General features: G+C 36.8%; 107 protein-coding genes, 8 pseudogenes, 2 riboswitches and 1 other annotated feature. Of the genes and pseudogenes, 29 read left to right on the top strand and 86 right to left on the bottom strand.

From position 1 onward, the window contains the following. Positions 1 to 450: 450 nt before the first annotated feature. From MJG50_RS07795 to MJG50_RS07805, 3 genes are all read right to left on the bottom strand, one after another. On the bottom strand, positions 451 to 1,200 hold the full coding sequence (locus tag MJG50_RS07795; protein WP_240254334.1) for a FixH family protein: 750 nt from the start codon (positions 1,198 to 1,200) through the stop codon (positions 451 to 453). 118 nt (positions 1,201 to 1,318) lie between these two features. Beyond that, on the bottom strand, positions 1,319 to 2,170 hold the full coding sequence (locus MJG50_RS07800) for a cytochrome c oxidase assembly protein (RefSeq protein WP_240254336.1): 852 nt from the start codon (positions 2,168 to 2,170) through the stop codon (positions 1,319 to 1,321). Between the two features lie 181 nt (positions 2,171 to 2,351). Continuing rightward, complete coding sequence (locus MJG50_RS07805) at positions 2,352 to 2,948, bottom strand: AAA family ATPase (protein ID WP_240254338.1); 597 nt, start codon at positions 2,946 to 2,948, stop codon at positions 2,352 to 2,354. Between the two features lie 97 nt (positions 2,949 to 3,045). Here MJG50_RS07805 and MJG50_RS07810 point away from each other — a divergent pair, with 97 nt between their 5' ends. From MJG50_RS07810 to MJG50_RS07820, 3 genes are all read left to right on the top strand, one after another. Beyond that, positions 3,046 to 3,798 (top strand): metallophosphoesterase family protein, encoded by a 753-nt coding sequence (locus MJG50_RS07810; RefSeq protein ID WP_240254340.1) that lies wholly within the window; start codon positions 3,046 to 3,048, stop codon positions 3,796 to 3,798. A gap of 88 nt (positions 3,799 to 3,886) precedes the next feature. Then, complete coding sequence (locus tag MJG50_RS07815) at positions 3,887 to 4,042, top strand: hypothetical protein (protein ID WP_240254342.1); 156 nt, start codon at positions 3,887 to 3,889, stop codon at positions 4,040 to 4,042. A gap of 256 nt (positions 4,043 to 4,298) precedes the next feature. Beyond that, positions 4,299 to 6,032 carry an ABC transporter ATP-binding protein gene (locus MJG50_RS07820; RefSeq protein ID WP_240254350.1) on the top strand — a complete coding sequence of 578 codons (1,734 nt, stop codon included), beginning with the start codon at positions 4,299 to 4,301 and terminating at the stop codon, positions 6,030 to 6,032. A gap of 38 nt (positions 6,033 to 6,070) precedes the next feature. Here MJG50_RS07820 and MJG50_RS07825 read toward each other — a convergent pair. The 4 genes and pseudogenes from MJG50_RS07825 to MJG50_RS07840 all read right to left on the bottom strand — a co-directional run. Then, positions 6,071 to 6,616: pseudogene (locus tag MJG50_RS07825) on the bottom strand (energy-coupling factor transporter transmembrane component T family protein); the annotation flags it as partial. 53 nt (positions 6,617 to 6,669) lie between these two features. Then, positions 6,670 to 7,116 carry a hypothetical protein gene (locus MJG50_RS07830; RefSeq protein ID WP_240254352.1) on the bottom strand — a complete coding sequence of 149 codons (447 nt, stop codon included), beginning with the start codon at positions 7,114 to 7,116 and terminating at the stop codon, positions 6,670 to 6,672. A 304-nt stretch (positions 7,117 to 7,420) separates the two neighbouring features. Next, the gene (locus MJG50_RS07835; protein WP_240254360.1) at positions 7,421 to 9,274 is read right to left on the bottom strand and encodes an ABC transporter ATP-binding protein; all 1,854 of its coding nucleotides are present in this window, start codon (positions 9,272 to 9,274) and stop codon (positions 7,421 to 7,423) included. Continuing rightward, entirely contained in the window at positions 9,271 to 10,995 is a 1,725-nt protein-coding gene (locus MJG50_RS07840) for an ABC transporter ATP-binding protein (protein WP_240254362.1), read from the bottom strand. The genes MJG50_RS07835 and MJG50_RS07840 overlap by 4 nt, the downstream gene beginning before the upstream one ends. 159 nt (positions 10,996 to 11,154) lie before the next feature. Here MJG50_RS07840 and MJG50_RS07845 point away from each other — a divergent pair, with 159 nt between their 5' ends. Both MJG50_RS07845 and MJG50_RS07850 read left to right on the top strand, forming a co-directional pair. Next, positions 11,155 to 13,347: an MMPL family transporter gene (locus tag MJG50_RS07845; protein WP_240254370.1), complete on the top strand. Its 2,193-nt coding sequence runs from the start codon at positions 11,155 to 11,157 to the stop codon at positions 13,345 to 13,347. 133 nt (positions 13,348 to 13,480) lie between these two features. Beyond that, positions 13,481 to 13,801 carry an antibiotic biosynthesis monooxygenase gene (locus MJG50_RS07850; RefSeq protein ID WP_240254372.1) on the top strand — a complete coding sequence of 107 codons (321 nt, stop codon included), beginning with the start codon at positions 13,481 to 13,483 and terminating at the stop codon, positions 13,799 to 13,801. Between the two features lie 650 nt (positions 13,802 to 14,451). On the opposite strand, the gene MJG50_RS07855 is transcribed toward MJG50_RS07850, so the two are convergent. Both MJG50_RS07855 and MJG50_RS07860 read right to left on the bottom strand, forming a co-directional pair. After that, on the bottom strand, positions 14,452 to 16,365 hold the full coding sequence (locus MJG50_RS07855; protein WP_240254374.1) for an ABC transporter permease: 1,914 nt from the start codon (positions 16,363 to 16,365) through the stop codon (positions 14,452 to 14,454). Further along, on the bottom strand, positions 16,340 to 17,110 hold the full coding sequence (locus MJG50_RS07860; protein ID WP_240254382.1) for an ABC transporter ATP-binding protein: 771 nt from the start codon (positions 17,108 to 17,110) through the stop codon (positions 16,340 to 16,342). The genes MJG50_RS07855 and MJG50_RS07860 overlap by 26 nt, the downstream gene beginning before the upstream one ends. Before the next feature lie 234 nt (positions 17,111 to 17,344). Then, a riboswitch (Lysine riboswitch) is annotated at positions 17,345 to 17,522 on the top strand. Positions 17,523 to 17,620: 98 nt separating this feature from the next. On the opposite strand from MJG50_RS07860, the gene MJG50_RS07865 reads away from it, so the two are divergent. After that, positions 17,621 to 19,072: an amino acid permease gene (locus MJG50_RS07865; protein ID WP_240254384.1), complete on the top strand. Its 1,452-nt coding sequence runs from the start codon at positions 17,621 to 17,623 to the stop codon at positions 19,070 to 19,072. Positions 19,073 to 19,112: 40 nt separating this feature from the next. Here the strand turns inward: MJG50_RS07865 and MJG50_RS07870 are convergent, their stop codons facing one another. The 3 genes from MJG50_RS07870 to MJG50_RS07880 form a co-directional block, all read right to left on the bottom strand. Then, positions 19,113 to 20,084 carry a sensor histidine kinase gene (locus MJG50_RS07870; protein WP_240254386.1) on the bottom strand — a complete coding sequence of 324 codons (972 nt, stop codon included), beginning with the start codon at positions 20,082 to 20,084 and terminating at the stop codon, positions 19,113 to 19,115. After that, positions 20,081 to 20,779, bottom strand: coding sequence for a response regulator transcription factor (locus tag MJG50_RS07875; RefSeq protein ID WP_240254388.1), 699 nt, complete (start codon positions 20,777 to 20,779; stop codon positions 20,081 to 20,083). Before MJG50_RS07875 ends, MJG50_RS07870 begins: the two co-directional genes overlap by 4 nt. 97 nt (positions 20,780 to 20,876) lie before the next feature. Continuing rightward, positions 20,877 to 21,419: an undecaprenyl-diphosphatase gene (locus MJG50_RS07880; RefSeq protein WP_240254390.1), complete on the bottom strand. Its 543-nt coding sequence runs from the start codon at positions 21,417 to 21,419 to the stop codon at positions 20,877 to 20,879. A 129-nt stretch (positions 21,420 to 21,548) separates the two neighbouring features. Between MJG50_RS07880 and MJG50_RS07885 the strand changes: the two genes are divergently transcribed. Next, positions 21,549 to 22,595 (top strand): lactonase family protein, encoded by a 1,047-nt coding sequence (locus MJG50_RS07885; RefSeq protein WP_240254392.1) that lies wholly within the window; start codon positions 21,549 to 21,551, stop codon positions 22,593 to 22,595. Between the two features lie 26 nt (positions 22,596 to 22,621). Here the strand turns inward: MJG50_RS07885 and ybaK are convergent, their stop codons facing one another. Beyond that, a complete protein-coding gene (gene ybaK / locus MJG50_RS07890) occupies positions 22,622 to 23,101 on the bottom strand; it encodes a Cys-tRNA(Pro) deacylase (RefSeq protein ID WP_240254394.1) in 480 nt (159 codons plus the stop codon). 129 nt (positions 23,102 to 23,230) lie between these two features. On the opposite strand from ybaK, the gene MJG50_RS07895 reads away from it, so the two are divergent. Further along, positions 23,231 to 24,145, top strand: coding sequence for a nuclease-related domain-containing protein (locus MJG50_RS07895; protein ID WP_240254396.1), 915 nt, complete (start codon positions 23,231 to 23,233; stop codon positions 24,143 to 24,145). A gap of 347 nt (positions 24,146 to 24,492) precedes the next feature. On the opposite strand, the gene MJG50_RS07900 is transcribed toward MJG50_RS07895, so the two are convergent. From MJG50_RS07900 to MJG50_RS07910, 3 genes are read right to left on the bottom strand one after another with little or no spacing between them, the layout of a single operon-like run. Continuing rightward, entirely contained in the window at positions 24,493 to 25,311 is an 819-nt protein-coding gene (locus MJG50_RS07900; protein ID WP_240254398.1) for an SPL family radical SAM protein, read from the bottom strand. Between the two features lie 12 nt (positions 25,312 to 25,323). Further along, positions 25,324 to 25,848, bottom strand: a complete 525-nt coding sequence (locus MJG50_RS07905; RefSeq protein ID WP_275695540.1) for a methylated-DNA--[protein]-cysteine S-methyltransferase — start codon at positions 25,846 to 25,848, stop codon at positions 25,324 to 25,326. Beyond that, on the bottom strand, positions 25,841 to 26,419 hold the full coding sequence (locus tag MJG50_RS07910; protein ID WP_240254609.1) for a bifunctional transcriptional activator/DNA repair enzyme AdaA: 579 nt from the start codon (positions 26,417 to 26,419) through the stop codon (positions 25,841 to 25,843). The genes MJG50_RS07905 and MJG50_RS07910 overlap by 8 nt, the downstream gene beginning before the upstream one ends. Positions 26,420 to 26,581: 162 nt before the next feature. Between MJG50_RS07910 and MJG50_RS07915 the strand changes: the two genes are divergently transcribed. Continuing rightward, positions 26,582 to 27,475 carry a DNA glycosylase gene (locus MJG50_RS07915; protein WP_240254402.1) on the top strand — a complete coding sequence of 298 codons (894 nt, stop codon included), beginning with the start codon at positions 26,582 to 26,584 and terminating at the stop codon, positions 27,473 to 27,475. Positions 27,476 to 27,520: 45 nt separating this feature from the next. Here the strand turns inward: MJG50_RS07915 and MJG50_RS07920 are convergent, their stop codons facing one another. Genes MJG50_RS07920 through MJG50_RS07930 form a run of 3 tightly spaced genes read right to left on the bottom strand, consistent with a single transcriptional unit; the run spans position 27,521 to position 29,763 of the window. Next, positions 27,521 to 28,240 carry an AAA family ATPase gene (locus tag MJG50_RS07920; protein WP_240254404.1) on the bottom strand — a complete coding sequence of 240 codons (720 nt, stop codon included), beginning with the start codon at positions 28,238 to 28,240 and terminating at the stop codon, positions 27,521 to 27,523. A 9-nt stretch (positions 28,241 to 28,249) separates the two neighbouring features. Further along, positions 28,250 to 28,960 (bottom strand): metallophosphoesterase family protein, encoded by a 711-nt coding sequence (locus tag MJG50_RS07925; RefSeq protein WP_240254611.1) that lies wholly within the window; start codon positions 28,958 to 28,960, stop codon positions 28,250 to 28,252. 23 nt (positions 28,961 to 28,983) lie between these two features. Continuing rightward, entirely contained in the window at positions 28,984 to 29,763 is a 780-nt protein-coding gene (locus MJG50_RS07930; protein WP_240254406.1) for an ABC transporter ATP-binding protein, read from the bottom strand. 125 nt (positions 29,764 to 29,888) lie between these two features. Here MJG50_RS07930 and MJG50_RS07935 point away from each other — a divergent pair, with 125 nt between their 5' ends. Together MJG50_RS07935 and MJG50_RS07940 are read left to right on the top strand one after the other, a co-directional pair. Then, positions 29,889 to 31,088: an iron-containing alcohol dehydrogenase gene (locus MJG50_RS07935; protein ID WP_240254408.1), complete on the top strand. Its 1,200-nt coding sequence runs from the start codon at positions 29,889 to 29,891 to the stop codon at positions 31,086 to 31,088. 327 nt (positions 31,089 to 31,415) lie between these two features. Next, positions 31,416 to 32,981 (top strand): Vga family ABC-F type ribosomal protection protein, encoded by a 1,566-nt coding sequence (locus MJG50_RS07940; protein WP_240254410.1) that lies wholly within the window; start codon positions 31,416 to 31,418, stop codon positions 32,979 to 32,981. 50 nt (positions 32,982 to 33,031) lie between these two features. On the opposite strand, the gene MJG50_RS07945 is transcribed toward MJG50_RS07940, so the two are convergent. Beyond that, positions 33,032 to 33,583, bottom strand: a complete 552-nt coding sequence (locus MJG50_RS07945; RefSeq protein WP_240254412.1) for a DJ-1/PfpI family protein — start codon at positions 33,581 to 33,583, stop codon at positions 33,032 to 33,034. Positions 33,584 to 33,672: 89 nt separating this feature from the next. Beyond that, positions 33,673 to 34,011, bottom strand: a complete 339-nt coding sequence (locus MJG50_RS07950) for a zinc ribbon domain-containing protein YjdM (protein WP_240254414.1) — start codon at positions 34,009 to 34,011, stop codon at positions 33,673 to 33,675. 228 nt (positions 34,012 to 34,239) lie between these two features. Here MJG50_RS07950 and MJG50_RS07955 point away from each other — a divergent pair, with 228 nt between their 5' ends. After that, positions 34,240 to 35,421 carry a NupC/NupG family nucleoside CNT transporter gene (locus tag MJG50_RS07955; protein WP_240254416.1) on the top strand — a complete coding sequence of 394 codons (1,182 nt, stop codon included), beginning with the start codon at positions 34,240 to 34,242 and terminating at the stop codon, positions 35,419 to 35,421. Between the two features lie 28 nt (positions 35,422 to 35,449). On the opposite strand, the gene MJG50_RS07960 is transcribed toward MJG50_RS07955, so the two are convergent. Continuing rightward, positions 35,450 to 36,742, bottom strand: coding sequence for a GDSL-type esterase/lipase family protein (locus MJG50_RS07960; RefSeq protein WP_240254418.1), 1,293 nt, complete (start codon positions 36,740 to 36,742; stop codon positions 35,450 to 35,452). 255 nt (positions 36,743 to 36,997) lie between these two features. Between MJG50_RS07960 and MJG50_RS07965 the strand changes: the two genes are divergently transcribed. Continuing rightward, positions 36,998 to 37,327, top strand: a complete 330-nt coding sequence (locus MJG50_RS07965) for a hypothetical protein (RefSeq protein ID WP_240254420.1) — start codon at positions 36,998 to 37,000, stop codon at positions 37,325 to 37,327. A 231-nt stretch (positions 37,328 to 37,558) separates the two neighbouring features. After that, positions 37,559 to 37,834 carry a hypothetical protein gene (locus MJG50_RS07970; RefSeq protein ID WP_240254422.1) on the top strand — a complete coding sequence of 92 codons (276 nt, stop codon included), beginning with the start codon at positions 37,559 to 37,561 and terminating at the stop codon, positions 37,832 to 37,834. 266 nt (positions 37,835 to 38,100) lie between these two features. Here the strand turns inward: MJG50_RS07970 and MJG50_RS07975 are convergent, their stop codons facing one another. From MJG50_RS07975 to MJG50_RS08080, 23 genes and pseudogenes are all read right to left on the bottom strand, one after another. Beyond that, positions 38,101 to 38,760: an HAD family hydrolase gene (locus MJG50_RS07975; protein ID WP_240254423.1), complete on the bottom strand. Its 660-nt coding sequence runs from the start codon at positions 38,758 to 38,760 to the stop codon at positions 38,101 to 38,103. Positions 38,761 to 39,365: 605 nt separating this feature from the next. Further along, positions 39,366 to 39,836, bottom strand: coding sequence for a GNAT family N-acetyltransferase (locus tag MJG50_RS07980; protein ID WP_240254425.1), 471 nt, complete (start codon positions 39,834 to 39,836; stop codon positions 39,366 to 39,368). Between the two features lie 70 nt (positions 39,837 to 39,906). Beyond that, positions 39,907 to 40,013, bottom strand: a pseudogene (locus MJG50_RS22305) (shikimate kinase); the annotation flags it as partial. A 29-nt stretch (positions 40,014 to 40,042) separates the two neighbouring features. Next, positions 40,043 to 41,068, bottom strand: a complete 1,026-nt coding sequence (locus MJG50_RS07985; RefSeq protein ID WP_240254427.1) for a serine hydrolase domain-containing protein — start codon at positions 41,066 to 41,068, stop codon at positions 40,043 to 40,045. Between the two features lie 119 nt (positions 41,069 to 41,187). Next, entirely contained in the window at positions 41,188 to 41,709 is a 522-nt protein-coding gene (locus MJG50_RS07990; RefSeq protein ID WP_240254429.1) for a DUF6886 family protein, read from the bottom strand. 46 nt (positions 41,710 to 41,755) lie between these two features. Beyond that, positions 41,756 to 42,100 (bottom strand): YhfM domain-containing protein, encoded by a 345-nt coding sequence (locus MJG50_RS07995; RefSeq protein WP_240254431.1) that lies wholly within the window; start codon positions 42,098 to 42,100, stop codon positions 41,756 to 41,758. A 117-nt stretch (positions 42,101 to 42,217) separates the two neighbouring features. Beyond that, complete coding sequence (locus MJG50_RS08000; RefSeq protein ID WP_240254433.1) at positions 42,218 to 43,486, bottom strand: hypothetical protein; 1,269 nt, start codon at positions 43,484 to 43,486, stop codon at positions 42,218 to 42,220. A 12-nt stretch (positions 43,487 to 43,498) separates the two neighbouring features. After that, positions 43,499 to 44,071: a hypothetical protein gene (locus tag MJG50_RS08005; protein WP_240254435.1), complete on the bottom strand. Its 573-nt coding sequence runs from the start codon at positions 44,069 to 44,071 to the stop codon at positions 43,499 to 43,501. Between the two features lie 9 nt (positions 44,072 to 44,080). Then, on the bottom strand, positions 44,081 to 44,449 hold the full coding sequence (locus MJG50_RS08010; protein ID WP_240254436.1) for a YxiJ-like family protein: 369 nt from the start codon (positions 44,447 to 44,449) through the stop codon (positions 44,081 to 44,083). 254 nt (positions 44,450 to 44,703) lie between these two features. Beyond that, on the bottom strand, positions 44,704 to 45,540 hold the full coding sequence (locus MJG50_RS08015; protein WP_240254438.1) for a MerR family transcriptional regulator: 837 nt from the start codon (positions 45,538 to 45,540) through the stop codon (positions 44,704 to 44,706). Beyond that, complete coding sequence (locus MJG50_RS08020; protein ID WP_240254446.1) at positions 45,541 to 46,731, bottom strand: MFS transporter; 1,191 nt, start codon at positions 46,729 to 46,731, stop codon at positions 45,541 to 45,543. It lies immediately after the preceding gene. Positions 46,732 to 47,037: 306 nt separating this feature from the next. Next, positions 47,038 to 47,772, bottom strand: a complete 735-nt coding sequence (locus MJG50_RS08025; RefSeq protein WP_240254450.1) for a glucose 1-dehydrogenase — start codon at positions 47,770 to 47,772, stop codon at positions 47,038 to 47,040. A 12-nt stretch (positions 47,773 to 47,784) separates the two neighbouring features. Then, a complete protein-coding gene (locus MJG50_RS08030; RefSeq protein ID WP_240254452.1) occupies positions 47,785 to 48,234 on the bottom strand; it encodes a MarR family winged helix-turn-helix transcriptional regulator in 450 nt (149 codons plus the stop codon). A gap of 27 nt (positions 48,235 to 48,261) precedes the next feature. Then, complete coding sequence (locus tag MJG50_RS08035; protein WP_240254454.1) at positions 48,262 to 49,017, bottom strand: SDR family NAD(P)-dependent oxidoreductase; 756 nt, start codon at positions 49,015 to 49,017, stop codon at positions 48,262 to 48,264. A 137-nt stretch (positions 49,018 to 49,154) separates the two neighbouring features. Next, positions 49,155 to 50,891, bottom strand: coding sequence for an ABC transporter ATP-binding protein (locus tag MJG50_RS08040; protein WP_240254456.1), 1,737 nt, complete (start codon positions 50,889 to 50,891; stop codon positions 49,155 to 49,157). Further along, on the bottom strand, positions 50,888 to 52,630 hold the full coding sequence (locus tag MJG50_RS08045) for an ABC transporter ATP-binding protein (protein WP_240254462.1): 1,743 nt from the start codon (positions 52,628 to 52,630) through the stop codon (positions 50,888 to 50,890). The genes MJG50_RS08040 and MJG50_RS08045 overlap by 4 nt, the downstream gene beginning before the upstream one ends. Positions 52,631 to 53,088: 458 nt before the next feature. Next, positions 53,089 to 53,958, bottom strand: a complete 870-nt coding sequence (locus MJG50_RS08050; RefSeq protein WP_240254463.1) for a DUF2167 domain-containing protein — start codon at positions 53,956 to 53,958, stop codon at positions 53,089 to 53,091. 409 nt (positions 53,959 to 54,367) lie between these two features. Further along, positions 54,368 to 55,741 (bottom strand): cobyrinic acid a,c-diamide synthase CobB, encoded by a 1,374-nt coding sequence (locus MJG50_RS08055; RefSeq protein WP_240254470.1) that lies wholly within the window; start codon positions 55,739 to 55,741, stop codon positions 54,368 to 54,370. After that, positions 55,720 to 56,550, bottom strand: coding sequence for a cobalamin-binding protein (locus tag MJG50_RS08060; protein WP_240254472.1), 831 nt, complete (start codon positions 56,548 to 56,550; stop codon positions 55,720 to 55,722). The genes MJG50_RS08055 and MJG50_RS08060 overlap by 22 nt, the downstream gene beginning before the upstream one ends. Before the next feature lie 215 nt (positions 56,551 to 56,765). Then, positions 56,766 to 57,314 (bottom strand): cob(I)yrinic acid a,c-diamide adenosyltransferase, encoded by a 549-nt coding sequence (locus MJG50_RS08065; RefSeq protein ID WP_240254474.1) that lies wholly within the window; start codon positions 57,312 to 57,314, stop codon positions 56,766 to 56,768. Between the two features lie 22 nt (positions 57,315 to 57,336). Beyond that, positions 57,337 to 58,152 (bottom strand): heme ABC transporter ATP-binding protein, encoded by an 816-nt coding sequence (locus MJG50_RS08070; protein WP_240254477.1) that lies wholly within the window; start codon positions 58,150 to 58,152, stop codon positions 57,337 to 57,339. Between the two features lie 7 nt (positions 58,153 to 58,159). Further along, complete coding sequence (locus tag MJG50_RS08075; protein WP_240254479.1) at positions 58,160 to 59,194, bottom strand: FecCD family ABC transporter permease; 1,035 nt, start codon at positions 59,192 to 59,194, stop codon at positions 58,160 to 58,162. Continuing rightward, complete coding sequence (locus MJG50_RS08080; RefSeq protein WP_240254481.1) at positions 59,191 to 60,180, bottom strand: ABC transporter substrate-binding protein; 990 nt, start codon at positions 60,178 to 60,180, stop codon at positions 59,191 to 59,193. The genes MJG50_RS08075 and MJG50_RS08080 overlap by 4 nt, the downstream gene beginning before the upstream one ends. A 169-nt stretch (positions 60,181 to 60,349) precedes the next feature. After that, a riboswitch (cobalamin riboswitch) is annotated at positions 60,350 to 60,538 on the bottom strand. A gap of 269 nt (positions 60,539 to 60,807) precedes the next feature. On the opposite strand from MJG50_RS08080, the gene MJG50_RS08085 reads away from it, so the two are divergent. Beyond that, entirely contained in the window at positions 60,808 to 60,996 is a 189-nt protein-coding gene (locus MJG50_RS08085; RefSeq protein ID WP_240254613.1) for a hypothetical protein, read from the top strand. A 71-nt stretch (positions 60,997 to 61,067) separates the two neighbouring features. Here MJG50_RS08085 and MJG50_RS08090 read toward each other — a convergent pair whose 3' ends face one another. The 4 genes from MJG50_RS08090 to MJG50_RS08105 all read right to left on the bottom strand — a co-directional run bounded on the left by MJG50_RS08090 (position 61,068) and on the right by MJG50_RS08105 (position 64,797). Next, complete coding sequence (locus MJG50_RS08090; RefSeq protein WP_240254490.1) at positions 61,068 to 61,859, bottom strand: HAD-IIA family hydrolase; 792 nt, start codon at positions 61,857 to 61,859, stop codon at positions 61,068 to 61,070. Positions 61,860 to 61,920: 61 nt separating this feature from the next. After that, positions 61,921 to 62,424 (bottom strand): DinB family protein, encoded by a 504-nt coding sequence (locus MJG50_RS08095; RefSeq protein WP_240254492.1) that lies wholly within the window; start codon positions 62,422 to 62,424, stop codon positions 61,921 to 61,923. A gap of 65 nt (positions 62,425 to 62,489) precedes the next feature. Beyond that, on the bottom strand, positions 62,490 to 63,590 hold the full coding sequence (locus MJG50_RS08100) for a winged helix DNA-binding domain-containing protein (protein ID WP_240254494.1): 1,101 nt from the start codon (positions 63,588 to 63,590) through the stop codon (positions 62,490 to 62,492). Between the two features lie 127 nt (positions 63,591 to 63,717). Beyond that, positions 63,718 to 64,797, bottom strand: a complete 1,080-nt coding sequence (locus MJG50_RS08105) for a diguanylate cyclase (RefSeq protein ID WP_240254496.1) — start codon at positions 64,795 to 64,797, stop codon at positions 63,718 to 63,720. Positions 64,798 to 65,157: 360 nt separating this feature from the next. On the opposite strand from MJG50_RS08105, the gene MJG50_RS08110 reads away from it, so the two are divergent. The 6 genes from MJG50_RS08110 (at position 65,158) to ileS (ending at position 73,434) form a co-directional block, all read left to right on the top strand. Then, complete coding sequence (locus tag MJG50_RS08110) at positions 65,158 to 66,450, top strand: DUF5068 domain-containing protein (protein WP_240254498.1); 1,293 nt, start codon at positions 65,158 to 65,160, stop codon at positions 66,448 to 66,450. Positions 66,451 to 66,617: 167 nt separating this feature from the next. Next, a complete protein-coding gene (locus tag MJG50_RS08115; protein ID WP_275695543.1) occupies positions 66,618 to 67,313 on the top strand; it encodes a response regulator transcription factor in 696 nt (231 codons plus the stop codon). 3 nt (positions 67,314 to 67,316) lie between these two features. Further along, entirely contained in the window at positions 67,317 to 68,252 is a 936-nt protein-coding gene (locus MJG50_RS08120; RefSeq protein ID WP_240254502.1) for a sensor histidine kinase, read from the top strand. Positions 68,253 to 68,378: 126 nt separating this feature from the next. After that, positions 68,379 to 69,302 carry an ATP-binding cassette domain-containing protein gene (locus MJG50_RS08125; RefSeq protein ID WP_240254504.1) on the top strand — a complete coding sequence of 308 codons (924 nt, stop codon included), beginning with the start codon at positions 68,379 to 68,381 and terminating at the stop codon, positions 69,300 to 69,302. Beyond that, the gene (locus tag MJG50_RS08130; RefSeq protein WP_240254506.1) at positions 69,292 to 69,972 is read left to right on the top strand and encodes an ABC transporter permease; all 681 of its coding nucleotides are present in this window, start codon (positions 69,292 to 69,294) and stop codon (positions 69,970 to 69,972) included. Before MJG50_RS08125 ends, MJG50_RS08130 begins: the two co-directional genes overlap by 11 nt. Before the next feature lie 78 nt (positions 69,973 to 70,050). Beyond that, positions 70,051 to 70,289, top strand: a binding site (T-box leader). Positions 70,290 to 70,341: 52 nt separating this feature from the next. Then, positions 70,342 to 73,434: an isoleucine--tRNA ligase gene (ileS, locus tag MJG50_RS08135; RefSeq protein WP_240254514.1), complete on the top strand. Its 3,093-nt coding sequence runs from the start codon at positions 70,342 to 70,344 to the stop codon at positions 73,432 to 73,434. Positions 73,435 to 73,493: 59 nt separating this feature from the next. Here the strand turns inward: ileS and MJG50_RS08140 are convergent, their stop codons facing one another. The 14 genes and pseudogenes from MJG50_RS08140 to MJG50_RS08205 all read right to left on the bottom strand — a co-directional run bounded on the left by MJG50_RS08140 (position 73,494) and on the right by MJG50_RS08205 (position 87,586). Continuing rightward, positions 73,494 to 74,273 (bottom strand): alpha/beta fold hydrolase, encoded by a 780-nt coding sequence (locus MJG50_RS08140; protein ID WP_240254516.1) that lies wholly within the window; start codon positions 74,271 to 74,273, stop codon positions 73,494 to 73,496. A gap of 119 nt (positions 74,274 to 74,392) precedes the next feature. Beyond that, positions 74,393 to 75,757, bottom strand: coding sequence for an MATE family efflux transporter (locus MJG50_RS08145; RefSeq protein ID WP_240254518.1), 1,365 nt, complete (start codon positions 75,755 to 75,757; stop codon positions 74,393 to 74,395). 167 nt (positions 75,758 to 75,924) lie between these two features. Continuing rightward, on the bottom strand, positions 75,925 to 76,365 hold the full coding sequence (locus tag MJG50_RS08150; protein ID WP_240254520.1) for a GNAT family N-acetyltransferase: 441 nt from the start codon (positions 76,363 to 76,365) through the stop codon (positions 75,925 to 75,927). 55 nt (positions 76,366 to 76,420) lie between these two features. Continuing rightward, positions 76,421 to 76,792, bottom strand: coding sequence for a hypothetical protein (locus MJG50_RS08155; protein WP_240254522.1), 372 nt, complete (start codon positions 76,790 to 76,792; stop codon positions 76,421 to 76,423). 480 nt (positions 76,793 to 77,272) lie between these two features. Next, a complete protein-coding gene (locus MJG50_RS08160; RefSeq protein ID WP_240254524.1) occupies positions 77,273 to 78,961 on the bottom strand; it encodes a methyl-accepting chemotaxis protein in 1,689 nt (562 codons plus the stop codon). A 73-nt stretch (positions 78,962 to 79,034) separates the two neighbouring features. Next, positions 79,035 to 79,964 (bottom strand): putative bifunctional diguanylate cyclase/phosphodiesterase, encoded by a 930-nt coding sequence (locus MJG50_RS08165; RefSeq protein WP_240254526.1) that lies wholly within the window; start codon positions 79,962 to 79,964, stop codon positions 79,035 to 79,037. A gap of 431 nt (positions 79,965 to 80,395) precedes the next feature. Next, on the bottom strand, positions 80,396 to 81,106 hold the full coding sequence (locus MJG50_RS08170; protein WP_240254528.1) for an ABC transporter permease: 711 nt from the start codon (positions 81,104 to 81,106) through the stop codon (positions 80,396 to 80,398). Continuing rightward, complete coding sequence (locus MJG50_RS08175) at positions 81,103 to 81,951, bottom strand: ABC transporter ATP-binding protein (RefSeq protein WP_240254529.1); 849 nt, start codon at positions 81,949 to 81,951, stop codon at positions 81,103 to 81,105. Before MJG50_RS08175 ends, MJG50_RS08170 begins: the two co-directional genes overlap by 4 nt. Before the next feature lie 187 nt (positions 81,952 to 82,138). Next, the gene (locus MJG50_RS08180) at positions 82,139 to 83,194 is read right to left on the bottom strand and encodes a LytTR family transcriptional regulator DNA-binding domain-containing protein (RefSeq protein WP_240254531.1); all 1,056 of its coding nucleotides are present in this window, start codon (positions 83,192 to 83,194) and stop codon (positions 82,139 to 82,141) included. Between the two features lie 181 nt (positions 83,195 to 83,375). Then, positions 83,376 to 84,344: a sugar phosphate isomerase/epimerase family protein gene (locus MJG50_RS08185; RefSeq protein ID WP_240254533.1), complete on the bottom strand. Its 969-nt coding sequence runs from the start codon at positions 84,342 to 84,344 to the stop codon at positions 83,376 to 83,378. A 14-nt stretch (positions 84,345 to 84,358) separates the two neighbouring features. Continuing rightward, positions 84,359 to 85,369: pseudogene (locus tag MJG50_RS08190) on the bottom strand (Gfo/Idh/MocA family protein). Continuing rightward, positions 85,369 to 86,400, bottom strand: coding sequence for a Gfo/Idh/MocA family protein (locus tag MJG50_RS08195; protein ID WP_240254541.1), 1,032 nt, complete (start codon positions 86,398 to 86,400; stop codon positions 85,369 to 85,371). Before MJG50_RS08195 ends, MJG50_RS08190 begins: the two are co-directional and overlap by 1 nt. A 150-nt stretch (positions 86,401 to 86,550) precedes the next feature. Further along, positions 86,551 to 87,240 carry a DUF421 domain-containing protein gene (locus MJG50_RS08200; RefSeq protein ID WP_240254543.1) on the bottom strand — a complete coding sequence of 230 codons (690 nt, stop codon included), beginning with the start codon at positions 87,238 to 87,240 and terminating at the stop codon, positions 86,551 to 86,553. A gap of 172 nt (positions 87,241 to 87,412) precedes the next feature. After that, positions 87,413 to 87,586: a hypothetical protein gene (locus MJG50_RS08205; protein WP_240254545.1), complete on the bottom strand. Its 174-nt coding sequence runs from the start codon at positions 87,584 to 87,586 to the stop codon at positions 87,413 to 87,415. A 376-nt stretch (positions 87,587 to 87,962) separates the two neighbouring features. On the opposite strand from MJG50_RS08205, the gene MJG50_RS08210 reads away from it, so the two are divergent. Then, positions 87,963 to 88,844 (top strand): S1 family peptidase, encoded by an 882-nt coding sequence (locus MJG50_RS08210; RefSeq protein ID WP_240254546.1) that lies wholly within the window; start codon positions 87,963 to 87,965, stop codon positions 88,842 to 88,844. 38 nt (positions 88,845 to 88,882) lie between these two features. Continuing rightward, positions 88,883 to 89,044 (top strand): annotated as a pseudogene (locus tag MJG50_RS22380) (hypothetical protein); the annotation flags it as partial. A 212-nt stretch (positions 89,045 to 89,256) separates the two neighbouring features. On the opposite strand, the gene MJG50_RS08215 reads toward MJG50_RS22380, so the two are convergent. The 9 genes from MJG50_RS08215 to MJG50_RS08255 form a co-directional block, all read right to left on the bottom strand. Further along, entirely contained in the window at positions 89,257 to 90,501 is a 1,245-nt protein-coding gene (locus MJG50_RS08215; protein ID WP_240254548.1) for an MFS transporter, read from the bottom strand. Positions 90,502 to 90,840: 339 nt separating this feature from the next. Further along, complete coding sequence (locus MJG50_RS08220; protein WP_240254550.1) at positions 90,841 to 91,230, bottom strand: hypothetical protein; 390 nt, start codon at positions 91,228 to 91,230, stop codon at positions 90,841 to 90,843. A gap of 175 nt (positions 91,231 to 91,405) precedes the next feature. Beyond that, positions 91,406 to 91,972, bottom strand: a complete 567-nt coding sequence (locus MJG50_RS08225; RefSeq protein ID WP_240254552.1) for a Uma2 family endonuclease — start codon at positions 91,970 to 91,972, stop codon at positions 91,406 to 91,408. A gap of 82 nt (positions 91,973 to 92,054) precedes the next feature. Beyond that, complete coding sequence (locus tag MJG50_RS08230; protein WP_240254554.1) at positions 92,055 to 92,621, bottom strand: DUF4256 domain-containing protein; 567 nt, start codon at positions 92,619 to 92,621, stop codon at positions 92,055 to 92,057. A gap of 12 nt (positions 92,622 to 92,633) precedes the next feature. Continuing rightward, entirely contained in the window at positions 92,634 to 93,260 is a 627-nt protein-coding gene (locus MJG50_RS08235) for an FMN-binding negative transcriptional regulator (RefSeq protein WP_240254556.1), read from the bottom strand. Between the two features lie 118 nt (positions 93,261 to 93,378). Next, on the bottom strand, positions 93,379 to 94,002 hold the full coding sequence (locus MJG50_RS08240) for an ECF transporter S component (protein ID WP_240254558.1): 624 nt from the start codon (positions 94,000 to 94,002) through the stop codon (positions 93,379 to 93,381). Positions 94,003 to 94,038: 36 nt separating this feature from the next. Next, on the bottom strand, positions 94,039 to 94,569 hold the full coding sequence (locus tag MJG50_RS08245) for a hypothetical protein (RefSeq protein ID WP_240254560.1): 531 nt from the start codon (positions 94,567 to 94,569) through the stop codon (positions 94,039 to 94,041). 311 nt (positions 94,570 to 94,880) lie between these two features. Beyond that, positions 94,881 to 95,621: a type I methionyl aminopeptidase gene (gene map, locus MJG50_RS08250; protein WP_240254569.1), complete on the bottom strand. Its 741-nt coding sequence runs from the start codon at positions 95,619 to 95,621 to the stop codon at positions 94,881 to 94,883. A gap of 86 nt (positions 95,622 to 95,707) precedes the next feature. Further along, entirely contained in the window at positions 95,708 to 96,319 is a 612-nt protein-coding gene (locus tag MJG50_RS08255; protein ID WP_240254579.1) for a CGNR zinc finger domain-containing protein, read from the bottom strand. A 143-nt stretch (positions 96,320 to 96,462) separates the two neighbouring features. Between MJG50_RS08255 and MJG50_RS08260 the strand changes: the two genes are divergently transcribed. Continuing rightward, a complete protein-coding gene (locus tag MJG50_RS08260; RefSeq protein WP_240254581.1) occupies positions 96,463 to 96,936 on the top strand; it encodes a hypothetical protein in 474 nt (157 codons plus the stop codon). Between the two features lie 146 nt (positions 96,937 to 97,082). Here the strand turns inward: MJG50_RS08260 and MJG50_RS08265 are convergent. Then, positions 97,083 to 97,181: pseudogene (locus MJG50_RS08265) on the bottom strand (zinc-binding dehydrogenase); the annotation flags it as partial. Between the two features lie 264 nt (positions 97,182 to 97,445). Here MJG50_RS08265 and MJG50_RS08270 point away from each other — a divergent pair. Then, positions 97,446 to 98,219, top strand: a complete 774-nt coding sequence (locus MJG50_RS08270) for a DUF2935 domain-containing protein (protein WP_240254583.1) — start codon at positions 97,446 to 97,448, stop codon at positions 98,217 to 98,219. A 159-nt stretch (positions 98,220 to 98,378) separates the two neighbouring features. Here MJG50_RS08270 and MJG50_RS08275 read toward each other — a convergent pair whose 3' ends face one another. The 5 genes from MJG50_RS08275 to MJG50_RS08295 form a co-directional block, all read right to left on the bottom strand. Further along, positions 98,379 to 98,672 (bottom strand): hypothetical protein, encoded by a 294-nt coding sequence (locus MJG50_RS08275; protein WP_240254585.1) that lies wholly within the window; start codon positions 98,670 to 98,672, stop codon positions 98,379 to 98,381. Between the two features lie 63 nt (positions 98,673 to 98,735). Next, entirely contained in the window at positions 98,736 to 99,701 is a 966-nt protein-coding gene (locus MJG50_RS08280) for a polysaccharide deacetylase family protein (protein WP_431307267.1), read from the bottom strand. Positions 99,702 to 100,162: 461 nt separating this feature from the next. Continuing rightward, positions 100,163 to 101,257 carry a DUF418 domain-containing protein gene (locus MJG50_RS08285; protein ID WP_240254589.1) on the bottom strand — a complete coding sequence of 365 codons (1,095 nt, stop codon included), beginning with the start codon at positions 101,255 to 101,257 and terminating at the stop codon, positions 100,163 to 100,165. Further along, entirely contained in the window at positions 101,250 to 101,840 is a 591-nt protein-coding gene (locus tag MJG50_RS08290; RefSeq protein ID WP_240254591.1) for a TetR/AcrR family transcriptional regulator, read from the bottom strand. The genes MJG50_RS08285 and MJG50_RS08290 overlap by 8 nt, the downstream gene beginning before the upstream one ends. A 403-nt stretch (positions 101,841 to 102,243) precedes the next feature. Further along, the gene (locus MJG50_RS08295; protein ID WP_240254593.1) at positions 102,244 to 102,753 is read right to left on the bottom strand and encodes a MepB family protein; all 510 of its coding nucleotides are present in this window, start codon (positions 102,751 to 102,753) and stop codon (positions 102,244 to 102,246) included. Positions 102,754 to 103,183: 430 nt separating this feature from the next. Here MJG50_RS08295 and MJG50_RS08300 point away from each other — a divergent pair, with 430 nt between their 5' ends. From MJG50_RS08300 to MJG50_RS08315, 4 genes are all read left to right on the top strand, one after another. Beyond that, complete coding sequence (locus MJG50_RS08300; protein ID WP_240254595.1) at positions 103,184 to 103,444, top strand: hypothetical protein; 261 nt, start codon at positions 103,184 to 103,186, stop codon at positions 103,442 to 103,444. A 113-nt stretch (positions 103,445 to 103,557) separates the two neighbouring features. Then, a complete protein-coding gene (locus MJG50_RS08305; protein ID WP_240254596.1) occupies positions 103,558 to 104,007 on the top strand; it encodes a GNAT family N-acetyltransferase in 450 nt (149 codons plus the stop codon). Between the two features lie 142 nt (positions 104,008 to 104,149). After that, a complete protein-coding gene (locus MJG50_RS08310) occupies positions 104,150 to 104,704 on the top strand; it encodes a D-glycero-alpha-D-manno-heptose-1,7-bisphosphate 7-phosphatase (protein WP_240254598.1) in 555 nt (184 codons plus the stop codon). Positions 104,705 to 104,986: 282 nt separating this feature from the next. Beyond that, on the top strand, positions 104,987 to 105,343 hold the full coding sequence (locus MJG50_RS08315; protein WP_240254600.1) for a hypothetical protein: 357 nt from the start codon (positions 104,987 to 104,989) through the stop codon (positions 105,341 to 105,343). 756 nt (positions 105,344 to 106,099) lie between these two features. On the opposite strand, the gene MJG50_RS08320 is transcribed toward MJG50_RS08315, so the two are convergent. The 8 genes and pseudogenes from MJG50_RS08320 to MJG50_RS08350 form a co-directional block, all read right to left on the bottom strand. Continuing rightward, the gene (locus tag MJG50_RS08320) at positions 106,100 to 106,432 is read right to left on the bottom strand and encodes a hypothetical protein (protein WP_240254602.1); all 333 of its coding nucleotides are present in this window, start codon (positions 106,430 to 106,432) and stop codon (positions 106,100 to 106,102) included. A 10-nt stretch (positions 106,433 to 106,442) separates the two neighbouring features. After that, positions 106,443 to 106,637 (bottom strand): annotated as a pseudogene (locus MJG50_RS22450) (polymorphic toxin type 17 domain-containing protein); the annotation flags it as partial. A 90-nt stretch (positions 106,638 to 106,727) separates the two neighbouring features. Beyond that, complete coding sequence (locus MJG50_RS08325; RefSeq protein WP_240254604.1) at positions 106,728 to 107,186, bottom strand: hypothetical protein; 459 nt, start codon at positions 107,184 to 107,186, stop codon at positions 106,728 to 106,730. Positions 107,187 to 107,200: 14 nt separating this feature from the next. Then, positions 107,201 to 107,617 (bottom strand): EndoU domain-containing protein, encoded by a 417-nt coding sequence (locus MJG50_RS08330; RefSeq protein ID WP_345893221.1) that lies wholly within the window; start codon positions 107,615 to 107,617, stop codon positions 107,201 to 107,203. Then, positions 107,597 to 108,019, bottom strand: a pseudogene (locus MJG50_RS08335) (RHS repeat-associated core domain-containing protein); the annotation flags it as partial. The gene MJG50_RS08330 and the pseudogene MJG50_RS08335, both read right to left, overlap by 21 nt. A 299-nt stretch (positions 108,020 to 108,318) precedes the next feature. Next, positions 108,319 to 109,065 carry a TnsD family Tn7-like transposition protein gene (locus MJG50_RS08340; protein WP_345893220.1) on the bottom strand — a complete coding sequence of 249 codons (747 nt, stop codon included), beginning with the start codon at positions 109,063 to 109,065 and terminating at the stop codon, positions 108,319 to 108,321. Between the two features lie 546 nt (positions 109,066 to 109,611). Then, positions 109,612 to 109,710 (bottom strand): annotated as a pseudogene (locus tag MJG50_RS22310) (heteromeric transposase endonuclease subunit TnsA); the annotation flags it as partial. A gap of 634 nt (positions 109,711 to 110,344) precedes the next feature. After that, positions 110,345 to 110,785, bottom strand: coding sequence for a hypothetical protein (locus MJG50_RS08350; RefSeq protein ID WP_240254608.1), 441 nt, complete (start codon positions 110,783 to 110,785; stop codon positions 110,345 to 110,347). Positions 110,786 to 111,263: the final 478 nt, after the last annotated feature.

A 111,263-nucleotide genomic window follows, 5' to 3' on the forward strand; every position in this document is an offset into this window, starting at 1 on the left:
ATACAGGTCCTATGGTGACTATCACACCAGAAATTGTGCTCGGACGGGAACCATACAGGTTCTATGATGACCATCATACCGGAAATTGTATGCGGACGGGAACCATACAGGTCCTATGGTGACTATCACACCAGAAATTGTGCTCGGACGGGAACCATACAGTTCCTATGGTGACTATCACAACAGAAATTGTGCGCGGATGGTCACCATACAGGTCCTATGGTGACCATCATACCGGAAATTGTATGCGGACGGGAACCATACAGGTTCTATGGTGACCAGCACACCAGAAATTGTGCTCGGGCGGGAATCATACGAAACCTCCAGAATATATAAGTGCTCATAACAATAATTCCACCATTATAGAGCCCCCAATTATAAAACTTTCTCTTAACCATTTTAAAAATGCCGGTTCATCTAAGACGAACCGGCACATGTATGTTATAAAATTTACTTTCCTACTTCTACTTGATGCTCCTCATGTTCATGCAATCCTTCATCATTTTCAACATGTACTTTCACAGTAAACGTACCGGCATCTGGAAATTTATACGAGCCAGTATATTCGCCCGCATTTGTTTCCTCTGCATCAATCCATTCATGTTTATCAGGATTCTTATCCGTCCAAATTTCATAACGAACATTTGCTTTTTCTAATGGGTCCTCTCCATTACTCAAATGAACCATTAATGTCGTATCATTTCCAACCTTTGCATCAGATGGATTCATAAAATGCATGCTGAAACCTTCTGTATGTTCATGATGATGCTCCTCTTCTTCATGTGAAGCACCCGTGCCAACCTTTACATTTGCTTGAGGCATCGTGTGCATCCCTCTTGCAGTTACATGGACTTGAATAGTAAATTCACCGTCATGATCAAATGTCGTTTCCGCAACATAAGTACCATCTTTATTATTTTTTGCTTCAATTAAGCTACTTTCTTCTTTTTTTCCATTTTCCCATACTTCAAATTTCACTTCATCCGCATCAGCTACATCTTCGCTTCCCTGAGTAACAATTGCTTTCATTTCTACTTTGCCATTTACATCTACAGATTCCGGAACTTTAAGCTGTACATCAAGTATTTGAGGTACTTCACTTTTGTCAGATACGTCAACCTTTTCATCTTCATCTTTATTACATGCTGAAAGAACTGCTAGTACCATCACAAATAGGATGAGTGTTAATCTTTTTCTCATATGTATTCCTCCAATATCTATTAGGAGATGATTACGATTAAACATCTCCCTTTCACTTTTATCTCGTCATAAGTGGCAGTAAGCCTCAATGATAGAAGTCTTACCTTTATGTTATCCATCATCGATAATGAAAATAAGTACCACATACACAAGGACTTTCTTCTTGTTGATTTTGAATTCTTTTGCCGAAATAAAAAGTCACCATCATCCCGATCTTATGTATTCCCAACATCAGGATTCCCGCCAACGGCTGGTCAAACTTTGGGTCTATTGGGAGTTGAGGTAGGTTGATACTTGAAATTTCTCCAGGTATACAAAGTTGAGCGGTGACTTTCATTAACAAAGGATTCCCTATGCCACCAATAAAATCATTGAATATAAATAATACACATGCTGGCATTAAAATCATTCCACTTAATAATATATACCTTTTTCTTGAACCATTACAAAAGCGCTGCTTTGGGTCTGGTGCAACAATTGGCCACCACATTTGAAAGGACAAAACAAAAAGCAATCCCATATACCCATTATGAAATAAAGAGTTTTGAGTTAAAACCTCAATAATGACTGGTAAATGGTACATAAAAAACAGAGTCGCAAAAAATAACAACGCGATTGTTGAAGGAAGAAAAATCTTCGCAACCACTCTCAAAAACTTGTATTCCTTCACTCTCTGAAATAATAATTCTGGAATACCAATTAATAATAGCGGTGGGACGACAAAATATAAAATACTCATTTGAATCATATGTGTACTAAAAGAGATGTGGCTTAATACTGAAATAGGACTGCCTATCATTAAATAAAATATAAGTATACTTATGATGAATAGAAGTGGCTGTTTTTGTTTGATTTTTATATTCGTGTAGTATTTTACTAAAACCGTAAAAAGTACAGTTACGCATATTAAACCAATCAAAAGTGGGATATTCCATACCGGTTGATTTTCAAACAATATAGTACGCTCCAAGTGACCACTCCTTATTAAGTTTTTATCCCCCCTTGTTAAATTATGTTATGAAGTAACAAATCAGAACACTTTATAACTCGTATATTAAGTGATAATTTAATGACATTCAATATAGTATTAAGGAAATATGTGGCTAATTCGTGAAAACTAAATGTTATTTTAAGAAAAGGCTCTGAAAAAACTATTTAAAAATACTAATTTCCTTCAACTTAATAGCCAGTCTTTCAAATCCCTTTTGAAACTTTGTACGGTAATCCGGCATTAGTTCTATTCCTGACAACCTTGCAATTGTTTCAACAACCTCATCAATCGACATTTGGTCAGTCTGGATATGTTCTTTAAACCTATCTTTAGAGAGACTAGCAACCCTTCCTTCTATTTGTTGGTAAGCCCAAGAATTTTTTCCTTCAAATCTTGTCCTAAGTCTTTTTTGAATGGTTGTCTTTGAAGCTGTTAAAGTATAGTGCTTAATCTCAATACCAATATCTCGTAATCTTCCAATAATATCTGTAAAATATTGTTCATTTGTAAGAGTCATCGGAACAATAATAGTTCCTTTATATTCGATTGCAATTTGCTTTAACAATGAGTAATTAGCTTCTCGCCATAATGGATAATCCTGAAAGTCCCCCTTGGAAATTTCAGCGGGGACATTTGCCATTAACACAAAGCCAAATCGTTCTGGATCGTATACAAATGAGTTTTTTACCCTTTTATGTAGTTCATATGCGGTTGTTGTTTTACCTGAACCAAAAGTTCCGTTTATCCAAATGATCATAAGACACCTCTTTACTATAAAAAAATAATGACAAAATATTCCTTCTACTTTACTATTAATTATACAAAGTGAAATCTTTTCATGTGGGGAGGCAGTTATGAATAGTATAGCAGTAATATCAGATATTCATGGAAATATGACTGCGTTAGAAGCAGTCATAGAAAATATCAACCGTCGAGGAATCGAAACAATCATCTGTCTAGGTGACCTTATTGGAAAAGGGCCAAACCCAGCAGCTGCCGTTGACTGCATTCGAGAAGTATGTGAAGTAGTCGTCTTTGGAAATTGGGATGAGGCAGTCCAAAAAGAGAATGAGTGGGAAGTGATGAAATGGCATCAAGAGCAGCTTGGTGAGGAAAGATTAGCATATCTCGGTACACTTCCTTTTCACTATGATTTCTATATGAGTGGAAAATACATACGTCTGTATCACGCATCTGCAAAGAGTGTCCATCACCGTGTTGTACCGATGATACACCCTATGGAAGAAAAGAAAGCAATGTTTGAAAACACTGAGTGGATTTCTCCCTTGGAAGAAGACAGAATACCGGATGTCGTTGGCTTTGGTGATATTCACGCTGCACTAATTGAACCAATTGGTGATCAAAGGACTCTTTTCAACGTTGGAAGTGTCGGAAATCCATTAGATATGACACTAGCTACATTTGCCGTTTTACATGGTGACTATCAATCAATTAAACCAGCACCATTTTCAATTGAAATTGTCCGTGTTCCATATGATATTGAAAAAGAAATACAAATTGCTGAGCAAAAAGAAATGCCTGGTTTAGAGCCTTATGCTAAGGAATTAAGGGAGGCTGTTTATCGGGGAGCATTTAAAGAATCGTAAAGTTTATTTTCCTTAACCAAAATTATTTACAGTTTTAATTTCCTGTTTTATACTCTATACTAAAGAACATTTGGAAGGAGTTAATTGCATGTCAATCAATAACGAATCCAAAAAAGAGATTACTATTAATTCAACGATTCAGCTAAAGGGAATTGTGAAAGCCATATTTAATGACATGATTCATGTACAGATTGGCGGGAAAATTATCTCCTTACCTGCATCTAATATATTAAAATCGAATTAATAAATATTTGCAATAATATAACGTAAAGCGTAGGCCAAATCAGGTAATGATTTGGTCTTTTTTTGACGGATAAGAAAGCATAACTTTCTTATCCGAATAAGTGCAACTAACGCCTCTGTCTTCGCCTAAAGGCTCGCCAATCGGCGAGTTTTCTTTATCTAACCTTAATAATTGAAACCAATTTTATTTTAAAGCGTAGTATTAAAGGAACTCGCAAATAATAATTTTTAATGAAATAAATATAGGAGTACTGACAATGGAAAAACAACAAACAAGTTTAAAGCCATTTATTTCACTTATTTTATCAACAAAGATTCCAAAGGCTGCGCTGATTTTCGGATTAGCAGCAAGTGTAATTACAACAATCGCAGGTCTTATTGTACCGATATTGACGAAGAATTTAATTGATGGGTTCTCTGTAGAATCATTAAGTGTGCCGCTCATGATCGGAATCGGGGCTGCTTTTATTCTTCAAGCAATTATTAGTGGAATCTCCATTTATCTTCTGAGCTATGTCGGTCATAAAATTGTTGCAAAACTACGAGACCGGATGTGGGTAAAATTAATTCGCTTACCTGTTTCCTATTTTGACAAACAATCAAGCGGAGAAACAGTAAGCCGGGTAGTCAATGATACAAGTATTGTAAGGGATCTTATTACAAATCATTTCCCACAATTTGTAACTGGTATTATTTCGATTATTGGTGCCATTCTAATTTTATTAGTGATGGATTGGAAGATGACGTTGCTGATGTTAATTTCAGTTCCAATCACATTGATTATTATGTTTCCTCTAGGACAAAAAATGGCGAAAATTTCTCGTGGGCTACAGGATGAAACCGCTACTTTTACCGGCCATGTTCAGCAAACATTAAGTGAAATTCGCTTAATGAAGTCCTCTACCGCTGAACAAAGTGAAGAGGACAAGGGATTAACTGGAATTGAAAGGTTATTTACATTCGGATTAAGAGAAGCAAGGATTACAGCACTGATTGGTCCAATAATGTATTTTGTGATTATGGTCGTAATTGTAACGATTATTGGCTATGGTGGTATTCGTGTAGCAAATGGAACTATGTCCACTGGAGAATTAATTGCATTCTTACTCTATCTCTTCCAAATCATTGTACCGATTACATCATTTGCAATGTTTTTTACCCAGTTACAAAAAGCAAAGGGAGCTACTGAACGAATTATCGATATTTTAGAATTGCCTTTAGAAGAGGATAAAACAGGAATTCAGCTGGATATTACAAATAAGCCTCTTCATGTTCTAAACGTGTCATTTAACTATAATGAGGATGAACCAATCCTCAAAGGAATATCTTTTGAAGCAAAGCCTGGGGAAATGATTGCATTCGCCGGCCCAAGTGGCGGCGGGAAGACAACAATGTTTGGTCTGCTTGAACGGTTTTATGAGCCTACATCAGGTGAAATCAGGATTGGTGATACACCGATAAATGAACTGTCTATGACCTCGTGGCGTAGTCAAATCGGATATGTTTCACAAGAAAGTGCCATGATGGCAGGGACAATTCGAGAAAATTTATGCTATGGTTTAAACAATATTGGTGACATTACAGATGAACAGTTATGGAAGGTTGCTGAAATGGCGTATGCAGATCAATTCATTATGGAGTTCTCACAAGGATTAGATACTGAGGTTGGAGAGCGCGGTGTTAAGCTTTCTGGTGGACAACGTCAACGTATTGCGATTGCTCGAGCGTTTTTACGAGACCCTAAAATACTCATGATGGACGAAGCAACAGCAAGCTTGGACAGTCAATCAGAAGGTATTGTTCAACAAGCGTTAACACGATTAATGGAAGGTCGGACTACCTTTGTAATTGCTCATCGATTATCGACAATCGTCGATGCAGATAAAATTATTTTTATTGAAAAAGGAGTAGTAACAGGTATTGGTACTCATCATGAACTAACACAATCACATGGATTATATCGCGAATTCGCTGAACACCAATTGGCCTAGAAAAGCTGAAGAGACCCATTTTCTTGGGTCTCTTTTGATCACTTAAACGGATTATAAAAACGATCGCCATCATAAAATGTAACGACCAGAGTGATAACTAAAATAGCGACAAATAAAACGATTGTCATATAATCCCTTGATTGAAATGGTGTTTCACTATACCATGTTCGCCTTTTATTTTTTCCAAAGCCACGAAGCTCCATTGCATTACTGACTGTCTCAATTTTATCAAGGCTCGATAGAATAAGAGGAATAATAATCAATGAGGCATTTTTTATCCGTTTCGATAATTTTTCATTACGTGACATGTCAATTCCACGGGCTTGTTGAGATTGAGCAATGTTATGAAAGTCTCGTTGAACATCAGGAATATAACGTAATGCTAGCGCCACAGCATACGATATTCGATAGCTTATCCCAATCTTATTCATGGATGAAGCGAACTCGCTCGGATGTGTCGTAACGATAAAAAGTAATGCTGCTGGAATCACAGTGAAATATTTTATCGTTATATTGAAATGATAAAAAAGCTGTTCTAATGTGACATTATATCGTCCTGCTATATCAAATATGACATGACTTGATTTATTTTGGGTAAAAAAGCCAATATTTTATAAAATATTGGCTCTATCCCTATTTATAAATCACATTTTCCTATTGAGTGTACTTTAACACTACTTCCATTCTTGTTGGTTATCTTAATTTTATAAGTACCAGGACTAATCGTACCATATAGGGTTGTCGAGGTACGATTAGCCGGATTAAATGAACCTTCTAAAACATCATAGATTCCTGTATCTACGAATGAACCACTTGAATTTTGTTTTAGAAGACGATACTCAATCTTTGCACTTGTCCATATAGATGTGGTGCTTTGTTGAATCGCAGTTAGTTTTAAGGAGCTACGAGAGGAACCTATATAAAATCCATCCGTTGTTGTGCTTGTAGCTATATTATTTTTTTGCCAATTTACTGTTACTGCTAAGGGTTGAATTGTATCATTTGACATATTCTCAGAAGCAAAAGTGAAGGATGGTAAGGCAAGTAATAAGACTGATAAGAGAACCACAAAGTACTTTTTCATAACTTCAATACCTCCAAATAATTTTAATATTCTATCTATTAAAATTATAACAATTAATTAGTAAATATCAACTATATTTCTAAAAATAGGAAAAAGTAACTTAAGATGGTCTTAGTTCAAATATCAAAACAACAACGCTATAGATTGTTATTTCTTTATCAATAACGCTGTCGAATGTTTACCATTAACTCTAAATAGTCTTCAAAGCATTAATATTTATAGGTTCTCAAATGTATATTTATACATTTAGCAAAACAGTATAAATTTTAATAAGATATTTAGCATAAAATACAAACCATATTTTTTATCCTGCTGTTTGCTTCGAAAACTGACTATTGTAAAGATCGGCATAAAAGCCATTTTGCTCCAATAGTTCTATATGTGTTCCTTGTTCGATGACCTTTCCTTTATCCATGACAAGAATCAAATCCGCATCCCTAATGGTTGAAAGACGATGCGCAATAACGAAGCTTGTTCGTCCGTCCATTAATTTGTTCATTGCCTGTTGAATGAGTAGCTCTGTTCGAGTATCAACACTTGAAGTTGCTTCATCCAAAATCATGATTGGTGGATCTGCAAGAACAGCTCGCGCTATCGTTAAAAGCTGCTTTTGTCCTTGAGAAATATTAGATGCTTCTTCATTAAGGATTGTTTCATATCCCTCCGGAAGTGTGCTAATAAAATGATCTGCACGAGCTGTTTTAGCGGCAGCTATGATTTCTGCTTCAGTTGCTCCCATTTTTCCATAGGCAATATTCTCTTTAATTGTTCCATTGAAAAGCCATGTATCCTGGAGCACCATTCCAAAAGTAGTCCGAAGATCCTCACGTGAAATTTCACGCGTATCGATCCCATCAATTTTAATTGAGCCACCTTTGACCTCATAAAATCTCATTAAAAGATTGATCAAAGTCGTCTTTCCTGCCCCTGTTGGACCAACTATCGCAACAGTTTGACCTGGTTGAACATCAATGTTCATATCCTCAATTAGCAATTCATCCCCATAGCCAAAGTCAACATGTTCAAAAGAAACAGCCCCCTTCGCTTTGCTTAGGCTTTCAATCGTGACCTCTTTCACCTCTTCTTCCTCATCTAGAAGCTCGAAGACACGTTCTGCTGCCGCAATTGTCGCCTGGATAATATTTGCGATATTTGCTGTTTGTGTGATTGGCTGTGTGAATTGTTTCGAATACGTAATAAATGCTTGAATATCACCAATCGATATTGCTTGTTTTGTTACTAAAATTCCACCTACAACACTGATTAATACGTAGCTAAAATTTCCGATAAAAAACATGATTGGCATGATAATACCCGAAATAAATTGAGCCTTACTCCCTGCTTCATATAGTTCTTCATTCACCACGTCGAATTCGGAAATCGCCTTCTTTTCATGACCGAATACCTTTACAACCTGATGACCGGTATACATTTCTTCTATATGGCCATTTAATTGACCTAGGCTCCGCTGTTGATCCGCGAAATGCTTTTGTGACCTTTTTAAAAATGGTCCCATTACAAAAATAGAAAGCGGCAAACTCACAATTGAAATCAATGTTAGGAGCGGGCTTATGGATAGCATCATAATAATAATCCCGACAATCATAATAATTGATGTGATAAACTGCGTAATACTTTGCTGAAGCGTACTGCCAATTGTGTCGATATCATTTGTTACACGGCTTAAAATTTCACCATTTGAACGCCCGTCATAATACTTCAAAGGCAGCCTTTCTAACTTCTGATTCACATCCTCCCGCAAATCATACACAGTTAATTGGGCAACGCTAGACATAATATACTGCTGTATATAGGTAAATAAACTACTCACAAGATATAAACCAGTAAGAAGAAGTAAAAGCATCCCGACTGCATGAAAGTCAATCTTTGCACCTGGGACACCGGTCATTACCCCATATGCGCCTTCAAATAATTCTGTAATCGCATTCCCCATTACCTTTGGCCCAATAATTGAAAAAACGGTACTCAAAACCGCTGCAAAAAACACAGCAATTAATTGGTTTCGACGTGGTACTAAATATTTCAGGAGACGCCGGAATGTACCTTTAAAATCCTTAGCCTTCTGCCCGGCCATCATCATACCTCCATGCCCCATCGGATCACCGCCTTGAGGTTGCTGTTTTTTATGCTTACTCATGCGATTTCCTCCTCTGAAAGCTGGGATTCGACAATTTCACGATATACCTCATTCGTTTCTAGTAATTCCTTATGTGTCCCCTTGCCAGCCAATTTCCCTTTATCTAGTACAATAATTCGATCTGCATCAATAACTGTACTTACTCTTTGTGCAACAAGGATAACTGTGGAATTTTTCGTCTCTTCCTTTAACGCCGCTCTTAACGAAGCATCGGTTTTATAATCGAGTGCTGAAAAGCTATCATCAAAAATATAAATATCTGGTTTTCTAACGAGTGCACGCGCAATCGATAAGCGTTGCTTTTGCCCTCCAGACACGTTTGAACCACCTTGGGTTATTTCAGAATCATAGCTATCTTCCATTTTGCTAATAAAATCATCTGCTTGTGCTATTTTTGCTGCATGTTCAATTTCCTCAATTGTCGCATCTTCTTTTCCAAAGCGAATATTTTCAGCAATTGAACCTGTAAAAAGCAATGCCTTTTGTGGAACAAAGCCTATTTTTGAACGAATCTCTTTTTGAGAAGATTCTCGAATATCAACACCGTTCAGACGAATCGTTCCTTCGGTAACTTCGTAAAAACGTGGAATTAGATTCACGAGAGTCGTTTTTCCAGATCCAGTTCCACCAATGATTGCTGTTGTTTCACCTTGTGATGAGCGAAAGCTAATATGAGATAATGCGGGTTCCTCTGCACCAGGATAGTAAAAGGTTACATTTTCAAACTCAAGTGTTCCTTTCTCTGAATTTGCAGCTTTTGTCCCTTCATCTAGAAAAGTCGGCTCCATGCTGAGAACCTCATTAATCCGATTTGCGGATACTGCTGCTCTTGGCACCATTACAAACATCATGGATGCCATTACAATTGCAAACATGATTTGCATCACATATTGAATAAAAGCCATTAAGTCGCCAATTTCCATTCCTTGATTTCCTATTCGGATTCCACCAAACCAAATAATTGCAACAACCGTTAAGTTCATCACTAGCATCATGACTGGCATCATAAACGCCATTACTTTATTTACCTTAATGGATACATCCGTTAATTCTCGGTTTGCTGTTTGAAGTCGCTCCTTCTCCTGCTTTTCTCTATTAAATGCTCGAATAACGCGGATTCCTGTTAAATTCTCGCGTAAAACTAGGTTCAACCGATCCAATCTTTTCTGAACCGTTTTGAATAGTGGAATTCCCTTATTCATAATAAGCAAGACAGAAATAACGAGAACAGGCATTGTTCCAACAATCACTAATGATAATTTCGCATCCTTCGAAACCGCCATGATGACTCCACCAACGAACATTATTGGTGCACTTACGACCATTCGAAGCATCATAATTACTACTTGCTGAATTTGGGTAATATCATTAGTTGTTCTTGTAATCAGTGATGCTGTTCCAACCTCATCAAATTCTTGAAGAGAAAATTTTTCAACATGTGTAAAAACCTTACGCCGAATATCCCGTCCAAGCCCCATCGCTGCTTTTGATGAATAATAACTTGCAAATACCGATGCAATTGCACCAAATGCGGCAACTACAAGCATAAATCCACCGATTTTCCAAATATACGGTAAATCCCCATGAACGACTCCTTCATCAATAATATCCGCCATTAGGGTAGGCAAATATAGATCGGCCATCGATTGTATGAAGACAAGACCAAATACCCCGACAATAATCCACTTATAAGTGGACAGGTTTTTTAATATTTTTATCATCCTATGTATCCCCCCTGTTCTTTTCTTTACGATTTATTATGCAATTAGGTTACTCCTATTTCCAACGTGATTCAATAACAAAATGAAATATACAATTCATCTTCCATTCATATTCACTCCTTACAATGAAGTTCAAAGAACATTAAGGAGTTGAAGATGATGTTAAAACCATTTCAAAAATTAGTTAAATATACAAGCAGTTCTAAGGGTGCAAAAATCACTATTACTGCCTGGATTCTTGTTGTACTTTTACTTAGCGTTTTTGCTCCCTCTGCAAAGGATTATGAAACAAACAGTTCAGAAGGTAGTGTAAAAGGAAATACACCTTCTGAACTAGCCGAACAAATCATGAAGGAACAGTTTCCTGCGAATGATGGACTGACTGCACTATTGGTATTTCATCGTGACGGAAAAATGACTGATACGGATCGTGAAAAAATAACTGAACTAAGTAAGTGGCTTGCTTCTGATGAAAAGCCAAAACACCTTGTAAGTGCACTACCTTTTCACGAGTTCACATCAACTATTCAAGATCAACTGTTTTCAGAGGATAGGACGACTTTATTATTTAATGTGTCATTAGAAGCAGGTTTAGATGCAGATCAAACAAATGATGCACTTGATAAAATAAGTGTTAAAGTGAAATCTGTTGGACTAGACGATGGTATGCGCTTTGAGATTACTGGACCAGCTGGAATCTCAGCAGATACGATTTCTTTATTCAAAAATGCTGACCTTGTCTTAATGCTTTCAACAGTTGGCCTGATTTTTATTATCTTAATTGCCATTTACCGATCACCGATTTTAGCAATCACCCCATTAATTATAGCGGGAATCGTCTATGGGGTTGTTGATCGTATTTTAGGGCTAGCCGGTAAGAATGAATGGTTTGCGGTTGATAGCTCTGCCGTTTCAATCATGCTTGTCCTGCTTTTTGCAGTATTAACAGATTACAGCCTCTTTGTTTTCTCAAGATATCGTGAAGAATTAAAAAGACATGCAACAAAATTTGAAGCAATGAGTGAAGCGATGCACTATGTTTCTGAACCAATTTTATTCAGTGGTGGTACTGTTTTATTAGCAATGCTTACTTTATTCGTAACAGTATTTGAGCCTTATAATCACTTTGCACCAGTGTTTTCTGTTGCCGTTGTTGTCATCTTATTTGCAGGATTAACACTAATCCCAAGTATCTTTGCTCTATTAGGACGTAAAGCATTTTGGCCATTTGTACCAAAGGTGAAGGAATCCTCTTCGCGTAAAGAAGGTTTCTGGTCAAAGATGAGTAAGCAGGTTATGAAAAAACCCGCATTATTAGGTGGAGTTTTACTTATTATTTTATTAATTGGAGCTTTCAATTTCACTTCGATGAAGTATTCGTTTAATTTGTTGAACTCATTTCCAGAGGATATTTCGTCCCGACAAGGCTTTGAACTGCTGGAAGATCACTATCCCGCAGGAGAGCTAGCACCAGTAACTGTGATTTTACATTCTGATTCTGAAATCTCCGTGGATCAAGAATTTTTAGAAAAGGTAAATGTGTTATCTAAGGAGTTATCTAGCCAAAGTGGAGTAAGTTCTGTTTCTCCTAATATGATTGATAATGCTACTAAGCTACCACGTGGGTACTTAGCGGAGACTAACAAGGCAATTAAATTTCAAATTATTTTAAACAATAATCCGTATGATTTGGAAGCATTGGAAACGGTTCAAAAGCTTCGTGATTCTGGGGAAAAACTTTTGGAGAAAAGTGGATTCGCATCTGGGGTTCAACTTCATTTTGCAGGTCAAACTGCTGGGCAGCTTGATGTAAAACAGATGAACGAGCGCGATATGACTTTATTATTCTCAATCGTAACCGTGTTGCTTACTTTAATGCTTGGTTTCCAAACGAAGTCAATCCTAATGCCTGTTCTCATGATGGGAACTATTTTACTTTCATATTTCGCATCAATGGGATTTGGATGGTGGATCTTCGAGCATCTGATGGGCTATGACGCAATCAGCTATCGCCTCCCTGTCTACACTTTTATATTCATGGTCGCACTTGGGATTGACTATAACATCATGCTCGTCTCAAGAATTCGAGAAGAGGCAGCAAAACACCCTTGGAGGGAAGCAGTCGGAAAAGGCGTTGCATTGACTGGCGGCGTTATCTCATCTGCGGGATTAATTCTTGCCGCCACATTTGCCGTCTTAATGACACAACCGTTGCAGGAGCTCTTCTTATTCGGATTCACTATGGCAATGGGGATCTTGCTTGATACGTTTTTAATAAGAGGTATATTTTTACCAGCCGTACTAATCCTGACACACCGGGATAAGAAAGACATTCTTGACATAAATGTATAATAGATTGAGAGAAAATGCGCTTGGGGCATTTCGTTCCAGGTGCATTTTCCTTGAATTTTCTGACGTCACACTTGACATTGATAATCATTTTCACTTAAACTATCATTAATTACCTTATGATAGGAGAGGTCACATGTTTGTCCAATTAAGAAAGACTGTTGTTACAGAAGGAAATGCAGACCAAGTTGTTGAAAGATTTAGCAAGCCAGGGATTATCGAACAACAAGAGGGATTTATAGATGCAACGGTTATGGTTAAGAAAGTACGACGCGGCGAAGAAGAGGTTCTTGTTCAAATCCGCTGGGAATCCGAAGAGTTTTGGAAAAAGTGGGAAAAAAGTGATGCACATATTGCAGGTCATAAAGCAAATATGGGTAAACCAAAACCAGAATACATCATTCACTCTGAAGGTGGATTGTATGATGTTAAGACAGTGAAAACAGCCATTCGTTAACATATTTGATCCTCGTCCTTGGGCGGGGATTTTTTTGTGTAATCGGAGTTTGGTGAGGTGCAACAACACGATTCACATCACCAGTTGGGAAAAACTAGGGGTTTGTGAGGTGCAACGACGGGATTCGCATCACCAGTTGGGAAAATCTAGGGTTCTGTGAGGTGCAACGGCGGGATTCGTATCACCAGTTGGGAAAATCTAGGGTTCTGTGAGGCGCAACGACTTGATTCACATCACCAATTGGGAAAAACTAGGGTTCTATGAGGCGCAACAACACGATTCGCATCACCAGTTGGGAAAAACTAGGGGTGCGTGGGGGGCAACGACACGATTCACATCACCAGTTGGGAAAAACTAGGGGCGCGTGAGGCGCAACGGCGGGATCCGCATCAGCAGTTGGGAAAAACTAGGGGTCTGTGAGGTGCAACGGCGGGATTCGTATCACCAGTTGGGAAAAATTAGGGGCACGCGAGGTGCAACAACACGATTCACATCACCAGTTGGGAAAAACTAGGGGTCACTGAGGTGCAACAACACGATCCGTATCACCCATTGGAAAAATTAGAGCTATGCATCACAAATATCCACTCAACATTTCCAAAAATCAAAAACACCAGTGCACACATCCACACTGGTGTTCATATATCAATTTAAACTAACGCCCGCTTCAAGTTCCTCAAATAACGATAGCGAATGAGGAAGAAATAGATAAGTTGAGCAACTAAGAACCCTGCGAGCACTACAATGACCTCAATTGCAATTGATATTGGGAAAAAGCTCTGTAGCGCCATGAATGCAAATGCACTATGAACAAATGCAACCACAATTGGCACAAAGAACAATAAAGCAAGTTGTTGAGTTACAATTTTATTCAATTCCTGATCGGTCAAGCCAACCTTTGTAATCGTTAAATATTGGCGTGTATCATACTCTAAATCAGCATATAATCTGAAATATAAAAAGCTGCCTGCTGCGATGAAAAATACTGCGCCTACGAGGAGTGCTACAAATAACATCATCTTATACATGCTCATCGCACTATCGTATAGTGTTCCACTCACAGCCATAATATAGTGTGGGCTTTCTTTCGTTGGATATGAGAGACCCTCTTCTACTAAGTTTTCTCCCAGCCCCGATGTATCCTTGAGATTATCTGTATAGAAGCCGGTAAACGTGCTTGTTTTCACAGTTACTAGCTTTTCAAAAAATTCATCGCTAACAACAAGTCCCTCATCAAGGATAAGTTGGAATGGAAAAACAATATTTTCTGTTGATGCTCTAGGAGTTAGTTCCAAACCGTCCTGTTTCAACGTATAACCTACTTGTCTATACATTTCAAGAGATGATGTTTTCATGGACAGACTTTCATTCCCCACCAACGGTTTTTCCTTTAAATCAAATCCTGCTGCTTTCACTATTTTTTCGTAATTAGAAAAAGAGAGAATCGCCAATTGTTCAGGTGGATAAGGCACATCTAATGTTGTTGAAGCGACTTCCGCAATTTTAATTTGAACTTGATTTGAAGTATATTCAATTTTCCTGTCTTTTAATTCTTGTTCGATTTGCTGTAAATTTTGTTGGTGCGCAGGTTCTTCATCCAATGCCATATAACTCACTTCGGCTGGGTAATCTGTATCAAACTGCTTGTTCATTACATTCATTGAAGCTAGCGTTCCTACAGCACAAAAAGCTACTGTTGACACGATTGTTACCATAAAAAACATCCGGGCATTATCCTTCAAACGGTATGCTAGATTTGAAATTGTAATTAAGTTCGTTTTATTCCAAAATAAATATCGATTCTTTTGAAGCAACTTCATGATGAACACAGATAATTGTGTATAGAAAAAGTACGTCCCAACTATTGTCATTGCGATTACTGGCAACATCCTGAACATTAAATTCTGCATTGTAGATGTTGCAGCTAAATAATACCCAGAAACGAGTAATACCGCTGAAAAAAGTGAAAGTAAAATTGATACTTTCGGTTCCTTTTTTGGTTTCTCTCCCGACTTAAATAAATCAATTAACTTATTTACCCTTACAAGTGCTGCAGTAAATAATGAAATGCAGAAAAACAAAAACAAGAATGCACATGTAGTCAGTAAGAATGCCTTTTTCGAAAAGTAAAACGGGAGTGGATCAATTCCAATCATATTTGAGCCAATCATCAAGAATAGTTTTCCTGTAATAAGCCCAAAGCCAATTCCAACGATAATGGCCCCAATTCCAATTAACATATTCTCTAAAAAGACCATCACATTTAATTGATTCTTTGTCATTCCATGCATCATTAAAATTCCAAATTCACGCTTTCGGGATTTTAAAAAGGTACTAACAGAATAGAGCACAAAAAAGAAGGCAAACACATACATAATCACTTCAGCTGCAGACATTAATTGGATAGCCATAGCAGCCGTTACACCATTCTCTATATCAGGATGAAAAATAAACAGAGCATACACGAAAAAGATTAATACGGAAAATGCACTACTCAAAAAATAAGCAGCATACGTTCGTTTATTACGAACAACATTTCTATAAACGAACTGCGGAAAGGTCACGGCTATCCCCTCCTAGTAATGCAAGCATATCAATAATCTTTTGGAAGAAAGCTTGGCGGTTATCTCCACGGTAAATTTCATTGTAAAGTTGCCCATCTTTAATAAAAATAACGCGGTGACAATAGCTGGCAGCAACCGCATCATGTGTAACCATTAATACCGTTGAACCATCTTCCTCATTAATCGTTGAAAAGGTCTCCATGACATCCTTTGATGATTTTGAGTCCAAATTTCCAGTTGGTTCATCTGCTAATATTAAGGAAGGACCATGAATAATGGCACGAGCAATCGCTGTACGCTGCATTTGCCCACCAGATATTTCATATGTTCGCTTTTTCAATAGCTGGTCAATTCCAAGTTTTTTTGTAACATTTAGTAGTTTATTATCCATCTCACGAACACTTACTCCATCCAAAGTTAACGGAAGAACAATATTTTCTTCAACAGTTAACGTATCCAGCAAATTAAAATTTTGAAAAACAAACCCCAGTTCATGTCGTCTAAATAAAGCAGTCTGCTTTCTATTTAAAACATGTGGATTTTTACCATTAATAAAAACTTCACCCGAAGTAGGTCGATCAATTGTTGAGATTAAATTCAAGAGTGTTGTCTTCCCACTCCCTGATGGACCCATAATCCCTACAAATTCTCCCTTTTCGATAGAGAAATTAATTGCATCTAATGCCTTATAGGAAATTTTCCCTTCATATATCTTTTCAAGATGTCTCACATCCAAGATCGACATTTTCTTCACTCCCTATTCCATTTGTATCTACATTCTATCTAGAATTAACTGTTACAGCCATTTTATATACTTACAGTTAGCTTACACTTTTGTAAGATTCACTATCGAAAACTTCAAGCTGCTGAGATATTTCTATCCATGCAAAATATCAAATGATCACCTAACAGTTTTTCCCATTGCTTCACCGATGATATTTTACTATAATTTTAATATCAATTAAATATTCCCATTTACCGATGGGATAGAGGCCGCAGCTTATAATAGTAGATTGGGTAAGATTCAGTGAAGTCTATGACCCCAATTAAAAGGATAAGTTGCCGAAGTTTGGATTATTCATTGATTATCCATGCTGGGGGTGTATTCGAATAGAAACACCACTGTCACGTCATTGACGTGGAGAGCTATCTTCGGAAGGATTACTCGGACTTTATATACAGCCGTCGATCTTCTTCGATGGCTGTTTTTTATTTAGCCTACGTATCCTCCAAGAGAATAAGGGAGTGGACAACCATGACAAAAACATCAACTTCATCCGAAACATCTCAATTAAAAAGAACATTAAAAGCTCGTCATCTTATGATGATTTCACTAGGAGGATCAATTGGCACCGGAATATTTCTGGCAAGCGGCGGTGCAATTCATAGCGCTGGTCCTGGTGGGGCTCTACTTGCCTATGCAGCTGTAGGGGTTATGGTTTATTTCTTAATGACCAGTCTTGCTGAGATGGCCGCATACATGCCAGTAGCAGGCTCATTCAAAGTGTATGCAACAAAATTTGTAGACCCAGCCTTTGGCTTTGCAATTGGCTGGAACTATTGGTATAACTGGGCTATTACGATTGCTGCCGAGCTCGCTGCAGTTGTACTTATTATGAAATTCTGGTTCCCGAATAGCCATTCATTCATTTGGAGTGGGCTTGCTCTAGCAATCATGTTCGGCTTCAACTACTTATCAGCCAAAGGATTTGGAGAAGCAGAATTTTGGTTTGCATTAATTAAGGTTGTAACTGTCATTATATTTATTATCACAGGCTTCCTGATGATAATTGGAATAATGGGCGGTGACCCAATTGGATTTTCAAATTTCACTATTGGAGATGCTCCATTTAACGGGGGATTCTTTGCAATCCTAGGGGTATTTATGGCAGCAGGCTTCTCTTTCCAAGGTACTGAATTACTAGGAGTAGCTGCAGGGGAAAGTAAAGATCCGGAAAAAACAATTCCAAAGGCAATAAATTCTGTCTTTTGGCGGATTCTTTTATTTTATATATTAGCAATCTTTATCATTGGTTTAATCCTTCCTTATACAGATGACCGATTATTAAGTGATGCTGTAACTGTTAGTCCGTTCACCCTTGTTTTTGAACGAGCAGGGTTTGCTTTTGCCGCTTCTGTTATGAATGCAATCATTTTAACATCCGTATTATCTGCTGGTAACTCTGGAATGTATGCATCAACAAGAATGCTTTGGGATTTAGCACGTGACGGTAAAGCTCCAAAATTCTTAGGGAAGTTAGATAAAAGAGGTGTACCTGTTAACGCATTAATCGTAACAACTTTAGTAGGTTCACTTGCATTTTTAACAACCTTTTTCGGTGACGGAAAAGTATATATTTGGTTATTAAATGCCTCTGGAATGGCAGGCTTTATAACATGGCTCGGAATCGCAATCAGCCATTATCGCTTTCGTCGAGCCTATGTTGCACAAGGTGGTAAATTAGCAGATCTTCCATATCGGGCAAAATGGTTCCCACTTGGACCATTACTTGCTTTGGGATTATGTATTTTCATTATCTTAGGTCAAAACATTCAATCTTTCATTACTGGAAATATCGAGTGGAGCAGTATCTTTGCCTCTTATATCGGCTTACCTCTCTTCATCTTTATTTGGCTAGGCTATAAGGTAAAACATAAAACAAAGGTTATACCACTAAGTGAATGTGATTTTAATAAAGAAGCATGAGAAGGCAGCAGGGAACAATTTAAGCTCCCTGCTTTTTTTTCTAAAAAATAATTCTGACCGTTGTCCCTTTATTCACCTCGGATTCAATCTCGATTCGATGGCCAAGTTTTTCGCAAATTTGCTTCACAAGGTGCAAGCCCATACCGGTGGACTCTTGAAAAACACGACCATTCCCACCTGTGAAATAAGGATCAAAAACACGTGGTAAATCACTGATTGGAATACCAACACCTTCATCCCGAATCTCTAATACTTTGTTCCTTCCATAAATATATCCGTTAAAATAAACTTTCCGATTTTCTTCTATCGTATATCGAACGGCATTCGTAATGATCTGTGTGAATACAAAAGAAAGCCATTTTTCATCTGAGGCAATCGGTATTTTGCCCTCGAATTGGATAGATGGAAAAACTCGTTTGCGAATAAATAATCGCTTTTGACTAGATGTAGCATTCCTTACTACTTTTTCTAAATCTAATGTCTCTACATGGAAATCACGATCAAATGTATCCAAACGAGCTGTATATAACACCATTTCTAGCCCTTTTTTTAATCGGTCTAATTCATCACCAATCGCTGTATTGTTTGGCTCATCCTCATCTTGAATGATCAAATGAATAACCGATATTGGGGTCTTCATTTGATGAACCCATTGATTGATGAACTGAATATGCTCTTCCAGCCGATATTTATAATTATGCAAATCCGTCCGATAATGTTGAAATTGACTTTTCAGAAGTTGCTGTAATCCCTCTGATAACGGGGAATGTACAGTGATATCACTAAAATCATCCATAGATGGAAGTGGTTTTTCAAGTCGTTTATAAAATGAACGATTTTTATAATAACGTAATAAAAGATAGCCAATCAATAAACATGTACTTAATACGCAAGCATAAATACTTATCGCTATATTCTGGTACCCATCAAGCCAGTATATTGAAATAATAACTAGTAATTGAGTCATATATATAAAGATCAGTGGCAGTTGGTCCCGTAAGAAAAGCCTCATTCTCCACTCTCCCACATCGACACTAGCCGATATCCTTGACCACGAATCGTTTGAATGGCGTTATTAATCTGTAAAGCATCTAATTTCTTCCGAACACGTGTTACATATACATTTAATGTATTATCGTCAACAAACGCTTGATCATCCCATATTTTTTCAAGCAAACGATCACGACTAACGACACGATCTACCTTTTTCATTAATTCATCTAAAATTTTTGCTTCAGTATGACTAAGGTCAATGGTTGTTCCATTTAGTGTTAAGTTAAGTCGTTCGATGTCAAGGGTTAGCCCATTAACCGCAACAGAATGAGTAGTAGAACCCGCATAGTCCCCATATGCTCGACGTAACTGGCTGTTGATCTTCGCCGTGACAATTTCATAATCGAAAGGTTTTGTAATATAATCATCTGCACCATTTTCAAGCGCCATCACTTGATCCATTTTTCCATCCCTTGCTGAAATAAATAAAATAGGACAAGTTGATTTACTTCGGATTTGGCGGCACCAATAATACCCATCAAATTTGGGTAAATTCACGTCAAGCAGGACAAGCTGTGGGGCAAATTGTTCAAATTCTAATAATACCTTCTCAAAATCACTAACGGACTTTGTTTCATAACCAAATTTATGTAAATGCTCTTCTAGTAAACGAACAAGCTGTTTATCATCTTCAATAATAAAAATGTTGAACATCAAAATCCTCCTCTCACACTACTTTTATTGTAGCAAAACATATGGTCGTTATAAAAGAAGTGAAAAAAAGACTGATCAAGCTCTAAAGTTGATCAATCTAGAAGTTCTCTGATTTATTTTTCACTTGTACTTTGTTTTGCGTTTTTTGAATAATTTTGTATATCAGTAAAGATGAACCAATCGCAAGTATTGCTCCAACAATCACATCTGCTGGATAATGAACCCCTACCCAAATGCGTGAGATTCCTACAAAGAGGGCCAGAATGATCCACCAGAATCCCTTTTTAAACAGGAAAAATGTAAAGCAAAGTGCAAAGAAGATGATCGTGTGATCACTCGGAAAAGAATTATCAACCGCTTTTTCAACCAATTGATTCACATTATCTAGTTCGGCAAATGGCTGATTATTAGAATGGAGCAAACCTACCAATCTAGCTCCTATTTCAGCGATAATTAATGAGATAACTGCACTAAATATCATACGTCTTTCTTTTTTTATCAAAAAGAATAGTACAACTGCTATCAACAGATATATTGTATATTGCGCAATAAATATAAAAATTGGATTTAAAAAAGTAAATTCCTTCCCCAAGTCATTAATCATTCGAAATAAGGATACATTCATTTCAGAAATGTTCAACATAATTCCCCCCTTATTGTTGAATTTTACAATATTTTTTAAAACTTCATGTATTACAATTTTGTAAGATATTTTTAAAAATGATATGGTAGAGTAAATGATTATACCATATTTAACGGAGGGATTTTTTTGGGACAATTCATTGGATACATTGGTACCTATACGAAAGGTGATAGTGAAGGCATCTATTCGTTCACATTAGACACTGAAAAGTCTGAGATTACGAATATCAAAGCAGTTGCAAAACTAGATAATCCTACTTATGTAACAATCAGTGATGACAATCGTAATCTGTATGCTGTTGCGAAGGAAGGCGAATTGGGTGGTGTTGCAGCGTTTTCAATTAATGGTCAGACGGGTAATTTGGAGCCATTAAATAAGCAATTATCAGCAGGTCCTTCTCCATGTCACGTGAGCACTGATCGTTCGTTGAACTACGTTTTTAGTGCAAACTACCATCGAGGAACAGTCGATTCATATTTGATTAATCCCGCGAATGGTTCACTTGATTCAACAATTTCGACAATTCAACATACTGGTTCAGGCCCGGATGAGAGACAAGAAAAACCACATACTCATTATATATCGCCAACTCCAGATGAAAAATATGTTGTAGCTGTAGACCTTGGAATTGATAAAGTGATTACATATGAACTGCATGATGGGGCTTTACAAGAAGTTTCTAGTGTTTCAGTCAAACCTGGTAGTGGGCCACGCCATCTTACATTCCACCCGAATGGGCAGATTGCATATCTCATGACTGAGTTTAGCTCAGAAGTAATCGTTTTTACCTATCAATCTGAGGATGGAAGCTTAACAGAACTACAAACAATCTCAACAATCCCGGCAGATTTTACAGAAAACAACCAAGGAAGTGCTATTCATATTTCTTCAGATGGTAAGTTCGTGTATGCGGGTAATCGTGGTCACAACAGCATTGCCATTTTTAGCGTTAATCAGGGTTCCGGTGAATTGAGTCTCGTTGAAATCAGTTCTTCTGAAGGCGATTGGCCAAGAGATTTCATGTTGGACCCGACTGAAAAATTTATCATTGGCTCCAATCAAGAATCGAATAATCTTGTGTTGTATTCACGTGATGAGGAGTCAGGCAAGCTAGAAGTTATCAAATCAGATATTCCAGTGCCAGCACCTGTATGTATTAAATTCTTACGTTAAAATTGTAGTCCCTGGTGATCCAGGGACTATTTAATTAGCTCCACAAACTGCGCCTCAATCACATCTGCTAGTTGCTGAGGTCCTATTTCAATCTGCATACCAATCTTCCCGGCACTAACAATTATTTTTTCAAGATGGGTTGCCTGATTCTCGATAAAAGTTGGGTAGACCTTTTTCATGCCAACAGGGGAACAGCCACCTCGAATATACCCAGTCCACTTTAGAATGTCCTTTACTGGCAACATTTCTAGTTTCTTCTCACCCGCTGCCTTTGCCGCCTTTTTCAAATCGAGCTCTTCAGCTACTGGTATGACAAAAACGAAGAGGTTATTCGAGTGATAAGTTACCAATGTCTTATACACAGCTTCTACCGGTCTTTCAATTTTGCCTGCCACAGCAATGCCATCTATCTTTCCATCATTCGCATCATATGTCAAAATATCATAATCAATCTTCTTACTATCAAGAATTCTCATTGCATTTGTTTTGCTTATTTTGCCACCCATAGTGAACTCCCCCTTCAATTATTATGTGAAATGATACCACTTATTTTGAATACGTTACAATTTTCAGCTTGTAAAATTAGTTAATCTTTCATACCATTAGATTAACAAAATACAGAAAGGAAGTGGGAAATGTTTTACAAACTACTTTGTGAACCTGCAGATTTATCTCTCCTTAAAAGTTTGAACTCCCGCATGAATTTACCACTAAAGGAAAAACAAAATTTTTTAAACCTAAAAAAGGGTTACGAAGGTGAACAGCTTTTTGCATCAATGCTAGAGAATCAGTCAGGTAATTGGATTGTTTTACACGACTTATTGCTAGAATGCTCCAACAATCAATTCCAAATTGACTTTTTACTTCTTTCACAAAAAACAGTCTATCTTTTTGAAGTCAAAACTTTTGAAGGCGATTATTATATTGAGAATGACAACTGGTACATAGCATCTACTGAAATTAAGGACCCCCTCCTTCAATTAAAACGAAGCAAATCCCTTCTTCGGCGCCTACTCCAAGAATTAGGTTCCACTCTTGTAGTCGAAGCATACCTTGTCTTCGTCAATCCTGAGTTCACCTTATATCAAGCCCCACGAAACCAATCTATTATATTTCCTACCCAGCTTAATCGCTTCTTGCAAAAACTCAAGTTGATCCCATGCACACTAAATCAAAAACACACTGCACTTGCTGAAAAACTAGTAGAGAGACGTCTACATAAATCTCAGTATGAACGTGTGTTGACATATGAATATGACCACCTTGAGAAAGGAATTGTGTGTACATCATGTGAGGCATTTATGTCTCTTGAGGGAAATGAAATAATCTGTGGGTCCTGTGGTTGCAAGGAGGATGTTGATTCCGCGATTATTCGTAATGTGTCGGAATTTAATCTTCTTTTTCCTGATATGCGAATAACTACTAATCATATTCAGGATTGGTGTCAGGTGATACCTTCAAAGAAGACGATAAGGCGGGTGTTGATGAGGGATTTCGTAAGACTGGGCCATGGTAAGTCCTCTCACTTTGTTTATGCCATAAAAAAGTAGGCTAGGTGGGTGGTATGAATAATACTACTCAAGTTCTTTTACTGACTCGACGGGGGCCATTCATGCTCTATGGTTACCGCTCGGGCTCTTTTTTCGACTCGACGGGATCCATTCGGGCTCTATGGTTACCGCTCGAGCTCTTTTACTAGCTCAACTGGGATCCATTCAGGCTCTATGGTTACCGCTCGAGCTCATTTTCAAGCTCAACCGGATCCATTCAGGCCCTATGGTTACCGTTCGAACCATTTTTCCTACTCAACGGGATCCATTCATTCCCTATGGTTACCACTCAACATCTTTTTCCAACCATACCAGCTACATTTACCCTTTCGTTTTTCTCAAAATTCCTATTCCTCAAATCCCTCTTTACTCACAAAAATCTCATCTTCAGAAAAAACCGAAGCAAACCTTTCAAACACTCTTTCAAATGCCGTTGGCCCATACCATTCTTGCAATCCAAGTTCTAAAAATTTCGTTTCAATCCCAAGTCTCTTTGTTCTCTTACCCCCACTTCCATCCCCCATAAAAAAGTCATCAAGACACACTCGATCAACAACCGACTTTAGTTTCTCAGCAAAATGTTCACTACTCGGTAAAATGGGTGCCACTGCAACTTGAGTTGGAATACCCGCTCTCGCCAACTCTTCAAGGGTTTTCATTCTTGCCTGAATAGGAGGTGCTCCCGGGGTAAATTGCTTTCGAATTGTTTCCAAATCTGTTTCTATTGTCATACTAATTCGTACCCCCTTACCTAAATGCTGCAACAGATCTATATCTCTGCTAACTAAGGGACTTCTTGTCTGAACAAGTAAAAAGTTTGGGGGATTTTCAACCATGACTTCTAACAGTGAGCGAGTCACCTTCTCCTGAAATTCAATCGGTTGATACGGATCCGTGCTGGAAGACATAAAAATAGCAACCTTTCCCTTTGTTTTAGCCCTATTCAACTCCTTATCAAGTACTTCTGCTGCTCCACTTTTAACATCAACCCACTCTCCCCACTCCCCCTCACGAAAGAGTGATACTGGCATTTGACGAACATAGCAGTACGAACAGCCAAACGTGCACCCTGTATATGGATTCAAAGAATGAGTATAGCCGGAAAGGAAACCAGTACCTTTATTAAGCATTGTTTTGGGATATTTGTAGAATAATTCACACTTCATGAAATCTCCCCTTCATTCTCCTTGATCTCTGTCTTTCTGTTCAAGCTCCAGCAGCCGTGTCTTCATTTCCAATCCGCCCCGATATCCTGTTAACTTGCCATTCTTTCCTACCACTCGGTGACATGGCACTGTAATTAATATTGGATTTGCCCCAATTGCAGCACCTACAGCCCTTACTGCGGCTGGCCTTTCAATTAACTTAGCGATATCTGAATAGACTCGCGTTTCCCCATATGGAATTTCACAAAGAGCGCTCCACACGGCAAGCTGAAACTCTGTCCCATTGTAATCAAAAGGAATAGAAAAGCTCATTCGTTCTCCCTCAAGATATTCAATAATTTCATCCACATATACTTGTAGCTTTTCCTTATCTTCAACTAGTGAACTACCAGAGAATCGCTTCCCAGCCCATGCCACAAGTTCCTCATAATCCCCATTCTGTGATCCCACATAGCAGAGCCCCTTCGTCGTGGCAGCTAGATACATCTTCCATTCCTTAAAATTCAACAATGTCCAATAAATTATTGGCTTACCCATTTCTAGCACCCTCCTCATATATCCTTCGAAATTCCAATGGTGTATATCCCGTTTTCTTTTTAAATAATGTGATAAAATAAGGCACATTTTGCAGACCCACCGATAGGGCAATTTCTGAAGTTGCTCGATCAGTCTGAATCAATAATTCCTTTGCATGTCCAATCCTAATCCCTTGTATATACTCAACCGGCGTCTGCCCTGTGATTCTTTTAAAAGTTCGATGTAAATGGTATGGGCTCCCATGACTTACTTCCGCCAAAAACTCTAACGTTAATTTTTCATTGAAATTCTTATCGATATATTTCGTAACTACTGCTATCCACTCATGATCAGGTAATCGTTCATTTGTTGGTTTGCACCGTTTACAAGGTCGAAATTGTTCAGCCAATGCTTGCTCTGCATGTTGAAATATACGAACATTATCGCGCTTTGGCACACGTGACTTACATGACGGTTTGCAAAAGATACCTGTCGTTTTTACAGCATAAAAAAATTCACCATTGTAGGAAGCATCATTACTAATAATGGCTTCCCATTTTTCATCTGTCATCAACGTTCGGTCGGTCTCCATCTCCATTACACTCACCTCAACAATTATTATAACTCGCAACTGTCTCATTGAAACCATTCTCAAACTATAAAAGCAAGATATTGAAACCCACCTTCAAAGTAAAAGAGCAAGATTAAAACATTTTTAAAATGGTAAACTATAGAAAAGGGAGGAGTGTGAAAAATGGTCTTACAAAATAGTAAAATAACACTACCAGAAGAGTTCGATATGAATGCCAATCTTGGATATTTAGCTAGGTCCAGTAATGAATGTATGTATGAGATAGAGAATGATGTCATTACACGCGCTCTAGATATCAACGGAGTTCAGACCTTGTTACAAGTTCAAGCCATAAATAAAACGCATATGAATATTTCATTTATAGGTGAACCTCCTAATGATCTACAGCATGAAGCGATTGTAAAATACATCCGAGAGTGGTTTGACCTTGATCGTGATTTAACTCCTTTTTATAAGATGGCAAATTCGGATCCTCTTTTAAAAATCCCAGCGCAGCAATTCTATGGGCTAAGACTTCTTGGGATTCCCGATCTATTTGAGGCTTTGTGTTGGGGGGTTCTAGGTCAGCAGATTAACCTTCCATTTGCATATACCTTAAAGCGGCAATTTGTTGAAGCATTCGGAGATTCCATTGAATGGAAAGGTACAAAATATTGGATTTTTCCAACCTACCAGAAAATCGCGCAATTAACTCCTGCTGATCTATCTAATATTAAAATGACTGTAAAAAAGAGTGAATATATCATTGGACTTGCTCAATTAATGGCAAGTGGTGAATTATCAAAAGAAAAGTTAATGGATATGAACTTTCAACAAGCAGAAAAGTCCCTAATCAAAATTCGCGGTATCGGCCCATGGACTGCCAATTATGTTCTCATGCGCTGTCTTCGCTTTCCAAATGCGTTTCCAATCGATGATGTTGGTCTTATCAATTCTATCAAAGCATTAAAAAATATGGATCGGAAGCCAACGAAGGCTGAAATTCAAGAACTCTCTATCCCATGGAAGAACTGGAAATCTTACGCTACCTTTTATTTGTGGAGACTACTATATTAACAAAAAAGCCGTTCTTATCATGAATAAGAGCGGCCTACCACGGATTCATTCCTCCAATATATCCTTCAAAAACTTCTCTCGATGCTGCAAAAAATATTTCGTAATTCGATAGTGGTCGGTTTCTTCATAATTAACTTCAGCAATCCGACCATCATCAAAGCTTAATATCGTTGCCCCTGGATACCCTAATAGTATTGGAGAGTGGGTCGCAATAATAAATTGACAATCTCCACTTTCTGTTAAATCATGGATGATTCGTAAAAAAGACAATTGACGTTGCGGGGATAATGCTGCCTCTGGCTCATCCAATAAATAGATGGCACTGCCTTTGAAGCGATTCAAAAAGAGAGACAAAAACGACTCCCCATGGGACTGCTCATGTAAAGAACGACCGCCATAATCTCTAAATCCAGTTAGATCCACCTCATCAATATGTGAAACAAAATGATAAAACGACTCTGCTCTTAGAAAAAAGCCATTCGTAATCTTCGGCATCCACGAAAGTCGAATATAATCGCCTAGTGCTGAACCTGCCGCATGAACATCATAACTATTATTTCGACTGCCACCCGCTGTGTTAAATTCGCATTTATCTGCAATCGCCTCTAATAAAGTAGACTTTCCAGAGCCATTTTCTCCAACAAAAAAAGTGACCTTATTATCGATATCAAGATGGTGCAAATTACTAATAGAAGGGATGGAGAATGGGTATTCATGATAATCCTGAACATCTTCACGCAAAAAAGTAATTCTTTTTAGAAACATGTCTCTCACCTACAAATCCTTTACTGAATATACCTTCTGACTGGGCAGCTCCAAACAATTAAGCTGGCCGCCGTACACAGCACCCCCATCAATCCCGATAATACGATTTACCCCAAAAAACACATCACATTTTCCTTGTTCCTTATACAAAAGTGATGTTGGAGTATGTCCAAATACCACAATTTTTACTCCCTTGTACCCCTTATGAAACTCATCACGTATCCATATTAATTTATATGGGTCTGATTCGCATACTGGAACTTCTGGTTCCACACCAGCATGGACAAAAATATAATCATCAGTTTCAATATAATGCTCAAGGTCCTGAATAAACTTTAAGTGCCGTTTCAACTCATCAGATTCTAAGCTTGGCTTTTGAAATGCCTCTTCGTCTACTAAAAGATCCTTCTCTGAAAATCCATAGCTAGACAATGTTTTATCCCCACCATTTCTTACAACCCAGTGATTCCAAAACTTTTCTTCATCAGAGGTTAAAGCCTTAATCATCATATCCTCATGATTGCCCTTTAACACCCGTGCGCCACGCTCTTTCAATTTTATTACCTTATCAATAACTGCTTTTGCATTTGGACCCCGATCTACATAATCACCTAGCAAAATTAATTGATCATTCTTAGAATCATAGTTAACACTCTCTAGTAATTGCTCAAATTTATTAATATCGCCATGAATATCACTAATTATTAGCGTTCTTTGCACCATAAAACCTACCTTCTTTTTTCCTATTTTAATTGAATTGAGTATCGTTCATCTCGTTGTTCAACGGATACTGGATACTCAAAAAAGGAAGAGAGAGCTTCTTCATTTAATACATCTATTGTCCTGCCTGAAGTATACACCTCTCCACGACGAAGTAATAACATCTTTTGAAATACTTGTGATATTTCTTCAATATGGTGGGTCACATAAATAAGAGTTGGCCCACCTGATAGACAAGCTAAATCATTGATACTATTAAGTAATTTCTCACGTGAAAAAATATCAAGCCCATTACATGGTTCATCTAAAATTAGAATTTGAGGATTCGCCATTAACGCTCTAGCAATTAAAATCTTCTGCTTCTCACCTTGTGAACACGTATCGTAAACACGATTCACGAGATACTGGCAGCCCATTATTTCCATCATTTCAAGAGCCCGTGTAAGATCCTCTTTAGAAACAGATTCATACAATCCGATTGATGCATGTTTTCCACTAATAACTACAGCTTGAGTGAGGTCAGTTTTATAAATTTTCTCCTGTAACGACGAGCTTACCCAACCAATTGATTTTCTTAGCTCTGGTACATTTGTAGCACCGAACCGATTACCGAGCACGTGAACTGTACCAATTGTTGGCCATTCGTATCCATTAATGATATTCAGTAGAGACGTCTTACCTGAACCGTTCAATCCTAGTAATGCCCAGTGTTCTCCCTTTTTCACCTGCCAGTCCACATTTTTTAGTAAAGTCCGATTTCCCCTTTCCCAGGTTACATTTTCAAGATCAATGATGTACTCCAATCGTATCCCCCCTATTTGAGTAATATTATTTTTAACCAATTCTACCACACAAATGTTACACTATTGGTATTAATCAAAAAATTCATTTTATCCCCGAATACTCTCAAATAAGTGGAGGTCATATTATGTACCAGTTATATTGTCGGGCCTATCAAAGTGTATTTAGAATGGTCACACCGTTCCTTCCTTGGCGCAAACCCGAAATATTGGAAGGAGAAAATAGCTTACTTCACTTGCCTAAACTTATAAAAAGCAAAGACATTCACCATGTATTAATTGTAACTGATAAAGGGATTACCTCCATTGGTTTAATGGAACCATTCCTTAAAGGCTTAAATGCTGAAGATATAAAGTTTGTTATCTATGATCAGACAGTACCCAACCCAACAATTGATAATATTGAAGAAGCACTAGCAATGTATCGGGTCAACAACTGTCAAGGAATAGTTGCCTTTGGTGGCGGTTCACCAATGGACTGTGCAAAAGGCGTTGGTGCCCGGGTTGCAAGACCAACTAAACGAATTCCTCAAATGAAAGGTGTCTTGAAGATTAGGAAAAGGATTCCTACACTGTTTGCGATTCCGACAACAGCTGGTACAGGGAGCGAGACGACAATTGCTACCGTCGTTTCTGACAGCGAGACACATGAAAAATATGCGATTTTAGACACTTCACTAATTCCAGACTATGCCGTTCTTGATCCAATTCTTACTATGAATCTACCTCCCCATATTACGTCAACAACTGGCATGGATGCTTTGACACATGCTGTTGAAGCGTATATCGGAAAAAGCAACACAAAAGAAACGGTGCAGTGCAGCTTAGATGCTGTGAAATTAATTTTCGAAAATATTTATGAGGCTTATTCAAATGGGAATAATCTAAAAGCGCGTGCAAATATGCAAAAAGCGGCTTATTTAGGTGGGGTTGCATTCACCCGGGCATATGTAGGCAACGTCCACGCAATTGCCCATACACTTGGCGGATTTTACTCCGTACCACATGGACTAGCAAATGCAATTATTTTACCTTATGTACTTGAATATTACGGAGACACCGTTTATCAACCTTTATCTGAATTAGCGGATCAAGTCGGGATTTGCAACCCTACAGATACAAATGAACAAAAGGCAAAGAAATTTATTATAGCAATTAAAGATTTAAATGAACGGATGAACATTCCGAAAAAGGTGAAGGGCATTGAAGAACAGGATATTCCAACAATGGTCGAGAGGGCGTTGAAGGAAGCTAATCCTCTTTACCCAGTTCCAATGATTTTTTCTAAAGATGATATGTTCCAGCTTTATCAACTTATTAAGGAATAAGGTAGAATAGGACTACCGAATCCTTGACAGTTCGTCTTGATTATTTTATTGTTAGATTAATTAATAACGGAAAGGGTGACCCAATTAGATGAAGTTTTAATCCTATTTTTCGAAAACAAGCAATTGAAGGAATCTTATGCAGTGTATATCTCCTGCTTATTTTATCATGCCTTCAATTAGCGTTTTCAGAATAGGATAGGACTTCTATAGTTGGAACCAGAAAGGGGTAGTCTCTTTTTGGTATACACCTATTTATGCCTCCTATTCTGAATATAGATAGGAGGCTTTTTTTGTCTCCAAATTTCTTAAAAATGGGGATGATTATGTATGTTATTAGAAGCAAACAGCTTAAAAGTGTTTATTGCCGATCGGTTATTATTTGATATTGAAAAATTACAAATAGAAAAGGATGATCGAGTAGGGTTAGTCGGTAAAAATGGTAGTGGTAAAACAACCCTGCTAAACACGTTAGCCGGAAAGAAACGTCCAGAAAGCGGAACAATTGTTGCATATGCAAAGCATGAACTTTTACCACAGCTTAAAAGAACATCAACAACTAAAAGTGGTGGGGAGGTCACACAGGAATATATTAATGATGTACTTATTAAGGATCCCGAATTATTATTTGCTGATGAGCCTACCACTCATTTAGACACCAATCATATTGAATGGCTGGAAAAGAAGCTAATCAATTGGCAAGGCGCCCTTGTGATTGTTTCGCATGACCGTACTTTTCTGGATACTCTTTGCACAAAGATATGGGAAATCAATGATGGAAAACTTTTAGAGTATAAAGGGAATTATTCCGATTATGAACAACAAAAAGCAATAGAGCGTCAACAAGCTGAAATGGCTTTTGAAAAATATGAGAAAAAGAAACGACAGCTCGAGGATGCCATGAAATTAAAAGAAAAGAAAGCTGAAAGAGCAACAAAGGCACCCAAAAGAGTAAGTAATTCAGAAGCAAGGATAACTGGAGCTAAGCCATATTTTGCAAAGAAACAAAAAAAGCTTCAGCAAACTGCAAAGGCGATTGAAACGAGATTAGAAAAGCTAGAGAAAGTTGAACGACCAAAAGAAATCGCTCCAATCAAAATGAAACTGCCGAATGAGGATTCCTTCAAAGGAAAAATTGTACTTCGTGCAGAGAATTTACCTGGCGAAATTGGTGACCGGACGCTTTGGAAGCCAATAAGCTTTCATGTTCGTGGTGGGGATAAGCTTGCGATTATCGGACCAAATGGAAGTGGCAAAACAACACTCATCAAAAGAATCTTGGAACAAGAAGAGGGTATTTCAATATCCCCATCAATGAAAATCGGCTACTTCAGTCAAAACATCAATATTTTAAATACTGAAACATCAATTTTAGAAAATGTTAGTTCGACATCAAAACAAGATGAAACATTTATCCGTACGGTGCTTGCTAGGCTGCACTTTTTTAGGGAAGATGTTTATAAACTAGTTGGAGTTCTAAGTGGTGGCGAACGAGTAAAAGTCGCATTAGCAAAGCTTTTCGTTAGCGATATTAATACATTAATTTTAGATGAACCAACGAATTTCCTTGATATTGAAGCGGTTGAAGCATTAGAATCCCTACTAAAAGATTATGAAGGTACCATCCTTTTCGTATCTCATGATAGACGTTTTATCAGCAATATTGCGAATAGAATTTTGGCTATTAATGATAAAGAAATAGACGTTTTTAATGGTACGTATAAAGAATATCAGACTTACGAACCACAGGAAAGTCGTGATACAGAAGAAGATCTTCGACTCGTATTAGAAATGAAAATTTCAGAAGTCCTAAGTAGGTTAAGCATTGAACCGTCTGAGGAGTTAGAGATGGAATTTCAAAAACTACTTGCGGAAAAACGGAAATTAAATAAGTAACTAGATAACAGAAAGGGCATGCACCATTTGAGCATGCCCTTCATAAATAATTATTGATTCAATTGCTTAATAATTTCCCTCATAAAGCCTGGTAGGTCTGGCCAAGCATGACCGGAAACTAGATTTCCTTCTACATGAAGGTGATTTTCGATATATGTTGCACCCGCCGCTTCAACATCTGGCTTACATGCGATATAAGCAGTTAGTTCGCGACCTTCCATGTATTGGCGTACCGTTGTTAAGATAAGACTTGCATGGCAAATGGCACCAACTGGTTTATTTGCCTCGAAGAAGTGCGCAACAATTCTAGGGACATTTTCGTTTAAGCGAATGTATTCTGGTGCTCTTCCTCCGGGAATAATTAACCCATCATATTCTTCCGGATTCACATCTTCGAACGCTACATTGGATTCAATCAAGTATCCTTTGCTTTCCGTATATGTATCCCAACCAATAAAATCATGTACCACTGTTTGCAATTGTTTCTTTGATGGAGCAGCTATTTGTACGTCAAACCCTTCTTCAAGACAGCGAAAATATGGATAATAGATTTCTAATGCCTCCACAGCATCCCCTGCTAAAAGCAACACTTTTTTTGACATTTCAACTTCCTCCTCTCAAAACTAAGGCCATGCCTATACTTATATATTCACTATCTGATAATTAATTTCCTCTTTCATTCAAAAATAATTTATGCCTTTTTAACAAATTCGGATTTTAATTGCATGGCACCAAAACCATCAATCTTACAATCTATATCATGATCACCTTCTACCAAACGTATACCTTTAACCTTTGTCCCAACTTTGACAACTTTGGAACTTCCTTTTACTTTTAAATCTTTTATAACAGTAATCGTATCACCGTCATTTAATACATTTCCGTAAGCATCTTTCGTAATTTTTTCTTCACTCTCTTCACTTACTGATTCCACCGACCACTCATGTGCACATTCTGGACAAACTAATAAACTACCATCCTCGTATGTGTATTCAGAATTACATTTTGGACAATTTGGCAAACTTCCCATCATTCATTACCTCCATTCATACTTAATCTTGGTGTGTTTAATTTTACATAAAATAACAAAAACACCAAAGATTATCCATATATCTCTATACTGGCATATTCGTATGGAAAAGACAAACAAAAAGCATGTGGGACAAAGTTACTATCCCTTCCATCCCATTTTTGTATAAATCACCTTCCATTTCCAAAACATATAGATTGAAGCTTCATTATAAAAGGGGAGACTATTTTGAAATTCATTCTTTTTATAGCAGCATTACTCATTATTTTTTTACTCGCTTATATCGTTAGTAATAATAAAAAAGGAATTAAGTTAAAGCCAATTATTATTATGCTTATTTTGCAGATAGCCTTTGCCTTTCTATTCCTTAATACAGAAATTGGGCTTACGGTTATCAAGGGAATTTCAAGTTTATTTACTCATCTTTTAACATATGCAGCTGAAGGGATTAACTTCGTATTTGGTGGGATAGCAAATGAAGAGACTTCCCCATTTTTCTTAAATGTACTATTGCCAATTGTTTTTATCTCTGTACTCATTGGAATTGCTCAGTATTTTAAGATTCTCCCCTTCATCATTCACTATCTTGGCTTACTATTAAGTAAAGTGAATGGACTTGGAAAATTAGAATCTTTTAATGCAGTAGCTTCTGCTGTATTTGGTCAATCCGAGGTATTTATTTCGGTTAAAAAGCAGTTGCCACATTTACCTGAACATCGACTGTATACATTGTGTACCTCTGCAATGTCGACTGTATCAGCCTCCATCCTAGGTGCTTATATGACGATGATCGAACCGAAATTTGTCATTACAGCTCTTATCTTGAACCTATTTGGTGGCTTTATCATTGTGAATATTATTAATCCATATGAGGTTAAACCAGATGAGGATATTATTGAAGTTCAAGAGGAGGAGAAACAATCCTTTTTTGAAATGCTTGGAGAATATATTTTAGATGGTTTTAAAGTAGCGATCATTGTCGGCGCAATGTTAATTGGATTTGTTGCCCTTATTAGTATGATTAATCATATTTTTGACGCCATTTTTGGAATTAGCTTTCAAACTGTTCTTGGCTATGTTTTTGCCCCATTTGCTTTTATCGCAGGGGTTCCAGCTTCTGATGTAATTAAGGCAGGTACCATCATGTCAACAAAATTATTATCCAATGAATTTGTTGCCATGATGGACCTAGCCCAAATCTCTGATACATTATCAAAACGGACGGTAGGTATTATTTCTGTATTCCTTGTTTCCTTCGCTAATTTTTCGTCAATCGGCATCATTGCAGGAGCGGTAAAGGGCCTAAACGAAAAGAAAGGAAACCAAGTAGCAAAGTTTGGAATGAAGCTACTTTATGGTGCTACCCTTGTTAGTCTTTTGGCTGCAGCCATAACAGGGATAATGATCTAGGGACAGTGAAGCTGATCTGTCCCTTATCTTATTTTGTTTGTAATGCTAAGGCTCTTACAATGATAACAGCAAATTGTGCTCGGTTCGTGTCATCATGAAGACCAAATGACTTATTGCTATATCCTACCATTAGTTTGGAATCCGCCACTGCATCAATATAAGGTGCTGCCCAGTAGGTAGCGGAAATATCTTTATATGCAGGGATCTTCCCATCACCTTTTACGTGGAATGCTGATGCAATAATCTTCGCCGTTTGAACACGTGTTAGTGGTGCATCTGGGTTGAATTTCTTATCCTTTGCAAAAATGCCTGCTTCAGTTAATTTGGCAATCGCCATGTATGCTGGATGATTTTCCGGAACATCTATGAACCCTGGATTTGCAGGAATTGATTTCGTTGTCGGTATGATTTGATAAATGATCCCCGCTGCTTCCGCTCTAGTTATTGCTTTTTCAGGATAGATTTTTCCCGATTCATCTACGGAAAGTAATTTATTTGCTAAAAGCAGGTTTAATTCCTTTGCAGCCCAATGTCCAACTGGAATATCTTTTGCAACAGGCTGTTGTGGTGCACCACTAGTAATACTAGCTAATAATGCTTCACTTAGTAATTGATATCCTGCTTCATTTGGATGAATATCAATCGGATTCGGGAGATATTGTTTTGCATCATCACCAAATTTGTCATAAACAGGAACAAAGTTAGCACCTTGTGCAGTAACAGTTGCTGCGATTGTTTGATTCAACCCCTTTGTTACTTGAACAAGTGGTGGTCTTTGCGCATCAGAAATATGTGGCAGTGGGTAGTAGTACCCCATTACATATATCTTTGCATCAGGATTAAGCTTTTTAAGTGATTGAATAATCCCTGTAAAGTTTTTTGTAATTGATTCTAATGTACCGGGTACAACAGCTGGATCAATTTCGGCTGTTCCCTTTTCTCGATCAATTTTCAATAGCTTTACAAAATCATTTGCACCCGCTGAAATCGTAATTAAATCTGACTTTTTAACAGCTTCCTGTAAATCAGCTTTCGTTGTTAAATCATTAAGCACATTTTCTGTTGTATAGCCCGGTACAGCAAATTGTTTTGAAAAGGATTCAAGCTTACCTTGGCTTTTCAAAGCTTCTGCTGTCATATCTGTGTAGCTTTTACCAAGGCCGTTTTGATTTGCTGTAACCCCAGCAGCCAATGAATCCCCTAACGCTAAATAACGAATTGGATCTGTACCTGCTGCAGATGCAGATGGTACTATTAACCCTACTAGTAAGGCAATTACAAATGCCAGACTCCAAAATCTCTTTTGTACATTTTTCCTCATTCTTTCCCCACTCTCTTTTTTTCTTTATATTCTACTATTCTCACCATATGTAAATCTTGAAGTATGCTTGTCTATATTTTATATTAATTTATGCAATTTTCAAATAATAACACTACTTTTTTTAATATATTTTAGGTTAGAATTAACTTACCTGAATTACTTCCTGCAAACCAAAGGTAATCTTCTACAGTTTTTGAAACCATTTATCTAATAATTCGTAAATAATAAAAAGTTTGTTTTCTGGGGGTCTTATCAATGGTAAAAAGGAAAAAGGAGATTTATTGTGAGGAATGTTCAATGGAGATCAAAGATAAAACAAGTCTCGTTATCTCAACCTATTTCTTTTTAGTTGCACCGTATCATGAAAGGTGTTATTCAAGGTCTTTAAAAGGTTGTCAAACAGCATTTGTTGGTAATGAGCCTATTAATGGCTTTTCAGGTAATTTTAAAGCAATAGCAGCTTTTGTAATAGCTATTATTCTATTTATTATTAATGGTCCATATTTATTTCTAGGAATACTTGCAATCATTCCTGCGTTAATCAGAATTTATGCCTGGCTTACGATTGAACGACATCTAGAATAAAAAGCGCTTGGGTTTTAGAGTATACCCAAGCGGCCTTATTTGCTTTAAATCCTCCCTGTAATGTCATAGCTTCGCTTATTATAGGGGATTTTTGCCTCAACCAGAGATATCTAGTAGTTCTATTCACAAATCCCATAAATACCAAAATTTATGAAACCTTGATTAATACGAGTAGCGTGATAATATAAATCTAGTTAACTGGAAGGGGGCTCCTAGACATGGATCTACTTGTTGTTGGTAGTTTACGTCAAAGGCATATTAGTTATGATAATTGAACTATTCTTTATTATTGGCGGTATTTCCATGTTTTTTTATGCAATAAAGCAGAAAGATAATGGGGACAGAACTGTTAAATTCCCAGTGTTAACAGGTATAGCATTGCTTTTATTTGGTACTTTTTATTATTTCGACAATAAACCAGGCTCCTTACTAACAGGTATAGCTGTAATAACTCTGTCCTTTGGTAATAACCTCTTGAAAAAATTCTTTAAAGATAAATCTAATTAGTATAGTAGGGGCTGTACGATAAGTCCCTAAAATAAAGCAGATGGAGAAAATAATTCGTTTTTCTCCATCTGCTATTGTAGTTTTAGGGTTATTTTCTGTGGGAGATGTCTCTTAGGAGAGGCCATCAAGGGATTAGGCTATTATATTCACTATGGCACCACTCCTTTTGCATTACACACTTAATGAAAAGGAGAGACTTTATTGGCTAAGTAGCAGGGCAGAATAAACCATTTGATGTTGCTATTATTTTTGACATCTGAATTATCTCAAAACCTTTCTACTATAGGCATAAGCTCCAATAAATCATCAATGATGAAATCTGCTTCAACATCATTCCATTGGGGATCTTTTTTCCAAACCCCCTTCATACCGACATTCATGGATGCTGCTACATCATTGTCAGGGTGATCGCCCACAAATATACTTTCACTAGCATCAATCCCAAGCCGATTGAGGGCCCTATGGAATATTGCCGGATTGGGCTTTCTCAGTCCCTCGGTTTCCGAAATGATGATTGAATCAAAGTAATCAGTAATTCCGAGAGCCTTAATATTATCCATTTGGAATTGCCCAAATCCATTCGTAATCATGCCCAATCGAATTGACCTTTTCTTCAATTCTTCCAACATATGAATTAGGTTGGGAAAAGGAACACAGTGATTTTTAAATGTCGCTAGATAATCTTCGAGTAGAGTCTCCCACGATATTTTTCGAATGTTATATTCCTGGGTAAGTTTCTGATACACCTTATCCTTCCAAATATATCCCCGGTAATCTAATTCTATGAATCTCTTTATATACTCTTCTTTTGGAATATAGCCTAACACATCATTTAATCGTTCATATTGCTCCTCAATGAATTTCACGACAGAAGCATCTCGATTTAACAATGTACCATCAAGGTCGAATATAATTGCTTTAATCATTTTAGGAAGCCACCCCCTTATGTTTGACTATTATTAAAATTATCGATTACTATTTGCTGCTTTTCCTTATTTTTAAAACCCGGGGTTTTTCACACACTCGGGCATGCGACACGATCTTGCGGTACCGCTACCATCGATTTTCCGCTCGCTCGGGCACGCGTCACGATCTTGCGTGACCACTACCCACGGTTTTCCGCTCGCTCGGGCACGCGACACAGGCTTGCGTTACCGCTACCTCACTTTTTCCACACACTCGGGCACGCGACACGATCTTGCGGTACCGCTACCTCACTTTTTCCACTCACTCAGGCACGCGACACAAGCTTGCGATACCACTACCTCACTTTTTCCACTCACTTGGGTACGCGACACAGGCTTGCGTTACCGCTACCTGGGGTTTTTCACTCGCTCGGGCACGCGTCACGATCTTGCGTTACCACTACCCACGGTTTTCCACTCGCTCGGGCACGCGTCACAAGCTAGCGGTACCTATATCTCAATTTTCCCACCCATTCGGGCACACGACACGATCTTGCGTGACCGCTACCCCACTTTTTCCACTCACTCGGGCACGATAACTCTATTTCTACCCCATCCCACTTCTATTACTCCCCAGGAAAATACTCCATTGGTTCCTTACATTGAACATACCCATTTTTCCCATAAAAATTAATAGCTTCATCACTCGGCCAAACAATGACAAATTCATAGTTCATTTCCCTTACCCATTCATTGACTGCAGAAAGCAAGCTACTGCCAATCCCTTTATTCCGATATTCTTCTATCGTATAGACATTCGTCATATAAGCAAATGGATGTGTTACCCGACCTGGACGAGGTACTTTTTGAATCAATTCTATGTAAATATGAGAGACTATGCTCCCATTCTCTTCCGCAACCCAAATAAACCATTTATCACCATTGAGTACATTTTGTAGAAAAACCTGGCATTCATTCTCAAAATCTTCATATGGCAACTGTGCAATTTCTCCACTTTCATCATGCTCAATCGTAAAATCCCATCTCATCCTAATTAATTGATCAATGTCTTTTTCGTCAGCTAATCTAATGTTCATATTCCCAATCCTTTCATTTTTTAAAGCCGAAACTTCTCCTTAATCATTCGTGCAACTTCATCTGCTGGCTTACCGTCATATGATTATGAAATAGCTTCAGTTCTGTTATTTTCTCTAGTTCTTGCCCAACGGTCATTTGCCGACAGCCTGCGGCCCAATAACTAAAATAAATTTCATAAGACTCTCCTATTTGTTTTCTTTTCTTCCTAACCTAATTTACCTACACACCCCATGACCACATCCCCAAACTCCCTAATATCCGTTAAATAATCATATCCAGGAGTTGAGCCGTAACTATTAAACATCCTTACTGCAACAACATCATATTGAGGGATAACAAGCACAGCAACACTTGTATACCCAAGGATTTGATATGAGCCTTTTGGTACAAGCTCACCAATTTCTGTTTTCCTTGCTGGCATATCCTTTACAAACCATAAAAATCCGTTTTGTGGGAGGTCTTTATTTTCTAAAATAGGACTTTGAATAGAAGTGGCAAGCTTTATCATTTCTTTCGGAACGACTTGTTCTCCATTTATAAAACCTTGCTTCATATGAACATATCCCCAATATGCTAGTTCTCTAGTGGAAACATACATATTCTTTTTATCTCCGTCTGTCCCATTGCTTGCTGACCAAAACTTATCATTTGGTTCCCTAATTACATCAACAAGTTTTTCAGTAGGCTCATCTTGCCAGCCTGTTTCTGTAAAATTCAATGGTGTAAAAACCTGCTCACTAAGGATTTCAGCAATCGTTTCTCCTGTTGTCTTTCTTATAATTTCCGCTAACATATCAATGCTGCAATCACGATAAGCCCAACTGGTTCCTGGGGGAAATTCACGAAAGAGACGACCATCTCTTGTATTTAGACCATGGGTGTGTGTGAGCAAATGTCTTATCGTTGTTTGATTAAGTAACTCATCATTCTCAACTGAAAGATATTTTACTACCTCATCATCTATGGAATGTATGTAACCCTTATGTACTGCATATGCAACTGCAAAGCCAATATAGCTTTTTCGAACTGAGGCAACATGAAATTGCGAGTCTTCCTGAATATGTCTAGCATTCAAAGATTTGGAATGTTTCCCCCAGTATTCTTCTGAAACTATTTCATCGTTATGAATGACCAATACACTTGCACCAGTGCAATCGACCATCTGGGATGTATTTCTCACATGTGACGTCACTGGTTGGAAACGGTTGTTTAAATGTTGTGGTAAAATCATGACCTTCCTCCGAAAAATGTAATATACTACTATTTCTTCTATTCCATAGAAAATTCCTTCATTCATTTTGCTATAAAAAATGGTGCCGATCCAAAACAGGATAGACACCATCAATCTTTTCATAATCGCGGCTGTGCAAAGCCCATTCTACACATTGACCAACAGAAGGATGTATTTTGGATTTCATCATACATTTTCCATAAACCGTCAACTATCCGCAACTCAACATTACGTTTGAAAAGCTCTTCAAATAAGTTGTTCAAAACAAACCTATTAGTTGGTTTTTGAGTTACTTCGCTAGTATAATAACCTGCATTTTCATCTTGAAGTGCGAAATCCACTGGATCAAACTCATACAAGTATAGCGTTGTATTCTTCATCACTTCATACCATTTACTTTCAATAACGACTACATGTGGACATGAATTTGAGGATAGATAGAGCTGCTTGTCCCTCTCTAATGTGTCTGGCCCCACATGGAAGCAAACGCGGGGACAATTTCGTGGTGTTAAAAAATTGGGCAAACAGAGTTCATTAATTGCCCAAACTAGAGGTTTTGTAGAATCTAAATCAGCTCGAGTCGGAAATCTTGGGTGGAAAACTTCAATATCACTTTCCTCACTCACATGGAATAACCGCATTATTTACCCTCCTGGTGAACGGTGACAGATCACTCGTCCCATTAATCTAAAAAAGTATGTCCCTCAATTGATTTGTTGTTTTACCTGTTGTTATGTAAACGTCCCCGGTATCTGTCATATACGACAGTGTGCTTATTTCTCCTTCATTTCCCAGCCATAAATGCAATGCATGAGTAGGCAAACCACCTTCATATTCAACCATTATATCGAAATCAGGGTTTTCCCCGCTAGGAATCTTCGACTCTTGCTTAACTGCAGTCCTGATCGCCTTTTCAATAATCGCGACTGATTTCTTATCATCAACTGATAGGATAATATCCTGATTCATATCTCCAACACCATTTGATTTAGAAATATTTATCCTTGAAACCTTTTCATCTAATAAACTCATTGTTTGATTCCCCTGCAACTGGCACCCGCCAATAATTGGCAAACAAATAAGTAGAAAAATAGAAGCCAAAATCCTCATAATCGAATCACCACTGTTTAACATATTTTCTGTCCAGATTTATAAGTCACGTAGTGCAATAATCTCACCAGTTGACGCATTTACCCCGTAATGACAATCCAGCTTCCCACATAATCGATATTGACCTTGCTTAGGATCAAACACATAATATGGTTTTAGTTCAAATCGTGTTTTCAATTTCTCAAAAGCTTCTTCTTTGCTGATTGTTACTTGTTCAGATGCTTGATAGTGCTCAAACATCTCGAGCATCAGTTTATTATCGATATAATTGATTGCCTCAAGACTTTTTCGTTCAATAATAATCGTGAGCTTTCTCTGGAAAACACGATGGTCCTGTTTATTCATCCTTAATATCGCATGAATAAATCCCTTTTCACTATGTAAGGTTTTTAAAATCCACTTTCCCGAGTCACTCGGATATTCTCGGCATAATAAATCCTGGACAACAGCCACACATTTCTCCTGCTCAGACTCAGTTATTGGGTATGTCTCTAAGCTCGGTTCACAAGAAAATGCTTGTTCAATTGTGATATTTTCTTGTAGACTAATTGATTTTCGTTTAAAAGGGTTACCTTCAGCCACCGAATCCCAGTAAACTGTTTTATTTATTTCCAACGGTGGCCTCCCGTTGACAATAAATTCAAATGGAATCGTCGATTTCCCATTATTCGCGATATAAATTTCTTCCATTGCATATAGAGGAATTAATCGCTTTTGTTCGTCTGAAGGGAATTCTATTAATTGCAACTGTACCTTTGAAATATGTTCAATATCCTCAAGAGATAGTGTGTATGGTTCCTCCTTTATCATCTCCTCCGAAGGAAACGGACCATGCATAGAGAAAAAGGTAAGATTTCCATCCTGATCCACCTCTATTTCGATGCTGCTAGAAGGAGAAAGTGGTATATCGTTGATGCATTTTTTAAAATAGAGCCTGCCCTCTTCTTCCTTATGAAATTGAAAGTACTCCCCATATGTTAATCCTGTCTCCTCTTCAATCCATTTGAAGATTTGGTTCCTATCGTGGTTGGGAAACCTTACTCCATTTGCATAGGACTTCCCACCAACAAAGATTACTCTCTCGTATTGATCTTTCTTCAAATTTAACTCAATAACCGCAGTGCCTTCCGGATTCGTATCTTCATCTTCATGTTCGACTCCATTAGGAAACCACTCCATACAAAATGTATAAAGCGTCTCATTAAATAGATTAACCTCACGATAAAGCTCATGCCTTTTTAAAAAGTAATTCTCTAAACCAAATTTAACTCTTGAGCAATCTATTAGACTCTGTAACCTTGAATCCATTAAACATTAACCTCACTTCATTTTTTTCGCTTTGTTACGTAACAATAAATAAACAACAACAAATACGACGATTGCGCCCCCAACAATAAGTCCAGTTTGTTTTTGAATTCCGTTTTGCTTTTTAGTTAAATCGACTACCTCAGTTGGTGGCTGCCCTTCACCAAGTATTGTTAAATCTGCCGCTGAAGAGCTCAAGGTACTCGTTCGATCACACATAATTGTAATCAGAGACTTTTCACCATACATGTCCGATTCAGTCGCATAGACCAGGTATTCCGTACCCTCAATAAATTCGATGCCACAATCGCCACCACCTTGACCTGTGGTAATAATAATCTGAGATTGCTTGACACCCTTCCACGTATTCATGACCTCGAAAAGAACTGATTTTACTGTATATCCATCTGAACTTCTTTTATCTTTGACACTAATGACTTTTCCACTAAACACTGCTTCTGAGCGTTTAAATTCTTCCTCCACACTTGATAATCCAGCACATGAACATGCACTCGTTGTTGTTGGAAAAGAACTGATTATCTGCAAAAAAACAATGACAATGACAATCGATGAAATTACCTTTTTCACTACATCACCTCAATCATTTTGATCAGAAAGATACTCCAAAAGCAATGTTCGCGCCTGTTCGTAATGAATCATCTCCCTAGAAAAATCCTGATACTGTGAAATCTTCCCTGCAAGAAACGTATACTGGTCAAAGTATTCAAAAAATGTATAATGCAACATATCTATTTGGCCTTTAGGTATACTTGTTGATTTTCCTTTTAATACATAACCCAAAGTCCCTGCGATGTTTGCAAAATATGTATTCAAATCACCATTCAAACAATTATCCTCATCAGGAATTGCTTGAAATTCCTTTATGAAGTCTTCTTGAATTTTTCTTGTATCTTTATATGGAAATGGTTCATATAATTTCTTACTAATGTCAACTAATTGATTCAAACCCAGCCCCCCTAGCTATATTGTATTAGGAATATTCGTTAAATAATAGTAGAAATAGATGCTACATAAAAATATCTCTGCAATCCGGCGGGTTTTATACTTTATTCGGCGGCTTTCGGCAATTATTCGTCCGAAATGAAAATTATTTCGGCCAGGAATACACATATTCCGGCGGCTTTTCCTATTATTCCGGCCAACCGCCCTAAAATATGTAAATAAAAAAACACATAAGGACCATGAACCATCCTTATGTGCTAATCCATTAATCTTATTTTCATTTCAACAATATATTCACCCTCATCACCCTTGGTATAATAGCTCTGAGTGAACATTTCATAAATGTCCCCTGTTACTTTTAATTGATGGGTCACAATATAATCCATCAACATTTGTAAGTGGGTGAAATACACTTCTGGTGTGAAAATATAGTATATACACACGTATCGCCCTGCTGGTATTTTTGCAACTTCAATTCCTGGAGACATGGTAGAAATTTGTTTATCCGTTAAGATTGGCGTAAAAATATGCGTGTAGGTGATTTCCTCAACTTTTTCGTATGGTTGATTAGAAATGATTGCACCGTAGCTATTATTAATAACTCCTTCTTCAAACTCAACGATTTTCTTCAATTCACTATAAGATGCATTTAAAAGATCCAGTGGTGATATATTTTTCACAGCCGTTTTTAGGATTCTCATCTCTACTTCTTCCTGAATGACTATCTCGCCAAACACTGGATAGTTCAACTGCTTTTTGATACGTCTTTTTACATATTTAATATTTTGTTGGACCTCTTTTAGCCGTTCCAGCTGTTGTTCAATAACAGCATCCTGTTCATTTAGAAAGAGCAATGAATCTTCCCTTTGTAAATGCTGTACCTTTTTTATATCCTCTAACGAAGTTCCAATATATTTTAGAGACTTAATCAAATCCAAGTGATATAGCTGTGAATCTTTATAATATCGGTAATTTGTATTTGGATCGACATACGCTGGTTTGAATAGGCTTATTTGATCATAGTATCTTAATGTTTGAATCGAGACATTCGCAAGTTTCGCTACCTCCCCGATTGAATAGAGTGTTTCTTTCAACTAGAACACTTCCTTCACTTTCGTAGCTTCAGCCTTTTTTAAATGTGCTGGTTGTTTCCAAACAATTGCAAGCGCGATACCGACTACTAAAAATACAGCCGCAAAATAAAACGGATAGTTCAAATTAATATCAAATAAGATTCCACCGACAATGGGTCCAAAGACATTTCCGATACTTGTAAACATCGAGTTCATTCCACCTACAAAGCCCTGCTCATCACCTGCAATTTTTGATAAATACGATGTAACAGCAGGCCTCATTAAATCAAACCCAACAAAGATAACGGCAGTTACAAGAAGAATGCTTAGATAGGTGTTAACAATTGTCATAAAAAACACTAAGATTGTTGAAAAAATAAGACTGTAACGAATCAATCGAATTTCTCCAAGGCGCATCGTTAAACGGTCAAATAAAGCAACCTGTGCAACAGCACCGATTATTGCCCCTCCAGTAATGGCTATTGCGATATCCTTTGGAGTGAAGCTGAATTTATGGTCAACAAACAATGAAAATAAAGACTCAAATGCTGCTAAACCAAATGAAGAGATTAAAATAATCATAAAAGCAATAAAATACATCGGTGCAAAAATGCGTTTAACCCCTGACTTCTCTTTTAGTGACACTTCCTCGTGATTCCGTTCCGGTTCCCTTAATGTAATCATAGATAGAATTGCCGCAACTAGTGCAAGTATTGCCGCTGAAAAGAAAGGGATTCGCGGGCCAATTTCTGCTAAGAACCCACCAATTCCTGGACCGATAATGAAACCAGTAGAAATAGCAGCTGACATATATCCAAGTGCTTTTGGACGCTTTTCAATTGTTGTAATATCGGCGATAAATGCTGTTACAGCTGGCATGATGAAGGCAGCACTGATTCCTCCGAGCATACGAGATATGAAGAGCATTTCTACTGTTTTACCAATCCCAAATAAATATTCAGACACACTGAAAAATAATAATCCAATGACAATCATTTTTTTTCGTCCAATTGTGTCTGCCCATCGTCCGGCAATCGGAGATGCAATTAATTGTGTCACTGCAAATGCAGCGACCATATAACCGACAACGGATCCTGATAAATTTAATTCATTCATGATCGTCGGCAAGACTGGTATCACAAGCCCTATTCCTAAAAATGCTATAAATAAATTTGTTAATAAAATCGCTAATGATATATTTGGCTTTCTCATTTTCTTTCTCCTTCTTTTAGAGGATGTCAAAAAGTCCGGTAAAAATGACACATCGAATTTCTTCGTTGGCTTGCTTTTCCGCTGCTCACGTATTAACTACATACGTTCCGCTGCTCAAAGCTTCGCCGCCTCGAACTTCTCGGTCCTTTTTATCCTCCTTTTTGAACACGGACTTATAAAAAACTTATAAGAACCAATATAAACCCTATAGCTACAATAGAGTCAATCTTTTTGGTTAAAAAAAGAGAAGTCCCATTTTCAGGAACTTCTTGATCAAAGTAATTTTCTATGTCGATTAATGAAAAATTATTGTGCAGTTATCCCGCCATCAACTACGAACTCAGAACCAGTACTGTAGCTTGACTCATCTGAAGCAAGGTATAATACAAGGTTTGAAACCTCTTCTGGTTTTGCTACTCTCTTATTAGGGATGAATTTTGCAAATTCTTTAATTGCATCTTTTGCATCGCCTTGTAATAACATTGGAGTTTCAATTACACCTGGGTGAACTGAATTTACACGAATACCATAATGAGCCAATCCAAGTGCACCTGCTTTTGTCATCCCACGTACAGCGAATTTTGAATCAGTATATCCAATTGCACCACCAACAAGACCATTAATAGATGAGATGTTAACGATTGAGCCACCCTCAGCCTTTTTCATTGATGGAATTACGGACTTCATGCCAAGGAATACTGACACTTGGTTAATATCAATAATTCTTCTATATTCCGCTTCCGTTGTTTCCTCAATTGGTTTATTCATTGTGATACCTGCATTATTGACTAATACACTTACAGGACCAAATGCTTTTTCAGTTTCAGCAATTACTTCTTTCCAATTATCTTCCTTCGTTACATCAAGTTTTAAGAATTTAGCATTTTCTCCTAGCTCAGTAGCTAATGCTTGTCCTTCTTGTTCAAGGATATCAGCAATCATAACCTTTGCGCCTTCCTTAACAAATAATCGAACGTGAGAAGCTCCCATTCCACGTGCTCCACCTGTAACGATTGCTACTTTTCCAGCTAATCTACTCATTGTTATTTCCTCCTAGTTTGTACCATTTTGATTTTTTCTGTCTTGTATACCCCGTACTAATTTTTCCTGGATCATTAAATATTGCTTTAGTTCTTCATCACTTAAGACTTCGAAGTGCTCCATAAACATTTCTTTACCAATTTCATGAGCATCTTTTAATGCCTTTTCTCCAGCTGATGTGATTTTTAACCGGATTGTTCTTCGGTCATTTTCATCATAAAGTCTTTCAGCGAGCCCCAGATTAACTAACTTTGTGGCAATATTCGTCATAGCGCCCTTCGTATAGCCTATCATCTCTGCTAGTTCTACCTGCTTTTGAGGGCCCTTAATCCGTAGTTCACTCAATACTAAAATCGGTGATATCCCAAGTGGATATTGGAAAGCTTTTGTGAATCTGATAATGTTCTCATTATTCATTTGTTCAATCGCATGAATAAGTTTAAAAATACTCGTTTGTTTCATATAAATCCTCTCCATAACTCGAGAGTATTAGTGAAGCATTATTGAACCACCATCAACCATGATCGTTTGACCAGTAATATATTGGGAATCTTCAGAAGCTAGGAATACTGCCACACGGCCGATATCTTGTTCTACATCACCAAAACGTCCCATTGGAATTTTACTTCTAACTGCTTCATAATATTCAGGTTGTGCTTTTGACCATGCTTCAACACCAGGTGAATAAGCAATTGGACTAATTAAATTTACATTAATTCCGAATCTGCCCCATTCATTTGCAGCCACACGTGAGATCCCACGAATCGCTTCTTTCGCAGCAGCATAAGCACCTTGTGTTTCATGACCAGCAAGACCAGCCCCAGAAGCAAAATTAATTACATTTCCTTTTGTTTCTTTTAAATATGGAAGTGCAGCTTGCATTAAATAGAATGTTGGATAGAATCCTGTTCCAAATGATAAATCTAAATCAGCTTGTGTTGTGTCTTCAATTGTTACTTGTTTTGAAGCATGTGCATTATTTACTAATACATCTAGTTTACCGTATTTTTCAACAACTGTTTTGATAATTTGTCCAAGATTTTCGCGATCCATTAGGTTAGCCTGAAGAAACATAGATTTTGGAGAAATCGCTTGCAATTCTTTCTCCATTGCTTTACCAGTTTCTTCGTTAAGGTCGACAATTGCAACAATTGCTCCTTCTTTAACCATTGCCTTCGCCATACCACTACCGATTCCACCGGCACCACCAGTAATAATGACTACTTTGTCTTGTAATTTTCCCACGTCTGCCATCTCCTCGCAATTAGTTTAACACTAAACTATTCGAATATAGTTTACCACTAAACTAATTTTTTTAATAGTAAATTGCACAACAAAAAACCACCGAAATATTTTTCGATGGTTCTTTCGTTCACTTACTACTATACGCTTAGTGACTTCGCCTGCATTTGGTACATTTGTTCATAAATACCGCCTTGGGCTAATAATTCGTCATGTGTGCCTTGTTCTTTAATGACACCACGATCTAGGACTAGGATGCGATCTGCGTTTTTAATCGTTGAAAGACGGTGGGCAATGATAAATGTTGTCCGGCCTTTCTTTAATACATCCATCGCATGCTGGATAATTTCTTCTGTCTCTGTATCAATATTTGATGTTGCTTCATCCAAAATTAAAATCGCTGGGTCAAATGCTAGAGCGCGCGCAAATGAAATAAGCTGTCTCTGTCCAGATGAAAGCGTGCTCCCTTTTTCAACAACAGGCTCATCAATTCCTTTTTCAAGATGACCTAGTACACGGTCTGCACCAACCGCTCTTAGCGATTCCTCAACCTTTTCTCTTGTGATTTTCGGATCATTTAAGCTGACATTTGAAGCAATTGTTCCCGTAAATAAATATGGATCCTGTAATACAATTCCCATATGTTGACGCATTGTCTGTCTAGGGACAGAGGTAATGTCTACACCGTCAATATAAATTTTCCCTTTTGATGGGTCATAGAATCGGAATAGTAAATTCATAATCGAGCTTTTTCCAGATCCCGTATGTCCGACAAGCGCAACTGTTTCTCCACGATTTGCTTTGAAGAATAAATGTTTCAACACATATTCATCATCTTTATACGCAAATGAGACATCTTCAAATTCAACATTTCCCTCATATCTCGGCATAGTTTCCTCTGAAACTTTCTCACCAGGTGTATCTAACACTTCAAATACACGCTTGCCTGCAACGAGTGAACGCTCGAGCTGCGAAAACTGGTTAACCACATTCGTAATCGGATTGAACAATTTTGTTAAATAATCAACGAAGGCATATAGTGTACCCGCTGACACAATTTCCACTGCGTTTAACGATTGTGTCCCAAAGTAAATAATGAATATGGTAAACATAATCAAACGTAATGTATTGACTAAGTTAAATGAAGTCGCCGAATCTAGAAACAATAATTTTCGCCCATATGCATAATGAGTCTCATTCATCTCATCAAATTCCTTCGTCATTTGCTTCTCACGTCGAAAAGCTTGAATAATTGTCATCCCTTGAATCGATTCATTAATCATCGCATTAAGGTCGGCAATTTTTGTACGAATGACTTGATTGTATTGTGCTGCAAATTTTCGATATACAATCATCCATAGATACACGATTGGAATCATTACTAAGGCAATCATCGCCATTTTCCAATTTAAAATAAACAATGCGATATATACGCCCGCAATCGAAATAAAGCTTGTTGCAAAATTAGCAAGCACCTGTACATATAAATTCCGCAATGCTTCTGTATCATTCGTAACACGTGCGACAACTTTACCTGCTGGCAGATGATCAAAATATTGGATCGGCAACGTTTGAATATGAGCAAATACATCTTGACGTAATTTTTGTACGACGCGGTTTGCTCCCACCTGCAAATAAATATACATGAAATAACGTAAAATCGCGGTTGCAATTGCTAAGATCAAAAATAAACATAACAACCAAGCAATTGGTTTTATTTCTATTTTCCCTATAACCATATATTCATCGATAATATGCTTTGCAATGAATGGGCCAGCAAGCTCTGTAAATACCGCTACTGTTAAGAAAAATAATCCAAGGAAAATGGGTCTCTTAAAATACATCGCATATTTTGTTAATCGTTTACTCGTACTCATGACACGCCTCCTTCTAGCTGTTGACGGTCAAATTGCTCTTTATACCAACCATTTTGTCGAAGTAATTCTTCATGTGTTCCTTGTTCAGTAATTTGTCCCTCGTCTAGCACAATAATTTGATTAGCATGCTGCACACCTGATAAACGATGAGTTGTAATAATTGTCGTCTTACCCGCTCGTTCATTTTGAATATTTCTGATGATTCTAGCCTCTGTTTTTGCATCTACTGCTGAAAGTGAATCATCAAGGATTAAGATTTCTGGATTTTTAATTAGTGCACGTGCAATTGATACACGCTGCTTTTGACCACCTGATAATGAAACCCCTTTTTCCCCAACAAGTGTTTCAAGTCCCATCGGTAAGTTCTCCAAATCCTTGTTAAAAGATGCGAGGCGAATCGCTTCTAGTAATTCATTATCAGTTGCATCTTCTTTCCCAAATAAGATATTTTCACGAATCGTACGCGAGAACAATACATGATCCTGTGGAACATAGCCAATCCAATCAAGAATTTGTTCTTTCGTTTGTGAAGCGATATCGATTCCATCAATGTGCAATTGTCCCTCTTCAAGTGGGTATTCACGTAGTAATTGTCTTAAAAAGGTTGTTTTTCCCGCTCCTGTTTTCCCTACAATGCCAAGAGTTTCTCCTTTTTTCAATAACAACGAAATTTGCTGTAAATTTTTCACCTGACTTGTTGGGTATTGAAACATCAAGTCATTAAAACCAATTGCAGTCGGTGTAGAAACGGCAACTGTTTTTTCCGAATTTTCAACATCTGCTTTATACGTAAGTGTCTCTTGTACACGGTCAAGCGATGCATTCCCCTGCTGCATAACATTGATTAACTCACCAATCGCAAAAATTGGCCATACTGCAAGCCCTAAATAAACGTTAAATGTAACGAGCTGACCAACCGTCATTTCACCATTCGATACGAGAATCGCTCCATAGCCTAGTGCCACCACATAGCTAATCCCGGTACCAACCTTTGTAATTGGTCCGAATAATGCATTGATCTTAACGGTATGCATATTTTTTTGGTACACATCTTCACTCATGTCCGCAAATTTCTGTTCATCCTTTTTCTCTTGGACATATGCACGAATAACGCGAACACCTGCGACAGATTCCAGTACATTATCATTCAAATCCCCAAAGGAATCCTGTGCTTTCATATATCGTTCATGGACAATCTTACCAAGATATTGAATCAGAATAGCCATAATCGGCACTGGCAGCATTGCAAAAAACGTTAATTTCCACGAAATCATGTAGCCCATTGCAAAAATAATTGCACCCATAAATAAAGTTGAATCAATTAGGGTCATAATTCCAAATCCAGCAGTTAATGAGACTGAATTCAAATCATTTGTCGCACGTGCCATTAAGTCGCCTGTGCGATTTTTTTCATAAAAGGTAGGCGTCATTTTTAAAAAGTGCTGCATAAGCTTACGACGCATCATCCTTTCTAAATTAATGGCTCCTTCAAATAAACGATACTGCCAATAAAAATTTAAAATATACCCAAAAACAATAATCCCAAGAAATATAAGAATATATTGACCTAATATTTCCTTCGTTATTTCACCTGAAGTTAATACGTCAATGATATTTCCAAGTAAGTATGGAGGAATTACCTCCAGTATACTGGCAAACATTAACAGGACAACGGCTATTGTATATTGCTTCCAATACTGTTTAAAAAACCAACCTAATTTTCCTAATACATCAAACATCTATCAAACCCTCTTTCTCTCTTTCGGATTGAAATCAGAGCTACCCACTATCTAGCAATTCCTTTTTGAAAATCATTTTCCTTTGATTGTTCCTCATCATCATCTACTCCTTCTTAATCATCTCACTAAAGGATTCCAAAAAAGACAAAAAGATGCATACCCTAAAAAGAGCATACATCTCTGGAAAAGGTATAAAAGTCAGACCAATACCTCTTCATCTCATCCGAAATCTACAAATTTACAGATTAAAGGTAAGGACAATGTATGAAATTAGAAGTTAAATCGTTCATAAGTAAATCCCGCATTGCCCATACCTCCTTCCCCAAAATTTGTTAGTGTTCTTGAAGATTACCACTTTTCTTAGATAATTGTCAACTATCAGACAAGTATTTCTTTTAAAAAAACAAGGGGCATTTCTACTGCTTCTTGAAGCAGTAGGAACATCCCCTCGTCTCGTGCTATTTTTGTTGATTAATTGAATCGTCTTGCTCAGATGCTTGATTATCCTTTTTCTTTTTTCGAATTAAGCCCCATAATCCAGCTATTGCCGCAACTATTATTACCCCGAATTTCTTTCCAAATACAAGAATAGTAGCAAGTAAGCCAGCTTTTTTCGCTACAGCTAGACCAGCTCCACCTAAAATAAGGGCAGATAGTCCATACTCAGAAACTTTATCAGTAGACTTGTCGAAGTCCTCGTATCTTTTTCCATCATTCACTTTGAACTTTGAAAGTATTTTTTCTTCAAGCAGCTTTCTATGTGCATCTCTATTCTGTGGATCGGTTATAAGGACAATTGAGATATTCCCTTCACGTGTCAAAATCCTCGTATTATAATTTAGGAATGTTTCCTTGTTCTCATCTTCGAGCAATATGGACCAAGTTAGATTATATGTTTCATCTTCAAAGAAGGGCTTGATGTCCCAGTCTTTTACATAGAAGCGATCGCCAGGCTGACGTTCCTTATTCGCTTCCTCGGTACCTTCTTTATAGCTCTTTAACAGTGCTTTCGCATCTATTTTTTCCTTTTTCGCATTCTTAATGTGACCAGATTCTTCATAGTCAAAATATACTCTCCATGTTGCATTTTCATCCATTGGGAATATGCTGCCTACCTCAAGTCCTGTAACAGTCTCCCCATAATCCTGACTCATTCTCTTTGTATTTTCTCCGTCAAGAAAGACAAACTCCGGGTCAAGATCAACAGTGGCAATGCCTCCTAGATCAACAGGTTGCCCCCCTTCAATCCAATTGTAGTCGTCTACCGCAGTTACTGTTGTACTAAACATCATACATAATACAAACACCATTACTAGTAATCTCTTCATTATGAAAATTTCCTCCCGATACTCTCGTACATTTAATAAAAATTATAAGTCCTATTTAAAAAGTAAGTCCTCTCTAAGCCTCCCTATTTTCCAAAATTAACTATTTATGATTTTATCATACTATTATTACAATAAAATGGGTATTACTACATAATTTTTACAATTGCTAAAGTCCAAAAATTCGACAATTCATGCATATCATCCTTTTTACCCATGGCACGACAGTATCAGCATTCTCTTATTCTTTTAACATGCTACAACACCGGTTAATCCATGTTATACACGACAATGGATGTAGGACTATTTCCTATATTCAAAATCACTTCGATTCATACTATAAGGGCTGGAAAAGAAATAAAAAGACGATTCTTCTGCTCCACGAAGCGGAAAAATCGTCTTTTTTCTATAACTACGAGTTTTTCTTATATGACTCACACTGTTCTACCCAGCGTTTTGCCGTTTTTGGCGAGGAACCAAAATGAATGTGAGTATACCCCGCAACAAGATTATTCTTTGCAAAGCCTTCCTCCTTCGTCCCTTGCCGTCCACTCGAAACATATGATGGGGTTAACTCTTCCGAAGGGATAAAGGTTGAATAGTGGAATTCATGACCTCTTACATGATCATTTGGTCTGATTAAGAAGTTATTCGATGTTCCTGTTACTTCTCGATAACCGATTGCTGCAAGTTTTGACATCATCTTCACCCTACCAGGAACAATTCCTACCATTGGGTATACATCTCCACCAATCGTTTCAATGGATTCTGACAGAAACATAAACCCACCACACTCAGCAAGTGTAGGAATACCATCCTGGATTGCCTGTTCAACTGACCTTAGCACTTCTTTCTGTGCCGATAAGACCCCCGCGAACTCTTCAGGAAATCCACCACCAATATATAAACCATGTATTTCAGAAGGTATCTTTTCTCCCTGAAGTGGTGAGAAAAACACTAGCTCCGCTCCATAATACTCTAAAAGCTCCAAATTCTCTTGATAGTAAAAATGAAATGCTTCATCCTTCGCGATTGCAATCCTTACTTTGCTTTTTGACTTTGGGGTTTGAAAGAGAATATTTGGACAATCAATCACTTCAGAGCCCATGATATGATAAAGCAAAGCTAAATCAAAGCTTTGTTGAATCGTATCAGAAAGTAATTCAAACAAGGGCTGTAGTTCTCCACGCTCAATAGAAGGAATAAGTCCAAGATGCCGCTCTGGCATGATTAACTGAGTATCCTGTAGTAAATAACCAACAACTGGAATTCCACATTCTGCCTCTACGGCCTGACGAATCAACTGAAAGTGACCTTCACTGCCAACACGATTCGCAACAATACCACAGAGCCTTACATCCTTGGAAAAGGTTTGGAATCCTTTTACAATTGCTGCTGCGCTTCGTGCTGTTCCACCACAATCAACGACGAGCAAGACTGGGCTATTTGTAATTTTGGCTATTTCCGCTGCACTACCTACATCAGATAATGGATCCTTACCATCAAATAAGCCCATTACTCCTTCTATGATTGCAATATCAGCGCCTTGACCTCCCCGCACAAAGATTTCCTTCATCACGGAAGCCTCACACATCCAGCTATCTAGGTTTCGTGATATTCTCCCTGTAACTGCAGTTTGATACGTTGGATCAATATAATCAGGGCCACATTTAAACCCTTGTACTTGGTAACCTAGCTCTTTGTATGCTGCCATTAATCCAATTGCAACAGTAGTCTTGCCTACACCACTGCCTGTACCTGCAACTATAATTCGTCTAATTGACATAGCCATTCCTCAGCTTTCTTAGCATCATAAGTTGGGAATAGAGTTGGATGGAGCATTGCACCTAATTTTTGAATACCAATTAGCAATCGAGGTGATGGTCTGCAATATAGTGATTCTTCCATCACCCAAACTTGGTTATTCTTGATCGCATTCATCTCAGGCCAACTTGGACGTTGCAAGAGCAATTTCGGTTTGATCTGTTTCTCCTTCACACCAACCCATGCCATTAAAATATACTCAGGTTCTCTTTTTCGTACATCTTCCCAGTCCGTTTTGACACTTGCCCTTTCGTCATCTGCAAACACATTCTGTCCACCTGCTATATTACTAACCTCTGTTAACCAATTCGTACCACCTGGCGTAAAAACTGGTTTAGGCCACCATTCCCAATAGAGCTTTGGCCTATCTACGACTTTGCACGCAAACCTACGAGATTCTTCCAATAAACTGTTGTATTTACGGTATGCGGCCTGTGCGATGTCATTCTGACCTAATGCTTCTCCGACCGTTAAGATATTATTTCCTACATCAGTAAGACTCTTCGGATTAAGTGTGATAAATGGCAAACCTCGCTCCTCCAGATTAGTGATGTTCTTTTCCATACCTGGTACTGATAACGAAGCAACCACCAAGTCTGGATGAAGAGCTTCAACAGCATCCATATCAATATCCAAATCAGAGCCAAGTCTTGGTAAAGCATTAATTTCTAATGGCCAGTCCGAATAATTATCAACACCCACGAGATATTTTGTTAATCCCATAAATCCAAGAAGTTCGGTATTACTTGGGCATAACGATACAATTCTCATCAATAGTTAACTCCCCTCTCCAAAAAATCAAATACGCCTTGGCGTATTTGTGCCCAGATTTTTTCGAGCTTGCTCGAAAAGCTTCCTTTAAAAATCTGAGGCATCCGCCGGAGGCTTTAACTTTATTCAGTCGGGGTTTGAACCCCAACTGATTTGGAATCTGATTTGCATTCATCTCAACACTTATAGAAGTGGGAGACTTCTGCTGAATAAAGTTAGAGTTCAATCCCCATCACAGCCGGTATACCTTCATCATAATAATGTTTGTGTACACTTACCTCCGAAACAAGGTCTGCTGCTTCAACAACTTTAGGATTTGCATTTCTCCCGGTAAAGACGAGATGCATTCCATATGGGCGATTTTCAATAAGATCAAGTACCTCATGAAGTGGTAACACATCATCAATCGGAAACTGATCAATTGCTAATGCATTATTGATTTCATCAAGAATAACCAAATCGTGCTCCCCAGCCATCACCCGCTCTTTCGTAAATGACCACGCTTCACTAAGTGCAGCACGATGCTCATCCGGAGTCTTTGTCCAGGTAAAACCAATTCCCTTTTGTACCATTTCAATACCTAACTTATCAAATACCAATTTCTCTCCATAGGTCCGCTCAGGAGATTTAATAAACTGGATCATTAATACTCGCTTACCACGACCGAACGCTCTTACTGCAAGACCAATCGATGCTGTTGTTTTTCCCTTACCATCTCCCGTATAGACAAGTGTCAATCCACGTTCCTTACTTGGCTTATTCATTCCTACTTCCTCCCTTTCCTCTTCAAAGAATCTTCTTAACTGAATCATTATGCAGCCCTATACTATGTCCCTGTAATATAATCTGTGGCATTCCAAAGTTCGGATGTTCCATCACAACTGGTGCAATACCATATACTCGTTCAATCAAACTAGCTCGGATAATCTCCTCTGGTGTTCCAATCTCCACTACTCTTCCTTTATTCAACATTAACAATCTATCACAATACAATGCTGCTAAATTCAAGTCATGCATAACGGCAATTACAGTTAACCCATCTTCCAACTGCCACTCCCGAATCTGATCCATAAGATGCACCTGATGGCCAATGTCGAGATATGTAGTCGGTTCATCGAGCATTAGTAATCTTGGCTGTTGAGCCATCGTCTTTCCCAGGGCAACCCGCTGACGTTCACCCCCACTTAAATGATCAAGATGACGATCACTTAAATGGGTTAAGCCCATTTTTTTTAAAATTGATTCGATCAGCGGTTCAAATTCTTCTTTTTCTTCCCCAAGCCAATTCTGGAATGGAAATCGGCCCATCTCTATAACCTCACGAACAGTAAAACCTATTGGTGGCAGAGATTCCTGTTGTAAAACCGCCAACCATTTGGCCAATTCTTTACGTGAATGCTGTTCAATCAATGTTCCAGCTAATTCAATTCTCCCAGTTGACAGAGATTCAACCCCTGATAACAGTTTTAGCAATGTAGACTTGCCACTTCCGTTCGGTCCGATTATGCCCAAACATTCCCCCTGCCGAACGGAAAAGCTAACATCCTCTAGGACCCTTTGATCACCAAATTGTTTATTTAGCATTTCCACTTCAATCAGCATCCGAGCCTCATCCTCTCGTCATTTGTTTATTTCTACGAAGCAAATATGCAAAAAATGGTGCTCCAAGAAACGCCGTTACAACTCCAAGTGGGATTTCCGTCGGGCTTAGTAATGTCCGAGCAATTGTATCCGCCCAAAGAACGTATATGGCACCAAAAATAGCTGTCAAAGGCAACAATATTCGGTAATCAGGCCCTACCATAAGCCGAACCAAATGAGGGACAACAAGACCAACAAAACCTATCGTTCCAACAATTGATACGGCAGCTGCAGTGATTAGCGTAGACACAATCAATACAATTAACCTGGTTCGTTCGATATTGACACCTAAATGGGCAGCCTGTCGCTCTCCTAAAGCAAATAAATTCAATGCCCTTCCATATGACAGCAATACTATCAATCCAATAAAAAAATAAGGCAATAACACAAAGGTGTACGACCAACCCCTTAATGCTAAACTCCCCATCAACCAAAACACAATCTCATTAATAACCTGGTCAGACATTGACACCATGAAGGAGACGATAGATCCAAGAAATGCAGATACTACTACCCCCGATAAAATAATCGTTTCTAATTTATACTTCCCATGGACATTGGCTAGCCTAAGAACAACCATTAAGCTTATCAGCCCTGTTATAAAAGCAACAATTGGAATTGTCCATATGCCAAATAGATAAGTATGAAACCCGAATAAAATAATAAAAGCTGCTCCAACCGATGACCCTGATGCCACTCCTAATGTGTATGGGTCAGCTAATGGGTTTCTCAAAACCCCTTGGAAGCCAGCACCTGCTAATGATAAACAAGCTCCAACAAGTATGGCTAGAAAGACACGCGGCAAGCGAACTTTTAAAATGATTTGTTCTGTTGATTCAACCCAATTAACATGTCCACCTTCAAAAAAGGGTAATTGATGTAAAAAAATCCCCCATACATGTGAAAGTGGTATTTTTGCTGAACCAAGTGATACACTTACAATTATTGAAAGAAGAAGGAGAACAAGACCTGCTCCCCCCCATAATGCTAATCTCCGCTTCATTTCTTATACAATTCCGGATATATCGCTTCCGCAATTTGTTTAAGTCCATCAGTAATTCGTGGACCCGGTCGGTTTATTAGATCACCGATGATTGGAGTCACATGTCCTTCCTTAATAGCTGTTATCTTCTCCCAACCATTTCTAGATGTAATTAATTCCTCAAGAGGCTTACCAGTCTTATCATCAACGAGATCAGCAGTATACAAGATTACATCTGGGTTATCCTGAATCACCTTTTCTTCGTTAATCGCATTCCAGCCTTCCGTATCAGAAGCAATATTAATACCTCCAGCCATCGTAATCAGTTCATCCATGAATTCTCCCTTACCAACGGTCCAGCCAGGAGAAAATTCAATATAGACTGTCTTCTTGTCTTCCTCTTTAATGGTTGCTGCTGCCTCTGTTACGACACGAATGTCCTCTTTCAATTGCGCTACAAGTTCTTCTGCCTTTTTCTGAGTATCTGTAATAATCCCTAGTTGAATAATATTATTTAAAATATCATCAACCTTTTTTGGCTCAGTTTTATATAATTTAAAATCTAATGAACGAAACTTTTCTGCAATATCTTCCTTCATTGATATTCCACCAACGACTAGATCTGGATTTGCTGCAATAATTGCTTCCTCATTAGGCTTCGTAACCCCTCCTACCTTCGGCTTCGACAAGGCCTCTTCTGGATAATTATCAAAATCTGATACACCGTAAATTTTGTCACCAAGACCGAGAGCAAACAGAATCTCTGTCTCTGATGGGGATGTTGAAACAATACGTTCTGGTGCTTTTTCAAATGTTAACTCAGTACCTGTTGCATCCTTCACAACTAGCGGATATTCGGTAGCCTTGTCATTCGAATTTGTAGCACTCTCCGTTTTCGGTGTTTCATTCTCAACTTTACTACTATTAACTTTGTTGTCCTCTTGACTGCATGCACTTACAGCAAATGCCATCAACGCAATCAATATACATGCTAAAATTCTTTTCATTACCTGTCCTCTTCCCTTCGATTATGGTTCGAGATAGGCTTGATAACTAGAAATCTTCCATACGATCAACGAAAAAAACCTTGCTTCCATTTTGGAAACAAGGCGCGCAAAAATCAGATTAGAACAAATAAATAGTCCGATTAAGCCGATCCTTTTCCGCGAAGGATTTCGTTGGCAAGCTTAATAGGCAGGTTTCCTGGCTTACGGGTAAAGCGATTTCCTTTCCTTCCCATTCCTTTAAGGAACAGTGGTATTGCAAGGTTATCCCCGAATAACAGTGGCGGGACCGCGCCGGATTTGCACCGGCTTCCCTTTTAACCTTGTCCAATGACAAGGCACCTACAAGCTATATAAGATTCAATTGGTCAAGCAATATTCTCAACAAATATTATAGCAACAATATTTTGTAATTAGAAGTAAATTCTTAAAAGTGTCACAATTACAAAGAGCCTTCTTATCTAATTATCCAATTTAAAAATCATCCCTTGTCCCACAAAAAAGTTGTCAAATATCTAGATTATTCTCATATATTCTCATTAGTGATGTTCATTAAGGAGGAGGATTTGATCATTGAGAAATTCCACTGAATTGCGTCAACGAAGAATTCAAAGACTTGCCTATGAAATTATGGATGAAATGAATGCAAAAAAGGAACGAAAGCCAACTGAAGTATTAACGGTTGTTATCGATAACCTATCACGAGCTGTTGGTGATTTATCAGACCCTTCCGGCAATTATTCACTTGACTATGTTGAGGAAAAAATCGAAAATGCCCACACCCTTTTGTTTGAGAAGAAAAAAGTAAAGGTCAATTAAAGCATAACTCGTTACTGACATTTGTCTCTCTTAGCTGTAGAAATGTATTTTCCATCTCTACAGCTTATTTTTTAAAGAGTGACCTTGACGATACTGTATATGGAATCAACTATGTAATCTGGTTCAAGCCTTTTCGGTATTGATTCTAGATGCTTTCTTTGCGTATTCCCTGTCAGGACCAACATCGTTTTCATTGAGTGCATATTCCCCATTAAAATATCAGACTCCAGACTATCCCCAATAACCATGCACTTCTCTGCAGGTACATCTAATTGAGCAAGTGCTTTATTAACCATAAACCAAGAAGGTTTCCCTATTACTACTTCTGTTTTCCGACCGCTTGCTGCCTCAATAGCACCAATCATTCCAGCAACGTCTATGGCTTTTTCCTTCCCATTAGGAAATGTTTTATCCGCATTGGTAGCAAGTATTCTCGCACCATGTTGAACAGCTTGAAAGGCCTGATTCAGGTCATGATACGTTAAGGTTTCACAAAGAGTAATAATAAGAAAGTCAGCTTTCTCGGGTGTTTCTGATATTTTTACACCGTGATATACTAACTCTTCTTTTAATCCGCTATCCCCTAATGTCCAAACATAGCTTAATGGATAATGTTCTTTTAAAAAATATGCCATAACAGTCGAAGATAAAAGGATTTCTTCTTCTAGGACGTCTACCCCTACTGCCTTTAATCTATCGTAGCATGTCCTTCTTGTAATATTCCCACGATTGCTTACATAAGTAACCCGTTTGTTAAGTGCTTTAAGAAAGTTGATAGATTCTACAGCACCAGGAATCAACTCATCTCCCCTAAAAATTGTACCGTCTATATCAATAAGAAAGCCTTCAATGTCCTTTATCAACCTTTTATCTCCTTAATAATATTAAAACCCACTATTGCGGGTTTCTTAGTATAGTAAGTATTTACTTTGAATACAGGTACAGTCCATAATCTTGCATAACGGATGTGTGACCCATTTGCCGCAGCATTGTCGCGATATTTCCACGATGATATGATCCATGAGTAACGACATGTAAGATTGATTCGGAGATTGTAGTTTCTAGGAGCCCAGCATATGGATTATCAACTATAATTATCTTATCAATATCATCTAAGCTAGATAGAAAATTGTTGTAACGACCTGATAGTTCCAAAAATAACTCTTCTATTTCTATAATACTTGTTAATTCTACTTTTTCTCTTAACTGATTCACCGTATCAAATGCTTCATTCATGCTTTTACCAGAAATAATATCCAACCAGCTACAATCTACAAAATAAATATGAGACAACACCTTTGATACAGATGAAAACCCACTCTGTATATCCTTATGATAAATCTCCTCTGGCAACTCTTTTAAACGGTCAATTATCACTTTATTTGCCCATACGTGGTAGTCTAACATTTTTAATGCTGGATGCTGCATGTTAAATCTCCTCCTATTACATTTATTTGTTAAAAGTGAGTATTTTGCTAATTATGTAGAATGATTTATGTAGGTTCATGATCTTCCTGAATGGTTGTTGATGACAACGGTAAACCAATAAATTTACTGTACCAATTTGCTGATTCAATAATACTCTTTTCTGAAACACCGTATTGTGAGAAGGGAATGTATGTGAGGTCGATAGTGCCTTTATTAGTGATTGGTTTCCAAGTACCAGCAATTTGTCCATTGATTACAATAGTCGGTTGAAATACACCATTATTGCCAGGTACAATTTTGGATGCATGTTCATCTGCAAGTACATCACTACGGTCTTTATAGCCAAGTATAAATTCATCATAACCCGGAAGCAAATAGCTATTAGGACTATTATAGGCTATATGATTATTCAATCTTTCCGCCCAATATTCCTTACCCATTATATTCTCTGATGAAAGCATGGAATTTATTGCACCTAGCCCCATCTTCGCATCTTTAACAGTTAAACCGGACCACCAAGCAAAATCGTGAATGGTCGCAGGACCATGACTGATAAAATATTTCATAGCTAGCTTTGCAATTGACTCTTCCCGGGTTAATACGTCTGAATGGGATATCCACTCATCCAGCAATACAAATGTTTGCTCTTTGTCTTGCTTAGGTCCAAAGCAAATTAGACCGATTTGAGAAGCATATAATAGGATATGATAGCCTCGTTGATTCTTAGTATTAATTCCAGCATCCTCGAGTAGTTTCATCATTTCCAAACGAGTTAATCGATTTCCGCCTTTCAAAGCATTTGAAAATAATTCCATGCATCGATCCACGATTATTTGATCGATTTCATATTTCTCGAATTCCCGCTGAACCTTAGGAAGTATGCGTGGTGCTGAAAGATTAAGCATCCATCTTGCATCTTCCGGTGGCACAAAATGAATAGTACCCCGTATGAGCGAGACCCTAACAATCTTCCCATTGGCGATAGCATTTTCGATAACCGACACATTCGGAGAATTCATGCGTATGCCAATCGCCCACAATGACTGATTATAACTCTGTGCCTGAATTGCGCCCATCCATCTTACCACATCTTCAGGCCTCTCAAATTTTCTTCCTTCAATACGCTGATTGAACAGTCTTTGATAACCTATATCATTATTCACCATTGATTTCCCTCCTTCAATTGTCATTAACACATTTTAACAATATCATATATCGGGGTAATAGCGAAGGGACGGTTCTTCTGGCTCGTTTCTATAAATATAGAACGAACCAAGAGAACCGTCCCCTTGATTATTGGTTGGCAATGCAAACCTTGTTACGCCCTGAGTGTTTAGCTTGATAGAGGGCTTTATCGGCATCATCTATAAGCATATTGGGGTCATTTGTTGTTTCTTGATAACAAGCCACACCTATAGAAATGGTGAGTTTGATATCTTTTCCTGAATTCAATGTAATAGGATCCTTTTCAACATTTCTTCTTATTCTTTCGGCTATTTCAACTGCCCTGAGCAAGGGGCAATCTAAAAGTAATACAGTAAATTCTTCTCCACCATTGCGGCTAACTATATCAAAATTTCTCGTGCTTTTTTGAAGTCTAGCACCCAGTTCTTTTAGTGCAACATCACCTTCAGCATGACCATATGTATCATTTACCCGCTTAAAAAAGTCTATATCTAGATATAGTACAGATAACTTCTGCTCATTTGTTTTTAAATCATTAATTAACTGATTAAACACTTCTTTAAATTTTCTCACATTGTTCAAACCTGTTAAGCTGTCTGTTACTGCATCCACTTGGTATTTATTGAAAAGCCTTTGGCTATTACGGATATATCTTATTACATAAAATGCTAAAAAGGCAGAAATATAGGAAACAAACCAATAGATCGGCATTACTTTTAAAACTAACATAAAATCTTGTACAAGATAACTAAATACAAGCGTAAATACCAAGTTATTGAATGTTAAAATCGTACTAACTTTTGCTTTTTTAGAATAATTGAGTTTTGAAAAATAGATCGCAAATAATGTTCCAGACACACTAATAATGATGGCAAAATAGGAAGCTAAACCATTCGCAACAAAGAATCTACCGATAATCGTAAAAACCATTGAAATTAGAGCTGGGATCGCTCCTCCAAAGTACGCAAGTAGAATTGTAGGAATATGTCTTAAATCTATAAGCGTATTATCAACATCAATACTATAGTGCATTAGAATGTTGCTTAAAAGACCACCCAATACCCCGTAAAGAATCTTTAGCTTTATAGAAGATATAGTATTCAAAGGATATTTGCTTGAAACTTGAGAATAGAAGAATAAAACTGAGACGAGAATAGCTAAATTAGTAAAAAACTCCTTGATTATCATTTTTATCACCTTTAGAAACATACCATACTGTCATATTGATTTACACCGCCATTTACTTCCAACTACACTTACTTTAACCGATTGCTCTATTTTAATTACAAGGAGTGACGATGAAAAACTCCACTCCATTTCCACCTAAAGACATACACCTATTTGTGACTTTTATCACTTTTTTATTTTTGATTACCAAGCCTAATTTTCCTTTTGTTAATTTTCTAGTTCAAATTTATTATTTTCAAATAGGTTTTAACCTCCTTCTCATGAGCGGTATTCTGTCAATATTAGCACCTTATACCCTTGTAGAATTACCATATTGTAGTAGTCTTAGAGGATAATTTTAATTGGAGGTTGTTAAGAATTATGGCAAAAAAACTTTTATCCTTGCTCATCACGATGCTGATAGCTGCAGTAGTCATAACCGGGTGCGGTGGTGATAAGCAAGTATCTAAGGATGAGGATTCAAAGGAATCAAAGGAAACAGCTATTGCAGAAAAGCCTAAAAAAGATGAAAATGAAAATGAAAATAAAGATGTAAAAGAAGGAAAGGAAGAAGGCAGCACACAAGAAAATGAAGTTTCAAGTGACTATTCCGAGTTAATAAGTTATATGGAAGAAGAAACAGAGGGAACTTCTAAAATACTATATGAAAATGATGAACCTCAGAAACATGAGATGGAGGGTATTTCTGTTACATTAGAATCATATAAGCTCCTTGAACTAAAAGACTTTCATACTGACTTTATGATCCCATTCAACGATCAAACCAATGGTGGTGTCATCATCGCCAAATACACTGTCACTAATGAGACTGATAAAGATGCATATTATACGCCTTTCTTTTATCTGAATTTTACAGGTGCACAGAAAGCTTACGATAATTATAAAGATCTTTTGCCAGAAGAAGATCAGCTCCCAACAAAGCTTGGTTATTCTAATGAATACTTAATTAAAGCTGGAGAATCAATAACTGGCTATTATACATATCCATTTGGTGAAGATCATTTACAGGAAGTACTTAATGTATCAACTGCATCAGTAGAAGTTCCTAAGCCTCAATCCAAAAAGGATGATTACTCATCTTCCTTTGGCAAGGAAGGCCAATTCACACTTGGCTTGAATAAAGAGGGTGAGAATCGGGTTGAAGGAAATAAAAAGTTTTATCAGGACAAGGCAACCACTGATGATATGGGCGATAAAAAAATGATAGAAGAGAAAAATGGAATTGGAAAAAGTGAAAAATTAGGGAATGCTACGATTACTTTGGATGGTTACCAATTCACTGAATTCATACCAAATGAAATAGAAGCACCACGTTTTGATGCGTTCAAAAATGGAATCGTTCTATTAACTGTGAAATTTAATATCGATAATAAAGAGTCCGCAGCCATTTCTCAAAGTTCGATCAGTTCTAAGCTAACTGTTAATGACGGAGCGCAATATATGCGCAGTGAAGGAATGTTACTTAATTATAAATATAGTGATTTGATTGAACCTGGAAAATCAGGTGAGCTGTTACAAATCTATGTTTTAGACAAAGAACAGTATATTAAAATTTGGAAAAACAAATCATTTGAGATTGAAATCGGTCCTATGAAAGACCAAGAAGCAAAAGACATTTCAAAAGGGAAGACAGTAACTTTCAAATTAAAATAAGTATTAGAACCTATGCCTTTTCCTCGTTCTTTATTTGAGGAAAGGCATTTTTCAGTTGGATGAAGAAAATTTCTTGCCCTATAATCTGAAGCTGTAGAAGGAAATAGTAATAAAAATGTCGAAGGTAAGGAAATATGTATGTCTTGAACATCTGGAGGGATGTTGCATTGAAAAAACGAATATTATTAGTTGAAGATGACAAGGAAATAAGCAAGTTGATAGCCGATCACTTGGAACACGAGAATTTCAAAGTTCTTACCGCATTTGATGGTGAGGAAGCTGTCTCTTTATTTAATAAGGAAGAACCTGATTTAATCCTACTTGATCTCATGCTGCCTAAGTTAAGTGGTATGGAATTTTTAAAACAAATTAGGGAAAAAAATGTACTTCCTATCTTAATTATTTCAGCAAAAGGTAGTGACGTGGATAAAGCGTTAGGTCTTGGTTTTGGTGCGGATGATTATATTAGCAAGCCTTTTTCAATGATTGAACTTACAGCTAGGGTTCATGCCGCTATCCGAAGGGCAACTCAATATATTACAACAGAGAATCAATCCACTTCTACTACCATTCAAATAAAAGATTTGTCCCTTGATTTGCATTCCTTCTCTGTCCAGGTTAGGGGTAATCATATTCAACTGACATCTAAGGAATTCCATATTTTGAAATTATTCATGACCAATCAAAGCAGGGTATTTACAAAGGAGCAAATTTATCATTTTATTTGGGAAGATGATTATTACGGGAATGAAAATGTAATAAATGTTCATATTAGAAGGCTCCGAGAAAAAATTGAAAAGGACCCGTCCAACCCACAGTATATCCAAACCGTATGGGGAATTGGATATAAATTAGGTATATAGCTCATGATTATTTTACTTACTATCCTATCAGCTGTTTTATTGATTTTGAATGGAATCCAGTATTATTCCCGTAGGAACTTACATCGCAATCTTCATGAAATAAGTGAAGTAATTTCAACTATTATTACACAAGAATCAGCTGAAAAAGTACTATTCCGAACAGATCAGCATGCAATTCAGAATCTACTCATTCAAATCAACCGTCTATTAGACTATAATCAAAAAACATTTGCAGATTATGCCAAAACGAAGAATAGCTTACAAAAATTGATATCTAATATGTCACACGACTTAAAAACACCACTTACCGTTATTTTAGGCTATGTTGAAAAATTAAAACTTGATGAAAAATTAACTGCTAAGGAAAAGGAAATGGTCACTCTCCGCCTTCATGAAAAAGTAATGAGTTTAATCGCCTTACTGAATCAATTTTTTGACCTTGTTAAAATAGAATCTGAAGATTATCATATTCCACTAAGTAAACTCTCACTAAATGAGATTTGTCGAAAGACTGTTTTAGATTTTTATGATTTACTTCAATCGAAAGGTCTTCAAGTAGAGATTGATATTCCTGAGCAGGATTCTTACATCTTCGGTAATGAACAAGCATTAAATAGAGTACTAAGTAATCTAATATCGAATGCCATTCGTTATGGAAGTGATGGAGGTGTATTTGGATTAAAGCTCCAAGAGAATATAGGTACTGTTTCAGTCGAGATTTGGGATAAAGGAAAAGGAATTGCTGAAATACATCAAGATCGAGTCTTTGAAAGATTGTTTACATTAGATGATGCTAGAAATCCCATGTTTCAGGGAAGTGGTCTTGGTTTAAGTATTTCAAAGCGTTTGATTGAACAAATGAAGGGATCTATTCACCTAAGCAGCGAGCCCTTCGAAAGAACGAGCTTCATTTGTAGGTTCAAACAAATAACATATTAATCCTTCGAAAAGAGGTGTTCAGTAAGAACAGCTCTTTTTCTTCATCAACGTAAGAAACATGTAAGAAATGAGAAAGAAAAAAGATACTTTCACTGTTTATGATAGAGCTATAAAGGAGGTTTGGAGATGGAATATATAGTTCGAACCAATCAATTAACAAAAATAGTAAAAGGAAAGACACTTGTTGCGGATGTCAATCTTCATATACAAAGAGGCGAAATATATGGTTTACTCGGACAAAATGGTGCTGGGAAAACAACCATCATGAAAATGCTAACAGGATTAACCAGTCCAACTTCAGGTGAAATTTCCCTGTTCGGCAATAGGCTTACACAACAAGCAAAGTCCAGCTTGAAACGGGTTGGCAGTATTATTGAATATCCAATCTTTTTTGAGCATTTAACAGCCATGGAAAATCTAAAGCTTCATTGTGAATATGTAGGGTTTTATGATGATAAAGCCATAAAAGACGCATTGGATTTGGTTCACTTAATAGGGGTTGAGGATGACATCGTGAAAGATTTTTCACTTGGAATGAAGCAGCGATTGGGGATTGCTAGGGCGATTATTACGAAGCCTGAACTGATTATTTTAGATGAACCAATCAATGGACTAGATCCAATAGGAATTAAGGACATTCGGGATTTAATCCGGATGCTTAATAAGGAATACAGGATTACTTTTCTTCTTTCAAGTCATATTCTAGGAGAAATGGAACAGGTTGTAGACAGGATTGGTGTTATTAAAAATGGAAAGCTATTGAACGAAGTAGCATTAGCAGATATTCGTAAAAAACGAACGGATTATATCGAGCTTGTGACAACAGTCCCTCAGAAAACGGTATACTTGCTTGAAAATGAACTTCATATTTCCAATATAAAAATCATTCACGGCAACAGAATTCGTATTTACGATTTGTCACAATCACAAAATGATATTTCGAAGATGTTAGTTCTACATGATATAGGTATCGAGGAAATCAAAAAACATACGGGTTCATTGGAAGACTATTTTTATGAGCAAATTAATGGAGGTGATAGTGTTGAATAAATTAATTTCATTAGAATGGAAAAAATTAAAACAAAAATCGATATTTGGTGAGGTAGTCATTTACTTGATTATTCTTATGGTAATGCCTTTATTTTTCATAAAAATGGTGAGTGCTGACTTTGGGAAGAGCTTCGATGCCATGTTTGAGCTCATCCAATCTATACAAAGAGGGCTTGTCTTGTTTGGAGCATCGCTGATCAGTCAGGTTTTTATAGATGAATATAAAAATAAAACCATCTCTCTTTCATTTAGTTACCCCATTAGCCGACAAAAATTGTTTGTAGCTAAAATATTATTTATTTCACGTTTTATCTTTCTTACAACAATCGCATCCTTTCTATTGACTGGAGTGACAACCTATTTGCTTAACCTTGCATTTCCAATTATTCAATTCCCACTGACCTTATCGCATATTGCAAGTTATCTTGGTGGTATGTTTACCGGATCATTAATTGTCATATTGATCAGCTTCATCCCGCTCTTCTACTTTGCAATTTGGAGACGGGGGACGATTCCAACTGTAATTTGTGCAATAACTGTAATGAATCTACCGAACTTCTCCTCAGTCTTTCATTTAGATAGCAAGCTCCTCATCGCAATCTTATGTATATTAGGAGCTTTTAGCCTATTCCTTTCTGTAAAAACTGCTGAAAGAGTCGGAGAGATATAGTATGAAACAAACTACCTTTCCTTGAATTTGATTGACACTAATCTTTATATTTGTTACAATTACCCCCAATAAAAGCACACAAATTCGTTGATGAGAAAAAGTAACGTTTCGTCTGGATCCACAGAGAGCTGACATTTTGGTGCAAGTCAGTGTTCGAGTGATACGTGAAAATCCCCTCTGAGAAGGTAGGCTGAAGTCATTAGTAAGTCTATCCGGGCGTCTACCGTTAAAAGGAACACGTATGATTGTACGTTGCTAAGTGCTATTGATCGGATCAATAGAATTAGGGTGGTATCGCGGCTAACCCCGTCCCTTTCTTGGGATGGGGTTTTTTGTGTGCTTTTACAAAATTATAAAGGAGCGATATCGATGAACTCTAATGAAGGAAAAGAAACTGTTGTTCAGCGTGAGGAACACATACGCAATTATTGGGCAAAGGAAAATACCTTTAGACAATCCGTTCAATTAAGAGAAGGTAAGACACCTTTTGTATTTTATGAAGGGCCACCAACTGCAAACGGTTTGCCCCATGTTGGTCATGCATTGGGAAGAACGATTAAAGATGTAGTTGCACGATACAAAACAATGCAAGGTTTTCAAGTGGAACGAAAGGCCGGCTGGGATACACACGGACTACCTGTTGAGCTTGGTGTTGAAAAACAGCTTGGTATTTCAGGGAAACAAGAGATTGAAGACTATGGTGTCGAGCCATTTATTAAGAAATGCAAGGAAAGTGTATTTACCTATGAGAAGAAATGGCGTTCATTTACAGAGGAGTTAGGCTATTGGGTAGATATGGATAGTCCTTATATGACACTAAGCAATGAATACATGGAGAGTGTGTGGAATATTTTAAGTCAGGTTCATAAGGATGGACGGTTGTATAAGGGTCATCGTGTTTCACCATATTGCCCTAGCTGTCAAACCTCTTTAAGTTCACATGAAGTAGCTCAAGGCTACAAGGATGTAAAAGATTTATCTGCTACTGTTAAATTCAAACGCCTTGATACAGAAGAATATTTTTTAGGTTGGACGACTACTCCTTGGACATTGCCAGCAAATGTTGCGCTTGCCATGAACCCAAGCTTAACATATGTACGCGCGCAAAGAGAAAATATCATCTATATTGTTGCAAAGTCTTTAGTTGAGAATGTACTAGGTGATGGTGCCCAAGTATTAAGTGAACATAGCGGTCAAGAATTTGAAGGTGTGGCATATGAACCACCGTTTAGTTATGTAGGGGTCGAGAAAGGACATCAGGTTGTTTTAGCTGATTATGTAACTGAAAATAGTGGTACAGGGATTGTTCATATCGCACCAGCATATGGTGAAGATGACTACAAAACCGTTCAACAAAATGGTTTATCCTTTATCAATGTTGTTGATTCCCAAGGACGTTATACTTCTGATGTTACCGAACTTTCTGGTCGATTTGTGAAAGATTGTGATGTTGATATTATCAAAATGCTATCAGAACAAGGGCTGCTATATCATAAAGAAAAATATGAGCATAGCTATCCACATTGCTGGAGATGTGATTCTCCGTTGCTCTACTACGCAACTGACAGCTGGTTCATTCATATGTCAGCATTAAAGGAAAAAATGCTTGCAAACAACGAAACGGTTTCATGGTATCCCGAGCATATTAAAGACGGTCGATTTGGTAACTTCCTCGAAAATCTTGTTGATTGGAATATTAGTAGAAACAGATACTGGGGCACACCTTTAAACGTGTGGATATGCGCAGATTGTCAGCATGAAGTGGCACCTAGTAGCATTGGAGAGCTACAAAAACTTGCGACCACAACTGTATCGAATGATCTCGAGCTTCATAAGCCATATATTGACGAGATCCACTGTGTTTGCCCAACATGTAACGGCATCATGAATAGGACTCCTGAAGTCATTGATGTATGGTTTGATAGTGGTTCAATGCCATTCGCACAGTACCACTATCCATTTGGTGATAATGAAAAATTCAAATCTCAATTTCCTGCCGATGTTGTCATTGAAGGAATTGACCAGACAAGGGGATTTTTCTATAGCCTTCTTGCTGTATCTACATTATTTACTGGTCAACCACCATATAAAAATGTCTTGTCACTTGGACATGTACTTGATGAGCATGGTCAAAAAATGTCTAAAAGCAAAGGCAATGCGCTGGATCCTGTTGAACTCATCAGAGAATACGGTGCAGATTCATTACGCTGGGCCTTCTTAGTAGACAGCTCACCTTGGAATCCAAAACGCTTTTCAAAGAAGATTGTTCAAGATGCAAAATCTAAATTGGTGGATACATTAGATAACACGTATAAGTTTTATGCCATGTACGCAAAAATAGATGGATTTGTATATGATAAGAAACAAACTGGTAAGAGAACAATCCTAGACGAGTGGATTCTTTCACGCTTAAATAGTACCGTGAAGCTCGTAAATCACAATATGGATCGCTATCAATTCACTCAAGCAACACGTGAAATTGCTACATTAGTTGATGAACTTAGCAATTGGTATATACGGCGATCAAGAAATCGCTTTTGGGCCTCTGGACTTTCCGAAGATAAAGTTGGCGCCTATTCAACATTATTTGAAACACTGACAACAATCAGCCGCTTACTTGCTCCATTTGTTCCGTTTATCTCTGAACATATTCATATGAAGCTATGTCAGGAAAGTGTTCATTTACAAGAGTATCCAAAGGCTAATGAAAAAGTGATCAACCCTGATTTAGAGGCTGACATGAATACTATTTTAAAAATTGTTGAGCTTGGTCGAAGTATTCGTAATTCCAACATCATCAAGGTAAAACAGCCTTTACAAGAAATTATTGTATGGCAACATGATAATAAGAATCTATTACATGCTTATTCAGATATTATCAAGGATGAGTTAAACGTTAAAAATGTCGTATTTACCGAGGATTTATCACAATATGAATCAATTGTTTTAAAACTTAACTTTAAAACAGCAGGAGCTGCATTTGGCAAACAGGTCAATTTAGTCAAAGGCTATGTTGATCATCTAACTGATCACGAGAAGAAGATATTACTAGAAACTGATCAACTTCAAATTGAATTATTGGGGCAATTGGTGACTTTACAAAGGGAACATGTAAATGTGGAATCTGTTGTTTCTGATGGTTTTGAGAAGTCAGGCGACCAGCATTTAAAAGTACTGCTAAATTTAGAACTTACCTCACAGCTTTTAGATGAAGGTCAAATCAGGGAATTAATTAGAGCGATACAGGATACTCGAAAGAAATTGAATTTACCCGTTGAAAAATATATTTCAATCTCGTTATCAGCATCGGATAACGTTCAAGAAAAAATCCAGCGCTTTGAAGGGTTGATTAAGGAAAATGTTCTCGTGTATCAACTTAGCTTTGATGAGATAGTTGAGTCGGAACAACATATAGAAGTTGCTTTTGGTGATGAAAAGGTAGGAGTCTCGTTGAGAGACTAGGTGATTGAAAATGAACGGCACTGCAAAGTAGATTGCAGTGCCTCTTTTCTATCCTATCTTTAACTAAATTGAATTAGTAGCTGATTAAATTTGTCATGTTCTTCCCAGAAAGGTCCATGGCCACTATATTGAAATGGGACGAGCTGAGAATTTTTTATTTTTTGATGAAGCTCCTTAGCTTGTGCAAATGGAATGACTTTGTCATGAATGCCATGAATAAGCAGAGTGGGTGTGTTTATTTTCGTCAAATCTGTTTCCAACGTCTCATCCCTTAATAATTCAATGACAGAAGCGGTTGACCAACCCGCTGCCTCTAGACCCATTTGAAAAAACCATTCCGAGAACGGTCCCGTTATATACTGAAAGAAGAATTGATCTGTTACGCCCTGGATCATTTTTGGACGATCATGTAATGTCTCCTTCAGAAGCTGCTTAGCTGTCTCTGTTGTAAAGCCAGTGGGTGCTGCAGCATCAACGAGAACTAGTTTCCCTACGCCGTAACCTTTATATCGGGACATATATCGAATTGCAATCGCTCCACCTGTCGAATGACCAACAAGTGTAAAATTTTCCAATTGCAGTGCACCTACAATCGTCCGGATATCATCTGCTAATCTATTATAGTTGTAACCATCTATTGGTTTATCTGATTTTCCAAAGCCTCTCCAATCAATACCTACACAGCGGTAGCCCCTTGCTGGCAAAATATCAAACTGATATTCAAACTGCTTATGGTTCAGCGGCCAACCATGTAGAAACACGATCGTTTTACTTCCTTTTGGATTAATATCCTCTACGTACAAATTTACACCTGTCTCAACGGTAACAAAATATCCCATGCCAATTCCTCCATCAATCATTTTTTAGCATAGGATATTCATATTTGGAAACTTAGGTGTTTATCTAATTATGATGTAGCAGTGGTATTCAACATCTCAAGACGAGTATTATCAAATGCTTACAGATTAACTTGTTCTACAACCTTCTTCTTTAACCAAGCTTTTGAAATCCAACGTTTCATTGCAAATAATCCACGTACCCATTCATCAAGTCCTTGAGCAAGCCAAATTCCTAATAACCCCAAACCTAGGATGACTCCGAAGAAGTAGCTTACTAGTACTGCAACTCCCCACATGGAGATAATCCCAATTACAACAGGGAATCGTACATCTCCTACCGATTTTAATGAACCCATTAGAACGATATTCATTGCACGACCAGGTTCTATAAAGACAATTGCCCATAATACAGGAAGACCAATAGCGATAATGGCGGGGTCATCTGTAAATACAGCTAGGATCGGTTCACCAATGAGCGCAACGGCAAGTGAAGCGACTGTAGAAACAATGAAGGAGATCTTTAATGTCTTCAGCCCCCTCTTTAATGCCCTGTCATATTGTTTAGCCCCCATATAGCGAGCAACTAGAAGCTGGGTACCTTGGGCAATTGCCATCGTAAATAGGAAGCAAGCCATTGATATATTTAAAATATACACCCGCGCTGCCAACGCTTCGTCTCCAATCAATGCTACAAAGCTCGTAATCACTACTTGTGAAAATTGATAGGAAAGATTTTCTCCAGCAGATGGAACCCCGATGGAAAGAATGTCTTTCACATCCGTTTTATCAATAATAAAGAAATCTCTTATAGGTAGTTTTAAAGCGAGTATTCGATGCACCAAGTAAAGAAGCGCTAAAATAATGAAAATCCTAGCCACAATAATCGAATACGAAACCCCAGTAACACCTGTTATAGGAAGACCAAACCAACCTTTAATCGCAATAAAATAACCGATAATGCTTATTACATTCATGATAACAGTAGCTACCATTGTTTCTCTAGTATGTCCATAGCTCCGTAAAACGGCACTTAATGCTAAAGAAATAGATTCAAGGAATAGAGATATACCTGTAATCGTAAGGAAGGTGTAAGCAAAATCATAGATTTCACCACTAAGTCCGTAAAATTTTAAAAATATACCGCCAAAAGACACAACTACGAGAGTCATAGCAATTCCTACCCAGAAATTGACTCCAATTGCTGACTTTGCAAGTCTCCGTGCCCGATCTAATTTGTTCGCCCCTAAATTTTGGCCAATAAGAATAGTTGTTCCAATCGCAGTAACGTTGAATACTAAAATAAATATATTAATAATTTGATTCGCAACACCAACACCCGCAACAGCATTATCCGAATATCCGCTTAGTATTAATGTAGCAATAATCCCCATGCTCATATGAAGCGATATTTCGATGAAAAGAGGCCAAGTGATGCTAAACAGTGATTGCTCCTGGAATTTGTTTGTGTTTGTTTCTATAGACATTTTTTCTCCTTCTTTACTAAAATCAGTATGAAACCTATTTTAATACATTTCACACCAATTGAAAGAAAAAAGTTTTTTCCACACGATCCCGAAATTAGCTTATCATGGATTGATTAAGTAAATCATAACTATTCCTTTTCAAGAATAGTGCAACAAAAATATGTAACTCAAAAATATTTTATATAACTATCATACTCATTATCTATTTGCATTCCCATATTCTCGTATAATGCTTTTGCAATATGATTGTTAGGTGCAGTCTGTAACGTGACAAATCTTGCCTTTTCACTTTCACAAAACTGAAAGGCTTTTTGCATAAGTGCTATTCCTGCACCTTTCCCCCTACAAGTTGGATCAACAAATAAATCGTTTAGAATATATGCTCGTTGCATGCTGACAGAAGAAAATGTTGGGTATAACTGCACAAATCCGACTGCTTTTTCCCCTACATATGCAATAAAGATATGGGATTCATTATTAAGAATTCTTGCTTGGATAAACTTTTTTGCTCCCTCTTCATCACTTGGCTGTTTATAAAACATTCGATATGCATTAAATAATGAGCTGATTTCATTAATACAACTGATATTTCCCTTCACAATTTTCATACGTCAATCCCCTTTTGAAAAAAATATATTTTTTAAAGCAGAATCGATATACTGATTAATCTGATTCATTACCTTCCTCAGCTAAATTCTCTTTCCTTTCCAATTCAGAGGCTCCCGTTTCTTCACTTTTCCTATTCGGCATTTCCTTCGCTTCACTTTCGTGTATTTCAAATAATTGAATAAACTCGTTAATTACCATATCAATTGCTTTTAATTCACCGACTAAAATCTGATGGATGGATTTAAATTCTGGTTCTTCTAATTGTTGCTTAATGGTTGAACGCTTTAGATTCATCATCTCTAAAAAAGCAATTGCCCTCCCGCGGCGAAATGTTTTTGGTCCTCGTGAACCACGGTCTTTCCCTCTATAACGCTCACCACGATGATGTCCCTCTTTCTTAACATCCTTAAATGTTTCCTCTCTCATTTTCATCTCTCCTTCTTTGTATACATTTGTATACAACAATTTGTTTAATTGATTGTATAGGGTTGGATACGAAATGTCAATGTGAATGAAGAGGGGTTACACAAATAATACTGTAACTTATTCAGAAGCGAATTCATCTATTATGTATGTTGCAAGCAGAGATTGTATTCAATACTACTGTGGCTATTTATTGATTCAGCAATTATAAGTGAAATTTATAAAAGAAAAGAGGGAAAATGATGAACATCACATACAATCAAGAGAGATCGAAGCTTATAAAAAGGGTGGGAATCTGCTAAAATGTTCGCTAATGAATTAGGTGCAGAGGTCGATGGAGGTGCAATCTGGTTTGCGGTATAGCCTGATGATAAATACGGAATTAGTGCGATATACACGATGCCTTCCCCATAATAAGGTTATCTGGCATTCAAACTATCAAGTTTGTATAAGCAAACTTGATAGTTCAAGACCAGAGCAATTCTATAGCTGAAATTTGCGAACCATTCTATTTAATTCTTCGGCTAATTTAGAAAGGTCATTTGAACTTCGTGCTACTTCATCCATTGAACTGCTTGTTTGTTGAATAGATGCAGATGTCTGCTCAATCCCAGCAGCAGATTCTTCAGCTGTTGCAGCAATTTCTTGAATTGAACTTTCCATCTCTCTACTATTAGCTGCAATGTGTAAGAAGTTTTTTGAAATACTTTCGACATTATGGACCATTTCTATTATGTAATGATTTATTTCATTAAAAGTTGAGTGTGTCATTTTAATTTGACTCGTACCTTGCTCCACTTCTTTGTATCCACTTTTTAAGGAATCTGTAACCACTGAAACTTCGTTTTGCATACTGTTCACGATTGAAGTAATATCTGTCAGTGATGCAGCAGTTTGTTCTGCCAATTTCCTTACTTCATCTGCTACAACAGAAAAACCTCTTCCATGTTCTCCAGCTCTTGCTGCTTCAATCGCCGCATTTAATGCCAATAAATTGGTTTGTTCTGCAATTTCCCTAATAACCAATATTAAGTTTGATATACTCTTAGAATGATGATTTAAATTTTCTACTTTCTGAACTGAATCCTGCATAATCTGATTAATTGTAATCATTTGATTCGTCGAGGATTCCATTAATTGGCTGCCTTCACGTGTCATATCAATGACTTTATTCGTTTTCTCTTGTATTCGTTCTCCGTTTTCATTCGCTTCTTGTACCTTCATAGAGAAGCTCGTCATAGCTGAAGACAAATTACTTGAGTTAGTAGCTTGATTTTCTGATCCTGCTGCTATTTCCTGCATGGTCACTGCAATCTGTTCTGCACCGGTCAATACTTCATTTGCAGATTGGGTTAATTCTTCACTCTGGCTGGTTACTGTTTCAGATACACTATTTATTTGCTTTAACAAATTCTTCATATGTGTGGCCATCTTATTTGTAGATGCTACCAGCTTTCCTACCTCATCATCTGACTTTGACTGTAAGGGTTCTTTTGACAAATCCCCTTGGGCAATTATATCCATTTGATTCATGACCATTCGGATTGGATTCGATATCCTTATGGAAAGAACGACTCCTGTAATACCAGAAATGATTGCTACTAATAGACTTAGAGTAAAGACAAGTGTTAAGCTCGACTTTGCATCATTTTGAATTCCCTTTTCTTCTTCATCTGTGATTTCTTGTAACCATTTGTACATAGCATTCATTTCATTTACCATTGTGGAGTGGAGAGGAACTATCTCTTCCAATCCTCTATCAAGTGCTGTTTGCTTATCAGTATTGACTAATGCCATAATCGGCTCAGCTACTTGCTGTAATTGGTTATTATATTTTGCAATTGAGTCAAATTTATCTTTCGATTCTTGTGTCGCTGATATTTTTTTCCCAGTATCTATTAACTGGTTAATCGTTACATCGGATTGCTTGAAATCATTTAGATACTTATTATCACCATATAGCATATATGCTCGATAATAGCCAATCTCCAACGATATTTCGTTTTGAATTGTTATTGTAATTGCCTTCAAATCGGATACTGGACCCACTAGATTATTATAGGAATCTATTGTTTTTTTCATAGTATTTGAGGTCATGAGCGATATACCACCAAAAATAAGAGATATAGCAAGAAAGGATATAATTAATCTTTGTTTAATTGAAAGTTTCATTTACTTGTTCCTCCACGAAGTTCATTCAGGTGTTGTCATTTAAATTGTGCATTGTAATACTATATATAGATTATTAGATACAAGGAACCTTTAAATTGAAGTTGTTTCTCTTTTGGATTTTAGCCATTTCCTCAAATTCTTGACCTAACATTTCTAGCGCATCTTCTAACCACCTTTGTCTACTTAACTCTTTCGAAATACCATCTTGACCAACTACTTCTTCAATCATTTGTAAGTTTTGAACAAATTCTTCTCGGCGTACAGGTTTACTAAACAAATATCCTTGTGCTTTATTACATAGACTCTGTTGCAGAAAAATTAATTGCTCTGTTGTTTCAACTCCTTCTGCGATGACTTCTAATTTTAGCTGGTGAGCCATAGCAATTATTGTTTTTACTATCGTTGCATCCTTTGAATCAGATGTACATACACGAACAAATGACTGGTCAATTTTGATAATATCAATAGGAAACTCTTTCAAATAAGATAAGGAACTATATCCAGTTCCAAAATCATCTAAACTAAGTAAGACTCCAAGCTTTTTTAATTCTTTTACGATAGGGAGAACATGCTGTACATCCATCATCATACTCTCGGTTATCTCTAATTCCAAATACCTAGCGTCAAGTTGAGTCTCCCCTAATATACCTTTAACCATCTCAACCAAACCTACTTGATACAGTTGAGGAGCTGATAAATTAACTGCTATTATCATTGGCGGTAACCCTGAATCTTGCCATGCTTTATTTTGCATACAAGCTGTTCGGAGTACCCATTCACCTATCGGTAGTATTAAACCCGTTTCTTCAGCTACGGGAATAAATTCCGAAGGGGGGATCAACCCTTTTATTGGATGTTCCCAACGTATCAGTGCCTCAATCCCCGTTACCTTTCCTGATACCAAATCGAGTTTAGGCTGATAAAACAGGCGAAATTCCCCTTTTTCTAATGCAATGTTTAATTCCTTTCTTAATTGTGTTTTAGAATTATGTAGTGTACTCATGTTATCTCCATTTCAAAATCCAATAATAAAAGCTCTGCATTAATTTTATAAAAATGTAATTTAAGAATCGCTAGTAAGTAAGTATTAGAGGCGTACACCCAAGATGACCATTTTGTTCATTTGTTCACATGCAATCATTATATAGTCCAAAGTACTCATTTTTCAATGATAATGATCACTTTTCAAAAAAAGTGAGGTATTCCGTCACTATCATACGAAAAACCTCACTTTATATTTTCAAGTCCACTCACATTTCAAGACTTTTGACCTACATGAAAATCAACTTCCTAACTGACGAAACACAATTATAATTAAGACTCCGATTAGGACGCCATAAATTGTACTAATCCAGAAAGGTTTTTTAGGCTTTTTATCCGTATTTTCCACACCATCCACATCCTTTCGATACATATTTTAGCTAAGAATTTTCTTTATTTATCAAATCTACGTCTTCCATAAATGATAAAAGTGACTACTAATGTGACAATACACCATGCTAAGAGAATGAGCAGACTCCCTCCAATAGTTGTAATGCCACCTCCGTTATTTAATTCAAGCCAGGCTTTACTTAACTGATTATCAGGTAAAAAGCTTAGTACTTTTAAAATAGCTTCATTTTCAATCATTGTTCGAAACAGGGAGCTCATTCCGAAAATAATCATCACAGGCATTCCAACAATTGTTGTTTCCATTACAGTTCTTGATACCAACCCAAGAGTCGTTCCAATCGCAATGAAAATGACTAAGCTCAAAAGAATCAGTAATGAAAATAAGCCAATCTGTGGAATTTTAATATTACTAAAGTAGGCAGAGCCAATAATAACAACGACAGTCAACATAGCTGTTAATGCGCTTTTTCCAACTAATATTTCCATCGTACTAGCCGGTGAAAGTATTAAGCCCCTTAATGTATTCTTTTCTTTCTCTTCTGCAACCATCGCAGCCTGTACAAAACACCCAGCAATAACTATTGCTAAAGTAATTGGCATTAATTGAAGGCCAATGTCATCAATACCTTCTCGGCCTAACCAAGCAGCAAGTACTAATGGCATCGCTAATGTAAATATCATATATGAATTTTTATATAAATCCTTCCAGTCCTTTAGAAATATTGCTTGTATGCGTTTGAATGAAAATGTCATGATAACGACCTCCCAGTTAATTGTAAAAAGATATCTCCTAATGATGGTTCATTTGAATGGATTGATAAAACCTGATCATTTTTTAAATATTGATAGATCTGTTCTGCACCTTCCCCATTTTTATCTACAACAAGTGTTTGATTTCCTTTTAATACGAGCTTAATGGTCGAATCACCGAATTGCATACTTAAATTTTTAGGTGTATCAAGCAGTTTTATTTCTCCTTCATGAAGGAATGCCACACGATCACAAAGCTTCTCTGCCTCCTGCATGTCATGTGTTGTTAAAAAAATAGTCGTTCCCTCTTGGTTCAACTTTTTTAACCCAGCATGGATGTGCATCGTGTTGACGGGATCTAATGCAGATGTTGGTTCATCTAAAAACAGTAAATCTGGTTTATGTAATATCGCCCTGGCCAACGTTACTCTTTGCTTCATTCCTTTTGATAGTTTTTGGACGGCAGTCTTTTTTTCATCTACTAGATTCACTGTCTCCAGTACCTCATCAATACGTGATACATTTATTTCATATAACTTACAGTAAAGTGCAAGATTATCATAAATAGTAAGCCGTTCATAAAGGCCACTATTATCTGTTAAAATACCAATTCGTTTCATATAGGAGGGATCCTTCACCTTTGAAAGCTTCTCACCAAAAACAGTAATTTCGCCAGCAGTATGTTGTAATTGTGATGTTAATATTTTTATTGTTGTCGTTTTTCCAGATCCGCTTGGACCTAAAAATCCGAAAGTTTCACCTTTTTTCACATTGAATGTTGCATCTTTTAATGCAATTTTGTTTCCAAATGATTTCACTAAATTTTCCACTTCAACAATATTTTCCATTTCACAGCTCCCTTTCACCTAATGGATGTTCCATTTTTGTTTTCTGGTCTCAGTTTAGCTGATCCATTCAACAAACGCAGTAATATCAAGGTGAAAAGAGTATTTTTCCTGGTGAATGGAGCATGATTAGAGGTGAATGGAGCATGATTTCGGCTGGAAATTACAACATACCTCTCACAATATCCTTCTAGATTCCGATAATTTCTTTCAACTCATTTAAATTCCCCTTCGATAGTGGAACCGAACTTTTCTTCGAATCTTCTAAAATCAAACTATAGCTATTTCGCGTCCAAGTAATAACTTCTTTAACCTTCTGTAGATTTACAATATAGGAACGATGGCACCGAAAAAAGCCAAATGGGGATAGACGATCAAATAATTCATTCATTGTATATGTACATGGGAAGATTTCACCTTTTACATGTAAATTCGATACCCCATCATTACTTTCGATATAGTCGATCTCAGTTGGATCTAATAAAATAATCTTATCATTTACCTTTGCTGGAATTTTTTCAAAACGGAATGGTTTTGGTTCATTAGGTGTCTTCTTTATCACATCTTCCTTTTCAGATTCAGTAATTTCTTCATTATCTACCTGTTTATCATCTTCTGATAATACATCTATTTCTTTTAATCCATCTTCTCGAAGTCGATATACAGAATTCGACATTAAAATGGCATTTTCAAGATTACTTGTAGTAATTAATACTGTCTTCCCATTATTCGTTAAATCCTTAATGATGTTTTGAATAATAAATATGCTCTCAATATCCACGTTTTGAATTGGTTCTTCTACGATCACAAGGTCAGGATCATGGACGATTGCTCGTCCAATCTGAAGACGCTTTTTTTCAGAGAATGATAGCTTTGCAATCCTTTTATTTTCTGTTAACCCGATCTGCCTCAATACCTCATTTACATCAATCTTCACTTCGTATAGCCTTTTAAAAAATGTTAAATACTCTAACGGAGTAAGCCTTTCATATAAGGCATCATCGATCAAGACAAGTCCTACCCTTTTACTAAGCTCTTTATAGGATTTACGTTTCTCCCCCAAAAAATAAATCTCTCCTCCTGATTGAGCAGACTTTCCAATTAATATATGAATCAATTCAGTGCTTACCTCAACATTACATTGAATCGCAACAACTTCACCATTATGCAGTTCCAAATCAAATGGTAAAAATAATAATGAATTGCCCTTTCTTTTCTCTAGTTGTTTTATACATAAGACACTCATCAAACAATCTCTCCATTTCTGTCAAATAAATCCTATCTATTAATCGTAAACAATATTTTACCAAAATTGGATTCAGCTTAGTAGTTTAAAAGGAACTGTTTATTAAGGTGGATAAAAAAACTGGACCCACTTTGGATCCAGCTTGATCTTATTAGAAGAACATCTCCCTCAATGTACGAGATTACACCCACCACATTCCGGAAACACGTTCCTCAATTAAGACTGATTTTAAATTATCAACTGCTCTTTTAAAGCCTTCGTTAATTGACATAATTGGGTCTTCATGTTCAATGCTGACGACATGGTCGTAGCCATGAATACGAAGTGCACTCATCATATCAGACCATTCCTTTAAGCTATGACCGCAGCCCACAGATCGAAACGTCCAGGCACGTGTACGAATCTCACCATATGGCTGCATATCCGTTAAACCATACATGTTCACATTTTCCTGATCGATATAAGTGTCTTTCGCATGGAAGTGGTGAATTGCGTTTTCCTTAGCCAAAATCTTAATTGCTGCAACCGGATCAATCCCTTGCCACCATAGATGACTTGGGTCCAAATTGGCACCAATCGCATCACATGTTTCCTGGCGCAATTTCAAAAGTGTGTATGGTGTATGTACTAGAAAGCCGCCGTGAAGCTCAAGACCAATCTTCACATTATGCTCCTTGGCAAATAAGCCAACTTCCTTCCAATAAGGAATAAGCTTCTCTTCCCATTGCCACTTTAACACGTCACCGTATTCATTCGGCCATGCAGTAACAGGCCAGTTCGGATATTTTGCTCCTTCATGGTCGCCTGCAGTGCCTGAGAAAGCGTTCACGACAGGCACCCCCATTAGGGAAGCAAGCCTTATTGTTTTTAAAAGTGTATCGTTGGAACTGGCCGCAAACTCTTTATCTGGGGAAATGGGGTTGCCATGACAGCTGAATGCACTGATGATTAATCCTCTTTCCTTCACCTTTTCCATATATCGCTGTCTTGCTTCTTCACTTTCCAATAACCCATCTAAATCACAATGATTGTTCCCTGGGTAACCACCTGTTCCAATCTCAACGGCATGCAACCCAGCTTCCTTTACATGATCTAACATCTCTTCAAATGATTTTTCAGCGAATAATACTGTAAAAACTCCTAGTTTCATACTAAAATCCCCTTTCAATTACTGTCTTGGTAGATTTGATCAATAATCCTTGAGACTTGAAGTGCTTCCTCAGGCTTTACAATTAGTTCATCTAGCCCCTTACAGGCATCAATAAAGTTTCGCGCCTGTGGCAGATCCTGATTATCCTCACCTGGAAGCCATGCTGGCTCACTGTTTAATAGCATTCCACTTTTCGTGGTATACAGCTCAAATGGGAATACACTTAAACCACCGTCTACTCCTGAAATACTGACGTTTGCATAGTCGTCTTTAATATTCGCAGCCCATGAACTTTCAAACAGCATCGATGCTCCATTTTCAAATTTGATATAGGCAGTGACATGATCATCGACATTAAAGGTTTCATGATCAAAGGTACCCCATTGGTTTACCTGATTTGGTATTTTGCTTAATGTATTATATGTAGTCCCTAGTACTGCCTTTTCCTTCGGATTGCCCATCAGCCAAAGAGCTAAATCCATTAAGTGACAACCAAAATCAATCAGACTGCCGCCACCTTGAAGATCTTTATTTGTAAAAACACCCCAGCCAGGTACTTTGCGTCATCTTAAAGCTTGAACTCTCACTACCAAAGGAGTTCCTACTTCATCCATAACGTTTTTGGCTGCTTGGGCTTCTTTCATAAACCGATAATGATAAGCAATCGCTAATACTTTTCCCGCCTTATTAGCAGCAGCGATCATCGCCTCACATTCTTCAGCACTAAGTGCCATCGGCTTCTCACATAGAACATGGACACCCGCTGCAAAAGCAGCAATTGTAATTTCAGCATGGAACTTATTGGGTGTACATATACATACTGCTTCCACCTTTGGAAAAAGGTGTTGATAGTTCTCAAAAACAAAAGGAATCTTATGCTTTTCAGCTACTTCTTTTGCCCGCTCGATATTTACATCACTGACAGCTATCATTTCACATTCATCACTTAACTCTAAAAAAGCAGGGATATGCCTTGCCTGTGCAATACCGCCAACTCCGATGATTCCGACGCGAAGTTTTTTCATCACTTCTTCACTCTCACAATTTGCTTTGTTTCATTTGATTCAAGCGCCGCTAAAATAACCTGTAATGACTTCATTCCTTCCTCACCTGGTACTGACGGTTCAATGTCATTCTTAATCGAATCGACAAACTTCCTAATAACTTGGGAATTATTTTGACCACCTTCAGCATTTGATTGTATTTTTCCAAGCTCATATTTTATTATTTCTCCGTTCGTATACTGTGCGACCAATGAATAGGTTGGGTCATCCTCTAATCGAAGGATTGCTTTTTCTCCATAAATAATTGTAGAATTATCTTCTTTGCTGACATATGCCCAGCTTGCAGCGAGTGTCCCGATGGCACCGCTTTCAGTTTTCAAGACACAAACCGCATTATCATCTACATTAGCAAAGTCTTTTGCATTCGTTTCCACAAATGAACCGACTTCAACGATTTCTTCACCTAACACATATCGAAGTAAATCTGCTTTGTGGACACCCAAATCACCCATTGCCCCAACGAATGCTTTTTCCTTGTTGAAAAACCAACTCTCTTTTCCGTCCACACTCCAGCTTTCCGGACCGCCGTGGCCGAATGAAGTCCGAAAACTATATATTTTACCGATTTCTCCACTTTGAATGAGCTGACGAGCTTTTTGATGGGATGGCACAAAACGTTGATTATGGCCTATCATTAACTTTTTCCCATTTGCGTTTGCTGCAGCAATCATTGCTTCCGCTTCTTCTTTCGAAGTTGCCATTGGTTTTTCGCAAAGCACATGTAAGCCCGCTTCCAATGCGGCAATCGAAATCGGTGCATGAAGATAATTAGGCGTACAAACACTGACTGCATCTACCTTACCGCTATTCAGTAATGTTTCATAGCTCGTATATGCATGAGCCCCGTATTTTTCAGCTATCTCATTTGCTCGCACCAAGTTACGATCACATACCGCAGTAAGTTCCACATTTTTATTTGCTACATATTCAGGTAAATGACGATGCTGAGCAATACTGCCGCAGCCAATTACACCAACTCTAATTTTCTCCATTATCTCTTTCCTCCTTTTTGAACATGCACTAAAAGAAAAATTAATAAACTGTGTACGTTAAGTATACACAGTCTACCTGTTAACGAAAATCCTTCTATTATCACTTACTTGGATTAGAAGCATTTTTTTATTTTCATTGCAACACATGCTTTATGTAGTCACCTGTTTAAAGGTTTGGACGAATAACCCATCACCTTCCAGCCATTCTGCAATAAAGACATTTCGATAATCGGCAACTCCTTTTGCTTGAAGTTGGAGTGTTAACCACTCTTCGTCACGTCCTAGTTCAACTAATTCGTCTTTTAATAATTCTCCATCCCTTATAATCGTTACTGGAACATAAACAGATTTGGGTGGAAGATTAAGATCTTCTTGTTGGGCCTTTTGTTTCGGTGACTTTTTTAGAATGCTAAGGGATCCATTTGCTTCCAAATAACAATAGGCAACCTCGCGGATTGAAAATGTTTCCGATTGACGTAAAAGACTTTGTAGCTGATTCAAGTTCATGTGATTTTTCTTTAATTGGTCTCTGTTCACAACACCATTTCGGATTAATACGGATGGTTTTCCTTCGAAAATCAAACGTAGCTTCAAAAATTTCTGTCCAAGAATTTCAACCGTAAATAAAAGCAGGCCCCACAAGGTCACCGAATAGATGATATGAGTAATGGATACTTTATCATCATATAGGGCATTTCCAAGTAGTTCTCCTAATACAATTGAAGCAATAAATGTAAACGGTGTAACTTGGTTTATTATTTTTTTACCAAGTATCTTTACAATTACAAATAGGAGGAAGAATCCTACAATTAGTTCAACAGTTAAATAAGATAGTTTCATCCTCTCACCTGACCCTCCACTAAAAATTTGCTAAAAAGACAGCGAAAAAAATCTTTAGCACCAAGCTTCTATCATTTTCGACTAAATGTATTATTCATATACCCTTGATAAGACATCCGACGACAACTTTACTTATATGTGCTCTTACCATTGGTGGGAATACTGTGTTGTTTTATTGGTTAGCTCTGATAAACTGTCGATTCATTCCATCTGCTGATAAGGTTGCCCACTTCACAACTCCATCAACGACCATAGTTGGATTACCTTCTCCATTAGGGTCTTGCTCTGTTTTTAAATTCCCTTGATCAAACATATTTACTAATATGCCATGATTTTTTTCTTCCAAGGCCACCGTTCTCATTAATCCTTCCAAACCTGCTTAGGTATCGGAATATCTTCCGGTATTTCCTAATCAAGAGGATCGTCATAACCTAACTCCTCAAGTGTACTTTCTTCTCTAAGACTGTTACTTCAGCCTCTTGAATCATCGCTTTACCTAGCTGCGTTTAACTTATATATGTATTATTAAGAGAAAGGTTTCAAAAAAAAGCAACACACACTTATTCCATCAAGTGGGACTCGACAGAATTTATGTTTCTAGTGTTTCCCTTGAAAATAGTCATATATTACTATTTTCCGTTATTTAAACCATATAATCCTAATAGTGTGTATAATGAGGGTAATTGATATTTAAATAATAAAGAAGGGAAGGTATTGAGTTAATGAAAAGATCTTTGGTACTAGCCTTATCTTTGACTGCATTTTCCTTATTTGGACTAGGTACAGTTGAAGCAAGTTCTTTACACCAAGAAAATGAAGATAAGTTCAATGCTATTTTAAAGGCACACAATTTAACAAACGAAGAATTTAGAGATTTGGGTAGCCGTTATTTCAACGAACACGGTGTTTTAGTAGTTCAATTTAAAGAGAAACCTTCAACTAAAATTGTTTCAAGTTTGTATGCTGATTTTGCCGATGAAAAGAATATAATTATTGAAAGTGTCCGATTTTCCGAGATTGAACTTTATGCAATTCAAGATGAATTTGTTGAAAAGACCAAACATTTGAATCTATCAAAGTATACTAAAATTGCCATGAATGAAGAGCATAATGGTCTTACATTACAAACACCTACTCTTAATGATGAGCAAAAGCAACAAATAATAGAACTATATAATGACTATGGAGAAAGATTTATAGAGTTTGATATCGATCCAAAATATGAATTTATACCAAAACCTCTCTCAAAGGCTCCAAGCACCACTGTTATAGAACCGAATTTTGGTAATACCTTAACAACACAAACAAGATTCTCTGATTTCAGTGAATTAGGTGCTGGGATTGGACTAAAGCTTCCTAGCGGTAGTTCTTGTACTATCGGTGGTATTGGACATAAAGGATCTGATTATTTTATAATTACCGCAGGTCACTGTTTGACTAATGAAAATGGATTTTTTCGTCAATACAACGCTGCTGTGGGCGAGCGCCATTTAGAAAGTGGACCTTTTGATTTTGGATTAGTGAGAATCACCCAGTCTGGAAATCTTCCAAATGGCAGATGGGCGACAAATATGTTATTTAGGGAAACTTCAAAAGGGAACTAACTTCTAATAGCGTATTTGCAGGCCATGGTGATAGTGGAGGTCCTGTTTTTAATGAAAACAATGAACTAATAGGATTAATTAGCCAACTGGGCGATTTAGAGGGAACTGGAAGAGTCATTTATAATACTCACCTTATAGATGCTGCCAATTATTACGGTGTAAGTGTCTATACAGCTAATACTGCTTTTAAAATTAGATAAATAGATAAAAAGAATCCTAAAAGAATTCTCAGGCTGTCGGGAAACCCTCGATAGTCTATTATTTTATTTAAATATTTTAACAGATCAACGCAGTGAGTATCTATGTTAAAATCAAGAGAATTTACTAAAAATAAATACTTCAACAATTTCTTGATATACAAAGAAAAAGGAACGAAATCATATGAGATTCGCTCCTTCTGTCTTTTGTAAAACTATGCTTCTTTCAATTCAGGCTTTCCTGCTTCTACTAGTACATTGTTTCGACCTAAGAAAATAGCTAGTATAATGATGAATGCTCCCGTTCCTATTAAGAGCCATTCGATTTTGATGAAATCTGCAATTGGACCGAATATAAGCATCCCAAGTGGCATCATCGAGGTTGATATCATCCCCATTACACCAAAAACCCTACCTAAATAATCTTCTTCGATTCTCTCCTGTAATAAAACGGTAGCAGGTGTATTAAAGATAGGCATTGCGACTCCGAAAAAGGCCATGAAGGCTAAATATACCCAAAAAATCGGAACGATACCGAGTGCAAATGTACAAACCCCCATAATAATACTTGCAAAGCCCATCGTTTTTACTTTATTTTGAAAGCCTCCCCAAGTAGCGATAATCCCACCACCGACCATCATTCCAATGGAAAAGGCAATTTCTATAGCAGTCAGTCGCCACACATCGTCACCAAAGGTACGTGTTACCTGTAGTGGAGTCAAAAATGCTGCTGGCGCCATTAAAACAAAAAAGACTGCAAAGAAAATGAAGAATTGCTTTAGAAAACCGTGGTTATTCACATATTGTAAGCCTTGTTTGAAATCGTTAAAATAGCTTGTTTGTTGCTTTTCTGCTGCCTTCTCATGTACAGAGATTTTTAAAAAGGCAAGCAAAGTTACAATTGCAATCGCAGCTGTAATCACATCAATAAAAAAGATGATCTCAATTGAAGCTAATGATAACAGGGCCGCACTAACCATCGGTGATACGAACATAATAACTGCTTGAATACTTCCATTTGCTCCATTCACCTTCGTCAGATTTTCCTTTGGAACAATTTGCGGTAAAATTGCACCAACAGCCGGTGTTTGAATTCCAGTACCAAAAGCACGGATCGCTGCCATCACAAACAGCAGCCAAATCGCATCAAAACCCATTAAAAAGAGTATAGCAAGGATTAGTGTAGCCGTTGCAATGAGTCCGTCTGCTAATACAATTAGCATTTTTCGATTGTATCGATCTGCCCAAACCCCTGCCACAGGTGACAATATAAAGGTCGGAATAAAACCACAAATGATATACAACGTCATCATCAAACCGGATTCCGTTGTTAACGTAATATGCCACATTATTGCATATTGAACCAGAGACGATCCAAAAAGTGATATCGTCTGACTGCTTAAAAAGAGAATAATATTTTTCAACCAATTCTCCTTAAGATTGTTAGTTTGTATGTTCATTAATTAACAACTCATTTCTAATCAATTTTTTTCAAAAATAGGCTTCACCTACATTTATGAACATCGTACCAATCCTTATTCATATTTTTTTAAAGACAACAAAAAAAGAGGGAAAATTCATCCCCTCTTTTCAAATAACCGTTACATATAGGTTTCCTTAAAAATAGACAGACCAATCCCGTTGCTCTAAACGTAGGTAGAGCATTCAAACGTATTCAATTAACGATTGAAAGTGGGAATCTTAATCTCATTGATGCTGTCAACAGGAAAACCTCCATTTCATAAATAATTAATTTAATAATAGCAAAATATTCGCTTCTATACAATCATCTTTAATTTTTAAATGATATTAATTATAAATACCAACGCGACAACTAATAGGCCTATCAAAACAACCCACCATCTTATTTTTACTTTTTTTAATAACCGATCAACCACGAAAAAAAGAATTGCAGCTGCCAAACTAAATAATAAAAACACTAAACCGAAAAAACAATGAAATACAAAGGAGGTAATTTCACGGGCATAAGTTGAAGTGAAAATCTTATTACTTATCCAATCACTGATGGAGGAGGTAATTACACCATATGTAATTACAAGTATGAAGCTCATATAGAATAAATTTAAAAATAGATTTAAATCAAAAACATTAGGTATTGAAAAAATGATTGCAAATAGAAAACAACTAAGAATTGCCGTTACTATTTTTCTCTTTAAAATAATTGCCATTCGTTCTCTCCCTTTCACCTATCCGAATTTTCCTTGGTGATAAGTAATAACAATTATACAGAATTATGCGAGGAAAAAGAAGACCTTTCATTGACTCAACCATTGCTCAATAACAAAAGCGGAGGATTGGATCCCCCGCTTTTGTAGTACAGATACATACAGGTGTTTACTCATTTTAGTTTTTAAAAATATATGCCAAATCAATCCGGAAACCTTCAAGCAATTTGGATGTAACTTCACCTTTATCTATTTGCATGTCATGTTGTTCATACATATTTTTATCATTGAGGGCGTATACCGATACTGCATCCAACATCGGATTAACAATCCAATACTCCTTGACACCGTAATTCATATAGAGATTTAACTTTGTAATCAGATCATGCGACTGATTGGAAGGACTTAAGATTTCAATGATTAGGTCGGGTACCCCAACATATCTAGCCTCTGTAAAGCCACTTTTATTACATATAATACTGATATCTGGTATCACAATTTTGGTTCCTTCTAAAACTTCATTCCTCAATTCAATATCATATGGTGCATGAAACAACTCACAAGGCTTTCCTTCAAGAAAATTTACGAGTTTGAACTCTAGGTTTCTGGTTATTCTTTGATGTTTTGTTGAAGGTGATGGTGACATATAGACAAATCCATCAATATATTCAAGCAGCACATCGGAGTTTTCTCGAATTTGAAAGTATTCGTCTAATGTCATGGAATCATTACGGTATAGATGCATTTTATCCCCTCCCATAGCTTCACTATGCTTTACTCACTTCTCACGCATATCTCAAATTCAAATTTAGCTTTCTATACAAAATCTAGACTCTTAGTGAGCCGCGGAATCCTCTAGCTCCATAGTAGGAGTCTGCTCCATTGTGGTACACAAAGACAGTGTCATAACGACAATCACAGAAGATAGCCCCACCGAGTTTTCTAATATTGGCAGGTGTTTGCACCCAACTCGACGTTTTCATATCAAAATTCCCAAGATTCTGTAGCTCTCTGTATTGTTCTTCCGTTAAAATCTCGATGCCCATATCTGCAGCCATATCCATCGCACTATTCTCTGGCTTATGTTTTTTCCTTGACTCCAGTGCTTCACGGTCGTAACAAACACTTCTGCGACCTTTAGGACTTTCTGCTGAACAATCATAAAAAATGTACTCATCCGTCTTTTGATCATATCCAATAACATCCGGTTCACCGCCGGTTATTTCCATTTCGCTAATCGACCATAGTTTATCTGGATTCGCATCTAGCTTTGCTTGGACTTTAGCCCATTCAATATCTTTATGGCGGTGCATATTTTTCTCGAAACGAAATTTTAATATTCTGAGTAGATCTTCACGATCTTGTGTTGGCTCCTTTTTATCACTTACTGTCATGTTACTTCCCCCTTATTGGTTATGGTCTTTAACTCTCTTTTCCATCAATTCTGCCATTTGATTCGAATTAGGATTTCCTTCATGTTGTAATTGATTAATGATGTTACGATAATCCGTTTCATTTCGATTCTGACTTAATTTATATGCAGCTTGTATTTCCTGTATTTTAATCTTAAATCCAATAATACCTTTGATTTGTTTTTTAGTTTGTGGAGAAAGGCTTTCCCATAATACTGGATACTTACGATGTCCTTCGTATTTTTGTAATAATAATATAAGGTCTTCCTCCAGCTCTTGTTCACTCATTATACTAGCTGTTCCATATATATGGACAGATTGGTAATTCCATGTTGGTACATTTTCGTGTGCATACCAAGATGATGAGATGTAAGCATGTGAACCTTGATACATAACGAGGACATTATCATTTTCTGCCTCGAACGTTTTCCATTGAGGATTCGCATAAGCCATATGGCCGGTTATGTAATAATCATCTCCTTGTTTATGTAACTCCAACGGTAAATGAGTAGCAAGAGGTTTTCCCTTTTCTGTTGTGACTAGTGTACCAAAAGAGTTATTTTGAACAAAATCCATAATTTCATTAACATCGGTGACCTTAAAGTATTTAGGAATATACATCATGAACCACCTTTCAAAAAATATGAGTGTTTTAGTGCCTCAAATTTAGATTATGCATTTGAACCTATCCAAACATTTTTGCCAATTACAACTGGAGAGGGGGATGTTGTGTTTCTATTTATTTTTTTGATATCTTTAATAGAGGCGGAGCTACTGCTGCTGTTACAATTGCAGCAAGCATTGCTTCAACAACTCCATTTGTAAAAAATACGGTTAAAACCGCTTTAAAAATGGCACCCGTGCTGTTTGCGTTCATAGCCTGAGCATAAGCATCCTGAAATAATAATGAAATGGAACCCATCACTAAAAAGGTATGTATAAAAGTTGTTAGTAGCCCGGTTAGAAATAAAGCTGATTTCTGATTGGACCTTTCCTTTGTTTTAGATTTATGAATAGCTTTAAAAATATAGAAAGGGATCAAACCAACTATTACTCTTGGAACGATTGCAATAAATAGTGCCCAAAAACTACCCTGGCTTGTTCCTAAAACAGGAATTGCTGGAGAAAATGCAAAGGATAATAATGTTGGAGCGATTGTATTTGATACAATGCTAGTAATTCCAAACACAAATCCTAGGAAAGAACCTATTTTGGGCCCTAAAATAATGGAAGCTATAATTATTGGAATATGAATGATAGTCGCTTTAATTATACCTAAATGTAGGAATCCAAATGGCGTGAAGGCACATAAAAGTATAATAGATAAAAAAATAGTAGTTAACGTAAATTCTTTTATTTTCAAGTTCTAACCCCTTTGTCGATTTAATTGAAGTTATCATTAATAGTCTAACTGACGGAGATACAATAGGATTTCATTTTCATTTAGCTTTATAAACTTATATTTACTGATTTGGCTTTCAATTTTCTTTTTATCATCATCTTTATTAATGAATAAATCTGCTATTTGGAGCATTACTTTTGCCAAAACAGTTACTAGTCCAGCAGAACCTAATTCCAAACCTAATGTTTCTGTATCTGAGAGTTGTGACTTAGCTAATTCATCTATTTCTTTTTTGTATTCACCTTTGATTAGAATATACGATTCTTTATTTTTAAATGCGAATAATAATTCTTCAGCATTAAAAACTTCAAAGTAAGCATTTTCGTTCTCTAATAGCAATAATTCATCTAGCACAGTTCCTTCACTTTTTTCTACTGTTTTTGCTATTGCTTGAAGTGTTTTAACTGAATAACTGCTGACACTTTTTTTGTTAACACTTGAGAGCATTTGCTGACTTATTCCAGTTTGTTTGAATACATCGTATCGTTTTTTACCATTCCTTTGTAAATAAATATCCAATAGGCTCATTTCAAAATCCCCTTCTTTAGTAAAATGTTTTTTACTAAATATTTTTTTACTTAATTATATTTTAGTATAAAAATAAAAAATTGCAAATGTTTTTTTGTTCATTTACAATTCGTTAAGTTTACAAAAAAAAGGCGATTCCACATTGGGGAATCAACCTTAGAAGGATCCACTTGAATTCAATCAAATGCGCCTTGGCGTATTTGCGCCCAGATTTTTTCGAGCTTGCTCGAAAAGCTTCCTTTAAAAATCTGAGGCATCCGCCGGAGGCTTTAACTTTATTCAGTGGGGGTTTAAACCCCTACTGAATAAAGTTAAAGTGTGACAATAATCGGACCATTTTTAGTAAGAATAATCGTATGTTCCAATTGGGCTACATAGCTTTGTTCTGTAACATAGGTCCAGCCGTCTTCCTTTTGGTATACTTCTTCTTCATAGGTTGAGATAAATGGTTCAAATGCGATAACCATCCCTTCCTTTAATAATTCATCATCCGATGGATCGTAATAATTACATATATGGTCAGGTGCTTCATGTATTGTACGTCCAATACCATGTCCTGTAAGGTTTTTGATAACCGTTAGTTCATGTTGTTTTGCTGTTTGGAATACTACCTTTCCAATTCCACTTATTTTGGAACCAGGTTTTGCTTTCTTAAGACCTGCTTCAAATGCCTTTTTAGCAATGTCGCATATTTTTGTTAATACTTCTTCTCCTTCGCCTACTACAAATGAGATTCCTGTATCTGCGAAATAACCGTTCTTTGAGCCCGAAACATCTACATTTACTAAATCTCCTTCTTTAATTACCCGACTTCCCGGAATTCCATGTGCCACTTCTTCATTAACACTAATACAAGTATAGCCAGGAAAATTATATTCACTTTTTGGAGCAGAAACGGCACCTTCTCTCTCAAAAATCTCTCCGGCTATTTCATCAAGCTCTTTAGTCGTTATACCAGGTATTGTCCTTTGTACTAATTCATCTCTAATAGAGGCAACAATTTTGCCAATTTCCTTCAAACCATTAAAGTCTTCCTCTGTTTTTGCAATCATTTTTCATACCTCACTATCTTTAATCATCAACTATTATTTTCTCAAAAATACTTCACTTATAGAAAAAACACCATCAATCACTCTTACTATTTCTTGTTCTGATAAAAACGTCGAGCTTTTGCACGGTTTCCGCAGTCGGCCATCGAACACCAGCGACGGCTCCGATTACGGCTCGTATCGAAGAAAAGCCAACCACAAGGATCGCCTTCACAATGTTTAACACGTCCCAGATCCTGCTCAGACGTCAAAATATCCACTGCAGACTGGACAATTGGAGGAAGCATGCTATCAAATGCACCTTCTGAAATATCAAATTGCAAGGAATAATCGTTCTCCATCGGTACAAGCTGCATGAGTTGATAATAATGACGCATCACTTTATTAAAGTTTGTCAGGTCCTCTGGATTTATTAATTCCTTTTTTGTGAAAGAACAAAATATCCGGTATATTGCTTCCCTCAGTTGAATAGCCTGCCTAAGAGTCTGTTCAGATTCTGATGGATTGAGTACAGATTTTTTCAAGAGGAGATGCGCCTGCTTCTCCTCTACTATTCCAGCATGGAGACTCCAGTCCACTAGTTTATCGTAACTCGTAAACCAATCCCGCCTTTTATCCTCACTCTCTCGCCAACTGATCGTATTTATGAAATCGAGACATAACCGCTCGCCGACCATCATATATTTGTTTGTTTCAGACATTGTAAAAACTCCTTCATTTCATATAACCATCATAAACTATATTGACAGTTAAATCCAACTCGATTAAACTTTAACCATCTAAATTATTTTAGATGGTTATAAAGGGAATTTCTAGTTTTTATCAAAAATTTGGAGGGTACGAGATGAACGATATGTTAAAGAAATCTTTCAAAGTGTTGTTGAAGGAAACATTTGATGGACCTGGTGGGAATGGAAGCTGGTACACTGAATCAAAGCCAGGAAGCGGTATTTTCGGCACGCTCGAAAGGGTATCTGCAGAAGAAGCATCCATCCCGGTCCAAGGTACCACTCTTGCAGCACACGTAGATCATACCAGATATTATTTGTGGATGGTGAACACCTATATGAAGGGTGAAAAACCAGATCTTGATTGGTCGGAATCATGGAAGATTTCATCCGTGGATGAAGACACCTGGTCAAGATTTAAAGCCAATCTTCAAAACGAATACACTACACTTCTTGAAAACATTCATTCACTCACTTCCTTAGATGAACAGACCTCATATGGAATCTTAGGGTCATTGGCACACTCAGCGTACCATCTCGGAGCGATCCGTCAAATGACCAAAACGGTTAAAGCACCAACCCAGTCATAATCACAACAAAAAACAGCGATCCGGATTCAATCGTTTCGCTGTTTTAGGCATCCAGCCCAAACTTTTATTGATTTTTTGATTAAAAATCTAGCTTAAGAAATCATTATCAAGAGACTCTTGCATTCACACACTCTTTACTCTTATAACTAAATGATTTTTACTATTATTTTCCCTTTAGCCCTACCAGTTTCTGCATATTCCATTGCTTTTTGAGCATCTTCAAAAGGAAAAACTCTTCTGATTAAATTCCATCATTTTAATAAAAATTCTGTATGAACCCCATGATGCCAGAAAATTAGCTTTTATAGTCAATTTCTATAAATTAAAACCCAAAGTTTGATTAAAAAGCTTGGATGTATCTAACAAGATGCTTAACTTCTGGACCTACTTCTTTAGGAACTAACATAATGATTTCACAACCTGAATATAATCTCATTGATGGGACTTTTGGCTAATTTTGATACATGCTTTATTTGAATAATGGGTCGCATAATTAGGAGGTGTAGGTTATGGGTTATACGGATAACTATGAAAGAGATGCCTATGGGATTATTGCCTTTTGGTTACGTAACGATTATGATCATGGTCGATTCTTTGACAGGGAAATAAGCCATTATGAAGTAGAGTTAGCCCGTGCAAACATGAATAACATTCATCGCCTAGGAGCGATATGGAAAAAGGCTGAGGCGAAACAAGGCGATCTCGGTACCCTGATTCACGAGGCCCAACATGCGACACGTGAATTTCACAGTTTGCTCGCTTATACAATGGATAAATCTTTACACTGTGAGGTAATCATTTCAACACCAGTATCCCTTCTCGATCACATGGTACGTGAAGCTGAAGAGTCCCAAAGGGTCTTTAAATTAATTCAAAGTGGTGGTCAAGTCTCAGTGGCAGATGCTACTATACATGAAACCGTCTTTTGGTTAAGACAAATGGCAGATCACCTAGGCTATATACGCCACTATTTAGATATATCGAATTATGACTTAAACTTTAGGGTTACAGAAATGATGCAAAAATTTGAAAGGCTATTAATGCAAGCAACCGCACTCAGAACAATGATACGTAAACCCCGAAATGAAATGCTACCAGTTTTAACAACCTTTAGGGAGATGATTATTAAGGAAGCTAAGGATCTTGAAGCATTCAAATTAGAATTAGATGACCTTATTAAACGTTGTGCGGCAGTCACAACATCTCCGCCAGATTTGTTGGAACATATCGCCAGAGAGGCTCATCACCTATGGAGGAACCTAGAGGAAGGGATTATAACCTAATATCCCTTTATCTGGAGGGAAATCACCTGGCTATTTTGTTTGATAAATTTACAGCTTTTTGAAATAATCTTGAACGGGATAAAAAGGAGCGTGGAAATATACTCAATTTCTGGGCATAGTGATAGTAATGCTGTTAGACTTTTTACAATAGGTTTTATATCAGTTTTCCTTCCAGAAGTTAATAAGGTAATCGACTTGTTTCTTCTCCACTATATTTACAGCAAAGTAGACAATATTCTTATATTTTACTTTTCTTATTGGATTTTCTACAACGTTATGCATTTCTCTAAAAACCATTATATCCGGTATTGTAAAAGCGATTAAGATAATAGCCATCTTACCATTTATGCCCCAGGTACCTCTAGTGCCTATAACTAGAGGTACGGGACTTTTCTTATCTTGTAAATAATTATAAACCCACTCTTGTTCGCTTAGCGTCTTCTTTTCATTCATTTGGATAATCTCACCCTTATTCGAACACATTTTATATCCGCTTTCTCTTTTTTAGCTGTCTAATTAATTTACACGCTTTTCACTCATAAGTTCGCTGACAGTACCGAGCTTGTATCCTTTTGCTTTTATGTCCATTATCATGGTATCCAATCCTTCAGCCGTTGGCTTTGTAGGGTGCATTAGAACCATTGATCCATTCCCTACCTTCGAAACAACCCTTCTAACCATTTCCGATGTTGCGGGTTTTCTCCAATCAACCGTATCAACCGTCCATATAACGGTTTTCATATCTAACCGGTTAGCTACTTGAATGGTTACCTGATTAAAACTCCCACTTGGCGGGGCAAACCACTTGGGTGTTATACCAAGAGTTTCTTTAATGACATCATTTGTCTTTTTCAGTTCTGCCATTGTTTCAGCCTCGGTACGCTGTTGAAGATTGGGGTGACTATATGCGTGGTTGCCAATTTCATGACCAGCATCCTTAATCATTTTGGCTAATTCAGGATTTTTTTTAACCCAACTTCCGTCAAAGAAAAACGTTGCCTTTGTTTCGTGATTACTTAAAACTTTTAGCATTCCTGGGATGAATTCATTCCCCCAGGCGACGTTGATCAAAAAAGCCACCATCGGTTTTTGTGGATTGCCCCTATAAATCGGTTCAGGATCCAAATCCTCTAAATGGACTTTTGGAGATACCTCCTTAAAAACAATCTTATTTTTATCAAATTCACCGCTTTTCTTCATCTTTTTGTAACTGGCATTAATATCTACACTCAGCCCATTATATCCGGGTATTGCTTTCCATACTCTGTCTACCTTTGCGTCAATTGGCTCAATTTTATGCTGATCACTATACATCTGAATCTTTCTATAAAGAGTATTGTCCTTATTTATTTCAGAGGAAGATGTGAAAGTTCCTCTATTATTGGATCCTGTTGACATGGCTTTATGTGGGTAAATAAATATTCCAAAAAATAGGACTATCATACCTGAAATTAATAAATAGTTACCAACCTTTTTCCGTATCATTTTAAAATCCTCCATTTTGCTATTTGCATAATATTAGGTTTCCCATTCATAAGAATAAATCACTTTACTTTCAGAAAAGTTTAAGGTGAAAGTTACTTTTGTGAAACTGTATGATAAACAAAATTAGAAACAACAAAACAAAAAGACTAGATCACTATTGAATCCAGCCTCGAATTTTATTTGGTTTTTGATTAAAAAAGCAGATTGATAATGATTGATATTACATGATAGACTGCCCGCTGCTCTTCCCGCTTCCTTTGCCGTTTGGATACCAACTATAAAGCAGGGAGATAAATTCGTGTTGTTTTTGAATAATGTTCGATCAAAAAAACTCACAAACCGGCATTTTTCAACAATTTAAAAGAATCCATTTTGAAAAAAATATTGATCAAAATGGATTCTGTCCCATTAGCACCTTACTATTCACTGATTGAAAAAGTCCAAAATACAAGTTCATTTTAGTTTACAAGCTTTCTCATCATCCATTCAATTGGGCCTCTTTTAAATTTCTTTCTCCATATTATTGAGAACAACATGCTCCCTACAAAAAACAAGGTGGAAAATATCAGCGATAATTCAAGTGTCTGATTTACCAATCTACCTAATAAAACCAATATCCCTATACCAACAAATACGTGACTTACATAATGAGTTAATGATAGTTGACCCGTATTAATTAAGGCCTTCACCAGCCAATTCCCCGAGAATTTCCTTGTAACATTAATGGAAATGACTACGATAAGTACAGCTGAAGAAGCATTGGAAGTTAGGTAGAATAAATTAGGAGGAATGGGTCCTGTTTGAAATAAATAACTTGCACTTTCTAAATCTAGTATTTTTAGCGAGGATTGGAGAAGAACTCTGGATGTAATTTCAAAAAATAGTAAAAGTAAAAAGGATATGTTCCCCATTTTTTTTATTAAATTCTTATTTGTCAATTCGAGTCTACCTATTATCATACCTAATAAAAAGAAACAGATCCAAGGAAATATAGGATGATATCCATTAAACAATAAATTTCTCATAAACCCTTCGATAGTCCAAAAGTCTGTGTACTCTATAAATGGTCTATCGTGATTCCATCCCTTTAAATAGTTACTTGTAACCTGCATAATTTGTGCAATTAGGCCAAAAAGGGAACAAATAATAATAATCATTTTGCTAGAAGTAGCAATTAAAAATGAAGCGATAAACATAAATACACCGTAGTAATGTAGAATATCTCCAGTCCAACCTACAACATATAAAACCATACCTAATAAAAATAGAAAAGCAGATCTTTTCCAAATATTTTTCTTACTTATCCTTATTATATTTGAATCTCCATTTCTAGCTTTCTTAGTCATTAAGGATATTCCAATTCCAGCCAGCAAAACAAAAACTGCGGATGCTCTTCCTTGAAAAAGTTCTGTAAACCAAATTAACCACTCTGATCCATTCCCCTCAGCCTCCACGATTACTTTATAGTTCACAACGAACATTCCAAATAATGCTAAGGCTCTAGCAAAATCCAATCCCTCTATCCGCCCATTTGTAATTTGATGTTTAGTCATTTCTTACACCTCTAAGCACACTTTTCACGGCTTCTTCCCATATCGTCTTGTAATCTAATTCTAGCCCTGTCAGTATAAAATTACCGATATTATCTATAACCATTACAAGCATATTAGATTTAGATTCTATCCTTTCCCCGTCAACGACACCAATCTTAACGCCATGATTCATGACCTTACTAAAGTTTTCAAAATAACCCATCTGTATTTTATTTAATTCATTCATGTATTTATCTTTCCTTGTTGCTAAAAGGATGTACTCATTAAATATTTTATTAAAATTAACATCTCTTTCCTGTTCCTCAATCATTTCAAAACCAATGGTCAGCAGATAGTGTTCAAAGTTAGTAGCTGTCAAATCATCAACCGTTAATGTATATTGGTTCACAATTTCCTTACAAATTTCCTCAAATAGAACATCAATTAGTTTTTCTTTCGAGTCAAAATAATAATAAATCGCAGGCTTTGAAATGCCTACTTCTTTAGCAATCATGGATAAACTCGTTTTATCAAATCCATTTTCCGCAAACATTTTATAAGCTGACTCTACAATAAGACCATATGTTTCTTCCCTATTCCTCATATCATCACCTCATCATTTACTTACCGGTCGGTAAATAAATGATAACACGAAAAACAAATAAATGGATGAATTTGTTTAAAATATGTTATTTACGATTCCTTATTCTATAAACCTACTTTGATAATATTACATTTATTCACAATCCTACTCATAAATATCTATTGAATTTTAAAATGAGTTACTCCACAATTTGGCCCTATTGTGGAATAAGAAAAAAACCTGCGTAGAAAAATTAACACAGGATTTTTAATCAAACTTTAGTATAAATTATCAATCTTTATAAAAAATAAAATTTGATCATTTTTCGTTCATTCTTCAACAAAAGCACCTGTTTACAAAAATGGAATACTTTGTTTTAAATTATCGAAATTTATTTTAAAACCACATTTAGAAATATCCAATTTTAATTAGAGTATAGCTTTAATAGTTCTTGTATTGGGAAACTATTTATATTGTTCATCCCAACAAAGTATTCTAATTGCCATTTCTGTGTTTCAATAGCTTGTTTGCTAGTGGGATTTTCCCATCTAGGGTAAACTCTAATTGCCATTTTTCCTTTTGTAATGGCTGTTTTAATGATATTTTGTTTTACAAGTACTTCTTTTGGAAAGACGAATTGTCCAAAATTATTATTTCTAGTAAAAGTATTGATAACCAATAAATCAGTAGCTTTTTCATATGAATAGGCTTGGTTTTTATTATCCCCATCCTTCTCCCAAAAAGCAACAAACTGTCCTATCTTGGTTGGTGTTATTTTTGCGACTCTAAATCTAATTGATTTTGAATTTAGCTGAAATATACCAGCCCCATAATCTGAATTTTGAGCTTCTTCTTCGACAGCTTTTATGGTTAAGTGATTGGGTTCATAAAACATTTTATTTACATATGTTAACGCACTATAAAATTCATTCATTGCTTTGCATCCCCTATTTTTTATATCTACTTTTTCCAACGCCTTTCAAATCAATATTAGCTTAATTTGAACACAATGCCTAAAACGCTGGATGTCTTTCGTGGAATTTTTTCTTTTTGTTTGTTTCATTATTCTCTCCGCTTGAACCAATTTGATGACATATAGATGAGTTTTTAATCTTATTATTATACCCAATACGGATACTCACTTCCTAATCCTTCCTCCCCAACAAATGGCCAATCTTAGACTTATTTATAAGCAGGTTATGTGGGAGTTTAGATTTATCGGTCAATGATCTCTTTTCCTTCTATAGGGATGAATTAAATTCTTTTAGAAGTATTGAAGTAGATCCTAGATTGGATAGTTTAAAACATAAATTTGTTGAAGAATTCTCAAGTAATCTACACATCAAACAGGAGAATTTTGGGAAATGCATTGGGCAGGTTTGTTTAGTAAGGAGAAGGAAAATTTTGGGTGTACGTTGAAATACAGTAATAAAAAGAATTGGGGCTATGAAATGGGATTTAATTTCCTTGAACTACTTGCTATCTTTACTGTTTTTTACATTTATAGATTACTTTTCGATTCAAAATATAAAACCAGAGAAAAGAAAAAGATTGCGTTTGATGTAGTGGCAATATCTATATTAGCTTTTTTATTGCAACGGATTATTGATTTCTTCTTTAACTAAAGGGTAGCGACGATCTAAGAAGGATTATCGCTTATTTTTGTTGAAGTAATTGTACTAACGAGTCAGGATTATTGAACAATTGCATGAAATGGAAAAGGAGAAAGGAAATAAATATGGAGCTACAAACGGAGAGACTAAAGCTTACCCCTTGTACTATTGAGTCATTATTAACTTATTCAACAAAAGAATACGAACTTGGTCCTCATATTGGAATGTATCTTGAGAAATTAAAAAGAGATACATCTGTTTTAGGTTGGGGTGTTTGGCTTGTTATTGATAAACAAACTAACAAAATTATTGGGGATATTGGGTTTAAAGGTAAACCTAACGAAGAAAAATCAGTTGAAGTTGGTTATGGTATTACATCATCAAAACAGAATAAAGGTTATGCAACAGAAGGATTAAAATGTATCATTGAATGGGCGTTTAACTCTGATTCGGTAAATAAGATAATGGCTAAATGTTTTGAGGATAATACCCCTTCGATTAAAGTGTTAGAGAAACTAAAGATGACAAAAATAAAGAGAGATAACGGTATGCTTTATTGGCAGTTGAATAAATAATTGGACTACTATTTAACTAAAGGGTGCGTTGATCCAAGAAAGATTAATGCACCTTTTTGTTGAAGGTATTAAACTAACAGGGCAGAATAGTTAAAGAAAAAGTTTTTTAGGTTATGTTTGAGAGTGAAAGGTGGTAAATCATATGATTGGAGTATTCTTAGACCGTGATGGAACAATTGGTGGGGATGGTGGAGGAATTCATCCTTTAGAATTTAGTCTTTACGAATATTCGGCTAAAGCTATTAACCTCCTTAATAAAAAAGGATTAAAGGTTTTTCTCTTTACTAACCAAAGTTGGATAGGGATGGGTAAGTTTACTGAACAGACCTTTCTTGAAGGGTGTAAAGAGATAGAGAAAGAATTAGAGAAAAATAATGCTTATTTAGAAGGAATTTATTATTGTCCTCATAAACCAGAGGATAATTGTAATTGTCGTAAACCTCTAACTACTCTATTAGAGAAGGCTAAAATAGAAAATAATTTGGACTTAAATAAGTGTTATATTATTGGAGATAGATTAAGTGATATGTTATCTGCTGAAAGTGTTGGTGCAAAAAAAATATTAGTTAAAACTGGAAGAGGTTTGAAGTCCTTTAAGGAGTTATCCAACAGCACTTCAGAAAAGTTGAAGGTCAATTATGTAGCCGACAACGTGTTTACTGCGGTTGAATGGATACTTATCGACTTAAGTAGCTAAATAATAAGCATTTTTCTGATTGAACTAACGGGGGCGATAGTCCAAGAGGATTATCGCTTATTTTTGTTGAAGTTATTGTACTAACGGTGCAGTTTAGTTGAACAATCGCCATTAGCTTTTTTTCAACGGCCATTTAATAGAATATGATTTTCGAACAAAATTGGATTATTATGTTATTATTGTTTTTAGATTTTTGAGAAAATTGCTATCTAAAGAAGCAGAACAGAATAAATGGATTTTTTGTGGCGATATAGAGGTAGATTGGTAAAGGGAGATGCACAAATGAAAAATATTTTTAATCAATTGCATTCAGAGGAAATTTTAAACCGTATTGACATATTAAACTCAAATTCAAAACCCCAATGGGGTAAAATGGGTGTTGCCCAAATGCTAGCACATTGCTCATCCTTTCAAGACATTGCAATGGGACATTCTTTTCCAGCGAGAGGTTGGTTAGGAATATTAATAGGAAACTTTGTGAAACCAATTTTTTATAACGACAAGCCATTAGCCCAAAATAATGGTCCAGAGAAGTGTACGACTCATCCACATCCATTTTTCGGTAAACTTACTTCCGAGCAATGGGGAATAGGAATATACAAGCACCTAGACCATCATTTAAAACAGTTTGGAGTTTAGTTAGTTTTTAGAAATATAAATAAAAGTTGACCAAAGAGAAAAGTAAAAAATAAACTGGTCCACATACTCCAGTGAAACAACACAGAATGCCAATAGTATTGCTTAGGGTCGTAAAAAAATTAAGCATTAGCTTTGATCCTACACCCCTTAAACTTAAATGCTGAATTTCTTTAATTACTAAAATACCAAGACCAATACTTGTGCAAACTTGTGTCATTAACGGCTTTAATGTATTAACTGAAAGTTTATTAGAGCGACAAGAATCTTATTAAACATAATTATTCATCTTTCCAATAAAATTATTTAGTTACTAGCCTCCCTCGTTAGTTCAATAGGAAAAATTGAAGTATAGATAATTCAAACTCAACTGTTTTACAAGCGGTAGGACTTTCTTTAAAACGGTACAACTTTTTTATAAACAGTACGTCTTTATTTCAAAGCTACAAAAAGTGAGTTATTCGCTTTATTCGCCGGATAGCTAAAAGTAAAAAATACACGACAGCCGGAGAAAACGAAGAAAAACTTTTTTCAGTCAAATATGGTGGTACTGATGATTTTTTAAATATTTTCATGCGAAAAGATACTTTAAAAAGGGCATATATTTCACGAAAATTGTACGCCCTTTTTAATTTGTTTAAGTATCATACAGCGATTTCATGGGTTAGCTTTAATCTCTAGGCAAGGAGAGGATTACTCTTCATACGTCCCCACTAAAATTAAAAGCCTTAAGAGACACTGCCTCCTAAGGCTTTGTTATCACTCAAAATGAATATTTATCATTTTAAGTCCATCCAATAAAAAATTACAATTTTCAGTTGTATCAGAGGCTAAAAGTTCAGTTACAGGACTTCCAAACCTTGTCCAATTATCTGAAATCCTCTCCAAAACTTCAGTTATTTCCCCTTGGGTTTTACGATCTGAAATTAACATTGTAATTTCTACAATGTATACTCCTTCAATCTTCCAATATGGTTCTACCTTCTGGGCTCCTTTACTCTTTAAAATAGGTTGGAAAATATTAAGAACTTTTTCTAAAACTAAATTTGCTTCTAGCTCACTATTTGCATTTACATATAACCTAATAAACATTACCATTCACCTATTTATGAGTTATTTTACCATCTAATGACACATTTAAATGTGACCCATCCCTACTAAGATGTCCTAATTGATTTTATCCTGTTCTTGAAAGTTGAACATCCCATTCAAAAGATTGACCTTTTGTCCAAACATTTCCGAATTTGTCTATATAACCACCATTTTTTTTAGGTAAAGGTTGAGAAGGTGACCAATTACCAGTAGGAACTCATATACAAAAACCCTATAGGTAGACTTTTTTAAATGTCTACCTATAGGGTAAATTTTAAACCTTTGGAGTAACTATTTATTCACCTAAAATTTTCCACAATTTCTCTAATTCTTCAATGTCACCCGACTTCCAATTTCTACCTTTAATATCTGTTAATAGCTGTTTGGTTCTTTTTAATAAAGTCTTTTTAAAACTATTGATACTAGTTTGACATGTAAAAAAAATGTGTTCAGAGCCTATCGTTTTCCTAATAAATCGCAATTCTATAATATCATCCGATATTTTAAAACCTCGTACTAATAATGGTCCATCCATAAAATCAAATTCCTGAACAATTCCATTTTGGCGACTATTTTTTAAATTTATTAGTGCAGTATGCCACCAAGTTAATATCACGACAATAAAGTCATTCCACCCTCTTTCAGGAAAATATTCGCCATTAAATGAAAAATAAATTTCACCGGTAATAACATTGCGATTATTTATAGATAAAGTATCTAAATCTATGTTCATTTCAATTTCTACCAAATCCACAATATTCACCTCGTTTAAAACATAGGATACGCCGTTTCTATAACTTTAGTTTTGGTATTAACCCACATTTCTATCCTCATCCCACCACTTTTCCCATGTACCTTTACTCTATCGCCTTGTGTTTTTACCCTCTTTCCATTTCGATAAGCATTTCTAATCGCATTTTCTATTTGCTTTTGATTCATATTACTTGGGAATAAGTCTTTCATCCCACTTTGTGTAGCTCTTCCGCCTGCTCTAGAGTGCCCTGACATAATATGTTCCATATCAATTTTTACTTTTTTATATGAAGGCAAACTTATAGCTTTACTAGTACTGTTAGATTTACCTCCACCACCAAAACTCCCACCTTTAGGAGTACCGTAACCACCTGGTATAAATTTCTCTTGTTTTAACGGCATAGTTCTTTGGCCGTCTGGGTCAATATTCATAACTGGATTATTTGTTGTATATGAATATCCATTCATAGTTAATGGACTAAATGTATTTCCAGGGTCTGGATCTTGCGATAAAAATACACCTGTATCTGGATTATAATATCTAGCCATTAAATAATACAACTTTGTATTTTCATCGTATCTATACCCTGCATAACGGTAAGGGTTTTCCGCTGCGATTGTTCCTGATTGGCTTAAGATATTTCCCCATGCATCATAGCTGTATGAGGCAACTACTTTTCCGACAGAATCAGTTAATGCAATGACATCACCATGTTGATTATACAAATAATAATAGGTTTGTCCATTCGTTGTCATCGTTGCTGGTTGGCCATTGTCATTATACGTATATTCTCTTACAACTTTATTTGAACCGTCAGTTTCATAAAGAATAGACCAAGGGCGTTCGTGATATTTAACTTTATTAGGATAAATAGTCATATCTATCTCTTGTACACCTTCAGGGGCTTTACTTGCCGTTATGATGCCGTCAGTATAAAAATGTTGGATTGCCAAGCATGGTAATAATGTACCCCAATCCATTAATATACCTTCTGTACGGCCTTGTGAGCGAAAATAAGCTTTAATCATCATATATGATCATATCGAAATGGTTCACTAATCCATTTCAGTTGTGCTTTTTCACCTTTTGCAAAAGGCCAAGCAATTTTAACCTGTTGTTTGCTCATAAATTTTCATTCCTGTTTCGTTCGTAAATATTTTTCCAAATACGGTTCTATTTCATGAAAATGATGTGACTTAACAGCGCCAATACGCTGTACTTTCCATAATACAACTGGTTCTTGCCTCTGTAATATTCGGTCAATAATCTTACAACAACGTCTGATTTGGAATTGCTGAGTAGATTCCGTAGTTTCAAATAGGAGCTTTTTAGTCTGGGGGAGTTTATCAAGATGTTTCTCCAAGTTTGATAATATCTCAAGTCGTTTTCCAATATTCGAGATTGTAATTCGAACAGGTTTATCTAGCTCGATTAACTCCTTGTAAAGCTTCTCTACTTTAGAGCAGTATTCTCGATCACGTGATGCCCAATCGACGATTGCTTTGTTATTCTTCTTCTCCTGAATTATAGGCAACTTTTCAAACAGCCACACTTTATCGTGACTATACAAGTATGTATATTCTTTTGGGAAACACTTACGAATTTGAGTTCTTGAATAACTTGGATATTGTTGCATTCCTTTTAATAATTGATTTCGATAAGTCAGCAACATCGAAGGAGTATCGTTGTCTGATAATCCTTCAATTTTTATCTCTGAAGAAAGATATTTTTTAATATCAATAATAGATTCTGAGAATTCAGTTATATTTAAGTAGTTTCGTTCCAAATCTGATAAAAACTCATGCTGCCTGTTTGTTTTTATTCCTTTTAAACGGGTTGAGCGACCTAGTGAAGATACATCTTGATATTCCCCTGCCAAAAAGTCCTTCCCTGCCTTCCTCTCCCCCTCACTCCCCTCAAACCCTTGCCGTTCTAAGCCCCACCCCTCTTTTCTCGCCTTTCTTCTTCATTCCATTCTGCTATTAAGTTCTTCCCCAAAACCCCCATTTTCGACCTCTTTTTTCTGCTCCGGGTTGTATCGAATATTTTGACAATGTTAAAGAGTTTGTACCGGTAATGGAGGTAAGAATCAAGAGAAAAGATGGCATGTGTAGCAATTTTGCTATGGTGATACAGTTAGAAAACACACTGAATAGAGATTGGAAATCCTACGGATTTTTTGTTGGAGAAAACGATTGAATCCCTTATTGGTCAAGGGATTGGACAGATAATGAGCAAAACAAAAAGACTGGATCACTAATGGACCCAGCCTCGAATTTTGATTAAAAAAACCGATTGAATAACGATTGATTACATGATAGACTGCCCGTTGCTATTCCCGCTTCCTTTGCCGTTTGGATACCAACTATTTAGCAGTAGGTACCGACTTTTTAGCGTGGGGAAGAAGAATAAGACAGGGAGATACTTGAATCTTTAGCCATGGTTTATATTCTGAACCAGTACCTGAGCCACGGCCTTCTTTAATCCACTTCTCATTTTTAGATGTTCTCTTTCTTTTTGACATAAAAACACCCCTTTAGACAATATTATCCAAAGGGGTAAAACAGTGCAACTTTTTTATAAACGGTATAACTTTCTTCAAAACAGTACATCTTTTTTATAAACGGTACATCTTTCTTTCAAATCCACAAATTTGTTCAGCCATAAAAAAGTTTAGGCAATCCTCCACCCGCTTTTTTCAGCACAATCCCTTATCCCGCTTGCCCTTACGCCCTTTTCCCATCTTTTTTAATTGAATAAAGTTTGTCCTGCCTTTTCTCCCACTTTTGATCAATCTTGTACCGAATTTTCAATGTCTCAGAGATAAAAAAGTTTGTCCAAAATAGAGGTAAGGGATAAGGATAAAAGGGTTGATTCCCCTTCTTTTTCAAGCCTTTTCAGGCTTTTCTTCAAGATCTTCCTCCCACTTTTACTCTTTGATCGCCCTATTTTGTGTATAACTTGTTGATATCTCACATTTCCCCATTCCCTTTTTCCCGCTTCAATTCCGTTATTCACAACTTATCCCCCTTTCAACCCAAACCTTCCTCACGCTTCTTCCTATTCACACTATTTATAAGCAAAAAAGAACCGAATGGCGTACCGATGGTACGCTACTCGATCCTTTGATATCAATATCTCGCTGATTGATCTTATCCTCAGAAGCAGATAATGTCTTTTTGTAGCTCTTGTATCCAATTCATTATTTCTTTGAAATTATAATCAAAGTCAAAATTGCATTCCAATATCTCTTCAATCTTATAATAGGCATTATCAAATAAATACCAAAGATATTCTAAAATCCTTATATCCTCTGGATTTTTTTCCGAAAATAGTTCAAGACTTTTCACGATAATGCCTAAGCCTACATTAACCTTTTCCCATATTTTGTGCCAAGTTTCATCATTTGGGTTAGTAATATATTTGAAATCATCCAACAGATTAGGAAGTGAGAATAATGCATCATTTAGTGTAGTAACTCCGTACAAGTACAAATCTTCATTATCTTCTTTGAGAAGCAAGTTATAAGAATCAATCACATATTTGTGCGATATCCAAAGATATTCGTTAATTTGTTGGGAAAATGTTTGATTAGACATATTGAGGTCTCCTTAATATGAGGTTTTGTTTGAGGTAAGCGTAAGACGGGGGTGCTTGTGGAAAAGGTTAAGCACATCCATGTGAGGCAGTCATAAATCGCTTATATATTCTATCTTATATCGGATAATGAAGCAGGACAATAGATTGAATGTCTTAGTCTGTTCTATGCCTAAAAGCCTTGATACTACTGGAATAGACCGATGGTCTTTAAAGTATAAGCTCAAAAGGGAGCCATAAATGACCGATTAAAAGCCCGTTTGTAATACCAGTGAAAAAGAGTGAAAAAAGCATGAGTATAGGATGGAAGGACTTGAATAATGAATGTTTGAGGGAAAGAAGCGGGACAAGATAGATGGAAAGGATAATGATATGAAAAAACGAAGCGGATATAAATGACAGAAGCGGTTCTTTTTTGATCATTAAATCGAGTAGAGTGAACGAATCGGAATTTTGATTCGTTCGACCCTCTCACACCAC

Origin of the sequence: Fredinandcohnia quinoae (assembly GCF_022427965.1) — a bacterium.
Classification (GTDB): domain Bacteria; phylum Bacillota; class Bacilli; order Bacillales; family Bacillaceae_L; genus Ferdinandcohnia; species Ferdinandcohnia quinoae.

Excerpts from the sequence above, each read along its gene's own strand:
- MJG50_RS08150 (WP_240254520.1), bottom strand. The coding sequence starts at position 76,365 with ATGAAAATTGTGAAGGGAAATATCAGTTGTATTAATGAAATCAGCTCA.
- MJG50_RS08330 (WP_345893221.1), bottom strand. The coding sequence starts at position 107,617 with ATGAATATTGACCCAGACGGCCAAAGAACTATGCCGTTAAAACAAGAG.
- MJG50_RS08140 (WP_240254516.1), bottom strand. The coding sequence starts at position 74,273 with ATGGGATATTTTGTTACCGTTGAGACAGGTGTAAATTTGTACGTAGAG.
- MJG50_RS07870 (WP_240254386.1), bottom strand. The coding sequence starts at position 20,084 with ATGAGGCTTTTCTTACGGGACCAACTGCCACTGATCTTTATATATATG.
- MJG50_RS08060 (WP_240254472.1), bottom strand. The coding sequence starts at position 56,550 with ATGAGAATTGTATCGTTATGCCCAAGTAATACCGAACTTCTTGGATTT.
- MJG50_RS08155 (WP_240254522.1), bottom strand. The coding sequence starts at position 76,792 with ATGAGAGAGGAAACATTTAAGGATGTTAAGAAAGAGGGACATCATCGT.
- MJG50_RS08040 (WP_240254456.1), bottom strand. The coding sequence starts at position 50,891 with ATGAGTACGAGTAAACGATTAACAAAATATGCGATGTATTTTAAGAGA.
- MJG50_RS08145 (WP_240254518.1), bottom strand. The coding sequence starts at position 75,757 with ATGTCTATAGAAACAAACACAAACAAATTCCAGGAGCAATCACTGTTT.
- MJG50_RS08290 (WP_240254591.1), bottom strand. The coding sequence starts at position 101,840 with ATGAGGAATAGGGAAGAAACATATGGTCTTATTGTAGAGTCAGCTTAT.
- MJG50_RS07835 (WP_240254360.1), bottom strand. The coding sequence starts at position 9,274 with ATGAGTAAGCATAAAAAACAGCAACCTCAAGGCGGTGATCCGATGGGG.
- MJG50_RS08075 (WP_240254479.1), bottom strand. The coding sequence starts at position 59,194 with ATGAAGCGGAGATTAGCATTATGGGGGGGAGCAGGTCTTGTTCTCCTT.
- MJG50_RS07815 (WP_240254342.1), top strand. The coding sequence starts at position 3,887 with ATGTCAATCAATAACGAATCCAAAAAAGAGATTACTATTAATTCAACG.
- MJG50_RS08200 (WP_240254543.1), bottom strand. The coding sequence starts at position 87,240 with ATGAAACTATCTTATTTAACTGTTGAACTAATTGTAGGATTCTTCCTC.
- MJG50_RS07995 (WP_240254431.1), bottom strand. The coding sequence starts at position 42,100 with ATGAGTTTATTAGATGAAAAGGTTTCAAGGATAAATATTTCTAAATCA.
- MJG50_RS07830 (WP_240254352.1), bottom strand. The coding sequence starts at position 7,116 with ATGAAAAAGTACTTTGTGGTTCTCTTATCAGTCTTATTACTTGCCTTA.
- MJG50_RS07820 (WP_240254350.1), top strand. The coding sequence starts at position 4,299 with ATGGAAAAACAACAAACAAGTTTAAAGCCATTTATTTCACTTATTTTA.
- MJG50_RS07990 (WP_240254429.1), bottom strand. The coding sequence starts at position 41,709 with ATGCGGTTATTCCATGTGAGTGAGGAAAGTGATATTGAAGTTTTCCAC.
- MJG50_RS08065 (WP_240254474.1), bottom strand. The coding sequence starts at position 57,314 with ATGAATAAGCCAAGTAAGGAACGTGGATTGACACTTGTCTATACGGGA.
- MJG50_RS08255 (WP_240254579.1), bottom strand. The coding sequence starts at position 96,319 with ATGTCTGAAACAAACAAATATATGATGGTCGGCGAGCGGTTATGTCTC.
- MJG50_RS08165 (WP_240254526.1), bottom strand. The coding sequence starts at position 79,964 with ATGAGTACACTACATAATTCTAAAACACAATTAAGAAAGGAATTAAAC.
- MJG50_RS08320 (WP_240254602.1), bottom strand. The coding sequence starts at position 106,432 with ATGTTTATTAGGTTATATGTAAATGCAAATAGTGAGCTAGAAGCAAAT.
- MJG50_RS07940 (WP_240254410.1), top strand. The coding sequence starts at position 31,416 with ATGTTATTAGAAGCAAACAGCTTAAAAGTGTTTATTGCCGATCGGTTA.
- MJG50_RS07905 (WP_275695540.1), bottom strand. The coding sequence starts at position 25,848 with ATGGGTAAGCCAATAATTTATTGGACATTGTTGAATTTTAAGGAATGG.
- ileS (WP_240254514.1), top strand. The coding sequence starts at position 70,342 with ATGAACTCTAATGAAGGAAAAGAAACTGTTGTTCAGCGTGAGGAACAC.
- MJG50_RS08030 (WP_240254452.1), bottom strand. The coding sequence starts at position 48,234 with ATGAAACAAACGAGTATTTTTAAACTTATTCATGCGATTGAACAAATG.
- MJG50_RS08195 (WP_240254541.1), bottom strand. The coding sequence starts at position 86,400 with ATGGAGAAAATTAGAGTTGGTGTAATTGGCTGCGGCAGTATTGCTCAG.
- MJG50_RS08020 (WP_240254446.1), bottom strand. The coding sequence starts at position 46,731 with ATGAGAAAGCCAAATATATCATTAGCGATTTTATTAACAAATTTATTT.
- MJG50_RS08050 (WP_240254463.1), bottom strand. The coding sequence starts at position 53,958 with ATGAAGAGATTACTAGTAATGGTGTTTGTATTATGTATGATGTTTAGT.
- MJG50_RS07875 (WP_240254388.1), bottom strand. The coding sequence starts at position 20,779 with ATGTTCAACATTTTTATTATTGAAGATGATAAACAGCTTGTTCGTTTA.
- ybaK (WP_240254394.1), bottom strand. The coding sequence starts at position 23,101 with ATGGGTGGCAAAATAAGCAAAACAAATGCAATGAGAATTCTTGATAGT.
- MJG50_RS08055 (WP_240254470.1), bottom strand. The coding sequence starts at position 55,741 with ATGTCAATTAGACGAATTATAGTTGCAGGTACAGGCAGTGGTGTAGGC.
- MJG50_RS08180 (WP_240254531.1), bottom strand. The coding sequence starts at position 83,194 with ATGAGTGTCTTATGTATAAAACAACTAGAGAAAAGAAAGGGCAATTCA.
- MJG50_RS07965 (WP_240254420.1), top strand. The coding sequence starts at position 36,998 with ATGGTAAAAAGGAAAAAGGAGATTTATTGTGAGGAATGTTCAATGGAG.
- MJG50_RS07945 (WP_240254412.1), bottom strand. The coding sequence starts at position 33,583 with ATGTCAAAAAAAGTGTTGCTTTTAGCAGGGGATGCTGTGGAGGCATTA.
- MJG50_RS07805 (WP_240254338.1), bottom strand. The coding sequence starts at position 2,948 with ATGATCATTTGGATAAACGGAACTTTTGGTTCAGGTAAAACAACAACC.
- MJG50_RS07795 (WP_240254334.1), bottom strand. The coding sequence starts at position 1,200 with ATGAGAAAAAGATTAACACTCATCCTATTTGTGATGGTACTAGCAGTT.
- MJG50_RS08310 (WP_240254598.1), top strand. The coding sequence starts at position 104,150 with ATGATTGGAGTATTCTTAGACCGTGATGGAACAATTGGTGGGGATGGT.
- MJG50_RS08315 (WP_240254600.1), top strand. The coding sequence starts at position 104,987 with ATGAAAAATATTTTTAATCAATTGCATTCAGAGGAAATTTTAAACCGT.
- MJG50_RS07985 (WP_240254427.1), bottom strand. The coding sequence starts at position 41,068 with ATGATTTTACCACAACATTTAAACAACCGTTTCCAACCAGTGACGTCA.
- MJG50_RS08095 (WP_240254492.1), bottom strand. The coding sequence starts at position 62,424 with ATGCAGCATCCAGCATTAAAAATGTTAGACTACCACGTATGGGCAAAT.
- MJG50_RS08305 (WP_240254596.1), top strand. The coding sequence starts at position 103,558 with ATGGAGCTACAAACGGAGAGACTAAAGCTTACCCCTTGTACTATTGAG.
- MJG50_RS07915 (WP_240254402.1), top strand. The coding sequence starts at position 26,582 with ATGGTCTTACAAAATAGTAAAATAACACTACCAGAAGAGTTCGATATG.
- MJG50_RS08105 (WP_240254496.1), bottom strand. The coding sequence starts at position 64,797 with ATGATAATCAAGGAGTTTTTTACTAATTTAGCTATTCTCGTCTCAGTT.
- MJG50_RS07895 (WP_240254396.1), top strand. The coding sequence starts at position 23,231 with ATGTTTTACAAACTACTTTGTGAACCTGCAGATTTATCTCTCCTTAAA.
- MJG50_RS07810 (WP_240254340.1), top strand. The coding sequence starts at position 3,046 with ATGAATAGTATAGCAGTAATATCAGATATTCATGGAAATATGACTGCG.
- MJG50_RS07960 (WP_240254418.1), bottom strand. The coding sequence starts at position 36,742 with ATGAGGAAAAATGTACAAAAGAGATTTTGGAGTCTGGCATTTGTAATT.
- MJG50_RS07935 (WP_240254408.1), top strand. The coding sequence starts at position 29,889 with ATGTACCAGTTATATTGTCGGGCCTATCAAAGTGTATTTAGAATGGTC.
- MJG50_RS08125 (WP_240254504.1), top strand. The coding sequence starts at position 68,379 with ATGGAATATATAGTTCGAACCAATCAATTAACAAAAATAGTAAAAGGA.
- MJG50_RS08085 (WP_240254613.1), top strand. The coding sequence starts at position 60,808 with ATGGATGAAATGAATGCAAAAAAGGAACGAAAGCCAACTGAAGTATTA.
- MJG50_RS08110 (WP_240254498.1), top strand. The coding sequence starts at position 65,158 with ATGGCAAAAAAACTTTTATCCTTGCTCATCACGATGCTGATAGCTGCA.
- MJG50_RS08295 (WP_240254593.1), bottom strand. The coding sequence starts at position 102,753 with ATGAATGAATTTTATAGTGCGTTAACATATGTAAATAAAATGTTTTAT.
- MJG50_RS08080 (WP_240254481.1), bottom strand. The coding sequence starts at position 60,180 with ATGAAAAGAATTTTAGCATGTATATTGATTGCGTTGATGGCATTTGCT.
- MJG50_RS08070 (WP_240254477.1), bottom strand. The coding sequence starts at position 58,152 with ATGCTGATTGAAGTGGAAATGCTAAATAAACAATTTGGTGATCAAAGG.
- MJG50_RS08215 (WP_240254548.1), bottom strand. The coding sequence starts at position 90,501 with ATGAACATACAAACTAACAATCTTAAGGAGAATTGGTTGAAAAATATT.
- MJG50_RS08275 (WP_240254585.1), bottom strand. The coding sequence starts at position 98,672 with ATGAATGAAAAGAAGACGCTAAGCGAACAAGAGTGGGTTTATAATTAT.
- MJG50_RS07910 (WP_240254609.1), bottom strand. The coding sequence starts at position 26,419 with ATGGAGACCGACCGAACGTTGATGACAGATGAAAAATGGGAAGCCATT.
- MJG50_RS07865 (WP_240254384.1), top strand. The coding sequence starts at position 17,621 with ATGACAAAAACATCAACTTCATCCGAAACATCTCAATTAAAAAGAACA.
- MJG50_RS08220 (WP_240254550.1), bottom strand. The coding sequence starts at position 91,230 with ATGGCAATTATTTTAAAGAGAAAAATAGTAACGGCAATTCTTAGTTGT.
- MJG50_RS08245 (WP_240254560.1), bottom strand. The coding sequence starts at position 94,569 with ATGAGCCTATTGGATATTTATTTACAAAGGAATGGTAAAAAACGATAC.
- MJG50_RS07900 (WP_240254398.1), bottom strand. The coding sequence starts at position 25,311 with ATGAAGTGTGAATTATTCTACAAATATCCCAAAACAATGCTTAATAAA.
- MJG50_RS08185 (WP_240254533.1), bottom strand. The coding sequence starts at position 84,344 with ATGAAACTAGGAGTTTTTACAGTATTATTCGCTGAAAAATCATTTGAA.
- MJG50_RS08270 (WP_240254583.1), top strand. The coding sequence starts at position 97,446 with ATGGGTTATACGGATAACTATGAAAGAGATGCCTATGGGATTATTGCC.
- MJG50_RS07975 (WP_240254423.1), bottom strand. The coding sequence starts at position 38,760 with ATGATTAAAGCAATTATATTCGACCTTGATGGTACATTGTTAAATCGA.
- map (WP_240254569.1), bottom strand. The coding sequence starts at position 95,621 with ATGATTGCAAAAACAGAGGAAGACTTTAATGGTTTGAAGGAAATTGGC.
- MJG50_RS08025 (WP_240254450.1), bottom strand. The coding sequence starts at position 47,772 with ATGAGTAGATTAGCTGGAAAAGTAGCAATCGTTACAGGTGGAGCACGT.
- MJG50_RS08000 (WP_240254433.1), bottom strand. The coding sequence starts at position 43,486 with ATGGATTCAAGGTTACAGAGTCTAATAGATTGCTCAAGAGTTAAATTT.
- MJG50_RS08100 (WP_240254494.1), bottom strand. The coding sequence starts at position 63,590 with ATGGTGAATAATGATATAGGTTATCAAAGACTGTTCAATCAGCGTATT.
- MJG50_RS08175 (WP_240254529.1), bottom strand. The coding sequence starts at position 81,951 with ATGGAAAATATTGTTGAAGTGGAAAATTTAGTGAAATCATTTGGAAAC.
- MJG50_RS07920 (WP_240254404.1), bottom strand. The coding sequence starts at position 28,240 with ATGTTTCTAAAAAGAATTACTTTTTTGCGTGAAGATGTTCAGGATTAT.
- MJG50_RS07845 (WP_240254370.1), top strand. The coding sequence starts at position 11,155 with ATGTTAAAACCATTTCAAAAATTAGTTAAATATACAAGCAGTTCTAAG.
- MJG50_RS08300 (WP_240254595.1), top strand. The coding sequence starts at position 103,184 with ATGCATTGGGCAGGTTTGTTTAGTAAGGAGAAGGAAAATTTTGGGTGT.
- MJG50_RS07850 (WP_240254372.1), top strand. The coding sequence starts at position 13,481 with ATGTTTGTCCAATTAAGAAAGACTGTTGTTACAGAAGGAAATGCAGAC.
- MJG50_RS08260 (WP_240254581.1), top strand. The coding sequence starts at position 96,463 with ATGAACGATATGTTAAAGAAATCTTTCAAAGTGTTGTTGAAGGAAACA.
- MJG50_RS08160 (WP_240254524.1), bottom strand. The coding sequence starts at position 78,961 with ATGAAACTTTCAATTAAACAAAGATTAATTATATCCTTTCTTGCTATA.
- MJG50_RS07860 (WP_240254382.1), bottom strand. The coding sequence starts at position 17,110 with ATGTCGATCTTGGATGTGAGACATCTTGAAAAGATATATGAAGGGAAA.
- MJG50_RS08225 (WP_240254552.1), bottom strand. The coding sequence starts at position 91,972 with ATGCATCTATACCGTAATGATTCCATGACATTAGACGAATACTTTCAA.
- MJG50_RS07950 (WP_240254414.1), bottom strand. The coding sequence starts at position 34,011 with ATGGGAAGTTTGCCAAATTGTCCAAAATGTAATTCTGAATACACATAC.
- MJG50_RS08210 (WP_240254546.1), top strand. The coding sequence starts at position 87,963 with ATGAAAAGATCTTTGGTACTAGCCTTATCTTTGACTGCATTTTCCTTA.
- MJG50_RS08285 (WP_240254589.1), bottom strand. The coding sequence starts at position 101,257 with ATGACTAAACATCAAATTACAAATGGGCGGATAGAGGGATTGGATTTT.
- MJG50_RS07840 (WP_240254362.1), bottom strand. The coding sequence starts at position 10,995 with ATGATAAAAATATTAAAAAACCTGTCCACTTATAAGTGGATTATTGTC.
- MJG50_RS08350 (WP_240254608.1), bottom strand. The coding sequence starts at position 110,785 with ATGTCTAATCAAACATTTTCCCAACAAATTAACGAATATCTTTGGATA.
- MJG50_RS08045 (WP_240254462.1), bottom strand. The coding sequence starts at position 52,630 with ATGTTTGATGTATTAGGAAAATTAGGTTGGTTTTTTAAACAGTATTGG.
- MJG50_RS07980 (WP_240254425.1), bottom strand. The coding sequence starts at position 39,836 with ATGAACATTAGATTAGCTGACGAAAAAGACATTGATCAATTAATTAGG.
- MJG50_RS08230 (WP_240254554.1), bottom strand. The coding sequence starts at position 92,621 with ATGACAGTAAGTGATAAAAAGGAGCCAACACAAGATCGTGAAGATCTA.
- MJG50_RS08170 (WP_240254528.1), bottom strand. The coding sequence starts at position 81,106 with ATGACATTTTCATTCAAACGCATACAAGCAATATTTCTAAAGGACTGG.
- MJG50_RS08235 (WP_240254556.1), bottom strand. The coding sequence starts at position 93,260 with ATGTATATTCCTAAATACTTTAAGGTCACCGATGTTAATGAAATTATG.
- MJG50_RS08120 (WP_240254502.1), top strand. The coding sequence starts at position 67,317 with ATGATTATTTTACTTACTATCCTATCAGCTGTTTTATTGATTTTGAAT.